Source organism: Agromyces atrinae (genome assembly GCF_013407835.1).
GTDB classification, from domain to species: domain Bacteria; phylum Actinomycetota; class Actinomycetes; order Actinomycetales; family Microbacteriaceae; genus Agromyces; species Agromyces atrinae.
Genome location: NZ_JACCBI010000001.1, coordinates 1316083 through 1431425, shown reverse-complemented (window position 1 = coordinate 1431425; position 115343 = coordinate 1316083). Strand labels below are relative to the sequence as shown.

Here is a 115343-nt window from a genome sequence, read left to right as displayed (position 1 = left end):
CCGAGGTAGGCGTCGATCACGGCCGGGTTCTCCATGACGGTGTACGGGTCTCCCTCGGCGACGACGCGGCCCTCGGCCATGACGATGACCCAGTCGGCGATGTGCCGGACCATGTGCATGTCGTGCTCGACGAAGAGCACCGTCATCCCTTCGGCCTTGAGGTTCAGGATGTGGTCGAGGAGCGACTGCGTGAGTGCGGGGTTCACGCCGGCCATCGGCTCATCGAGCATGACGAGCTGCGGGTCGCTCATGAGCGCCCGCGCCATCTCGAGGAGCTTGCGCTGGCCGCCCGAGAGACCCGCGGCGTAGTCATCCTTCTTCGCATCGAGCTTGAAGCGGGCGAGGAGGTCGAGGGCCTTCGCCTCGATCTCCGCCTCTTGCTTCCGCCAGATCGCCGGGATGAGTCCGCGGAACATGTGCTCGCCGCGCTGATCCTTCGCGCCGAGCTTCATGTTGTCGAGCACCGAGAGGAGCCCGAGCGACTTCGTCAGCTGGAAGGTGCGGATGAGCCCCATGCGCGCCACCCGGTAGGCGGCGACACGGGCGAGCGGCTTGCCGTCGAACTCCCACGTTCCCGTGTCGGGGCGGTCGAAGCCCGTCAACAGGTTGAAGAAGGTCGTCTTGCCGGCGCCGTTCGGGCCGATGAGGGCCGTGATGGCGTTCCTCGGGATCTCGACGTGGGCGACGTCGACGGCGGTGAGGCCGCCGAACGTGCGCTTCACGCTGTCGGCGATGAGGATCGGATCGACCTTCTTGACACCCGGAGCTGCTTCTCCGATGTGCAGTCCGGTCGTCTTGACGGGCTTGATGCTGGGAACGGCGTTACTTGACAAAAGCCAGCTCCTTCTTGTTTCCGAGGAGACCCTGTGGCATGAAGACAACTATCAACATGATCGCCAAGCCGACGAGGATGAAGCGGAGCTGACCGGCCTGGACCTGGGTCATGAAGGGGAGCCATCCCGCCTCGACCGCTCGGGCGATGAAGCCCGAGAAGAAGGAGAGGAGCACCCAGAAGACGATCGAGCCGAGGATCGGGCCGAGGATCGTCGCCGCGCCACCCAGAAGAAGGATCGCGTAGATGAAGAACGTGAGCGAGGGCTGGAAGTACGACGGCACCACGGCTCGCGGTAGGACGAAGAGCATTCCGGCGACGGTTCCGAAGACTCCACCGAGGATGAGGCTCTGCATCTTGTAGGCGTAGACGTTCTTGCCGAGCGAACGCACGGCGTCCTCGTCCTCTCGGATTCCCTTGAGGACACGGCCCCAGGGGCTGCGCATCAGGAGCCACGTGAAGATCGCGAAGATGATCACGAGGACCCAGGCGATCACGAGGAAGAACCAGACGCGATTGTCGAAGACCCACGGCCCGAACCCGTAGCGCCCGGGTGGGAACGGGTTGAAGGCGAGGATGCCCGTCTGGTACTCCGAGAGGCCGTTCGCCGAGCCGGTGACCGGCGCGAAGGTGTTGGTGGTGAAGATGAGCCTCAACACCTCGGCCGCCGCGATCGTGACGATTGCGAGATAGTCGGCTCTCAGTCGGAGTGTGGGTATACCCAGGATGAGCGCGAAGATCACCGACGCCGACAGGGCGACGAGGATGCACGCCCAGACGGGCCAGCCGAGCTTGAGCGCCGGGATGGCGTACCCATATGCACCGAGCAGCATGAACCCGGCCTGGCCGAAGTTCAGGAGGCCCGTGTAGCCGAAGTGGATCGCAAGGCCGAGGGCGGCGAGTGCGTAGGCGGCGGTGGTCGGGCTGATCAGCTCGACGGCCGCGTTTCCGAAGATTGCTCCCCAGTCGATCATGGCGTTCGCCCCCTATCCGATTCTCTCTCGGCGACCCAGGATGCCCTGTGGTCGGAACAGCAGTACGAGGATGAGGATGACGAGCGCACCGACATACTTCATGTCGCTCGGCAGCCAGAGCGTCGACAACTCGACGAAGAGACCCACGATGATCGAACCCACGAGGGCGCCGAACGCCGTCCCGAGTCCGCCGAGGGTCACGGCGGCGAAGATGAGGAGCAGGATCTGGAAGCCCATGTCCCAGCTCACGCCGGGGCGGAAGTAGGCCCAGAGGATGCCGGCGAGGCCCGCGAGGACGGCGCCGAGAACCCAGACGATACGGATGACGCGGTCGACGTCGATACCACTGGCCGCGGCCAGGCTCGGGTTGTCGGACACCGCGCGGGTGGCCTTACCGATCCTCGTCCGCAGCAGGAAGTAGCCGACGGCCATGAGCACGACGACACTGACGCCCATGCTCGCGATGTCGATCCACGACAGCGCCACGGCGCCGAAACGGATGTCGGCCGGGAGCGTCGCTCCGGGGAGCTGGCTCGTCGATCCGCCGTAGAAGAACTGGTACGTGTAGCGCATCGCGAGCGAGAGACCGATGCTCACGATCATCAACTGCACGAGGCCGACGCCGCGTTTCCGCAGCGGCTTCCAGATGACCGCATCGAGGCCCCAACCGAGGGCCGCGCTCAAGAGCAGCGCGATTCCGATCGCCGCCCACAGCGGCCAGGCGAAGTTCACTCCGAACGTCAGCACCATGAGTGCGCCGAACGTCACCATCTCCGCGTGGGCGAAGTTGGAGAGGCCCGTCGTTCCGAAGATGAGCGAGAGCCCGATCGCGGCGAGTGCGAGGAGGAGACCGAAGTTCAATCCGTTGATCGCGCGCTGCACGAACTGGTCGAAGAAGCTGACCGTCGTGCGGACGCCCTCGCCGAGGAAGAAGTTCACCGACGCGTTCTTCGTCAGTCCGAACTCGGCGTCGCGGGTCGCACTGCCTTCCGAGACGACGACGCCATCGGGGAGCGTGTCCTCATCGAGGGTGACCGTGTAGGTCGCCTTCTCCGGCACTCCGATGGACCAACGACCGTCGGCATCCGTCTCGGTCTCGGCTTCGAAGCCGTTTCCTTCGAGCGTGATGGCCACGCCCTCCAGAGGCTCTCCGTCGAATTGGACATTTCCGCGAAGGGTGAACTCGTATTCCTCTGCGGTATCCGATCCCTCCGCCCGCACCGTGTCCGCCATCGCAGGGGACGCTGCGATGCCGGACAGGGTGAGGGCGGCGAGGACGAATCCGAGGAAGACGAGTACCCACCTTCCGGGCGATGGTCTCGCGACCGAGTGAGCGGGTTTCACTGAACCTCCCAAGAGAACCGGCAGCTGGTGGCCGCGAGTCCGGTGTGGACCTGTCGACGGCGGTGTCGACAGTACGTGCTGATTATGTCCCACGTATTTCGTGATCCGTGCAATCAACCCTTGATTGTTATTCGGGGAATGCCACGAAGGCAAACGCGTTTAAGATGATCACAGCGCGAAGTGAGGCGGCCGGCCCGAGAAGCGTGGATGAAAGGGCGACATGGAAACGTCAGATCCGTTCGGTTTCGTGGGGCTGACCTACGACGACGTCTTGCTCCTCCCGGGGCACACCGATGTGATTCCGAGCGAGGCTGACACGACATCGCGTCTCACGCGCCGGATCAACGTCGCTACGCCGCTCCTCTCGAGCGCGATGGACACCGTGACCGAGAAGCGCATGGCGATCGGCATGGCGCGCGAGGGCGGCATCGGCATCCTGCACCGCAACCTCTCGATCGACGACCAGGCGACGATCGCCGACCAGGTCAAGCGCAGCGAGTCGGGCATGGTCACGAACCCCGTCACGACGTCGCCCGACGCGACCGTCGCCGACGTCGACATGCTGTGCGGCCAGTACCGCATCAGCGGTCTGCCCGTCGTCGACGACAACGGGATCCTCGTCGGCATCATCACGAACCGCGACATGCGCTTCGTCTCCGACTTCGAGAAGGCCACGACGCGCGTTCGCGACGTCATGACGAAGATGCCCCTCGTCACCGGCAAGGTCGGAATCGACCCCGACGACGCGATCGCGATCTTCGCGCAGCACAAGATCGAGAAGCTCCCCCTCATCGACGCGAGCGGCCGCCTCACGGGCCTCATCACCGTCAAGGACTTTGACAAGTCCGAGAAGTACCCCCTCGCGACGAAGGACGACGAAGGTCGTCTCCGCGTCGGTGCGGCGATCGGCTTCTTCGGAGACGCGTGGGAGCGCGCCGGTGCCCTCCGTGACGCCGGCGTCGACGTCCTCGTCGTCGACACCGCCAACGGCGAGAGCGCGGGCGTGCTCGACATCATCCGTCGCCTGAAGGCCGACCCGGCCTTCAACGCCATCGACATCATCGGCGGCAACGTCGCGACGCGCGCCGGCGCGCAGGCCATCATCGACGCCGGAGCCGACGCGGTGAAGGTCGGCGTGGGCCCGGGCTCGATCTGCACGACGCGTGTCGTCGCCGGCGTGGGCGTGCCCCAGGTCACCGCGGTCTACGAAGCATCCCTCGCGGCGCGCGAGACCGGCATCCCGATCATCGCCGACGGCGGACTGCAGTACTCGGGCGACATCGCCAAGGCGCTCGTCGCCGGGGCCGACACCGTCATGCTCGGCTCGCTCCTCGCGGGCACGGCCGAGAGCCCGGGCGAACTCGTCTTCGTCAACGGCAAGCAGTACAAGACCTACCGCGGCATGGGCTCGCTCGGCGCGCTCCAGACCCGCGGCAAGAAGACGTCGTACTCGAAGGACCGCTACTTCCAGGCCGACGTGCCGAACGACGACAAGCTGATCCCCGAGGGCATCGAGGGCCAGGTGCCGTTCCGCGGCCCGCTGTCGGCCGTGGCGTACCAGCTCGTCGGCGGCCTCCGTCAGTCGATGTTCTACGTCGGCGCCCGCTCGATCCCCGAGCTCAAGGCGAAGGGCAAGTTCGTCAGGATCACGCCCGCCGGTCTCAAGGAATCGCACCCTCACGACGTGCAGATCGTCGTCGAGGCGCCGAACTACACGCGCTGAGCTCCGCTTCCGCATCGATCGCCGTTCCTCCGCTTCCGCGGACGGGCGGCGATTCGCGTTGGGGCGCCCGGTAGGCTGGAGAGGTGAGTCAGGAAATCGAGATCGGACGCTCCAAGCGGGGCCGTCGCGTATATGCCTTCGACGACATCGCGATCGTTCCGAGTCGTCGCACGAGAGACCCCGAAGACGTGTCGGTCTCGTGGTCGATCGACGCCTACCAGTTCGACATCCCGTTCCTCGCCGCCCCGATGGACTCGGTCGTCTCGCCGCGCACGGCGATCATGATGGGTCAGCTCGGCGGCCTCGGCGTGCTCGACCTCGAGGGCCTCTGGACCCGCTACGACGACCCTGAGCCCCTGCTCGCCGAGATCCGCGGCCTGCACCCCGATGCCGCGACGGCGCGGATGCAGCAGATCTACTCCGAGCCGATCAAGCCCGAGCTCGTCTCCGCGCGTCTCGCCGAGATCCGCGCCGCCGGTGTCACCGTCGCCGGCGCGCTCTCACCGCAGCGCACGCAGGAGCTCTACGAGACCGTCGTCGCCGCCGGAGTCGATCTCTTCGTCATCCGCGGCACCACCGTCTCGGCCGAGCACGTGTCGAAGACGCAGGAACCCCTGAACCTCAAGAAGTTCATCTACGAGCTCGACGTGCCCGTCATCGTCGGCGGCGCCGCGACCTACACGGCCGCCCTCCACCTCATGCGCACGGGTGCGGCCGGCGTCCTCGTCGGCTTCGGCGGGGGAGCAGCGTCGACGACCCGCGCCTCGCTCGGCATCCACGCTCCCATGGCCACGGCCGTGGCGGATGTCGCGGGAGCGCGACGTGACTACATGGACGAGTCGGGCGGTCGCTACGTACACGTCATCGCCGACGGCGGCCTCGGCCACTCGGGCGACATCGTCAAGGCGATCGCGTGCGGCGCCGACGCGGTCATGCTCGGTTCGACACTCGCTCGTGCGACCGATGCACCCGGCGGCGGCTACCACTGGGGCCCCGAGGCGCATCACGCCGAGCTGCCGCGCGGAAACCGCGTGCACGTCGGGCAGATCGCCCCGCTCGAAGGCATTCTCTACGGTCCGGCACCGCTCGCGGAGGGCTCGGCGAACCTCGTCGGCGCGCTCCGTCGCTCGATGGCGACGACCGGTTATTCCGATCTGAAGGAGTTCCAGCGCGTCGAGGTCATCGTCGCGCCGTATCACGGGGGGTAGGCGTTCCATGGCGAAACCGAAGACGGTCACCCGATCGAACAAGCTCGGACCGGAGGAACGTTCCGCCGCGCTCGAACGCCTCCGCACCCGTGAGGTCGACGTGCTCGTCGTCGGCGGCGGGATCGTCGGCGCGGGAGCGGCCCTCGACGCCGTGACCCGCGGCTTGAGCGTCGGGCTCCTCGAGGCCCGCGACTGGGCGTCGGGTACGTCGTCGCGCTCGTCGAAGCTCGTGCACGGCGGCATCCGTTATCTCGAACAGCTCGACTTCCGCCTCGTGCGGGAGGCGCTCATCGAGCGCGGGCTGCTGCTGCAGCGCATCGCGCCGCACCTCGTCAAGCCCGTGAAGTTCCTGTACCCGCTCGAGAAGCGGTTCTTCGAGCGCCTGTACATCGGCGCGGGCATGCTCCTCTACGACCTGTTCAGCTACTCGGGCGGGCGCCCGCCCGGTGTGCCGCACCACCGCCACCTCTCGAAGCGGCAGGTGCAGAAGTCGATCCCGTCGCTCGCCGACGGCGCCCTCATCGGCGGGCTCACCTACTACGACGCGCAGGTCGACGACGCCCGATACGTGTCGTCGCTCGTGCGCACGGCCTCGTTCTACGGCGCGCACGTCGCCTCGCGCGTGCGGGTCGAGGGCTTCGTCAAGGTCGGCCAGCGCGTCGTCGGCGTGAAGGCCCACGACCTGCAGACGGGCGAGCGATTCGAGGTGCGTGCCAAGCAGGTCGTCAACGCGACCGGTGTGTGGACCGACGACACGCAGCGCATGGTCGGCGAACGCGGAACGTTCAAGGTGCGGGCATCGAAGGGCGTGCACCTCGTCGTGCCGCGCGATCGCTTCCAGTCGACGATGGGTCTGCTCCTCCGCACCGAGAAGAGCGTGCTCTTCGTCATCCCGTGGGGCCGACACTGGCTCATCGGCACGACCGACACCGACTGGGACCTCGACAAGGCGCACCCGGCAGCGACCGCCGCCGACATCGACTACCTGCTCGAGCACGTCAACCGCGTGCTGCGGGTTCCGCTCACGCGCGACGACGTCGAGGGTGTGTACGCGGGCCTGCGGCCCCTCCTCGCGGGCGAGAGCGACCAGACCTCGAAGCTCTCGCGCGAGCACATCGTCGCGCACACGGTTCCCGGTCTCGTCGTCATCGCCGGCGGGAAGTGGACGACGTACCGCGTTATGGCGAAGGACGCCATCGATGCGGCGGCCGACGCCCTCGACGGGCGTGTTCCGGCCTCGACGACCCAGGACATCCCGCTGCTCGGAGCCGAGGGGTACCAGGCGGCGTGGAACAAGCGCGGCAAGATCGCGCGCGCGTTCGGCGTGCACAAGGTGCGCATCGAGCACCTGCTGAACCGCTACGGCACGTTGACCGACGAACTACTCGACCTGATCCGCGCGGACGCCTCGCTCGCCGAGCCGCTGCCCGGCGCCGACGACTACATCGGTGCCGAGGTCGTCTACGCGGCGTCGCACGAGGGCGCACTGCACCTCGATGACGTGCTCGCCCGTCGCACGCGCATCTCGATCGAGGCGTGGGACCGCGGTGTGGAGGCTGCTCCCGTCGCCGCGCGCCTCATGGCCGGCGTGCTCGGATGGGATGACGCCCGCACGACACTGGAGGTCGAGCGCTACCTCGAGCGCGTCGCGGCCGAGCGTGCGTCGCAGCTGCAGCCCGACGACGCGTCGGCCGACCGGGCCCGCCTCGAGGCGCCCGACATCTCGCTCTTCGAGTAGGTCGCGCCCGGAGCCTGCGCCACTTGTGCACAGTTCGCGCCACATCACGTGGCGCGAACGCGAGCGAACTGGCGCATTCCTGGCGGAGCCCGGCGATCGAGGGGAAGGCCCGCGCGGACGAGGAGGGTGCGGAACCGCTGCACGTCCCACGCGTCGTCCCATCCCCAGCGGATGCATCGCCATCCGGTGAGGCCTCGGATCTCATCTTCGCGACGCTTCTCGGCGATCACGACCTGCGCCGCCGTCATACCGGTGGCGCCGGCCTGCGAGAGCCCGAGGTACTTTGCGGCTCCATCGGCCTCGCCCCAAATTCCGAGTTCCGGCCAGGCGAAGTCGAGGTGGGCGTCGCGTCCCGATGCGAGTCGAACCGTGTGCTGCAACACCGGAGCGGGGCAGCCCACCTGTTCGAACCTCCATCGACTCAGCGATTCGAGGGGTGACTCGGCGAGCGTCGTCGCACGTCTCAGCACGGCGTCGATCATTCTGGTGCCGGGCTGCCCCCGGAAGTCTGCAGCCTTCGCATCGAGCTCCTCTGCGGTGCAGCGCGCGCTCCGAACGCCGGAGCGATCGACGAGGAGAGCAGCATCGGTCATCACGAGTGCTGTGAGAATCGGCTCGCGCCGGGCGATATCGATGAGGGTGTCTTCGAGTGAAGTGACCCGCAGGCCGTCGATGTCGACGATCGACTCGGTGCCCCGCCGCGCGAACTCGCGTGTGCCGTTCCGGCGTCGACCTGACGAGGTCGGCGAGAGCAGATGGAGGTCAGTGGGCACGGGACCGACGAGGGGCAGGCGGTGGAGGATCGCCGATGTCATCCCCGCGAAGACGGCATCCCTGCGCTGCGTGTCCGCCGCACGCGCGAGCGCCCGATGCTTCGCGAGCGGATCGGCGGCGTCGAACGCAGCGGTATCGACGTATGCGCCGCGACGGAGCGGCGATATCCGCCCTGACCTGGACTCAGCGAGGAGTCGAGAGTGTCGCCCCTGCGCGAGTGCATCGCTCGCGCGTGTGAGCTCGATCTCTGACGAACGTCGATCCGAACGGTCCATGGCTCGATTGTGCGTAAGCACACTCCACCCGCGCGCTCGCGCAGCGCTCGCAGTGGACACCGCGCCCAACCGGTGTGCTGGGGAGGAGTGCGCGGCGCATGCGCCAGTTCACAGCCGGTGCGCCAGCCCGGCTGGCGCAATGCGCACGAGGTGGCGCAGAGGAGCGCGATGGCGGGCCCGCGCGAGGGGATGACGCGGGCGGGGCGGCCATAGAATGAGGTGAAAGCCCACCGACTCGAGGAGTGTCCGCCATGGTCGACGTTCGACGGGTGAAGCTGCCTGGTGTCGGGGTGCTGCACACCTTCGTGACCGACGACGGCGGCAAGGTCGGTGTCATCGCGCACCGGTCGGGTCACAGCGACCTCATCACCTTCGCCGACGACGACGCCGGGCCGGAGGGCGACAAGGTCTCGCTGCGTCTCAACGAAGACGAGGCGCACACGCTCGCCGAACTCCTCGGCGGAACGCAGATCACCGAGTCGCTCACGTCGCTCGACCAGATCCCCGGCCTCAGCATCGACTGGTTCACGGTCGACTACGAAGACCACATCGCGGGTCAGGCGCTCGGCAACCCCGCCGATCGCGGAGTCGTCGGACTCACCGTCGTCGCCGTCGTGCGCGGCGAAGCGGCGAACCCGGCCCCCGCGCCCGACTTCAAGGTCTTCCCGGGCGACACGCTCGTCGTCGCCGGTTCACCCGAGAAGGTCGCCCGAGCCTTCCACTTCTTCCGCACGGGAGAGAAGCGGGCGAACGACGGACCACCCGGGCTCTGATGCATCTCGGCGAAGACCTCATCACACTCGGGCTGCTGTTCGTCGTCGCCTACGGACTCGGCCGTCTCGCCAAGCTCATCGGGCTGCCCTCGATCCCCGTCTACATGATCGTCGGGCTCCTCGCGAGCCCGAACACGACGTGGATCCCGATCAACTTCGAGAGCCACTACCTCGAACTGATCGCCGTCTTCGGCCTCATCCTCCTGCTCTTCAACCTCGGTCTCGAGTTCGATCAGGACGAGTTCTTCGCGAACGCCGGCAAACTCCTCGTCTCGGGCGGCTCCTACGTCGTGATCAACATGGGCGTCGGGCTGATCTTCGGCTTCATGGTCGGTTGGGGTACGCGCGAAGCGCTCATCATCGCGGGCATGACGGCGACGTCGTCGAGTGCGATCGTCACGAAGCTGCTCATCGAACTCGGTCGTCTGCCGAACCGTGAGACGCCGATGATCCTCGGCGTGACGGTCATCGAAGACATGTTCATCGCGATCTACCTCGCGATCGTGTCGGTCGTGCTGAGCGGCGAGACCGAGCTGTGGCCGATGATCGGAAAACTCGCGATCGCCTTCACCTTCCTCGTCGTGATGTTCACGGTGGCGAGGTGGGGCGGCCGGTGGGTGTCGACGCTCTTCAAGACGAAGGACGACGAGCTCTTCACGATCCTCTTCTTCGGCCTCGCGATGATGTTCGGCGGCCTCGGAGAGGTGCTGGGCGTCACCGACGCGATCGGAGCCTTCCTCATCGGACTCGTGCTCGGCGCGACGCGGTACCACGCGAAGATCGAGCAGATCGCGGTTCCCTTGCGTGACGTGTTCGCCGCGTTCTTCTTCGTGAACTTCGGGCTCTCGATGGACATCGGGGCGTTCCCCGACGTCGTCCTCCCGGTCGCGATCGCCGTCGTGATGACCGTCGTGCTCAACATCCTCGCGGGGCAGTTCGTGGCGTGGCTCAACGGCATGGGTCCCCAGCAGGGCATCAACACGACCGTCATCCTGCAGAACCGCGGCGAGTTCGCACTCATCCTCGCGACGCTGTCGTTGTCGGCCGGCCTCGACCCGCGCATCCAGCCATTCGCCGGCCTCTACGTCCTCGTCATGTCGATCATGGGCCCGATCCTCGCGGCGAACTCGGAGAAGATCGGCGCCGTCATCCTGCGCAGTTCTCGCCGCCGCCCGCCGCCGCGGCCCCGGGAACGCTCGAGCGAGGCCATCGCGCTCGTCGAAGCGGCGACGCGAGGCGATGCCGCCCCGCAGGACGGCCCGTCGGTGATGGACAGCGCTCCGGCGAGGGACAATAGAGAGTCGGCCGCGGCGAACGGGGTCGTCGATCCGCGCTCCGAGGAGCCGTCGGTCGAGGTGGTGCGAACCGCCCCCGTCGACGTGATCGATGATTTCGACGCGGGCGACGGCACCGTGGTGGGTGGCCGGGCGAGTGAACTCGAGCGGCTCGCCCGACAGGCCATGGCGCAGTCCGACCATGAACCCACGACAGACCGGGAAACCGACTCCTGATGCTCCACATGATGCTGCGTCCTCGCTGGATCGCCGCTCTCATCCTCGCCCTGGCGATCTCCGCCGCCTTCGCCCTGCTCGGTCAGTGGCAGATCGAGCGGGCGATCGAGTCGAGCACGACGATCGAGTACCCCACCGAGGACGTCGTCGCGCTGACGGACGTCGCGGAGCCGGATGGGCCGACGGCGCAGGCGATCACGGGCCAGCGCGTGAGCGTCGAGGGCAGCTTCGTGCCGACCGACTTCTCGCTCGTCGAGGGCAGACTCAACCTCGGTGAGGCGGGTTGGTGGGTCCTCGGGCACCTCGAGACGGATGCCGGCGGCCTGCCGATCGCGCTCGGCTGGGCGCCGACCGAGGCCGATGCTCAGGCCGCACTGGCCGAGCTCGAGGCGGAGACGCCGGAGCCCGTCGAGTTCCTCGGACGGTTCCTCCCGAGCGAAGCGCCCGTGAAGCCGGAGGAGGGTGCCGACCCGCAGTCGACCTCGACGGTCGCCGTCGCTCAGCTCATCAATCAGTGGGAGGGCTTCGACGATCGACCCGTGTACTTCGGTTACGTGATCTCCGACGACGCTCCCGTGGGTCTCACGGCGATCGATGCGCCGCCGCCCGAGCAAGAGGTCGACGTCAACTGGCTCAACATCTTCTACGCGGTCGAGTGGGTCGTGTTCGCAGGCTTCGCGATCTTCCTCTGGTACCGCCTCGTGCGCGACGCCGTCGAGCGCGAGCAGGAGGAGGCGGAACTCGCCGCGGCCGATGCCGCGACCGCCGCCGAGAAGGCGTCGGTCGACGCGAGCTAGTCGGTCGAACCGAAGGCGGCGAGGAACTCGGCCGACGGTTCGATCTCGGTGATCACGTCGACGAGCACGTCGCCCGGGTCGCGCACGATGACGTGACGCTGGCCGAAGGCCTCGTCGCGCAACTCCTGTACGACGGTGACGCCGGCAGCCTCGAGACGCGCGGCCACGGCGTCGACGTCGTCGACCTCGACGTTGACGAGCACCCCGCGGGCGCGCTCGCGGTACCCCTCGGGGATGGTCGGGTGCGTGCTGTCGAGGATCGCGAGCTCGGCGCCGTCGGGATGCCGGAGGCTCACGTACCAGTCGGAGTCGAACGTCACGTCGAAGTCGAAGAACTCGCGGTAGAACGCTGCGCTCGCGCCGACGTCGGTCGCGCACAGTACGGGGTAGACGGTGGTGGCCATGGCTCCTCCTCGATTGACATACAGACTGTATGTGTCTGTCGAGCATGCGTGACATACAGTGTGTATGTCAAGAGGGGAGTCGCGATGGCCGAAGTCACCGAGCACAGCTCACGCGGCACGAAAGCCGAGCAACGTGATCGATCGCGCGCGCTCCTCATCGACGTCGCGACCGAGCGATTCGCTCGCGACGGCTACCACGCGACCGCGCTCGAGGGTCTCGTCGCCGACGCGGGCCTGACGCGAGGAGCGCTCTACCACCACTTCGCGAGCAAGATCGGACTCTTCGAAGCCGTGCTCCAGAGCGCGCTCGAGCGCGTCGCCGAGGCGGTCGAACGGGCATCCGACGGCGATGCGCCCGCCCGCACGCGGTTCCTGTCGGGGTGCCGGGCCTTTCTCGAGGCGAGCGTCGACCCCGCCGTCCGCCGCATCCTGCTCGTCGACGGCCCCATCGTGCTCGGCTGGGACGCCTGGCGCGACGGTGACAGCGCGACGAGCGCGAGGCTCCTCGACGTCGGCCTGCAGGAGCTCGTCGATGCCGGTGACATCGACGAGCGCGATCTGGCCGCCGTCTCGGCGATGCTCTCGGGGGCTCTCAACGAGGTCGCTCTGTCGCTCGGCGACCGGCGCGAACCCGAGCCCGAGATCGATGCCGCGATGCGTGTGCTCGAGCGCTTCCTCGGCGGACTGGCCGCTCCTGAGCGACCGGTAGAATAGGCCCATGCCCCTCGAGCCCAAACTGGTCGATTTCCCGCGCATCCGCGGGGCACTGAAGTTCTACATGATCTGCTCGGTCATCACCGGCGTCATGCTGCTTCTGTTGACCGCCGAGATGATCCTCAAGTACGCCTTCCATCTCGAACTCTTCGCGTTCGGCGCGGGCGGTTTCCTGTCGTTCGCCGAGATGCGCGAGACGGCCGAGGGCCTCGAGTCGACCGGCGACGGAGTGAACCTCTCGACCGGCATCCTCATCGCCCACGGCTGGTTCTACGTCGTCTACCTCTTCAGCTGCTTCCGCGTGTGGAGCCTCATGCGATGGACCTTCCCCAAGTTCCTGCTCCTCGCATCGGGCGGCATCGTGCCCTTCCTGTCGTTCTTCCTCGAGGCGCGCACCGCGCGCGAGGTCAACACCTACCTGGCCTCGCGTGAGGCGTCCATCGAGCCTGTGGAGGCCACCGCGTGAGCGAGACCGTTCAGAACTCCGAGACCGAGCAGCGCCCGGTACTCGTCGTCGACTTCGGCGCCCAGTACGCCCAGCTCATCGCGCGACGCGTGCGTGAGGCATCCGTGTACTCCGAGATCGTGCCGCACACGATCACGGCCGACGAGGTCCGCGCGAAGAACCCCGTCGGCATCGTCCTCTCCGGCGGACCGTCGTCGGTCTACGAGGCCGGCGCCCCGTCGCTCGACCCGGGCATCCTCGAACTCGGCGTGCCGACCCTCGGCATCTGCTACGGCTTCCAGGTCATGGCTCAGCAGCTCGGCGGAACCGTCGCGCAGACCGGGCACCGCGAGTACGGATCGACCGCGGTCACCGCGCTCACCGACGACGGCAACGTGCTGCTCGGCGGCCAGCCGTCGGCTCAGATCGTATGGATGAGCCACGGCGACTCCGTCTCGATCGCCCCCGAGGGCTTCGACGTGCTCGCCTCGACCGCGACGACGCCCGTCGCGGCGTTCGCGAACGACGAGCAGGGCTTCTACGGCGTGCAGTGGCACCCCGAGGTGAAGCACTCCGAGTACGGCCAGGATGTGCTCTCGAACTTCCTCCACAAGGCGGCGGACATCCCCGCCGACTGGAACCCCGGCAACGTCATCGCCGAGCAGGTCGAGCGCATCCGCGCCCAGGTCGGCTCTGCGCGCGTGATCTCCGCCCTCTCGGGCGGCGTCGATTCCGCCGTCTCGACCGCGCTCGTGCAGGAAGCCGTCGGCGACCAGCTCACCGCCGTGTTCGTCGATCACGGGCTCCTCCGTCAGGGCGAGCGCGAGCAGGTGCAGCAGGACTACGTCGCCGCGACCGGCGTGCGCCTCATCACGGTCGATGCCGCCGACATCTTCCTCGACGCCCTCGCCGGGGTCACCGACCCCGAAGAGAAACGCAAGATCATCGGCCGCGAGTTCATCCGCGCCTTCGAGCAGGCCGAGCGCGACCTCATCGCCGAGGCGGCCGCCGACGGCGAGCCCATCAAGTTCCTCGTGCAGGGCACCCTCTACCCCGACGTCGTCGAGTCGGGTGGCGGAACGGGCACCGCCAACATCAAGAGCCACCACAACGTCGGCGGCCTCCCCGAAGACCTGCAGTTCGAGCTCGTCGAACCGCTGCGCACGCTCTTCAAGGACGAGGTGCGTGCCATCGGCCGCGAACTCGGGCTCCCGGAGCCGATCGTCGCGCGTCAGCCCTTTCCGGGGCCCGGCCTCGGAATTCGCATCGTGGGCGAGGTCACCCGTGATCGTCTCGATCTGCTCCGTGAGGCCGACGCGATCGTCCGCGCCGAGCTGACGGCGGCCGGCCTCGACGCTGCGATCTGGCAGTGCCCCGTCGTGCTCCTCGCCGACGTCCGTTCGGTCGGCGTGCAGGGCGACGGCCGCACCTACGGTCACCCCATCGTCCTCCGTCCCGTCTCGAGCGAAGACGCGATGACCGCCGACTGGACCCGCGTGCCGTACGACGTGCTCGCGAAGATCTCGAACCGCATCACGAACGAGGTGAAGGACGTCAACCGCGTCGTGCTCGACGTCACGTCGAAGCCGCCGGGAACGATCGAGTGGGAGTAGCCGCTACGCGGTGAGAGGGGCGTTCCGGGTGCCGGAGCGCCCCTCTCTACTTTTCTGTGGGAGTTTTCGTGATCGTGTCGATTTCGATCTTTCCCGTTCGACGCGTCAGTGAGAGGGTCGAAACGATCGGCCCACCGACATTCCTCAAGGAGATCACCATGAAGTTCATGCTGCTGATGAAGAGCACCCCTGAAGCCGTCGAGGAGTCGAAGGACCTCGACTTCGAGGAGATCATCGCGGCGATGGGGCGCTACAACGAATCGCTCATCGCTGCCGGCGTCATCCTCTCGGGCGAGGGCCTCGCCGACATCTCGGAGGCCGTCCGCGTCGACTTCGGGAGCGAAGTTCCCGTCGTCACCGACGGACCGTTCACGGAGGTCAAGGAGATCTTCAACGGCTTCTGGATCCTCGAGGTGTCGTCGAAGGACGAGGCCGTCGAATGGGCGAAGCGCTGCCCGCTCGGTCCGGGCTCCTGGCTCGAGGTGCGACGCGTCCCGGGTATCGAGGAGTTCCCGCAGGACAACGAGTTCATCCAGCGCGAGGTCGAATGGCGCGCCGAGCACGGCCAGCTCTGAGACACCCGGCCGCGGGAGCACCCCATGACGGATGACGCGGAGCGAGTGCCGCGCGCGGTCGCGGCGATCTGGCGCATCGAAGCCGCCCGGATCGTCGCGACCCTCACCCGCGTCGTGGGTGACTTCGGTCTCGCCGAAGACCTCGCGCAGGAGGCGGTGATCGACGCGCTCGCGCAGTGGCCGGTCGAGGGCGTTCCCCGGAACCCCGGGGCCTGGCTCACCGCCGTGGCGAAGCGGAAGGCGATCGATCACTGGCGCCGCCGCGAGCGACTCGACGACCGCTACCGCGCGATCGCGCACGACCTCGAGTCGCGGAGCGACACCGACGCACCGTGGGACCCCGACCAGATCGACGACGACGTGCTGCGCCTCGTCTTCATCTCGTGCCACCCCGTGCTCGGTCGCGAGGCGCGGATCGCGCTCACGCTCCGTGTCGTCGGAGGCCTGTCGACCGAGGAGATCGCGCGTGCGTTCCTCGTGCCGACGGCGACCATCCAACAGCGCGTCGTGCGAGCGAAGAAGACGCTCGCCGCCGCGAAGGTGCCGTTCGAGGTGCCGAGTCGCGACGAGCTCGGCGCGCGCCTCGGATCGGTGCTCGGTGTGCTCTACGTGATCTTCACCGAGGGCCACACCGCGAGTTCGGGGGAGACGTGGGTGCGCGTCGACCTCGCGCAGGAGGCGCTGCGGCTCGCGCGCGTCCTCGCCGAGCTCCTCCCCGACGAGAGCGAGGTGCTCTCGCTCGTCGCCCTCTTCGAGTTCCAATCGTCTCGCTTCCCGACGCGCGTCGATGCGCACGGCGAACCGATCCCGCTCGCCGACCAGGACCGCACGCGCTGGGACCGCGCCCAGATCACTCGGGGAGTGAGGGCGCTCGAGCGCGCCGATGCTCGTGGTCGGGGGCGCGGTGCCTACGGCCTGCAGGCCGCGATCGCCGAGTGCCACGCGACCGCGGCGACCTTCGCCGACACCGACTGGGAGCGCATCGTGCTGTTGTACGAGGCGCTCGGACAGTTGGCCCCCTCGCCGGTCGTGGAGCTCAATCGTGCCGTCGCGGTGTCGATGGCCACCGGGCCGGCGTCGGCGCTCCTGATCGTCGATCGGGTCGCGGCACAGCTGCAAGGCCACCACATCGTGCCGAGCGTGCGCGGCGAGCTGCTCGCGCAGCTCGGTCGTCGGGATGAGGCCCGAAGCGAGTTCGAGGAGGCCGCCCGGTTGACCGCGAACGATCGCGAACGCGCGGTGCTCCTCGCCAAAGCGGCGACTCTCGGGTGACGTTCGCGTCGAACGCTGGTAGCCTGAACGAGCTATGAAGTAGATCCCCGACTCCGTCCCGCGCCTGAGGCGCCGTTGACGTCGGGCCGTAGCATCCGCGATCCATCCGATCGCGACGACCCCCTCGTCGACCGGCACAGCCCGGCGGGACTCCACGCATCCGTCGGATGCTCGTCGAACGGGGGTCTCCATGGCCGCATCATCTCCGCAACTGATCATCGACGGCGTGAGCCGCATCTTCGCCGCGCGCCGCGTGCTGTCCGACGTCTCGCTCACCGTGGCACCCGGCGACCGGATCGGGCTCATCGGCGAGAACGGGGCCGGCAAGTCGACCCTGCTCGGACTCGCCGCGGGTCAGAGCGAACCGGATGCCGGCTCGGTGACGCGACCTCCGCGCACCGCGCTGCTCAGGCAGGAGCCGGAGTTCTCGAGCGACGCCACCGTCGGGCGCGTGCTCGATGCGGCGCTCGCCGAGGTACGCGCGATCGAGGAGGAGTTCGACGCCGCGGCGGTTGCTCTCGCGGACGGCTCGCCCGCGTCATCCGCTCGCTTCTCGAGGGCGCTGGATGACGCCGAGCGCGCCGAGGTCTGGACGGCTGAGGCCCGCCGGGCGACGGTCGTCGCCGCGCTCGGGCTCGACGGGCTCGAGCGGTCGCGACTCGTCACCGATGTCTCGGGCGGTCAGCGCAGCCGCCTCGCGCTCGCCGCCGTGCTGATCGGCCGCCCCGATGCGCTCCTCCTCGACGAGCCGAGCAACCACCTGGATGACGCGGCCGTCGCGTTCCTCGAAGAGCACCTGCGTTCGTGGCCCGGCCCCGTGCTGTTCGCGAGCCACGACCGCGCGTTCCTCGACGAGGTGGCGACGGGGCTCGTCGACCTCGATCCGGCCGCAGCCGCCCATACCGACGGCGCGGTCCGGCGGACGCGCGCTCACGCGACGGGCGCCGTGTCGGAGGCCCAGACGACGACCGTCTTCGGCGGGTCGTTCACCGAATACCTCGACTACAAGTCGGCCGAGCGTGATCGGTGGGAGCGGCGCTTCGCCGACGAGCAGAGCGAGCTCGCCCGCCTTCGGCGCACCGCCGACGTCACGGCGCGCACGATCGCGCCGGGGCGCGGACCGCGCGACAACGACAGGTTCATCCATAAGTTCAAGGGAGCCAATCAGGATCGCGCGATCGCTCGTCGCGTGCACAACGCCGAGATGCGCCTCGCGGCCCTCGAGGCCGAGCAGGTGCGGAAGCCGCCGGCATGGCTCGAGTTCGCGGGCATCCCCTCCGGCTCCCACGGGTTGACCGAGGGGCTCCTCGTGCACGCCCGGTCGGTGCGCGTCGGGACGCGCCTCGCCCTCGAGAACTTCTCGATCGCGGCCGATGAGCGACTGCTCGTGACGGGTGCGAACGGCGCGGGCAAGTCGACGCTCCTCGGGCTGCTCGCCGGCGCGATCGCCGCCGACGGAGGGCATGTCGATCGTCGTCGGGGCCTGCGCGTCGGTGTGCTCGAACAGGACGTGCGCTTCGCTCGCGCCGAGCAGTCGGTGCGCGAGCTCTACGAGACGACCCTCGGCGAGGCGCGTGCGGCGGCGGTTCCGCTCGGCGAGCTCGGCCTCGTCGCACCGCGCGACCTCGACCGTCCGGTGGGCGTGCTCTCGATCGGACAGCAGCGTCGTGTGGCGCTCGCGCTCGTCATCGCGCGGCCACCGCACCTCTTCCTGCTCGACGAGCCGACGAACCACCTCTCGCTCGCTCTCGCGACCGACCTCGAGGCCGCGCTCGGCACCTATCCCGGAGCCGTCGTGATCGCGAGCCACGATCGCTGGCTGCGCCGCCGCTGGGAGGGAGCGACGCTCGAACTCCGTGACGGCCGGCCCGTCATCCCCGTCGGATTGTGACGACCTGATGCCGTTCCGACGCGCCCGGAACGACATCGACGAGTCACACACCGAGGGGGAGCGGCAGAATGGGCGGGTGAGCGTTATCGAGAATTCGAAACTGTCCATCATCGGTGCGGGAAGCGTGGGCACGAGCCTCGCCTATGCCGCCCTCATCCGCGAGTCGGCGCGTCACATCGCGCTCTACGACATCAAGAAGTCGAAGGTCGACGCCGAGGTGCTCGATCTCGCGCACGGCACGCAGTTCACGGGCTCGAGTGACATCGTCGGCGGCGATGACATCGACGTCGTGGCCGGGTCGCACGTCGTCGTCATCACGGCCGGCGCGAACCAGGCGCCCGGCCAGACCCGGTTGGAGCTCGCCGGCACGAACGCGCGCATCCTCGAGTCGCTCATGCCCCAGCTCGTCGAGCGCGCACCCGAGGCGGTGTTCATCCTCGTGACGAACCCGTGCGACGTGCTGACCGTCGTCGCCCAGCAGGTGTCGGGGCTGCCCGCCGAACGCGTCTTCGCGTCGGGCACGGTCCTCGACACCTCGCGCCTTCGGTGGAAGCTCGCGCAGCGCGCCGGAGTCTCGACGGCGAGCGTGCACGCGCACATCGTCGGTGAACACGGCGACACGGAGTTCCCGCTGTGGTCGTCGGCGACGATCGGCCCGGTTCCCCTCCTGGAGTGGAACGGCGGGCAGACGTTCGAGGTCGACGAGCTCGAGTCGATCGCCCGCGACACCCGCGATGCCGCCTACGCCGTCATCGAGGGCAAGGGCGTCACGAACTACGCGATCGGCCTGTCAGGTGCCCGCATCGTCGAGGCGGTGCTGAACGACGAGCACGCCGTCATGCCCGTCAGCACGGTGCTGTCGGGATTCCACGGCATCGACGGTGTCGCCCTCTCGGTTCCGAGCATCGTCGACGCGGGCGGCGCGCACCCCCTCGCCGAAACGCGTTTCTCTACCCTCGAGGAGGAGCGCCTGCAGGCATCCGCCGAGGCCCTGCGCACCTCACTCGCGGCGCTCGGCCGATAGACCGAACGGATGCCGGTGCGAACCGGTTCCGGAAACGACGAAGGGCCGCCCGAGGGCGGCCCTTCGTGGTGCACCAGTCACTAGTCGCGAGCGATCGCGAGCATGCGGAGGATCTCGAGGTAGAGCCAGATGACCGTCACCATGATGCCGAAGGCGCCCGACCAGCCGAACTTCTTCGGGGCGCCGGCGTTGACGCCCTTCTGGATGTAGTCGAAGTCGAGTACGAGCGAGTAGGCGGCGAGGATCACGACGAAGATGCCGAGGATGACACCGAGGGGGATGCCCATGATCTCGACGTCACCGCGGAGACCCCACGGGTTTCCGCCGGCGCCGCCGAAGATCATGATGCCGACGTTGACGAGCGAGAAGACGAGGTAACCGACCATCGCGATGAGGAAGATCTTGGTCGCGCGCTTCGAGGCACGCACCTTGCCGCTCGCGAAGAGAGCGAGCGTCACGCCGACGACGACGAGCGTCGCGATGACGGCCTGAACGACGATTCCGGGGCTGATCGCCTCGTACCACGCCGAGATTCCACCGACGAAGACACCCTGTGCGGCCGAGTAGGCGAGGATGAGCGCGGGAGACGGCTCCCTCTTGAAGATGTTGACCATCGCGAGCACGAAGCCGACGATGCCGGCACCGGCCCAGACGATCATCAGATCGGCGGTCATCCAACCGATGGCGGCGCCGACGAGCAGCACCGCGAAGGCGGCGACCGTCTTCTGGACCGTGTTCTCGACGGTCATGACCTCGGACGCCGGCAGACGCGGCGGAGTGGAGGGCTGGTTGTAGAGGTCCTGCAGGTCGCCAGCGCTCATCGTCTTGGCGGCGACGGCACCCTGGCCGTTGAAGGCCGGGTTGCGTGAGAAGGCGGGATTGTCGAGGGCCATGGTTCCTTCGCTTTCATTGCGGGGGAGTCGTCAGACAAATCTATCGGACGAATCCGGGAGACCACCGAGATCGCCTGTATTCCTGCGCGATTACGCTGAAGGCATGAAGCCACTCGTCATCGGTCATCGAGGTGCGAGCGGATATCGGCCCGAGCACACCCGCTCCGCCTACGAACTCGCCGTCGCCCTCGGGGCGGACGCCGTCGAGCCCGACATCGTCGCGACGCGCGACGGCGTGCTCGTGCTACGGCACGAGAACGAGATCTCGGGCACCACGGATGTCGCCGAGCGGGCCGAATTCGCGAGCCGTCGCACGACGCGGGAGGTCGACGGTCAGCGACTCACCGGCTGGTTCACCGAGGACTTCACGTGGGCGGAGCTCGCGACCCTGAGGGCGCGCGAGCGTATCGGCGCGATTCGCGCGTCGAGCGCGACGTTCGACGGACGATTCCCGATCCTGAGGCTCGCCGACCTCTTCGAACTCCTCGACACGGCGTCGGAGGAACGGGGGAGCGGTGTCGGCATGGTCGCCGAGATCAAGCACGCCACGCACTTTGCGGAGGCCGGGCTTCCGCTCGATGAGCTCTTCGCCGCAGAAGCCTCCGCGGCGGGCTGGGCGCTCGACGACGACAGGGTGACGTTCGAAGCGTTCGAACTCGATGTGCTCGACCGCCTCGGCGCTCGCTCGGCGGGCTCTCGTCGCGTGTTCCTCCTCGAGGACGCCGGAGCGCCGTTCGATCAGGTCCGTGCTCGCGGCGCCGATGCCCTTCCGTACGCGCAGTACCTGACGCCCGCCGGGCTCGACGGCCTCGTGGGGCGCGTCGACGGCATCAGCATCCCGAAGAACCTCGTTCTCGCGACGAGCGGACCTGGCCTCATCGGCGAGGCGCACGCGCGCGATCTCGCGGTGTTCACCTGGACGCTCCGACCCGAGAACCGCTTCCTCGCCGCCGAGCACCGATGCGGTCGCGACAAGGCCGCGTTCGGCGACTGGCCGACCGAGTTCGCGGCGATCCTCGGCGCGGGCGTCGACGGCATCTTCGTCGATCACCCCGACCTCGGCGTCGAAGCCCGCGCGAGCTTCATCGGCTAGGACACCGGCTCGAACGGGTGTCGGTGGTCGCGCCTAGACTTGTGCGCGCCATGACCCTGATTCTCGATCCTGATGAGCCTGGCGGCTGGAGCGACGCCCCGCCCGCGGCATCCGCACTCGTCGACGGGCTGAACCCCGAACAACGCGAAGCCGTCGAGTACCGCGGCCCCGCGCTGCTCATTGTCGCCGGTGCCGGCTCGGGCAAGACCCGCGTCCTCACCCATCGCATCGCCGGCCTCCTCGAGAGCCGCGACGCGTGGCCGAGCCAGATCCTCGCGATCACCTTCACGAACAAGGCCGCGGCTGAGATGCGCGAACGCGTGCGCCACCTGCTCGGCGACGGCGCCGACGGCATGTGGATCTCGACGTTCCACTCGGCGTGTGTGCGCATCCTGCGCCGCGAGGCCGACGCGATCGGGCTGTCGAGCACGTTCACGATCTACGACTCGGCCGACACGCGCGTCATCCTCAAGCGCATCATCAAAGACCTCGACGCCGACACGATGGGCTTCACGCCCGCGGGCGTGCAGGGCAAGATCTCGAAGCTCAAGAACGAGCTCGCCGACGCCGACTCGTACGCGCGGAACGCCAACATGAACGACCCGCACGAGGTCATGTTCGTCGAGATCTTCCGGCAGTACGCCCGGCGCCTGCGCGATGCGAGCGCCCTCGACTTCGACGACCTCATCGGCGAGACCGTGTACCTCTTCCGGGCGTTCCCGAAGACGGCGGCGCTCTACCAGCGGCGCTTCCGGCACATCCTCGTCGACGAGTACCAAGACACGAACCACGCGCAGTACTCGCTCATCCATGAGTTGACCCGGCCCGTCGCACCCGAACTCGTCGACGAGATGGAGTCGCAAGGGCTGCACGTGCGCTCCCTCGCCGACTCGTCGGGCTCGATCCCGGGTGCCTCGCTCACCGTCGTCGGCGACTCCGACCAGTCGATCTACGCCTTCCGCGGTGCCGACATCCGCAACATCGTCGAGTTCGAGCGCGACTTCCCGGGTGCTCGGGTCGTGCTCCTCGAGCAGAACTACCGCTCGACCCAGAACATCCTCTCGGCGGCCAACGCCGTCATCGGCAACAACTTCGACCGAAAAGACAAGAAGCTGTGGACGGCCGTCGGCGACGGCGAGAAGATCACGGGCTACACGGGCTACACCGCGCACGACGAGGCGCAGTTCATCGCGGACGAGATCGAGGCCCTGCACCGATCCGGCGTCGACTATCGCGACATCGCCGTGTTCTATCGCACGAACGCCCAGACCCGAGCGCTCGAAGAGATCTTCGTGCGCTCCGCACTGCCCTATCGCGTCGTCGGAGGTACCAAGTTCTACGAGCGCGCCGAGATCAAGGACGCCATGGCGTACCTGATCTCCGTGGCGAACCCGCTCGACGAGCTGGCACTCCGCCGCATCCTCAACACCCCGAAGCGCGGAATCGGGCCGGCGACGGTCACGGCCCTCGCGACGTTCGCCGAGCAGAACGAGATCTCGTTCCGGCAGGCGATGCGTGCCGCCGCCGGCCTCGGTCTCGGTCCGAAGGTCACCGCGGCGATCACGGCTCTCGCGAACCTCCTCGACGAGGCGGCGCTGATGCTCGTTCCGCCGACGCCCCCGGCCGATGCCCCCGCCGATGCGCCGGCCCCGGCGTCGTCGGTCAAGGTCTCCGACGTCCTGTCGCACCTCTTGACGGGCAGCGGCCTGCTCGACGCGCTCCGCAACAGCCGTGACCCGCAAGACGAGGCGCGCGCCGAGAACGTCGACGAGCTCCTCGCCCAGACGAAGGACTTCGACAAGGACAACCCCGACGCGACCCTCGTCGACTTCCTGACGCAGGTCTCGCTCGTCGCCGCGGCCGATGACCTCGACGATGCGTCGGGCACGGTGTCGCTCATGACGCTGCATACAGCGAAGGGCCTCGAGTATCACGCGGTCTTCGTGACCGGTATCGAAGAAGGCCTGCTCCCTCACCAGATCTCCGCCTCTGAACCGGGTGGTCCTGCCGAAGAGCGTCGCCTCTTCTACGTCGGCATCACGCGCGCCCGAGTGCGTCTGTATCTCTCGCTCGCGATGAGCCGTGCGCAGTTCGGCGAGACGAACGTCGCGCTGCCGAGCCGCTACCTGCAGGAGATCCCCGAGGAACTGATCGACTGGAAGCAGTCGCCCGGCATGGCGAACTCGCGAGGCGGAACAGGCCCGCGTGCGCTCAACGCGCGTCGCCAACCGGGCGCAGACCGCTGGGGCTCGTCGTACAACTCCGACCGGTTCTCGGTCGCGGCTTCGACGAAGCCCGCGCGTGCTGCCGGTGCCGAGTGGCCGAACAAGGTCACGGCCGTTCGAGACAACGGCGACCTCACCCTCGACGCGGGTGACCGCATCCGTCACGCCGACTTCGGTGAGGGCCGCGTGACCCAGGTCACGGGCGAGGGCACGAAGAAGGTCGCGCACGTGTCGTTCGATTCTGCCGGGCAGAAGAAGCTCCTGATCAAGATCGCTCCGATCGAGAAGATCTGACGACGAGAGAGACGCCGCCGCCCCGGGATGTACCGGTGCGGCGGCGTTTCTCATTCCCGGCGTGGACGACTGCTCGGCCACCGCTCCCGGCGTCAGCGATCGTCCGGCCGTTGCTCACGGCGTCGCCGTGCTCGTGGTGGGCCGTGAGTCGAGCATGCCTGTCAGTCGAGCGGCGTCTCCCGCTTGCGTGCGGCGCGGATTCCGAGTCCGACGGCGACTCCCGCTGCCCCGAACACGAGCAACGACGCGGCCGCAGCGATGAGGGCGCCGGTCTCGGGGCCCGTCTCGGCGAGAGCGCCGGGTGGGGTCACCGTTGGCGTGGGTTTGGTCGTCGGGCTGGGCTCGGGAGACGGACTGGGCCCGGGGCTAGGGCTGGGTTCGGGACTGGGGCTCGGCTCCGGCGTCGGCTCCGGTGTCGGCCCCGGGGTCGGCGTGGGCTCGGGAGACGGCGTGGGTTCCGGTGTCGGCGTGGGCTCGGGAGTCGGCGTGGGTTCCGGCTCCGGCGTGGGCTCCGGCGTGGGCTCGGGAGTCGGTTCCGGTGCCGGAGGCGCCTCGACGAGCGTGATCTCCTCCGCCACTCCGAACGGGCCCGTCCAGGGAGTGAACGGCGTGCCTCCAGTACCCGGGCTCGAGTCAGACGGCCTGATGGTCTCGACCCACACGTAGTAGCCGGGCCGCTCGACGGTGCAGGTCGGCGTCGCGTAGTCGCCGGGCCCGCGATCGATGACGGTCACGACCGCGCAGACCTCGGGAGCGTTCTTCGGGGTCGTCCGCGAGAGCTTCGGCGATGATGCGAACGGGCCCAGGAGGCGGGAGCGCACCGTGACCTCGACGGGAAGCCAGCTGCTGCCCTTCGGGTACACGCCCCACTCGGAGTCACCCGCCGCGGAGACGGTCAGCCGGTCGTGGATCTCCGCTCCGGGCGCCACACGTGCATCGCTCGTTCTCGTGGTGACGACGGGGCTGAATGGAGCCGGGTTCGCGCCGATGTAGCGCGTCGTCGATTCGGCCCGAGATTTCGTCGGCAGCGCGACGGCGAGGCTCTGCACGCCGCCCGGTGCGCGAGCGATCATGAGGCCGTCGCCGTAGGGCAGATCGTCGAAGACGACGGTCGCGCCCACGCCGACGCGCGCGGGTCCGCTCGCGACGATCACGTCGATCGTCTCGCCGTTCGCGATGCGTGCCGTCTTCGTGCCATCGGCGAACGTCGCTCCCTGAAGCGTGATCGTGCCGCTGTGGGACGACGACGCAAGGGGCCACTCCGTGCCATCGAGGCCCGCGACGAACAGCTCGGCCTTCGCACGGAGCCCGCCGCCCGTCGAGTCGAACGACGCGACGGCTCGCACGGACCGCGTGGATTCCGACTCGGAGCGAGCGAGGAAGTCCGACGAGAGCGCCGCCACACGTGCCGCCGACGCGCCCGCACGAGCGGCGACCTGCTCGACGGTCAGGCCGTGCAGTCCGGTGATGCGCCACGTCGCCAACTGCCCGGCGGCGGCGATGTCACGGTCGGTCGACGAACCCGCGATCCGGGCGATCGTGGCGAGTCGAGCCGCCGTCCGATCGTCGAACCACGCGAGATCGTCGTTCGAGGCGTACTCGACCGGTGCTCCGAGCGGCACGGCGAGCGAGCGATCGAGGCAGAAGCCGAACGCCCCGTCGCCGAGCGCCCACGACCCGAGCCACGTGCCGTCGCTCGCGGAGCGGTGACCATGGCCGGGCGACGTGACCGAGGTCGGCGGTGGAGCGGTCGCGATGCGCGGCGTGAGCGTGTGCGCTGGGAGGGGAGCGGTACCCGGCAGAGCGGTCGCAGCACCGGCCGCGATGAGAGTCGCTGCAGCGCCGAGGAGGACGCCCGAGGCGAGTCGGGAGGCGAGAGAGGTCGCGCCGGAGCGCGCGGTTCTGAATCGGATCATGCGGTCAGCGTCGCGGCTCGGGGAAGCGCCCGCTCGAGTCATCCGTCCGCTCGTGCACTTCGCCCGACGTCACGCGGATGTGCAGGGGAGGAGCGATCCGGCTGATTCGAAGTGTTCCGGGTGGGGGCGTAGAGTTCTCTACGGCCCGACCGTCTCGACATCGAGAGAAAGTGTCTCGACATCGAGAAATGTTCGGGGCCATCGACCCCAGCGCCAGAGCTGAATGCGGATTGGATGACCAGCGTGGATCTGTACGAGTACCAGGCCCGAGACCTCTTCGAAGAGTACGGGGTGCCCGTTCTCCCCGGAATCGTCGCCGACACTCCGGAGGAGGTGCGTGCAGCAGCCGAGAAGCTCGGCGGCGTCGTCGTCGTCAAGGCCCAGGTCAAGGTGGGCGGTCGCGGCAAGGCCGGCGGCGTCAAGGTCGCGAGGACCCCCGATGAGGCTGAGGAAGCGGCGAAGGCCATCCTCGGACTCGACATCAAGGGCCACATCGTCAAGCGCGTCATGGTCGCCGGTGGCGCCCGCATCGCGCAGGAGTTCTACTTCTCCGTGCTGCTCGACCGGGCCAACCGCTCGTACCTCTCGCTCACGAGCGTCGAGGGCGGCATGGAGATCGAGCAGCTCGCCGTCGAGAAGCCCGAGGCGCTCGCGCGCATCGAGATCGACCCGGTCTCCGGTATCGACGCGGCCAAGGCCCGCGAGATCGCCGTCGCCGCGAACTTCCCCGACGAGCTCGTCGACAAGGTCGCCGACGTCTTCGTGAAGCTCTACGCCGTCTACACCGGTGAAGACGCGACCCTCGTCGAGGTCAACCCGCTCATCCTCTCGGAGGAGGGCGACATCATCGCCCTCGACGGCAAGGTCACGCTCGACGAGAACGCCGAGTTCCGTCACCCGAAGCACGCGCAGCTCGAAGACAAGGACGCGGCCGACCCCCTCGAGGCCAAGGCCAAGGCTCAGGACCTCAACTACGTGAAGCTCGACGGCGAAGTCGGCATCATCGGAAACGGCGCGGGCCTCGTCATGTCGACGCTCGACGTCGTCGCCTACGCGGGTGAGAACCACGGCGGCGTGAAGCCCGCCAACTTCCTCGACATCGGTGGTGGAGCATCGGCCGAGGTCATGGCCGCCGGTCTCGACGTCATCCTCGGCGACCCGCAGGTCAAGTCGGTCTTCGTCAACGTCTTCGGCGGCATCACGGCCTGCGACCAGGTCGCGAAGGGCATCGTCGGCGCGCTCGCCGAGCTCGGCTCCGCCGCCAACAAGCCGCTCGTCGTGCGCCTCGACGGCAACAACGTCGAAGAGGGCCGTCGCATCCTCAACGAGGCGAACCACCCCCTCGTCACCCTCGCCGCCACCATGGACGAAGGCGCCGACAAGGCCGCCGAACTCGCCAACGCGTAAGCCACGGACACAGGACAGGAATTCAGCAATGTCGATCTTCCTCAACAAGGACTCGAAGGTCATCGTCCAGGGCATCACGGGCGGCGAAGGCTCCAAGCACACGGCGCGCATGCTCGCCGCGGGCACCCAGGTCGTCGGAGGCGTGAACGCCCGTAAGGCCGGCACGACCGTCCTGCACGGCGACGTCGAACTCCCCGTCTTCGCCACGGTCGCCGAGGCGATCGAGAAGACGGGCGCCGACGTGTCGATCGCGTTCGTGCCCCCCGCCTTCACGAAGGACGCCGTGATCGAGGCCATCGACGCCAAGATCCCGCTCCTCGTGATCATCACCGAGGGCGTGCCGGTGCAGGACTCCGCCGAGTTCTGGGCCTACAACCAGGCCCAGGGCGGCACGACCCGCATCATCGGCCCGAACTGCCCCGGCATCATCACGCCGGGCGAGTCGCTTGTCGGCATCACGCCCGCGACGATCACCGGCAAGGGCCCCATCGGTCTCGTCTCGAAGTCGGGGACGCTGACCTACCAGATGATGTACGAGCTGCGCGATCTCGGCTTCTCGACCGCCATCGGCATCGGCGGCGACCCCGTCATCGGCACGACGCACATCGACGCGCTCGCCGCGTTCGAGGCCGACCCCGAGACGAAGGCGATCGTCATGATCGGTGAGATCGGTGGAGACGCCGAAGAGCGCGCCGCCGAGTTCATCAAGGCCAACGTCACGAAGCCCGTCGTGGGCTACGTCGCCGGCTTCACGGCTCCCGAGGGCAAGACCATGGGCCACGCCGGCGCCATCGTCTCGGGCTCCGCGGGAACCGCTCAGGCGAAGAAGGAGGCCCTCGAGGCCGCCGGCGTCAAGGTCGGCAAGACCCCGACCGAGACCGCCGACCTGCTGCGCGAGGTCTACGCGGCGCTCTGACGCACACAGCGATGAACGGAAGGCCGGGGCGAATGCCCCGGCCTTCCGTCGCTCCTACACTGTGCTCATGACGATTCATCCCGAGCCGACTCGGCGCCCGGTGCCCGTCGCGACGTTCGCGACCGAGGAGTCCGTCTACGGGATCATCCTCGTGGCCGGCATGATCGTCGTCACGGGCCTGCACGAGGCCTCGGCGTGGAGCACCTTCTGGGTCGTCGACCTCACGGTGCTCGTGTTCTGGGCCGCCCACGTGTACGCGGGCACGCTCGCGCGCTACGGCGCGTCGGAGGACGGCGTCGAGGGCTTCCGCGAGGCGTTCCGCGATGCGCTCGGCCACTCGTTCGGTCTCCTCGCCGCGGCACTCATCCCGTCCGTCATCCTCCTGCTCGGTGCGACGCAGGTCTTCTCCGACGAGATCGCGACGTGGCTCGCCCTCTGGTCGGGCGTCGTCGTGCTCGGGGTTCTCGGCTATCTCGCGTTCGCCCGGCGCACGCCGTCGATACCGCGACGCCTCCTCGGCGCCGTCGCCACGGCGATGTTCGGCGTCGCGATGATCGCACTGAAGGCGCTCGTCCACTAGGGCGTGATCGAGAGGATGACGATGCGGAAGTTCATGGACGACCCCGACGACCTCGTCGCCGACGCCCTCCGCGGTCTCGCCGCAGCACACCCGGAGCTGAGGGTCGACCACGCCGCGGGCATCGTCTATCGGGCCGAGCCCGCACGACCGGGCACGGTCGGCGTGATCTCGGGCGGCGGCTCGGGTCACGAGCCGCTGCACGCCGGATTCGTCGGACTCGGGATGCTCGATGCCGCCGTCGTCGGCCCGCTCTTCACGTCGCCGACGCCCGACCGCATCCTCGAGGCGACGACGAACGTCGACTCGGGCGCCGGCGTGCTGCACATCGTCAAGAACTACACGGGCGACGTCATGAACTTCGACATGGCCGCCGAGTTCGCCGCGGCGTCCGGTATAGACGTGCGAGCCGTCGTCGTCGAGGACGATGTCGCCGTCGAGGACTCGCTGCACACGGCGGGACGCCGGGGGACGGGCCTCACCGTCATCCTCGAGAAGATCGTCGGTGCCGCTGCCGGCGAGGGCCGGTCGCTCGACGACCTCGTCGCGCTCGCTCAGCGCATCGTCGCGCACGGCCGGTCGATGGGAGCGGCGCTCTCGAGCTGTTCGGTTCCCGGCCACGGCGAGCCGGCCGTCATCCCCGAGGGCGAGATGGAGTTCGGCGTCGGAATCCACGGTGAGCCGGGTCGATCGCGTCTGCCCTTCCGCGGGGCTCGCGACCTCGCCGCACGCCTCGTCGACTCGGTCGTGCACGAACTCGAGACGAGCGACGACCCCGCCATCGTCATGCTCAGCGGTCTCGGCGGCACACCGCTCATCGAGCTCCACGTGGTCTACGGTCACGTCGCCCGCGAGCTCGAGTCGCGGGGCATCGCGGTGGCCCGCAGCCTCGTCGGCGATTACGTGACGTCTCTCGACATGATCGGTTGCGCGCTCACCGTTCTGCGCGCCGATGATGACATGATCGGACTCTGGGACGCGCCGGTGCGGACGCCGGCGCTCAGGTGGAAGGCATGACGGATGACGACAGCTGACGCACTCTCGATCGAGGTCCTCGTCGACTGGCTGGCGCGCTTCGCCGCGCGGGTCGCTCGAGACCGCGTCGAGCTCACCGAACTCGACACGGCGATCGGTGACGGCGATCATGGCGCCAACCTCGCGCGAGGAACGGCGGCCGTCGCCGACCGGAGCGAGCACGGCGACACCGTCGAAGCCGAGGCCAAGAGCATCGGGATGACGCTCGTCACGACCGTCGGCGGAGCGAGCGGCCCCCTCTTCGGCACGTTCTTCCTCCGTTTCGGCGTCGCGGCGGGCCCCGTCACCTCACTCGACACCCGCGGCGTCGCGCTCGCTCTGCGCGCCGGTCTCGACGGGGTCGTGGAACGCGGTCGCGCGGAGCGCGGCGACAAGACCCTCGTCGACGCACTCGCTCCCGCCGTCGATGCGTTCGAGGAACGTGCGGCCGCCGGAGACGACCTCGATTCGTGCGCGTCGGCAGCGCGAGAGGCCGCTCGCCGCGGCCGCGACGAGACCGCGCCGCTCCTCGCGCGGAAGGGCCGCGCGAGCTACCTCGGCGAACGCAGCATCGGACACGTCGATCCCGGTGCGCAGTCGACCACGTACCTCTTCGATGCCTTGGTCGACGCACTGCGCGACGACGCCTGATCGCGCGCGGACCGCGCTGACCGCTACTCTGAGCGCACATGCGTGAGGGGAGCCTGTCATGGTCCGCGAGACAACAGCCGAGCTGAGGGCGCGTCTCGATGCCCTCGAAGCCGAGAACGACGCCCTCCGCGCCCGAGCCGACGCGGCGGCCGCCGAGGCGGATGACGCTCGCGCCGATGCTCGTGCGGCGCGAGCCGAGATCGACGACGCCCGCGCCACGCTTCCCCTCGACGTCAGGGATTCCGCCCCGAAGCGCCACCGGGGCCGCGCCGTGCTCGCCGGCGCCCTCATCGCACTCGGTGTGCTCCTCGCTCCCGTCGCCGTCGTCGCCGGGTGGGCCCGGGCCGAACTCGTCGACACCGATCGATTCGTGTCGACCTTCGCTCCGATCGCTGAAGACCCCGCCGTGCGGGCCTTCGTCGCGGCCGAGGTGTCGACGGCCATCACCGAGGCCGTCGACATCGACGCTCTCACCGCCGAGGTCTTCGACGGAATCCGCACCCTCGACCTTCCCGCGCCGGCGACGCGCGCGCTCGGGCTGCTCGAGCAACCCGCAGCGACGGGACTCCGCACTCTCGTCGACTCGTCGGTGCGCGCGATCGTCGAGTCCGACGCCTATCGCGTCGCCGTGAACGAAGCGCTCAGGATCAGCCACGCCCAGATCGTGTCGGCTCTGCAGGGGGACCCGCGTTCGACGGTCGCCATCGGAAACGACGGAACGGTGAGCCTCAATCTCGGGCCCGTCATCGCCGAGGTCAAGACACGACTCGTCGACACGGGTGTCGGATTCGCCTCCGTCATCCCCGAGATCGAGCTCGTCGTTCCCGTCCTGCAGTCCGACGGCCTCGGGTCGGCGCGCACGATCTACGCGCTGGCGGTCGCCGTCGGCACGTGGCTGCCGTGGGTCGCGCTCGCCTTCCTCGCCCTCGGGGTCGCCGTGGCGCCGAGGCGCTCGCGCGCCCTTCTCGGCGCGAGTATCGCGCTCGCCGCGATCTCGGCGCTCCTCGCCGTGGTGTTCTCGATCGCCCGCGTGCTATTCCTCGGTTCGGTCTCGCCGTCGATCATCCCGACCGACGCGGCCTCGGTGATCTACGACGGTCTCGTGCAGCGCATGATCGACACGACGGTCGCCGTCGCCGTGCTCGGCGCGTGCGTCGCGATCGTGACGTGGTTCGCCTCGACCGCGGCTCTGCCGACGCGTCTTCGTGCCTTCATCGGTGATGGGCTCGGGAGCGTGCGCGTCGCGGCCGAGCGGCGGGGGATCACGACGGGTCGCTTCGGTGTCCTGCTGCACCAGAACCGTGTGCTCGCACGCACCCTGGTCGGCATCGTCGCCGCCGTCGTGCTCATGTTCGGTCGCCCGCTCACCCCGGCTCTCATCATCTGGACCGTGGTGCTCGCGCTCGTCGTCGTGCTCGTCCTCGAGCTCGTGCAGCGACCCGACGGCGCGCGCGTCGCGCCCGTCGACGACCCCGTGCCGCAGGCCGGCTGAGCCGATCCCGGCTCGCCCCGCACGTCGGCCGTCTCCTGCCCGGCACCGCGGCTAAGCTCCCACAGGAATGAAGCGCTCAACCACCGTCCTGCTCTCCGCCCTCGAGGCGTTCGTCATCGTCGCAGTGGGGTTCGGCGCAGCGCTCGTGCCGCTCACCCTGCTGTGGGCCACGACCTTCGGTCTCGCGGTCGACTTCGGCGCCTTCTGGCGCACGGCCGCCGACGTCTGGCTGCTCGGCAACGGTGTCGACGTCGTCGTGCGCTTCGATGAGGCGACGGCGCTCTCACTCGGAGCCACGACCGAGGCCTTCACGCTCTCCATCGCGGCTCTCGGTTTCGCCGTTCTCACCGTTCTGCTCGCGGCGCGCGTCGGGCGCCGCGCCGCCGAGGCCGGCCACATCCTCGCGGGGCTCGTGTCGGGCGTCGTCGTCGTGGGAGCGTTCGCCGCACTCCTCGGGCTCACCGCCGGGTCGGCGGTCGCGTCTCCCGTCGTCGTGCAGGCGCTCATCTTCCCTCCGCTCGTCTTCGCGGGAGGCTTCCTGCTCGGAGCGATCGCCGAGCAGCGGCGCTCGGCGACGGGACTCGAGGTCCCCGGTCTCCTCGGAGACCGGCTCGCCAACATCCCCTCGGCTGTACGCTCGGCGATCGCCGACGCCGCACGCGGGGGAGGGGTCGCCGTCTCGGGCATCCTCTCGGTCTCCGCGGCCGTCGTGGGCGTGCTCATCCTCGCCGACTACGCGACGCTCGCGAGCCTCTACCAGACGCTGCAGGCGGGGATCGTCGGCGGCCTCGCCCTCACCCTCGCCCAGCTCGCCCTCCTGCCGAACGCCATCGTGTGGACGGCGTCGTGGCTGCTCGGCCCCGGCTTCGCCCTCGGCACCGGCACGACGGTGTCACCCGGCGGAACGGTGATCGGGCCGCTGCCCGGCATCCCCCTGCTCGGCATCGTCCCGAGCGAGACGCCGGCCGTCGGCCTGTTCGGGCTGCTCGTCCCCGTCGTGCTCGGCTTCGCCGTCGGGTACGTGCTCGAGCGTCGAGCCGTCGAGGGCACGTGGCTGACGACCGCCCTCCGCGGTGTCGGGATCGGTCTCGTCGCGGGTGTCCTCCTCGGGCTGCTCGCCTGGTGGTCGTCGGGGGCGGCCGGCCCCGGTCGCCTCGTCGACGTCGGGCCCGACGGACTCCTCGTGGGCGCCGTCGCGGCCGCAGCGGTGGGCGTGCCTGCGCTCCTCGGTTCGGTCTCCGCCCGCGCCACGAATCGCGTCTCCTCGACCCTCTGACGCTCGGTGCGGGCTGGGTGCTAATGTGCGATCACCCTGCTGCACCGAGGAGGAACGATGTCGACGTCACCCGATCTCTCCGAACAGCGTGCCGGCGGTAAAGGCCTCGCGACCGGCACACTCGGCCTGTGGGGCTCGACCGTCATCGGACTCGCCTCGACGGCCCCCGTCTACTCGCTCGCCGCGACCCTCGGTTTCGTCGTGCTCGCCGTGGGGGCGCAAGCGCCGATCGCCTTCATCATCGCGTTCGTGCCGATGCTGCTCATCGCCTTCGCCTACCGCGAGCTGAACCGGGAAGTACCCGATTGCGGCACGACGTTCACGTGGGCGACGAAGGCGTTCGGGCCGTGGGTCGGCTGGATGGGCGGCTGGGGAGTCGCCGTCGCCGGCACCGTCGTGCTCGCGAACCTCGCCCAGATCGGCGGCATCTACTTCTGGCTCCTCGTCGCCCCCGACCTCGCCGAGAACGTCTTCGTCGTGACGCTCACGGGCGTCGTGTTCATCGCGCTCATGAGCTACATCAGCTGGCGCGGCCTCGAGATCGGCGAGCGGCTGCAGAACGTGCTGCTCGCCGTGCAGTACATCGCCCTCGTGCTCTTCGTCGTACTGAGCGTCGGCTCGATCCTCATGGGCAACGCACCCGCGACGGCGACCGCGCCGAGTATCGAGTGGTTCAACCCGTTCGCCTTCGAGTCGTTCGACGGCCTCGTCGAGGCGGTGCTCCTCGCCCTCTTCATCTACTGGGGCTGGGACACGTGCCTCGCTCTCAACGAGGAGACGAAGGACCCGAAGCGCATCCCCGGCCGCGCCGCGGTGCTCACGACCGTCATCCTGCTCGTCACCTACGTCGGCGTCACCGTCGCGGCGATGTCCTTCGCCGGCCTCGGCGACTCGGGCCTCGGCCTCGGCAACGAGGGCAATGCCGACGACGTCTTCTTCGCGCTGAAGGACGCCGTCTTCGGGCCCTGGGCATGGCTGCTCGTGCTCGCCGTCATGATCTCCGCGGTCTCGTCGACGCAGACGACGATCCTGCCGACCGCGCGCGGAACGCTCGCCATGGCGGTGTACAAGGCGCTGCCGAAGAGGTTCGCGACGGTGCACCCGCGCTTCAAGACCCCGTCGTTCTCGACCCTCTTGATGGGATTCGTGGCCATTGTCTTCTACGTCGGGATGACGCTCGTGAGCGACAACATCCTGCAGGACACCATCCTCTCGCTCGGTCTCGCGATCGCCTTCTACTACGCCATCACGGGCTTCGCGTGTGTCTGGTACTTCAAGGACGCGCTCTTCGACACGGTCGGTCACTTCTTCAACCGGTTCCTCTTCCCGCTCATCGGCGCGCTCCTCCTCACCGGCGCGTTCATCTTCTCGGCGATCGACATGTTCGACCCCGACTACGGCTACACGGTGCTCTTCGGCGTCGGCGGCGTGTTCGTCGTCGGAGTCGGTTCCCTCGCCCTCGGCGTCGTGCTCATGATCGTCTGGTCGTTCTTCTCCGACTCGAAGCCGTTCTTCCGAGGCCGCTCGCTCAACCGCGAGACCGAAGTGCTCGTGCCCGACGAGGAGCAGCCGATCATCCGCTCGATCGATGGCGGCATCTGACCCCGAGAGAGCGGGTGGATGACGCGTGTGGGCGCGACCGGCGACGCCGGTAGGCTGTCAGGGTGCTCAAGCTCGTGGTGCTCATCTCCGGGGGCGGGTCTAACCTCCGCGCCCTTCTCGAAGCCTCCGAAGACGCCGAATTCCCGGCTCGCGTCGTCGCCATCGGTGCCGACCGCGACGCCGACGGGCTCGTGCTCGGCGAGGAGTTCGGGATTCCGTCCTTCACGGTGCCGTTCCGCGGCAGCGCCGAGCGTGAGGAATGGGGCGACCATCTCCTCGAGCAGATCCTGCAGTGGGAGCCCGACCTCGTCATCCTCTCGGGATTCATGCGGTTGCTGCCGCCGCGTGTCATTGCGGCGCTCGCGCCCAACCTGATCAACACGCACCCCGCGTACCTGCCCGAGTTCCCCGGCGCGCACGGCGTGCGCGATGCGCTCGCCGCGGGCGCGACGCAGACCGGCGCGAGCCTCATCGTCGTCGACGAGAGCGTCGACGGCGGGCCCGTCATCGCGCAGGAGCGCGTGCCCGTTCTCGCGGGCGACACCGAGACCTCTCTCCACGACCGCATCAAACCCGTCGAGCGTCGCCTGCTCATCCAGGCCGTCCTCGACATCGCCAACGGACACATCGACCTCCAGGAGCTCCACCGATCATGAGCGGCCCCCGCCACGACCCGTCCCTCTACCGCGACCGCGATGTCGTGCCCGTGCGTCGGGCGCTGCTCTCGGTGAGCGACAAGACCGATCTGCTCGACCTCGCCGGCGCGCTCGCCGAGGCCGGTGTCGAGATCGTCTCGACCGGTTCGACCGCGTCGACGATCCGCGATGCGGGCTTCGCCGTGACGGATGTCGCGAGCGTGACGGGCTTCGCCGAGGCGCTCGACGGTCGCGTGAAGACGCTGCACCCCGCCGTGCACGCCGGCCTGCTCGCCGACCTCCGCCTCGAGCACCACGAGGCGCAGCTCACCGAACTCGGCATCTCGCCGTTCGAACTCGTCGTCGTGAACCTCTACCCGTTCGCCGCGACGGTCGCCTCGGGTGCGCCCGCGGCCGACATCGTCGAGCAGATCGACATCGGCGGCCCCGCCATGGTGCGCGCCTCCGCGAAGAACCACGCCAACGTCGCGATCGTCGTCGACCCGAGCGCCTACGGCGAGGTCATCGAGGCCGTGCGTGCGGGCGGCACGAGCCTGCGCCTCCGCCAGAAGCTTGCCACCCTCGCCTTCGAGCACACGGCGTCGTACGACCTCGGCGTCTCGACGTGGTTCACCGAGAACGTCTACGACCAGTGGGACGACACCTTCGCGGCCGACGCCGTCGAGACCGACGACGACGAGTCGGAGGTCGAGTACGCGCCGTCGATCTTCGTCGACGCCGACCTGGCCGCCGTGCTGCGCTACGGCGAGAACTCGCACCAGGCGGCCGGTCTCTACCGCGTCGAGGGAGAGTCGGGCATCGCCCAGGCGACCCAGCTGCACGGCAAGGAGATGTCGTACAACAACTACGTCGACGCGGATGCCGCGGTGCGCGCGGCCTACGACTTCTCCGAGCCGGCCGTCGCCATCATCAAGCACGCGAACCCGTGCGGCATCGCGCTCGCCGCGGTCGACGCCGTCGACGCGATCGCTTCGGCCCACGAGCGTGCCCACGCGTGCGACCCCGTGTCGGCCTACGGCGGAGTCATCGCCGCGAACCGCGTCGTCACGCGCGCGATGGCCGAGACCGTCGCCGGCATCTTCACCGAGGTGCTCGTCGCCCCGGGCTTCGAGCCCGAGGCCCTCGAGATCCTGACGGCGAAGAAGAACATCCGCCTGCTCACCCTTCCCGACGACTTCGAGCGCGAGAGCGACGAGATCCGTCAGATCTCGGGCGGCTTCCTCGTGCAGGAGGCCGACGCGCACTTCGCGCCGTTCGACTCCTGGACCCTCGCCGCGGGCGAGCCCGTCGACGACGCCACGCGCCGCGACCTCGAGTTCGCCTGGACCGCGGTCCGCGCCGTCAAGTCGAACGCGATCCTCCTCGCCTCGGGCGGAGCATCGGTCGGCGTCGGCATGGGTCAGGTCAACCGCGTCGACTCGTGCGAGCTCGCCGTGACGCGCGCCGGTGACCGGGCCGAGGGTTCGGTCGCCGCATCGGACGCGTTCTTCCCGTTCGCCGACGGCGCCGAGATCCTCCTGCGTGCCGGTGTGCGCGCGATCGTGCAGCCGGGCGGTTCCATCCGCGATGACGAGGTCGTCGCCGCGGCCGTCGCCGCCGGCGTCACGATGTACTTCACGGGAGAGCGCCACTTCTTCCACTGAGTCGATCCGCGAACGGGGTCCGAGCGCGCGAGGCGTGCTCGGACCCCGTTCGCGTCTCGACCGCACACGTCGCCGACGAGTACCCTTGCTCCTGATGCCGCGCTCATGAGGCGCGCACGGAATTCTGCCCACAAGGCAGCAGCACAAGGAGAACAACGATGACGTTGGCAGCACCCGCACTCGATCACGTCGACCTGCGCACCCCCGAGATCCTCGCGGCGATCGAACCCGACCACGAGCGCATACTCATCACGACGGGCCCCCGTTCCGGCCTCACGATCATCGTCGCCGTGCATTCCACCCGGCTGGGTCAAGCGCTCGGCGGGGCTCGCATGTGGACGTACGCGCACTGGACCGACGCACTCGCCGATGCGCTCCGCCTCTCGCAGGCCATGACGCTCAAGAACGCGGCGGCCGGTCTTCTGCGCGGCGGCGGCAAGGCCGTCATCCGCGTGCCGGTCGGCACGGCCGTGACCCCCGAGCTGAAGCGCCAGGCGATGCTCGATCTGGGTGACGCGGTCGCGAGCCTCGGCGGCGCGTACATGACGGCCGAGGATGTCGGTACGAGCGCCGACCTCATGGCGATCGTCGCCGAACGTACCGAGCACGTCTGCGGGCTGCCGGCCGAGCAGGGCGGAGTCGGCGAACCCGCCGATGCGACGGCCGCCGGTGTGCACGCGGGAATCGTCGCGACCGTCGCCGAGCTCTTCGGTTCGGAGTCGCTGGGCGGTCGCCACTTCTGCATCGCCGGCCTCGGCCAGGTGGGCGGCAGACTCGCCCGATCGCTCGCGCGAGCCGGCGCGCGGCTCACCCTCTCCGACGTCGTGCCGTCGAAGCGCGAGCTCGCCGACGAGCTCGGTGCTGCGTGGGTCGAGCCGGAGGACGCCCACCGAGTCGTCGCCGACGTCTTCGTGCCGTGCGGTCTCGGCGGCGTGCTCACGCCCGAGACGATCGCGGAACTGCGGGTGCGAGCGGTCGTGGGCGCAGCCAACAACCAGCTCTCGTCACGCGAATCGGCAGCGCTGCTCGCGGAACGCGGCATCCTCTGGGCTCCCGACTTCGTCGTGAACGGCGGGGGAGTGATCTACCTCGATCTCGCCTCGGTGCCCGGCGCCGACGAGGCCCTCGTCGGCGAGCGGGTCGGTGCGATCGGCGAGACGCTCGCCGGCGTCTATCGCGAGTCGGCGGCCCGCGGCATCACGACTCTCGCCGCGGCGGAACGGCTCGCCTTCGCGCGTCTCGACGCGGCGCGCTGACGAGACGCCCGGCCCCGGTCGGACCGGGTCGGCCACGTCGACCCGGTCTCGCACCGCGCCGCGCTGCACCGAGGGATAGGCTCGGGTTCATGACGACGGAACCGCGGCCGCACTCGACCGCACGCATCGCCAACGACACCCCGACGGCGAAGCTCCGAGCGGCATTCCTGTCCGCGTTCGCGGTCGCCCTCGTCGCGTTCGGATCGAGCGTGCTCGCGCTCTTCGTCGCGAACGGTCAGAACCCGTCGATCTTCGGTCAGGCAGTGCTGTACTTCACGGCGCCCGCGCTCGTGCTGCTCGTTCTGCTCACGGCGGTCAATCGCATCGGCGCTCTCCGAAGCGCCTTCACCGCGGTCCTCGCGGGCGTCGGCGCGGCGATCCTCGCCGCCTTCCTCGGGGGAGCCGTGAGCGCGCTCGCCGTCGGCGCGCGCGCCGATCAGGTCTGGGTCTTCGCGCTGTCGTCGATCGTGAACCTCGGCCCGGTCTTCATCGCGGCGTCCGCCGTCGCCGAAGCGCTCCTCGCACCCCGTGTGTACAACCGGTCGCTCCAGCGCGTCTCGCGCGGAGCTCGGCGTCTCGCGCTCGTCCGCATCCCCGCCTCCAACCTCGACGAGGCCGAGCTCACGCACCTCGAACGTTCGCCCATCGACTCGGAGCGCGCCGACCGGCAGTGGGACAACTACTGCGCGGCGCTCGCCGCCGAGGGGTGGGACGTCCTGGAGGTCGACGGCGCGCCCGAGCTCGCCGACTCGGTGTTCGTCGAGGACACCGTCGTGTTCTTCGGGGACGTCGCCGTCATCACACGCCCCGGCGCCGAATCTCGTCGACCGGAGATCGATGGCACCGAGCGACTCGTGCGCTCGCTCCCCGGCATCCGTATCGAGCGCATCGAGGCGCCGGGAACCCTCGAGGGCGGCGACGTGCTCAAGGTGGGCGACACCGTCTACGTCGGAGCCAGTTCGCGAACGAACGCCGAGGGCATCCGGCAGTTGCGGGTGCTCCTCGAGGGCAGCGGCTGCGACGTCGTCGCCGTGCCGGTGTCGCGCGTGCTGCACCTCAAGAGCGCGGTGACCGCGCTGCCGGACGGCACGATCATCGGTCATCCCGACCTCATCGTCGACACGTCGCTCTTCCCTCGCTTCCTCCCCATGCCCGAGCGCGAGGGCGTCGCCGTCGTCGAGCTCGACCGCGATCGACTCCTCATGTCGGCATCCGCGCCGGCAAGCGCCGCCCTGCTCGCCAATCTCGGCTACCGGGTCGTGACCGTCGACATCAGCGAGTTCGAGAAGCTCGAGGGCTGCGTCACGTGCCTCTCGGTGCGTGTGCGCTGAGTGAACGATGCTCGCTCTGCTCGAACGCTTGATTCTTCGTGAGAAGGGCAGATAGTCTGAAAGGCTGTCTGCCCCGACTGTGAAGTCCGAGCGCGCAGCACACCGACCGAAGTTCGAGGCGCAGGAGGAAGCCATGACGAAGACAGCCCACACAACGACCGCCGCCGGTGCGGTCCGCGGCGCTGCCGCTCGCCCGCTCCCGCCTCGCGGGGTCCGCCGCTCCGGCTGACGCCGCCCGGGCGCACCGCCCGACTGCATGCGGCCCGCACGCGGACCGCGGTGGCATCACCGCCACCACATCGATATCCATTTCATCCGGCTTCGCCAGTCTGCGCGCCGGACCGTCCTCTCGAGGATCCTCTGCATGTCTGTCACCGCTCAGTCCGAGCAGCCCGCCCGCCCCGACGCACCCCGTCGCCTCAGCACCGTCACGACGCTCATGCGTCTGATGCCCTTCGCGCGCGAGGCGATGCCTCGCATCTACCTCGGCATGGTCGCGGCGCTCGTCGCGAGCCTCGTCGCACTCGCGATCCCGCAGGTGCTCCAGTGGCTCGTCGACGGCCCCCTGAGCGCGGGAGACCCCGACCAGATCTGGCCCGCGGTCATCATCGTGCTCGCGCTCGGCATCCTCGAGGCGATCATGATCGCCCTGCGGCGCTGGTTCGTGCTGACCCCGGGTACGAAGATCGAGGCCCGCATGCGGAACGCGCTGTATGCGCGCCTCCAGGACCTCCCCGTCGCGTTCCACGACCGGTGGCCGAGCGGACAGCTGCTCTCCCGCGCGGTGAGCGATCTCGGCATGATCCGCCGCTGGCTCTCGTTCGGTCTCGTCCTGCTCGTCGTGAACCTCGTGACGATCATCGTCGGAATCGCGATCCTCATCTCGATGAACTGGTTCCTCGGCCTCATCTTCCTCGTCTGCTCGAGCCCGCTCTGGGTCGTCGGCTTCAAGTTCGAGGGCAAGTACTCCGAGGTCTCGCGGCGCAGCCAGGATCAGGCGGGTGACCTCGCGACGGCCGTCGAGGAGTCGGTGCACGGCATCCGTGTGCTCAAGGCGTTCGGCCGCGGCAAGTATGCGCTCAACCAGTTCGCGGCGCAGGCCGAGAGCCTCCGCGGAACCGAGATCGAGAAGGCGCGTCTCGATGCCGGCATCTGGCGCTGGCTGCTGCTCGTGCCCGACATCGCGCTCGCGCTCTGCCTCGTGCTCGGCGTCTGGCTCGCTTCGCAGGACCTCCTCACCGTCGGTGAACTCGTCGCGTTCTTCGCGACGGCGACCGTGCTGCGCTGGCCCGTCGAGTCGATCGGCTTCCTGCTCGCGTTCACGCTCGACGCACGCACCGCGACAGACCGGTACTTCGACATCATGGACGAGGTCAACGAGATCACCGACCCCGAGAACCCCGTCACGATCGACGAGCCGAAGGGCGAGCTGCACTTCGACGGCGTGCACTTCCGGTACCAGGACTCGCCCGAGCGATTCGGCGACCTGCTCGACGGCATCGACCTGACCCTCGAGCCCGGCGAGACGATGGCCCTCGTGGGCCTCACCGGCTCGGGCAAGTCGACGATGACTGCGCTCACGACGCGCCTGTACGACGTCACGGGCGGAACCGTGCGCCTCGACGGCGTCGACGTGCGCGACCTGACGCGCGAGGAACTCCGCACGCACATCGCGATGGCCTTCGAGGACGCCACGCTGTTCTCGGCGTCGGTTCGCGACAACGTGCTGCTCGGCCGGCCCGAACTCGCGGGCGGCGGTCCCGAGGCGGACGCCGTGCTCGACGAGGCGCTCGCCATCGCGCAGGCCGGGTTCGTCCGTGACCTGCCCGACGGCGTCGACACCAAGGTCGGCGAGGAGGGAATGAGCCTCTCGGGCGGCCAGCGTCAGCGACTCGCGCTCGCCCGGGCCGTGGCGGCGAATCCCGCCGTGCTCGTGCTCGACGACCCGTTGTCGGCGCTCGACGTCGACACCGAGGCCCTCGTCGAGGCGGCGCTGCGGAAGATCCTCGCGTCGACGACGGCACTGATCGTCGCGCACCGTCCCTCGACCGTCATGCTCGCCGACCGCGTCGCGCTCCTCGAGGCCGGCCGCATCACGGCCGTCGGGCGGCACAGCGAGCTGCTCGCGACGAGCGATCACTACCGCTTCGTCATCTCGAGCCTCGAAGAGGACGAGAAGGAGCGCCGCGCCGAGCGACTCGACACGACAGAACTCACGGTCATCACCGCGGAGATGATCGCCGAACACGACTCGGCCTCGAGCCGGAAGGAGGACGACCGATGAGCGTCATCGGCGTTCAAGGAGAAGAACGACACGACTTCACGAAGGACGAGTCGCGTCAGATCAGGAAGCGGTCCCTCCGCCTCCTCGGTTCGCTGCTGCACCCGCTGCGGTGGAAGGTCGTGCTCACGATGGCGGTCATCGTGGTCTCCACGGCCGCCCAGGTCGCGGGGCCCGCCCTCATCGCCTACGGCATCGACACGGGCCTGCCCGCACTCCTGTCGCAGAACTGGTTCCCGATCGCCCTCACGGGTGCGGCGTACGTGCTCACGGGCATCATCGCCGCGGCCCTCGTCGGCTGGTACATCGTCATGAGCGCGCGCATCAGCCAGGCGATCCTCATCGACCTACGGAAGCGCGTCTTCCTGCACACCCAGCGGCTGAGCCTCGAGTTCCACGAGTCGTACACGTCGGGGCGCATCATCTCGCGCCAGACGAGCGACCTCGACTCGATCCGGGAGCTCCTCGACTCGGGTATCAACCAGCTCGTGCAGGGCGTGCTCTACATGAGCTTCACGGCGATCGCGCTCGTCGCGCTCGACTGGAAGTCGGGTGCGGTCCTCGCGATCTCGCTCGTGCCGCTGTTCGTGCTCACGCGCTGGTTCCAGAAGCGGTCGCAGGTGCTCTTCCGCCGCTCGCGCGTCGCGAGCGCGAAGCTCATCGTGCAGTTCGTCGAGTCGATGACGGGAATCCGCGCGGTCAAGGCGTTCCGCAAGGAGAAGCGCAACGAGAAGGAGTTCGGCGACCTCGTCGAGGACTACCGCGACGTCAACGCCCGCGTCATCCAGGTCTTCGGCGTCTACGATCCGGGCCTCGTCTTCATCGGCAACGTGACCGTCGCGGCCGTGCTGCTCGTCGGCGGATTCCGTGTCGCCGACGGCGAGATCGCGATCGGTGTGCTGCTCGCCGCGTTGCTCTACACGCGTCGGTTCTTCGACCCGATGGAAGAGATGGCGATGTTCTACAACGCCTACCAGTCGGCCGCGTCGGCGCTCGAGAAGATCTCGGGCGTGCTCGAGGAGCGCCCCGGCGTTCCCGACCCGGAGCACCCCGTCGACCTGTGGTCGTCGACCGGAGCCGTGCGCTTCGACGGCGTCGAGTTCGGCTACGTGCCGGGTCGCCCTGTGCTGCCCGAGTTCGACCTCGACATCCCCTCGGGGCAGACGATCGCCCTCGTCGGCTCGACGGGCGCCGGCAAGACGACGCTCGCGAAGCTCATCTCGCGCTTCTACGACCCGACCGCGGGCAAGGTCACGCTCGACGACGTCGACCTGCGCGACCTGCACCCGAAGGACCTGCGTCGAGCGATCGTCATGGTCACGCAGGAGGCGTACCTGTTCTCGGGCTCCGTCGCCGACAACATCGCGCTCGGCAAGCCCGACGCGACCCTCGGCGAGATCATGGCCGCGGCGAAGGCCGTCGGCGCGCACGACTTCATCGAGGGACTGCCGAACGGCTACGACACCGACGTGAACAAGCGCGGCGGCCGCGTGAGCGCGGGTCAGCGTCAGCTCATCTCGTTCGCGCGTGCCTTCCTCGCCGACCCCGCGGTGCTCATCCTCGACGAGGCGACGAGCTCTCTCGACATCCCGAGCGAGCGGCTCGTGCAGGAGGGTCTCACGACCCTCCTCGCCGACCGGACGGCCGTCATCATCGCGCACCGTCTCTCGACGGTGTCGATCGCCGACCGCGTGCTCGTCATGGAGCACGGTCGCATCGTCGAGGACGGCACGCCCGCCGACCTCATCTCGGGTACGGGGCGCTTCGCGCAGCTGCACGCAGCGTGGCGCGACTCGCTCGTCTGAGCGGATGTCACGTGAGGGCTAGCCACCGCAGGGTGCGCGGAGTAGACCTGTCGCATGGACATCACGATCATCCCCTCGCTCTGGTTCGACGGTGACGCGGCTACCGCCGCGGAGTTCTACGCGAGCGTGTTCCCCGACAGTCGCGTGATCGACCGTGCGACGTATCCCGAGGGCACGCCGCTCGCAGGACAGGTCGTGAGCGTCACCTTCGAGCTCGCCGGGCAGCGGTTCGTCGGCATCAACGGCGGCCCGCAGTTCCCCTTCACCGAGGCCGTCTCGTTCATGGTGCCCGTCGAGACGCAGGACGAGGTCGACCACTACTGGAACGCGCTCCTCGCCGACGGCGGCGAGGAGTCGCAGTGCGGGTGGCTGAAGGACCGCTTCGGTCTGTCGTGGCAGATCGTGCCGGAAGCGCTCGACCGCTATCTCGCCGACCCCGATCGTGCGGCCGCCGGTCGCGTGATGCAGGCGATGCTCCGTATGCGGAAGATCGTCATCGCCGACCTCGACGCGGCGTACGCGGGGGAGTGAGGGCGAAGCGGATGACGCGTGCTCAGGACGACGCGGAGGGGCTCCACCGGCAGCGGGCGTAGTCGACGCGGTAGCCCTCGTCGGTCGTCGTGACGATGAGGGGCGTGCCCTCGTGCTCGTAGTAGGCGAAGGCGCGCGCGGCGAGTCCGCGCGGAGGGTGTCCGCCGGCGCGCAGCACGCGCCACCACGGAGATGACGAACCGTAGTACGCCATGACCTGGCCGACACCGCGCGCGGCGCGCGAACCGAGTGCCGCGGCCACATCGCCATAGGTCATCACGCGGCCGGGCGGGATGGAGTCGACGACCTCGAGAACGTGCTCGACGAAGCCGCGATCGAACGTCGGAGTGCTCAGAGTTCGAGCGCCCCGATGATGTCGCCGTAGGCCGTCTCGCCGATGTCGCGGAAGCCGATGCGGTGGAAGAACTCGCCGGGGCCGGACTCGTCGGGCTCCCAGAGGACGGTGATGCGGTCGAGGCCACGGCGCTTCGCCTCTTCGGCGAGGGCCTGGGTCGCGAAGCGGCCGACGCCCTGACCCTGCGCGTCGGCGTCGACGTTGATGCGCCAGATGCACGCCCGGAACTCTTCGTGCTCGTTGTCGGGATCGAAGTTGCCGTGGATGAAGCCGACGACCTTGTCGTCCTGCACGACGATGCGCTGCCACGACGTGAGGGGGTTCACGACCGACGCTTCGGCCGAGTAGGTCACCGGCGCGATGAACTGTTCCTGGCCGGGCTTCAGCGACAGGTTGTTCGCGGCCACGATGTTCGTCGCGGACAGTTCCTCAAGTCTCAGCTCACCCATGCCTCCAGGCTAACCCGTTCTGACGAACACTCGGTAGACGGCATTTCCGGGGACAGGCGCGCCCGCGTCATCCGCTCGTCGCGGGGCCTGGAATTGTCTCGATATCGAGATATCTGCCCGACGCGGTAAGCTCGGACTCGGTGCTTTTCGCGCCCTGCACGCGCTGACGCGCGCCGTGCCCACCGACCCCGAGGAGATATCCCCTTGTCGAAGATCAAGGTTGAAGGAACCGTCGTCGAGCTCGACGGCGACGAGATGACGCGCATCATCTGGCAGTCGATCAAGGACTCGCTCATCCACCCCTACCTCGACGTGAACCTCGAGTACTACGACCTCTCGATCCAGAAGCGCGACGAGACGGACGACCAGATCACGATCGACGCCGCGCACGCGATCCAGAAGCACGGCGTCGGCGTCAAGTGCGCGACGATCACGCCCGACGAGGCGCGCGTCGAGGAGTTCGGTCTCAAGAAGATGTGGCGCTCGCCGAACGGCACGATCCGCAACATCCTCGGCGGTGTCATCTTCCGCGAGCCGATCATCATCTCGAACATCCCGCGCCTCGTGCCCGGCTGGAACAAGCCGATCATCGTCGGCCGCCACGCGTTCGGCGACCAGTACCGCGCGACCGACTTCCGTTTCGAGGGCGAAGGCACGCTCACGATGACGTTCACCCCGAAGGACGGCTCCGAGCCGCAGCAGTTCGAGGTCTTCCAGTCGCCGGGCTCCGGCGTCGCGATGGGCATGTACAACCTCGACGAGTCGATCCGCGACTTCGCCCGCGCATCGCTCAACTACGGCCTGAACCGCAACTACCCCGTGTACCTCTCGACGAAGAACACGATCCTCAAGGCCTACGACGGTCGCTTCAAGGACCTCTTCCAGGAGGTCTTCGAGGCCGAGTTCGCCGAGAAGTTCGCCGCTGCCGGCCTCACCTACGAGCACCGCCTCATTGACGACATGGTCGCGGCGTCGCTCAAGTGGGAGGGCGGCTACGTCTGGGCCTGCAAGAACTACGACGGCGACGTGCAGTCCGACACCGTCGCGCAGGGCTTCGGCTCGCTCGGCCTCATGACGAGCGTGCTCGCGACGCCCGACGGCAAGGTCGTCGAGGCGGAGGCCGCCCACGGCACGGTCACGCGTCACTACCGCCAGCACCAGGCAGGCAAGCCGACGTCGACGAACCCGATCGCCTCGATCTACGCCTGGACGCGCGGCCTCGCGCACCGCGGCAAGCTCGACGACAACCAGCAGCTCATCGACTTCGCGAACACCCTCGAAGACGTCGTCATCACGACCGTCGAGTCGGGTGCGATGACGAAGGACCTCGCGCTCCTGGTCGGCCCCGAGCAGGCGTACCAGACGACCGAGGAGTTCCTCGCGACCCTGGCTGAGAACCTCAAGGCGCGCCTCGCGGCCTGATCCTCTCCCTCGATGGGGCGGGTGCTTCGGCACCCGCCCCTTCGTCGTTCCCGAGGGTCCGCGGTGCCGGATCGTTGCGCAGAACGCAGAAATTCTGCGCACTACCCCCTGTTCGAGGGGCGCGTGCTGAGATAGTTTCGATCTCATGCGTGGCCCGCGAACGGGGGTCACATCCGACTCTCACTGGGATTGGGGATATTGTGCGCTCACGTTTCGAGACACGATCTCACGCACCACGCCGCCGGGAACACCCCGGCGGTTTTCGCGCTCTGGCCGTCGCTGCGGGAGGCGCCGTCCTGGCGGCCACCGCACTCGCCGGAGCCGCACTGCCCGCGCAGGCACAACCTGCCGGAGCGGGGCTGATCGGCGCGGGGATCACCCAGCCGTACACCGAGTTCACCGACGGTCGATACATCGTCGTGCTCGCCGACGAGCCCGCCGCGGGCTACCAGGGCGGGGTCGAGGGCTTCTCGGCCACGGCCCCCGAGGGTGACGAGCAGCTCGACGCGCGCCGCGCCCCCGTGCAGGACTACTCCTCGTACCTCGAAGACCGCCAGCACGAGGTCGCCGAGACCGTGGGCGCCGCCGTCGACGAGTCGTACACGCTGACGCTCAACGGATTCGCCGCCGACCTCGACGTCGCGCAGGCCACCGAGCTGTCGCAGCAGCGGGACGTCATCGCCGTCGTCCCCGACGAGATCCTCCAGCCCACCGCCGTACCGTCGACCGAGTTCCTCGGTCTCTCGGGCGAGGGTGGTGTCTGGGACGCCGTCGGCGGTGCGGAATCCGCCGGTGAGGGCGTCGTGGTCGGTGTTCTCGACACGGGCATCGCGCCCGAGAACGCCTCGTTCGCCGGCGACGCGCTCGGCACGGATGCCGGCGTGGGAACGCCGTACCTCGAGGGTGACGAGATCGTCTTCGACAAGGCCGACGGCGGCCAGTTCCGCGGCGTGTGCGTCGAGGGCGAGCAGTTCGCCGCCGACGACTGCTCCACGAAGATCGTCGGAGCGCGCTACTACGTCAGCGGCTTCGGCGCCGACCGACTCGGTTCGGCCGACGTCGGCGAGTACGTGTCGCCGCGCGACGGCGACGGTCACGGCTCGCACACCGCGAGCACGGCCGCCGGCAACCACGAGGTGCCCACTTCGATCGCCGGTGTCGACTACGGGCTCATCTCGGGCGTCGCGCCCGGAGCCAAGATCGCCGCGTACAAGGTCTGCTGGTCGGGTCCCGACCCCGCCGTGCAGACGGATGACGGATGCGCGACGTCCGACCTGCTGGCCGGAATCGACCAGGCCGTCGCCGACGGCGTCGACGTCATCAACTACTCGATCGGCGGAGGTGCGGCGTCGACCACGGTGTCGCTGACCGACCAGTCGTTCCTCTACGCGGCCATCGCCGGTGTGTTCGTCGCGGCCTCTGCCGGAAACGACGGCCCGGGCTCGTCGACGCTCGACAACGCCTCGCCGTGGATCACGACGGTCGCCGCGTCGACCATCCCGAGCTACGAGGCCACGGCCACGTTCGGCGACGGCACGGCCGTCGCCGGCGCCTCGATCACTGTCGACCGCTCAGAAGGGGCCGAGCCCGTCTCGGGCGACCTCGTGCGAGCGGATCTCGTCGCCAACCCCACCTACGACGTGGGCGACTCGCCCCTGCTCTGCGGCCCGGGATCGCTCGACCCCGCGCTCGTCGCCGGGAAGATCGTCATGTGCGAGCGCGGCGGGTACGACCGCGTCGCGAAGTCGCAGACGGTCGCGGATGCCGGCGGCATCGGCATGCTGCTCGTGAACCGCACGCCGGGCTCGATCGACACCGACGAGCACTCGGTGCCGACGGTCCACCTCGAGGACCGCTACTGGGAGACCGCGTACGCGTACGCCGGAACCGAGGGTGCGAAGGTCACGTTCACCCCGGGCAACGACGTCGCGGTGACGGGATACACCCCGCCGGTTCCGCAGGTCGCCGGCTTCTCGTCGCGCGGTCCAGTGCTCGCCGACGGAAGCGACATCCTGAAGCCCGACATCGCGGCGCCCGGCGTCTCGATCCTCGCCGCCGGCGCGAACGCCGAGGGTGCGGAGGGGACGTACAAGTTCCTCTCGGGAACGTCGATGGCTGCGCCTCACATCGCGGGTCTCGCGGCCCTCTATCTCGGGGAGCGTCCGAACGCGACGCCCGCCGAGGTCAAGTCGGCCATGATGACGACGGCGTACGACACGCTCGACGGAGAGGGCGCGACGGTCACCGACCCGTTCGCCCAGGGTGCCGGCCATGTCGACCCGACGAAGTTCTTCGAACCGGGCCTGCTCTACCTGAACGGTGAGTCGGACTGGTGGTCGTACATCCAGGGCGTCGGCTACGACGTCGGTGCCGAGCCGATCGACGCCTCGAACCTCAACCTCGCCTCGATCGCGATCGGAGACCTCACGGCCCCCGAGACGATCACGCGCACGGTCACGGCGACGCAGTCGGGCACGTTCACGGCGCAGCCCGTCGACATCGCGGGTATCGACGTCGCGGTCGAGCCGGCCGAGATCACGCTCGCCGAGGGCGAGAGCGCCTCGTACTCGGTGACGTTCACGCGCACCGACGCCCCGCTCGACGAGTGGGCGACGGGTTCGCTCGACTGGACCTCGGGTGAGACCACGGTGCACAGCCCGATCGCGGTGCGCCCCGTCACGATCGTGGCTCCCGAGTCGGTCGCCGGCACGGGCATCGACGGCGCGGTCGAGGTGACCGTGACGCCGGGTGGCGACGGGGAGATCCCGCTCGCGACCTCGGGCCTCGCTCTCGGAACGCTGCAGGCCGACCCGACCGGCGCAGAGACCGAGCACAGCGGATCGGGCGTGCCGGGCGACTCGTTCGAGTACGTTATCGAGGTGCCCGAGGGCGTCGAGTTCGCTCGATTCGACCTCGACGCGATCGACGACACCGCCGACCTCGATCTGTCGGTCTACCAGTTGAACGCCGACGGCACGGCGGCTGTCGCCCAGTGGCAGTCGGCCACGGGGGCGGCGGACGAGCGAGTCGACATCCCCAACCCGCCGGCGGCGACGTACGTCGCTTACGTCGACGTCTACAGCGGATCGACGGCGTGGGACTTCCGCACCTTCGCGGTCCAGCCGGGTGCGGGTGAGGGCGGCTTCACGGTCGACCCCGCCGTCCTGGCCGGAGCGCAGGGTGAGCCCGTCGCGTACACCGCATCGTGGGCCGGCCTCGCGGCCGACTCGAGCTACCTCGGCCTCGTGCACTACGGCGAGACCGGTCGATCGACGGTCGTCTCCGTCGTGACGGGCGATGCCCCCGCTCCCGATGCGCCCGTCAACACGGCCCCGCCGACGATCAGCGGCACTCCCGCCGCGGGTCAGACGCTCACGGCCGAGCCCGGCACGTGGGACGTGGACGGTCTCGTCTTCACGTACCAGTGGCAGCGGGACGGAGTCGACATCGAGGGTGCGACCGCCCCGACCTATGTCGTGACCGCGGCTGACGAAGGCGCGAGCCTCACCGTCGTCGTAACGGCGACGAAGGAGGGTCTGCCTCCCGGCAGCGCGACATCGGCGGCCGTCGTCGTCGTGTACTCGGCGAAGCTCTCGCTCTCGCTCAGCACGCCGGTGAGCCTGTCGTTCATCCCGGTGAAGGCCACGGTCCACGTGACCACGGCCGGCGACGTCGCGGGCGAGAAGGTCACGATCACGGTCGGCAAGAAGTCGGTCGACGCCGTGCTCGATCAGAACGGTCGGGCCAAGGTCACGCTCCCCAGGGTGGGATCGGGCTTCTACCAGGTGAAGGCGAGCTTCGCCGGCACGGATGACGTGCAGTCGGCGACGAGCCCGAGCAAGCTGCTCGTGATCATCTTCTAGCGGATCGAGCGAAGGGCGGCGGGGGAGACCCCGTCGCCCTTCGTCGTGCCCGGGGCCGTGGATCGGCCCGTGATCGCCCGCCGTGATTCGCGCCGGTTACGAATAGGTAACACTCCGAACAAACTCGGGAGAACTCTTGATCCGATTTAGTTCGTAAGGTTTACTAACAAACATGACGGCCACCGAGACCCCCCGCTCGCCCGGCGCGGCGACCCCGCGTTTCGGCGCGTCGGAGCGTTCGGCCGCCTCGCTCTTCGCCCGAGGTCGCGCCCTCCGTCCGTCGGGCAAGGTGCTCCCCGAACACGCGCGCACGCACAACCGGGCGCTCGTGCTGCAGACCCTCTACGGCGCCGGTCCGCTCAGCCGCGCCGACATCGCCCGCCAGACGGGCCTCACACGCGTCACCGTCTCCGAGCTCGTCGCCGAGCTCATGACCGAGCGCCTCGTCGTCGACCGGGGACAGCGCGAGGGCGTGCGCCCGGGAAAGCCCGCGACGCTCCTCGATGTCGACCGCGGCGCCTTCCACGTCATCTCCGTCGACCTGTCCGACACGGGTATCGTGCGCGGCGCCGTGCACGATCTCGACGACGGCATCCTCGCGCGCGCCGAGCACGCGACGGGATCGACGACGGGCGACGCGCTCGTGGCCGAGGTGGTCGACCTCGTCGCCGAGCTGCTGGGGACCGCGACCGCCCCCGTCCTCGGGATCGGCGTGGGCTCACCCGGTGTCGTCGACCGCGCCGGTGTCGTGCTGTCGGCACCGAACCTCGGGTGGACCGACCTTCCCCTCCAGAGCCTCATCGCCGACCGATTCCACGTGCCCGTGCACGTCGCGAACGACGCCAATGCTGCCGTGCTCGCCGAGCACGCCGCGCAGCACACGTCGAACGACCTGTTGCTCGTCCGCGTCGGGCTCGGTGTCGGTGCCGGCCTCATCATCGCGGGCCACCCGGTCGTCGGCAGCGCATTCGCGGCGGGTGAGATCGGCCACGTCGTCGTGGGCACCGACGAGGGCCCCCTCTGCGCGTGCGGCCGACACGGCTGCCTCGAGGCATGGCTCGCGGCCCCGCGCCTGGCCTCGGAGATCGATCGGCTCGCGTCATCCGTCGGCACCGACCGCGCACGAGACGAGGTGCTCCGCGAAGCGGGGCGCCGCCTCGGCATCGTGCTCGCTCCCGTCGTCGGCACACTCAACCTCTCCGACGTCGTCGTGAGCGGCCCCCCAGAACTTCTCGATGGCGCGTTCCTCGACGCCACCATCGAGACCCTCCGGCAGCGGACGATGGCGGACTTCAACCGCGACCTGTCGCTCCGGATGACCTCGCACGGGCAGGACATCGTCTTGCGCGGCGCGGCCGTCATGGTCCTCTCCGGACAACTCGGGGTCTCCTGACCCCACCACGCACCACGGATGGCAGCACGGAGTTGCCATCTCGCCCTAGGAAAGGAAGCAATCACATGAGGAAACTCGGCATCGTGGCGCTCGGCGCCGCGGCTGTGCTGTCGCTCGCCGGTTGTGCCGCAGGTGGCGACAGCAACGCAGGGTCCGGCGATGGCGCCGAGATCCGCGTCTGGCTCGTCGGTACCGACACCCCCGACGAGGCTCGCAACTACCTGAAGACGACCTTCGAGGAGGAGCACCCCGGTTCGACGCTCGTCATCGAGGAGCAGTCGTGGGACGGCCTCGTCGACCGCCTCACCACGAGCCTCTCCGGCTCGGACAGCCCGGATGTCGTGGAGGTCGGCAACACGCAGGCCGCCGCGTTCACCTCGGCCGGCGCCTTCCTCGACCTGACGGCCGACTACGACGCGCTCGGCGGAGACGACCTGCTGCCGGGCTTCGTCGAAGCGGGCTCGTACGACGGCAAGTTCTACGCGGCGCCGCTCTACTCGGGCGCCCGTCTCGTCTTCTACAAGAAGGACGCCCTCGCGGCGGCGGGCCTCGCTGTGCCGACGACGCTCGACGAGTACGTCTCGAACGGCGAGGCGCTCGCCACCGCGAACCCCGGTAAGTCGGGCATCTGGTGGCCCGGTCAGGACTGGTACAACGCCCTCCCGTTCATCTGGGAGAACGGCGGAGAGATCGCCGTGCCCGACGGCGACGGGTGGAAGGCCGAACTCTCGTCGGCCGAATCGGTCGCCGGTCTCACGCAGGTGCAGGAGGTCATGACGAAGGCCTCGCTCGCGCCGAAGGACGGCAACGAGACGAACCCGCAGGTCGGATACTGCGACGGCACGACGCTGCAGCTCTCGGCGCCGAGCTGGGTCAAGTGGTCGATCCTCGCTCCGGCCGACGCCGAGACACCCGGCTGCCCCGACCAGGAGGCCAACCTCGGCGTCTACGCCCTTCCGGGCATGGACGGCGGCGCGGCTCAGGTCTTCGCGGGCGGCTCGAACATCGGCATCTCGGCGAAGTCGGCGAACCCCGACCTCGCGAAGGACGCTCTCGCGATCATCCTCTCGGACGAGTTCCAGACGATCTACGGCGAGAACGGCCTCGTCCCCGCGAAGAAGTCGCTCGCGTCGACGCTCGGCACCGACGAGGTCGCGGTCGCGATCGGCGAGGCAGCGGGCAACGCCAAGCTCACCCCGGCCTCGCCGAAGTGGGCCGACGTCGAGGCTGCGGGAATCCTGCAGGACCTCTTCGTGAAGATCGCCCAGGGCGGTGACGTCGCCGCTCTCGCCGCCGAGGCCGACGACAAGATCGACGCGATCCTCAACGGTTGATCGTCGCCGGGGAGGCCGCGTGCGGCCTCCCCGGTACCTCCACCACTCTGCCAATCCAGGAGAAGCACGATGACCACGCCCGTCACCGGTCAGGCTCCCGCGCCGAGCGCGGTCGAGGGAGAGCGGTTGCTCGCCCCCGAGCCGGCGCCGAAGAGTCGGCAACGCCGCCGACGCGGCGGCTTCACGCCGTACGCCCTGCTCATCCCCTCGATCGTCACGCTCGCCGCGATCGTCGGATGGCCCCTCGTCCAACTCATCATCACCTCGTTCCAGACCTTCGGCCGAGCCCAGGTCTTCGGAGCCCCGCCCGAGTTCATCGGGTTCGCGAACTACACGAAGGTGCTCTCCGACCCCGCCTTCTGGCAGGTTCTCGGCCGCACGATCCTCTTCGCCGCCGCGTGCGTCATCATCACGATGGTGCTCGGCACGCTCATCGCACTCATGATGACGCGACTCAACAAGTTCTTCCGCGGCCTCCTCGCGGTCGGCCTCCTGCTCGCGTGGGCGATGCCCGCGCTCACCGCCACGATCGTGTGGGGCTGGGTCTTCGACACCGACTACGGCATCGTCAACCACATCCTCGTCAACCTCTTCAGCCTCGACGAGTTCCAGCAGCACTCGTGGCTCATCAACCCGCTGAGCTTCTTCTTCGTCGCGGGCATCATCATCGTGTGGGGCGCCGTGCCGTTCGTCGCCTTCACGCTCTACGCGGGCCTCACGCAGGTGCCCGATGAGGTGCTCGAGGCGGCGCAGCTCGACGGGGCCGGGGGAGTGAAGCGGTTCCGCTTCGTGATCTTCCCCTACCTCAAGCCGATCTTCCTCGTGACGACGATCCTGCAGATCATCTGGGACCTCCGCGTCTTCACACAGATCTTCGCGCTGCAAGACATCGGCGGCATCCGTGAGCAGACGAACACCCTCGGCGTGTACATCTACCAGGTCTCGATCGCCGGCGGCGAGTTCGGTCTCGGCGGCGCGATCGCCGTGATCACCGTCATCATCCTCATGGTCATCTCGCTCTACTACGTGCGCCAGAACATCAAGCAGGAGGACCTGTGAGCGCCCCCGCCTTCGGCCCCGCCCTCGTCGGACCCTCCGGGCCGGCCGCACCCCGCGTCGCGAAGCGCCGCGGCGGTGGCCGCCGCCGACTGACGAGCGTCGTGCTCAGCATCGTCGCCGTCGTGATCTTCGTCGTCGCGGTCTTCCCCGTGTACTGGATGATCAACACCTCGTTCCAGCCGAACAACGAGATCCGCGGCAACGAGATGCACTTCTGGCCCGACAACTTCACGTGGCGGAACTACGAGACGGTGCTCTTCGACCCGGGGCGCACGCCCTTCCTCCCCGCACTCGGTAACTCGCTGCTCGTGACGATCTCGACGGTCGTCATCGCGCTCGTGTTCGCCTTCCTCGCGTCGGTCGCGGTGACGCGGTTCCGATTCAAGACGCGCAAGGCGTTCATCATTACGATCCTCGTCGTGCAGATGATCCCCGGCGAGGCGATGATCGTCTCGATCTTCCGGGTGCTCGACGGCTGGCATCTGCTCAACACGATCATCGGCCTGACCGTCGTCTACGTCGCGACGGTGCTGCCGTTCACGATCTGGACCCTCCGCGGCTTCGTCAACGGCGTGCCCGCCGACCTCGAGGAAGCCGGCATGATCGACGGTCTCTCCCGGGCGGGCGCCTTCTGGCGCATCACCTTCCCGCTCCTCGCACCCGGCCTCGTCGCGACCGGTGTCTTCGGATTCATCCAGGCGTGGAACGAGTTCGTGCTCGCTCTCGTCGTGAATGCGAGACCCGAGATGATGACGCTTCCCGTGTGGCTGCGTACCTACCAGACCCTCACCGGCACGACGAACTGGGCCGCGATCATGGCCGGCTCGACACTCATGGCGATCCCCGTGGTCATCTTCTTCCTCATCGTGCAGGGGCGGATGACGAGCGGGCTCGTCGCGGGCGCGGTGAAGGGATGACGGGCGCGAGGCGTCGCCGGGCGCTGATCGTCGCCGAGGGGGCGACGGCATGAGGCTCGGCATCGACATCGGAGGGACGAAGACCGCGGCGGTCGCCATGACGGGTGCGGGCGGGATCGTCGACCAGGTGCGGCTCCCGACGGGATTCGGCGCGAGCGCCGTCGTCGACACCGCCGTGCAGACCGTGCGGCGCATGAGCGAGATCACGGGCATCGATGCGGGCTCGTTCGAATCGATCGGCATCGGGATCCCCGGTGCGGTCGACACCGCGACGGGCCGCGTCGAGCACGCCGTCAACCTCGGTTTCGGCGGGCTCGACCTCGGACCGCGCCTGGCCGCCGTGTTCGGCGCGCCCGTGCGGGTCGAGAACGACGTCAAGGCCGCAGCCCTCGGCGCTTCCCTCCTGCTCGGCACGTCGCTCCGGTCCGACACCGACACCGGAGCCCCGCCGACGTCGATGGCGTACCTCAACCTCGGCACCGGACTCGCGGCGGGCGTCGTGCTCGGCGGGCAGCTGTGGCGCGGCAGCGGGGGTATCGCCGGCGAGATCGGCCACCTCCCCGTCGATCCGCGCGGCGAACAGTGCGCGTGCGGCCAGCGTGGATGCCTCGAGCTCGTGGCATCCGGTTCGGCGATCGCGCGACTGTGGCCGACGGCCGCCGCGCTGCCGGCGCGCGACCTGTTCGATGCGGCCGATCGGGGCGACGAGCGCGCCGTCACGGTGCGTCAGACGTTCATCGACGGGGTCGCGGCGGCCGTGAGGGTGCTCGTGCTCACGACCGACGTCGAGACCGTCGTCGTCGGCGGTGGGCTCAGCGCCCTCGGCGACCGGCTGCTCATCGGGGTGCGCGCGACGCTCGCGCGCCGAGCTGCCCAGTCGCCGTTCATCGCGTCGCTCGCGCTTCCCGACCGCGTCCGGCTCCTCCCGTCGGGATTCCCGGCGGCGGCGGTCGGTGCGGCCCTCGTGGGGATGAGCTGATGGCGGAGGTCGTCATCGTCGGGGATGCCGCGGAGGCCGGCGCGCTCGTCGCCGAGACGCTCGCCGACCTTATCGCGGAACGCCCGGACGCCGTGCTCGGGCTCGCGACGGGATCGACGCCGCTCACGACCTATCGTGCTCTCGCCGAGACGGTCGCGTCACGCGGGCTCGACGTGTCGCGCGTGCGCGGCTTCGCCCTCGACGAGTACGTCGGCCTGCCGCCCGGGCACTCCGAGAGCTACCGTTCCGTCATCACGCGAGAGGTCGTCGAACCGCTCGGGCTCCGACCCGATCTCGTGCACGTGCCGAACGGCGATCCGGCGACGATCGTCACCGCGGGCGACGACTACGAGGCGGAGATCCGCCGAGCGGGCGGCATCGACGTGCAGATCCTCGGCATCGGTCGCACCGGGCACATCGGGTTCAACGAGCCCGGTTCGTCGTTCGGCTCGCTGACGCGCGTGAAGACGCTCACGGAGGCGACCCGACGCGACAACGCACGCTTCTTCGACTCGATCGACGACGTGCCGACGCATTGCCTCACGCAGGGGCTCGGCACGATCCTGCGGGCCCGCCACCTGGTGCTGCTCGCGTTCAGTGCGGCGAAGGCCGAGGCCGTCACGCGTGCGGTCGAGGGGCCGCTCACGGCGAGCGTGCCCGGGTCTGCCGTGCAACTGCACCCGCGCGTGAGCGTCATCGTCGACGAGGACGCGGCTGCTCGACTCGAGAACGCCGACTACTACCGCTACGTCTGGGCGAACAAGCCGGCGTGGCAGGGGCTCTGAGGCTCAGCCCGCGGCAAGCTCGCGGCGACCGTTGATGACACCGCTCACCGCCGCGACGACCGCGAAGACGATGGCGACGATCGGCTGACCGAGGGTCCACCAGGCGAGGGCCGCAGCTGTGAAGACCGCGATCTCGATGATGGCCTTACCGAACGCATCGATGCGGAAGACCGCCTTCGGCGAGCGGAAGAGCGCCCACACGAGGATCGCGAGGAGCGGAGCGCCGAGGCCGGCGACGAACTTGAGCCACCACTCCTCGAAGGCGAGGAATCCCCAGATGCCGAGGGAGAGGAAGGCGAAGATTTCGAGGAAGAAGCGCAGGATCTCGTTGGGTCCGATGCGGGTCTCGGGTGAGGCGTTCGTCACTCCGCCATCCTACCGGCGCTCAGCGGAAGATGATCGTGCGGGCGCCGTCGAGCAGCACGCGGCTCTCGGCGAACCACTTCACCGCCTGGGTGAGCGTGCGGCTCTCTTCGTCCTGACCGATCGCGACGAGTTCGGACGGCGATCGTGAGTGGTCGACGCGCACGACGTTCTGCTCGATGATCGGGCCCTCGTCGAGGTCGCTCGTCACGAAGTGGGCGGTCGCACCGATGAGCTTCACGCCGCGGGCGTGCGCCTGACGGTAGGGGTTCGCCCCCTTGAAGCCGGGCAGGAACGAGTGGTGGATGTTGATGCAGCGACCCGCGAGCGCCTCGCAGAGCTCGGGCGAGAGAATCTGCATGTATCGCGCGAGCACGACGAGCTCGATGTCGTGCTCGTCGACCGCACGGAGTACGCGCTTCTCGAACTCGGCCTTGCTCGCGGCATCCGTCACGGGGAGCACCTCGAACGGCACGTCGTAGAAGTCGACGAGGTCGCGCAGCGTTCCGTGGTTGGAGAGTACGAGGGGGATCTCGACGGGCAGCTGGCCGCCGCGGTGCCGGAAGAGCAGGTCGTTGACGCAGTGGCCCGCCGTCGAGGCGAGCACGAGAGTGCGCAGCGGGCGACCGACGACGTCGAGCGTCCAGGTCATGTCGAAGCGCTGGATGACGGGAGCGAGGGCGGCCTCGAACTCGGCGCGTTCCGCGGGCGACTCGATCTGCAGGCGCATGAAGAAACGGCCGGTGTCGGTGCTCGCGAACTGCTGGCTCTCGGTGATGTTGCCCCGCGCGGCGACGACGGCGCCGCTCACGTCGTGGACGATTCCGGGGCCGTCGGCGCAGACGAGGGTGAGAACCCAGTGGTTGGTCGTGGTCGCAGCAGTCACTCGCCCAGAGTAGTCGGAGTCGCCTCTCGGCACCCATCCGCCCGCGCCGTCTCGGCGTCACGTTTGTGCTGCTCAGCTCCGCCGAACAGCACAAACGTGACGCCGAGACGAGAGGGCGGGTAGAATCGGTGACGGTCGTGCGTCTCGTGCGGCCCTGGACGCGCACACGAGCGCGTAGTCGACCCGCGATCTGAGGCTCAGCCCGCGCGGGGAACGCCGTCGGGAATCCCTCGATCCATGACTTCTTCTCCTTCTTCGTCGCTCGCGACACCTGCGACTGCAGCCCGCTTCCCGTGGACCGCGCTGCTCGTGCTCTCGGCGGGCGTCTTCCTCTCGATCACCGCCGAGATGCTCCCGACGGGCCTCCTGCCCGAGATGAGCGCCGACCTTGGCGTGAGCGAACCCGCGATCGGCTTGCTCGTCACGTTCTTCGCGCTCACCGTCGTGCTCACGGCCGCACCGCTCACGGCGCTCACGCGACGCTGGCCGCGCCACCGTCTACTCGTCGGAGTGGTCGCCGTGCTCGGTATCGCGACGGCGCTCACGGCGATCGCGCCCACGTACCCGCTCGTCGTCGCCGCTCGTGTCGTCGGCGGGATCGCGCACGGGCTCTTCTGGGCCCTCGTCGCCGCGTACGCCGGTTCGCTCGTTCCGCGAGAGCAGATCGGTCGCGCCGTGGCGATCACCGTCGGCGGCGGCACCCTCGCCCTCGTGCTCGGCGTGCCCCTCTCGACGACGGTCGGCCAGCTCGTCGGATGGCGCACGGTCTTCGGCGCGGTCGCCGTGCTCACGCTCCTCGGGGCCGTGCTGCTCTGGCGCTTCCTCCCGCACGTCGAGCGCCCCTCGGCCGCCGAGCAGGCCGCCCACAAGGCACGAGGGCGCGACCGCACCCTCGGTGCCGTCCTCATCGTGTGCGTCGTCACCGCGATCACGATGATCGGCCACTATGCGCTCTACACCTACGTCGTGCCGCTGCTCACGGTCGTCGTCGGCGTCGAGTCGTCGCTCGTCGGACCGCTCTTGTTCGCGTACGGACTCGCCGGGGCGGTCGGCCTCGTCGCCGCGGGCTCGCTCCTCGGGCGTCGTCCGACGGGCGGCCTCGTGCTCGCCCTCACCGTCGCGGGCGCTGGAGCCCTCGCGACGTCGCTCTTCGCGGGCGCACCCCTCGTCGCCCTCGTCGCGTTCTTCGTCTGGGGCGTCGCCTTCGGCGCCGTGCCGCCGCTCCTGCAGACGCGACTGCTGCACGCCGCGTCGCCCGAGATCCGCGACGTCGCGAGCGCGTACTACACGACCGCGTTCAACATCGGCATCGGCGGAGGCGCCTTCCTCGGAGCCGTGCTCTTCGACACGATCGGCATCGAGTGGATCTCGGTCGTCTACGCGGCCCTCTTCGCCGTCGCCGTCATCCTCGTCGTCTCGCTCCGCCGCACTCGCGCGCGGTCGTAGGCGCGGCGATCGAGAGAACGGATGCCGCGGGCGGCGTCGATCGACGGGCGGAGCCTACGGCGTGATCGACTCGGCGGTCTCGACCGGATCGCCCGCTGCGGGGACCTCGGCGACGGGCGGCTCATCGCCGGTCTCGTCGGTCACGACGGGCGGATCGGTCTCGTTCGTCTCGGCGGGGCGCACGACGGCGTCATCCGTCGGCGCGGGCCCTTCGATCGGCGCGGGCGTCTCGCTCGGCGCGGGCGCAGGATCGGCCGGCTGCTCGGGGGCGGGCGCGGGTTCCGGGGCCGGAGCAGCGGGCTCGCTCTCCGTCACGGCCGGGGCAGGAGCAGCGAGCGCGAAGAGCGGCACAGGGATCGAGCCCGACGTCGCCGGTCCGGCGGAGGTGCCGTCGCTGTAGCGCGCGGTGACCGTGATGTCGAGGTCGCTCAGGCTCACGTACATCTCGGAAGCCGTGCCCGAGCCATCGAGGACGCGCACCCACTCGTCGCCCGTCGCGCTCGCGACGACGACGCGCGCGTTCGGCTGACCCGAGAGGGTTACGAGGGCCACGATGTCGCCGATCCTCGTCACCGAGAGCGATGGCGGTGCGGCGAGCGTAACGGATGACGCGGTCGAGCGTGAGGTGACCTCGCGGCCGTCGAGCTGGACGGCTTCGAGCGACCATGTTCCGGGGGCGAGGTCGGTCACGGTCACCGACCATGTGCCCGCGGAGGAGACGTCGGCCGCCGCGATCGCCGAATCGGAGAGACGCACCTCGATGACGGAGCCGGGCTCTCCCGTGCCGGTCAGCGTCGGGAAGTACAGGCCTCCGCCCGACTCGACGCTTCCGATGGTGACGGGAGCGACCGGTTCGGGCTCCGGCTCGGGGTCGGGAGTCGGGGTCGGCGTGGGCGTGGGCGTGGGCGTCGGGTTCGGCGTCGGAGGAGTGGTGGGCTCGGGCGGAGTCGTCGGCTCGGGAGTCGGCTCCGGCGGAAGCGTGGGTTCGGGGCTCGGCTCGGGAGGAGTGGTCGGCTCGGGCCCGACCTCGGGTTCGTCGGTGGGCACGGGCTCGGGCGTCGCCTCGGGCTCCTGCGCCGGCGCGGGAGCGGCCTCGACGGGGGCCGGCGTCTCTTCCGCCGCGGGCGGCGGCGTGGGCGAGGCCTTCGGTGTGGCCTTCGGGGTCGGCTTCGCGGTGGGCGCGGGCACGATCGCTCCCGGGCCCGGCGTGAGTTCGGCGGGCTCGACCACGGCGGGTGCGCCGGCGCCCGGCGCGAGGGCCGCCAGACCGGCCGAACCGGCGTCGAAGAGTGAGGGACCGAGCACGACGGCCGCCGCGACGCTCGCGGCGATCGCGATTCCACCGGCGGCCATGCCGACGAGGGCGCCGACTCCGAGGCCTCCGCCGACGGCTGCACCGCCGGCGCCCGCGGTCGTGGCGCTCGCGACGGAAGCCGCGCCCGCGGAGGAACCGCCGGCTCCGCCACCCGCCGAGGCGCCGACCGAGCCGCCCGACGACAGCGCGCTCGCCGTCGTCGCCGTGACACTGTCGGAGATGATCGCCGGCATCGCGGCTGCCGCGAGCTGGGCGGCAGGCGCTGCGGTCTGCAGCCACGCGGTGTACGCCGTCGCGCCTCCGATGCCGGCTGCGAGAGGCAGGAGCACGAGGGCGAGACGAGAGCCGGTCTCGCGCGCCTCCGAGGCGACGATCGTGCACTTGGCGCAGTTGTCGAGGTGCTGGTCGACGCGCTTCGTGTCGCGTGGCCCGAGCTTGTCGCGTGTGTAGGCACCGAGCCGCTCGATCGTCCAGCGGCATTCGTCGGAATTGCCGGGGTTGCCGAGGTGGGCTCGAATCCACGCCTGGCGCAGTCCTTCGCGCGCACGGTAGGCGAGAGCGGCCGTGCTGTTCGCCGTCATACCGACGAGAGGTGCGATCTCTTGCGGAGTCATCTGCTCGACTTCGCTGTACCAGAGCACCTCCTGCCACCGCGTGGGGAGCGAGCGGAAGGCCTGAGCCGTGATCGAGCGGTCGAGCGCGTCGAGCGTCGCCTGTTCGTTCGAGTCGGGGTCTTCGAAGGACTCGAGGGTGTCGAGGGCCGTCTCGCGCGATGCCCGGCCCCAGCTCGCGGCCGTGTTCCTCAGCGTCGTGAAGAGATAGGGGCGGAACGCACCGTTCGGACCCTTGCCGGACTGGAGCGCCTGGAGCACGCGCAGGAAGGCTTCGGCGACGAGGTCGTCGGGGTCGAGGCTCGAGAACGAGCGAGCGACGGTTCGTGCTGCGCGGGAGTGACGGCGCCAGAGTTCGGCATACGCGCTGTTGTCGCCCGAGCGCGATGCAGAGATGAGATCCGCGTCGGAGAGACCCTCGACGGGAGGCTGCAGTGGCATGGTCATGCGGTCTCCTTCTGTCGTGGTCTTAACGTGAGAGAGCGGGATCGGCCTGCGCTATGACGCGGCACCCGGAAGATCCTGTCGGAAGAATCCGAAAAAAGTCTGCGAACCCGCGTCATCATTCTCTCACTTCCTGCTCTCTTCAGGTGAAGGGCCGCCGATCGCCCCCGGCCGTCCGATGTGTCGAGAGCCCTATCTGTCGTCGCATCGGGCGGCAGTGGCGGCCCGTGAGTCAGCGACCCGAACGCTGCGCGCCCGCTTGACCTCGGGGGAATTCGAGCGGGCAACGGGACCGGGCGCCGGACGCGAAGGGGAACACGCGTCCGGCCCGGTCTCCCCTGAGGTTTCTCAGACGGCGAACACGGAATCCCCGGCCGACCACACGCGGACCGCCTCGAGATCGTCGTCGAGCAGCACGGCGTCGGCCGCATACCCGACCTCGAGAGCGCCGAGTTCGTCGCCGCGCCCGATCGCGCGCGCCGGCACGATGCTCGCCGCCGCGACCGCCGTCGCAAGGGGGATGCCGTGGGCGATCGCATTCCGCACGGCGACGCCGAGCGTGAGGGTCGAACCGGCGATCGCGCCTCCGTCGACGAGTCGGGCGACACCGTCGGTGACGCTGACGCGGAGCGAACCGAGGTCATAGGGGCCGTCGGCCGCTCCCGCTGCGGCCATCGCATCCGACACGAGGGCGATGCGGCCCGGTGCCGCGGTGAATGCCAGGTTCACGACGTCCGCGTGCACGTGCACACCGTCATCGATGATCTCGAGGGTGATGCCATCGGTCGCGAGGGCGGCCGTCACGGGGCCCGGTGCGCGATGGTGGATTCCGCGCATGCCGTTGAACGCATGGGTGAGGATCGTCGCGCCGACGTCGAACGCGGCGCGTGCCTCGTCGGCACTCGCGCCCGTATGGCCCACGGCGACGCGGGAACCGGCGGCGACGAGGGACCTCGTCGCGTCGAGGGCGCCCGGCAGCTCGGGGGCGAGCGTCACCTGGGTCAGCGTGCCGTCGGCGGCTTCGAGGAGCCGCTCGATCGAGGCCTGGTCGGGGGAGTGGAGGAGCGCCGGATCGTGCGCCCCGCGATGCGAGTCGGCGAGGAACGGGCCTTCGAGGTGCGAACCGAGGACCGCGTCATCCCGACGCGTGAGGGCGGCGATCTCGGCGACGCGGCGCTCGAGCGCCTCGATCGGTGCCGTCACGAGCGAGATCACGGCGCGGGTCGTGCCGTGCCGTCGGTGCATTGCGAGCGCCCGGGCGATCGCGTCCGCGCCGTCGTCGAACGCGGCCCCGCCACCACCGTGCACGTGGATGTCGATGAATCCGGGGGTGAGGTGCCGACCACCGGCATCCACGACCTCGTCGCCCGGTCGCGCCTCCCAGCTGCGCCCGACCCCGCGCGCCGAGAGGCGATCGCCGTCGAACCTGACCCAGCCGTCGTCGGTGACCGATCCGTTCGAGACGATTCGCGCGGAGTGGATGATCGTCGACGGGGGCATACCCGTCACGATACCGATCGGTGCTCCGCGGCGGCGGCATGATGGCGCACTCCGCGTTCGTCGAGCAGGCCGGTGAACGCGGGGAGTCGCCGGGTGAAGTCGTCGATGTCGCGCACCGCTCGCGGCGACCAGGCGATCTCGGCGATCGCCGCAGCGCGCGGGAACGCGAGGAAGGTGACGTCGTCGATGTGTCGTGCCGTCTCCGTCCAGAGCGGCGCCTCGACCCCGAGGATGTCGGCTTCGCCGATGCCGTCGACGATCGACGTCGGTTCCCACCCGTAGGCGTCGACGAGTGACGTCGCGCCCTCGGCCCACTCGAGGCCGAGCACGCGCCCGTCCGGCCCCGTGGCCTCGCCCGGATAGCGCATGTCGAGATAGGCGACGTCGGCGGGGGAGAGGACGACGCGTCCGCCGTTTCGGGCGAAGGTGCGGGTGCGCTCCGCCGAGTCATCCTGCGGTTTCGTGAAGCTCCAGTACTGGCCGACGGTGCCGCGCGGCAGAGCATCGCTCGCGCCCATCTCGTGCCAGCCGATGATCGTCTTGCCCGTCGCCGCGCCGATGCTCGTCGCTCGGGCGATGAGGGTCGCGTACTCGTCGGCGGGCGTCGAGAGCGATTCGTCGCCGCCGAGGTGGAGGTAGGGGCCGGGGGTGAGCGCCGCGACCTCGCCGATGACGTCCTCGAGGAAGGCGTACGTCTCCGGGCGGGCCGCGTCGAGCGAACTGAAGCCGACCTCGATCCCCTCGTACGGCTCGGGGGCGATGCCGTCGGGAGTCAGCTCGGGGTAGGAGTGCAGCGCCGCGTTCGTGTGGCCGGGCACGTCGATCTCGGGCACGACCGTGATGAAGCGGGCGGCGGCGAAGTCGATGATGGCGCGGTAGTCGTCGTGCGTGTAGTGGCCGCCGCCGTGGCCGCCGACGGAGGTCGTACTTCCTCGACGGGTGAGTTCGGGGCGCGAGTCGATCTCGAGGCGCCAGCCCTGGTCGTCGGTGAGGTGGAGATGCAGGTGGTTGAACTTCAGCAGGGCGATCGCCTCGATGTAACGCGTGACGTCGTCGACCGAGAAGAAGTGGCGGGCGACGTCGAGCATGACGCCTCGGTAGGCGAAGCGCGGTTCGTCCTCGATGAGCGTCGCGGCGATCGTGCCGTCGGTGCCGAGCAGCTGCAGGATCGTGCGGGTGCCGCGGTAGAGGCCTTCGGCCGTGGTCGCCGTGAGGCGGGCTCCCGCGGTCGACACCTGGAGGCGGTGGGCCTCGACGCTCGCCGAGGGGAACGGCTCGATGCGGAGCTCGAGATCGGCCGGGCCGGCGTCATCCGTCACGATGTCGAGCCGACGACCGATCCTCAGTTCGACGTCGGCAGCGAGGAGTTCGGCGACGCCGCGCGCGGTCTCGTCGGCGACGATCCGGCCGGTCGCGCCGAACTCGAACGCGGCGGCTTCTCGATCGGTCGCGCGGGCGGGGGCCGGGATGACGGAGGGCATCCGCCGAGTATGTCAGGAATCCTTACAGTGGGCAATCGTCCGCGCGGGCATCGACGATCTTGCTATGCTGTGCGGGTCGCGACTGGCGTTGAGATGGACACCATCGGGGAGCGACTGGCTCGGATCCGACCGCTCGCCTGGGCCGGAACGGATGCCCCCGCGCGAGCGACGGGCAGTACTCATCGTTTCCGCGTCACCCTAGGAGCCAGTCTTGACCGAATCCGTCTTCAACCAATCCCTCGAGCTCGTCGACCCCGAGATCGCCGCCGTCCTCCAGCAGGAGCTCGGCCGCCAGCGCGACTACCTCGAGATGATCGCGAGCGAGAACTTCGTCCCCGTCTCCGTGCTTGAGTCGCAGGGCTCCGTGCTCACCAACAAGTACGCCGAGGGCTACCCGGGTCGCCGTTACTACGGCGGCTGCGAGTACGTCGACGTGGCCGAGTCGCTCGCGATCGAGCGCGCCAAGAGCCTCTTCGGCGCCGAGTACGCGAACGTCCAGCCGCACTCCGGTGCGACCGCAAACGCCGCCGTGCTCTCGGCGATCGCCACGCCGGGCGACACGATCCTCGGCCTCGAGCTCGCCCACGGCGGTCACCTCACCCACGGCATGAAGCTCAACTTCTCGGGCAAGCTCTACAACGCCGTGTCGTACGGCGTCGACCCCGAGACCTTCCTCGTCGACATGAACGTCGTGCGCGACAAGGCCCTCGAGCACCGCCCGCAGGTCATCATCGCCGGTTGGTCGGCGTACCCCCGTCACCTCGACTTCGCCGCGTTCCGCGCGATCGCCGACGAGGTCGGCGCGAAGCTCTGGGTCGACATGGCGCACTTCGCGGGACTCGTCGCCGCAGGCCTGCACCCGTCGCCCGTTCCCCACGCCGACGTCGTCTCGTCGACCGTGCACAAGACCATCGGCGGCCCGCGCTCGGGCTTCATCGTCTCGCGCGACACCGAGCTCGCCAAGAAGCTCAACTCGAATGTCTTCCCGGGCCAGCAGGGCGGGCCGCTCATGCACGTCATCGCCGCCAAGGCGACCGCGTTCAAGATCGCCGCGACCGAGGAGTTCGCCGACCGTCAGGCCCGCACCATCCGCGGTGCGCAGATCCTCGCCGACCGCCTCACCGCCGATGACTCGCGCGCAGCGGGCGTCGACGTTCTGACGGGCGGCACCGACGTGCACCTCGTGCTCGCCGACCTCCGCAACTCGCCGCTCGACGGTCAGCAGGCCGAAGACGTGCTGCACGAGGCGCTCATCACCGTCAACCGCAACGCGGTTCCCTTCGACCCGCGCCCGCCGATGGTGACCTCGGGCCTCCGCATCGGCACGCCCGCCCTCGCGACGCGCGGCTTCGGCGACGCCGAGTTCGTCGAGGTCGCCGACGTCATCGCCGAGGCGCTTAAGCCCGGTGCCGACACCGGCGCTCTCCGCGAGCGCGTGAGCGCCCTCACCGAGCGCTTCCCGCTCTACCCGGGCCTCTCGCAGGTCGGCGCGACGCGCTTCGCGTAAGCCGCCTCGCCGGTGTCGGCCCGTCACGCGCTGACGGGCCGACACCGACACCCCTCCCTGTCGACGGATACGGAGATCTCGCGCGACACGCCGCGTCGCGTCATCCGTCGATCGGCGCGTCGCCGCGAATCTCCGTATCCGCACCCCGCTCGTACCTCGTACCCCCACACCTCAGGAGTCGCCATGACCGCGATCACCCTCGACGGCGTCGCCACCGCGCGCGCCGTGAAGTCCGAACTCGCCGAGCGCATCAGCGCGCTCCGCTCGAAGGGCATCGTGCCGGGACTCGGCACCCTCCTCGTCGGCGACGACCCGGGATCGCGCTCCTACGTCGCCGGTAAGCACCGCGACTGCGCCGAGGTGGGCATCGAGTCCATCCGCGTCGACCTGCCCGCGACCGCGACGAGCGCCGACGTGCGCGCCGCGATCGCCGACCTCAACAGTGCTCCCGAGGTGACCGGCTACATCGTGCAGCTGCCGCTGCCCGCCGGTCACGACGAGAACGCGATGCTCGAACTCATCGACCCCGACAAGGACGCCGACGGCCTGCACCCCACGAACCTCGGGCGTCTCGTGCTCGGTATCGAGGGCGAACTGCACTCGCCGCTGCCGTGCACGCCCGCGGGCATCGTCGAGATGCTGCAGCGCTACGACGTGCCGATCAGCGGCCGCCACGTCACCGTCATCGGCCGAGGCCTCACCGTCGGTCGCCCGCTCGGTCTGCTCTTCACGCGCAAGGGCCTCGACGCGACCGTCACGCTCACCCACTCGCGCACCGTCGATCTCGCCGCCGAGGTGCGTCGCGCCGACATCGTCGTCGCGGCCGTCGGTGTCGCCCACCTCGTGAAGCCCGACTGGGTGAAGCCGGGCGCCGCCGTGCTCGACGTCGGCATCACTCGCGTCGAAGACCCCGAGACGGGCAAGGGCCGCCTCACGGGCGACATCGACCCGCTCGTCGCAGAGGTCGCTGGTCACCTGTCGCCGAACCCCGGCGGAGTCGGACCGATGACGCGTGCCATGCTGCTCTCGAACGTCGTCAAGGCTGCCGAACTGCGCGCCTGAGAGAGGCCGTCGACAACGCCCACCAGTGTGGCCCGCCGCCCCCAATTCGGGAATTGAGGGCCAATCGCCGCGCATTTGAATCTTGCTAGTGGATATCGTCGGTGGCATGTTCGTGTACACGTTGACTACATCACGCGCTAAAACGCGCGTCTCGCACCAGCGGTTTACCCGATTGCTTCTTCAACCTGTCTACCGTTCACTGCGATCTGTATCTGGGCATATGTAATGGCTGTCGGATATCGGTCAGTCCTGAGACTCGATGATCGTGCCGATGCGGTTTCTATTGCTGAAGAGCATCTTCGTGCGTGGCTCAAAGAGAAGTCGCGCGGCCGAAATGGGCTGCCTCGCGTTGATTGGGAGGGGGTTGGCGTCACCGAGTTCGGTCCCGCGGCTCGGCTCTCAGTGACCCATGTGGATCGCGCCGAAGATTCCAGTTTTCGTCGCTTGTATCAGCTAGAAGAGACAAATGCTGCGGGTACATTCGTGGTGTCGATCTATGCGCTCTCGTTGCCGCACGCGCACGATCGAAAGCGTCAGAGTCTCGTCATAGATGTCTCGATCGAGGGGATCGACCCATCAAGCGCCGTCGACCGGGTCGACCCTCCGAGAGTCGTGACAGCGCTTCTCGAGACCGTTGACGCTTGGGACGGATTCACTCGGCTTACTGGAAAGCCGCGGACCATCCATCGTGATGAAGTCGGGGAAGTGCTTTCTGCGATCGCCGATCAAGATCGCTCTTCGGCGGTGATCGTCGCGGGATCTCTCGGTCGAGATACTGACTCTGCGTGGACCCGAACAATCGAGTCGCTCACAAAACAGAGCGTTGGCGTTGCATCGATTTTTGTCGTACTTGCAGATGGAATGTCTCAGCTCGCAGACGAGTTACCGGCCAGTCATGAGGTGCGGCCTGGGACCGTGAGGACATTTGCGCCACGGGTTGAACTGGACGATCCCGACGATGGGGTGCGTCACCGATTCCTCGGACCTGCATCGCTTGCCAGAGCCGTCGAGGGTACTCGGGTTGCTAGAGCACTCACGAAGTACCACGCGGCAGCCGGGCGCAGGAGGCTCGTCGAGCAAGATTTGCCTGCAGATATTCGGCGTGGTGTTGACCTGCTTCGTAAGGCGGCAGTTGCTCAAGAACGCGCATCTAAGGTCGGTCGAATTGTCGCGACATCCATCGGAAGTTCGCGCGACGTTGATGCGGCGTTGGCCGCAGGGCGTCCAAGCGTCTCCTCGCATCAAGCTCCGCGGGATGAAGCGAATGTCTCTTCAGAGCACACTGTTAAACCTCCTCCCGAGACAGCGACTGGCGCTGTTGAGCTTTTGAAGTCCAAACTGCGTTCGATGATCAGAAGGTGGTTTTCGCGCGACTCGTGGTCGCCAGATGATCTCGATGAACTCGATGCGCTTCTCACTGTGAAAAGTAGTGAAGCGGAAGTCGCGGAGCAGCAGCTTGACGAAGCAGCCGATCTTCAGCTTCGACTCGAAGCCGAACTTCGCGCTGCACATGCAAGGTTGGAGGAACTCGATCTTGAACTAGCACTAGTCACCGCGGATCTTCGAGAGTCTGCGCGCGAGACGCAAGTACTTCGTCGCAACCTCGTCTTGGCTGACCGGGCCGAGGAGACGCATGTAGCCCGTGAGGCGGTCGAATGGCAGCCACCGACATCAGTCGAGGAACTAGTCGCACGTATCACCCCAGGAGAACACCAGCACGTTGCGCTCGACAGAGTCATGTTTACGGGGGATATTGGAGCAGCTCTGGACATTGATAAGCGGGACCCGCACGGACGGTATGCGGCAGCACTGTGGGACTACGTTCATGTCCTCTACGACTACGTAGGCGTTAGGGCTGAAGGTGGGGTAGCAGGAGGCGTCCACGTATATCTCTCTGATGATCGAATGGACGGTCACAAGTGTTCACCCGATCGCCATGCCGGCACAGAAAGTGAAAGTGTCCTCACTAATCGAAGCTGGCGCGAGGAAAGGGTCCTACCCGTTCCAACAGACGTTGACGCGTCCGGAAAGGTGCTGATGGGTGCGCATTTCAAGCCGACCCATCGCGATACGTTTGCTCCGCGGATGCACTACTTCGATGATGCTGATCGGAGTCAAATGGTTTACATCGGGTACATCGGCCGACACCTCACCAACAAAAAGACCTGAAGTGTGATCTGGTCGGGGTTCGTTCCTGACCTCAGTCGACGGGAGCGGTGTGCTCGGCGACGTGATCGAGATAGGCGGCGGCATTCCGACGGATGCCGTCCTGCTCGTCATCCGTGAGCTGTCGGCGAATCTTCGCGGGAACGCCCGCGACGAGTGAGCCCGGCGGCACGATCGTGCCCTCGAGCACGACGGCGCCGGCGGCGACGAGCGACCCGCGACCGATCACCGCGCCGTTCAGCACTCGGGCGCCCATGCCGATGAGGCTCTCGTCCTCGACGACGCATCCGTGCAGCACCGCTCCGTGGCCGACCGATACGGCGCGCCCGAGCACGAGGGGGAACCCGGCGTCGACGTGGCAGACGACCGTGTCCTGCAGGTTCGAGTCCTCGCCGATGACGATCGGTTCGGCTTCGGCGCGCAGCACGGCGTTGTACCAGACGCTCGAGCCGCGACCGAGCCGTACGTCGCCGACGATGACGGCACCGGCCGCGACGAACGCGGTCTCGTCGAGGGCGGGCGCCGGGATTCCGGCGAGGGTGATGATGCGGGCTGACGGGTCGGCGCTCATGCAGCCAGCCTAGTGAGCGCGCCTCCGCCGTCCCGAGACCGTGAGGAGTCGGATGACGAGTCCGATCGCGAGCACGGCCGTTCCGGCGAGCACGGACGCGAGGGGAAGGGTCGCGACGAGTACGACGCAGCCCGCGGCGCCGACGAGCGCGAACGCTCGCGGATAGAGTCGCTCGCCCGGCGTCATCCGCAGCGCGGAGAGGTTCGCGACGAGGTAGTAGAGCAGCACGCCGAACGACGAGAACCCGATGACGCCGCGCACGTCGGCGACGAGGACGACGACGATCACGAGGGCGGCGACGAGGGCCTCCGCTCGCGCCGGCGTGCCGAATCGGCCGTCGATGCGCGCGAGCCCGTGGGGGAGGTCGCCCGTGCGCGCCATCGCGAGGCTCGTGCGCCCGATGCCGGGGATGAGCGCGAGCAGGGCACCGAGGGTCGCGATGGCGGCACCAATGGTGACGAGGGGAACGGCCCACGACCAGCCGTTCCGAGAGACGACGTCGGCGAGCGGCGCCGTCGAGTCGGCGAGGCGCGCCGCACCGAGCGTCGAGAGCGCGGCGACGGCGACGAGGGCGTAGACCGTCAGGGCGACCGCGAACGAGATGACGATCGCCGTCGGGATCGTCTGCGCGGGGCGACGCACCTCCTCGCCGAGGGTCGCGATGCGCGCGTAGCCCGCGAAGGCGAAGAAGAGCAGCCCCGCCGACTGGAGGACCCCGTAGAGACCCGCGTCGCCGATGTCGACGGGCGGCAGGAGGGGCGGACCCGCGGCGAACGGCGACAGGATGACGACGAGCAGGATGCCGAGCACGATCGCGACGAGCACGCTCGCCACGGCACGCGTGCGGGTGATGCCCGCGATGCTCACGCAGGCGACGACGGCCGCGGCGAGAGCCGCGATGAGGCGTTCGGTGCCCGCGGGGGCGACGTACGCCGCGAAGACGAGCGCCATCGCCGCGCAGCTCGCCGTCTTGCCGACGAGGAAGCTCCACCCCGCCGCGTAGCCCCACCAGTCGCCCAGACGTTCGCGGCCGAAGACGTACGCCCCGCCGGCGTGCGGCGAACGGGCGGCGAGGGCCGCGGTGGACGTCGCGTTGCAGAACGCGATGAGGGCGGCGAGGCCGAGGCCGAGGAGTAGTCCGTCTCCCGCCGCCGCAGCAGCCGGGGCGAAGACGACGAACACACCCGAGCCGATCATCGCGGCGAGGCCGATCGCGACCGACCCGGCTACGCCGAGGCGACGGCGGAGACCGGGCTCGTCGTTCGTCTGCACGCGCGAACTCTACTCGGCCGGGGAGAACGCTTCGCGACGCGGCATCCCCTCGATCGCTACCCTGGTGGGGAATCCCGCCGATCGCGTCCCCGAGGAGCCCCATGTCGCATCCCGCCGTCGATACCGTCGTCGCATCCCTTCGCGAGGCGGGCCTCGAGCCCGAGGTCGTCTGGCTCGATGGCGCCGCGACGACCGCCGCGCTCGCCGCGGAAGCGATCGGCGTCGACGTCGCCCAGATCGCGAACTCGCTCGTCTTCACCTTCGACGGCGAGCCGATCCTCGTGCTCACCTCGGGCGCCCACCGCGTCGACACGGCCTTCCTCGGCGAGCGGCTCGGCGGCACGTTCGGCCGCGCGACGAAGGAGCTCGTCAAGGAGGCGACGGGCCAGGTCATCGGCGGCGTCGCGCCCGTCGGGCATCCGGCCCCGGTGCGCACGATCATCGACGCGAGCCTCGCCGACCACGACGTCGTCTGGGCAGCCGCCGGGCACGCGAAGACGGTGTTCCCGATCACCTTCGACGACCTCGTGCGCATCACGGGCGGCACCGTGAGCCCCGTCGACGGAGGCTCGGCATGACCGACATCACCCGCCTCGTCGCCGAACTCGACGGCGGGGACTTCTCGGGGGTCGTGCTCGTGCGGAAGGACGGCGAGGAGGTGCTCGCCACCGCTCGCGGACTCGCCTCCGAACGCTGGTCGGTTCCGAACACGCTCGACACCCGGTTCGACACGGCTTCGATCACGAAGCTCTTCACGAGCGTCGCCGTGCTGCAGCAGGTCGACGCCGGCGCGCTCGACCTCGACGCGTCGATCCACGACTACGTCGATCTCGACGGCACGACGATCAGCCGGGACGTGACGCTGCGGCACCTCCTGACCCACACGAGCGGCATCGCCGACGACGCCGACGAAGAGGCCGGCGAGGACTACGCCGAGCTGTTCGTCGACAAGCCCAACTACTCGATCATGGAGACCGCTGACTTCCTGCCGCAGTTCGCGTACAAGGAGCCGAACGCGGCACCGGGTGAGCAGTGCCGCTACTGCAACGTCGGCTACATCCTCGCGGGGCTCGCGCTCGAGCGCGCGACGGGGGAGCGCTACCGCGAGTACGCCGTGCGCGAGGTGTTCGGACGGGCAGGCATGGAACGCTCGGGCTTCTTCGATCGGCGCGACGCCGAACCGGATGTCGCGGAGGGCGGTGATCGCGACGACGACGGGCGGTGGGTGTCGAACATCTACAGCTACCCGCCGATCGGGTCACCCGACGGCGGGGCGCACGTGACCGCGCGCGACCTCCTCCGCTTCCTCGACGCCGTGCGCGCCGGCGAGCTCCTCTCGGCGGCATCGACCGAGCTCTTCCTCACTCCGGCCGTGCAGCACGACGAACGGCTGTGGAACGCGTACGGGCTCGAGTTCCACGGGCGCACCTTCTTCAAGGAGGGCATCAACGCCGGGGCGAGCGGCGCGCTCGTGCACTTCGGTGCGACGGGCGTCGATGTCGTGGTGCTCTCGAACACGGAAGACGGGGCGTGGCAGCCGCTGCGCGTCGCCGGCGAACTCTTCGGCGGACCCGACGGAGACTACGGGCCCGTCGGCGGCTGAGCCGCTCGGTGAGACGACGGCGCCCCGACCCGGAATCCAGATCGGGGCGCTTGTGTCTGTCGCTCACACGTCGCGGCGTGCGCCCTCCGACGGCGAGACGGTGAACGTCGTGGGTGCGCGGTAGCCCGCTGCGGCGAAGGCCTCGTGCACGGCAGCGGCGATCGCGTCGACGCGGTCGACGGCGACGAGTGCGATGGCCGCGCCGCCGAATCCGCCGCCCGTCATGCGGGCGCCGACGGCGCCCTCGGCCTGAGCGGTCTCGACGGCGAGGTCGAGCTGCGGAACGGAGATCTCGAAGTCGTCGCGCATCGAGACGTGCGACGCGTCGAGGAGGGCGCCGATCGCACCCGGGCCCTCGAGACGGAGAGTCCGCACCGTGTCGAGCACGCGCTGGTTCTCGGTGATGATGTGGCGCACCCGGCGGAACGTCTCATCGTCGAGCTCGGCCTCGGCCCGCGGCAGGTCGTCGATGTCGAGGTCGCGGAGCGAGTCGACGCCGAGAGCGCGAGCGCCGGCTTCGCACGAGGCGCGGCGTGCGGCGTAGCCCCCGGTCGCGTGGGCGTGCTCGACGTGCGTGTCGACGATCAGCACGGCGAGGTCGGCCGGCGCGAAACCGAGGGGGATGACCTCGGCATCGAGCGAGCGGCAGTCGAGGAAGACCCCGGCGTCGGCGTGCGCGAGGAGCGACGCCGACTGGTCCATGATGCCCGTGGGGGCGCCGACGGCCCGATTCTCGGCGAGCTGCCCGACGCGGGCGAGCGTCTCGCGAGAGAGACCGAGACCCCAGACCTCGTCGAGCGCGAGGGCGACCGAGCTCTCGATCGCCGCCGACGACGAGAGGCCCGCGCCGACCGGTACCTTCGAGTCGATGTACAGGTCGACCCCGGGAACTCCCGAGAGGTCGGCACCGAACTCGCCGAGCGCCCAGGCCACGCCGAGCGGGTACGCCGACCAACCCTCGACGGCGTCGGGGGAGAGGTCGTCGATCGCGATCTCGACGACCTCGGGCGAGAACGCCGTCGCGACGCGGATGACGCGATCGGAGCGAAGGCCCAGGGCGACCTCGGTGCGACGGTCGATCGCGAAGGGGAAGACGAAGCCTTCGTTGTAGTCGGTGTGCTCGCCGATCAGGTTGACGCGACCGGGCGCCGACCAGACGCCGAGGGGCGGGTGCCCGACGTGCTTCTCGAATTCCTGTGAGACGCTCGATGCGGTCATCCGTCGGCCCTTTCGATTGCTTCCCGCAGCGCGTTCGCCGCGGATTCCGGAGGTACATCGCCGATCCAGGCGCCCATGGCGGCTTCCGAACCGGCGAGGAACTTGAGCCTGTCGGCGGCGCGCCGCGGGCTCGTGAGCTGGAACATCAGGCGCACGTCGTCACGGCGTTCGGTGACGGGGGCCTGGTGCCACGCCGCGATGTAGGGCGTGGGGGTGTCGTACAGTGCGTCGACGCCGCGCAGCAGCTTCAAGTAGAGGTGCGAGAGCTCGTCGCGCTCCTCGAGGGTCGTCGCGGCGAGGTCGGGGATGTGCCGGTGCGGCAGCATGTGGATCTCGATGGGCCAGCGCGCGGCGAAGGGCACGTAGGCGCTCCAGTGCTCGCCCTTGAGGAGGAGGCGGGGCCCGGCCTGCTCGGCGGCGAGGATGTCGGCGAAGAGCGTCGGCCCGTAGGCGTCGATCGAGGCGAGGAGACGCTCGGTGCGCGGCGTGACGTAGGGGTACGAGTAGATCTGGCCGTGCGGGTGGTGGAGCGTCACGCCGATCGCCTCGCCGCGGTTCTCGAAGGGGAACACCTGCTGGATGCCGGGGATCGCCGAGAGGGCGGCGGTGCGCTCGGCCCATGCCTCGATGACCGTGCGCGCGCGAGAGACCGACTGGGTGCCGAACGAGCCCTCGTGCTCGGGGCTGAAGCACACGACCTCGCAGCGGCCGACCGAGGGGGCCGTGCGCTCGAGACCGATGGTGCGCAGCTCGTCGAGCGAGAGCGCGCCCGTCAGGTCGGGGCCGAACGACGGCGAGCGGTTCTCGAAGACCGCGACGTCGTACAGGCTCGGGATCTCGGAGGGGTTGTCGGGCGACTGCGGAGCGAGCGGGTCGAGGTTCGCGGGCGGCAGGAACACACGGTTCTGGCGCGAGGCGGCGATCGAGATCCAGTCGCCCGTGAGCACGTCCTGACGCATGCGCGCCGTCGCGGGGCGCGGGTCGAGATCGCGCGAATCGAGAGCGCGCTCGGCGGCGAGCGTCGTGTCGGCGTCGTCGAAGTAGATGATCTCGCGGCCGTCGGCGAGCAGGTTGCTCTGGCGACGGATGCGGTCGTCGGCGACGAAATCGGCGGGGGCGGGGGATGACGCGGGCGCGGTGTCTTCGGTCATGGCACGCCCACTGTAATCGGCTTTCGTTTTCGAAACAACTCGTTTGCTAATTGCAAAGTGAGCGGTTTCGGGAGAGGATCGCGGAATGGTTGACGACGCCCCGACCGCGCTCCGACGGCGCGAGCTCGCCCTCGCGCTCGTCACCGAACGCGGGTTCGTGCGCGTGCGAGAACTCGCCGAGTCGTTCGGCGTCACCGACGTCACGGCGCGCGCCGACCTCGATGCCCTCGAACGTGCGGGTGAGATCCGCCGCGTGCACGGTGGCGCCGTTCCCATCGGCGCGGGAGAGGGCGGCGGTCGCCCCGAGCGCGAGCCGTCGTTCGAGGAGGCACTCGCCTCGTCGGTGGTGCCGAAAGCCGAGATCGGTCAGCTCGCCGCCTCCCTCGTGCAGAGCGGGCAGAGCGTCATCCTCGACGTCGGAACGACGACGCTGCAGGTCGCGCGCGCACTGCGGGCACGCGCCGATCTCGACGACCTCGTCGTCTTCACCAACGGTCTCAGCATCGCGCTCGAACTCGAGGCCGAGATCCCGCGCTTCACCGTCATCGTGACGGGGGGCGCCCTTCGCCCCCGACAGCACTCGCTCGTGCACCCGCTCGCCGACTCGGTGCTGCGCGACGTGCACGCGGACATCGCCTTCATCGGCTGCAACGGCGTCGATGTCGACGCCGGAGTGACCAACGCGAACCTTCCCGAGGCAGCGGTCAAGGAGCTCATGATGCGCCGCGCCGCGCGATCCGTGATCGTCGCCGACGGGTCGAAGCTCGGCGAGGCGCACCTCGCGCGCATCGCGCCGGTCGAGGAGTTCGACTCGCTCATCACCGACGACCGAGCACCCGCCGTGATCGTCGACGAACTCCGCGCCGTCGGCCTCGAGGTGCTGCAGTCCGCTCCGCGCTAATCTGGCGGGCGACATGACACTCGATGCCCCGCCGAAGCGCTCGCTCGCGCGTCGACTCGTCGGCAACCCGCTCGTCTGGTCCGCTCTCTGCGCGGCCCTCTCCCTGCCCTCGTTCCTCGCGGGATCGGGCAGGACTTCGTGCCGTTCGTGCTCTCCCTCCTCTCGGGATGGCTCTGCGGAGCGGCCGTCGCCGGGCGACTGCTCGCGATCGAACCGCCCGTGCGCGGAACGCTCGTGCACCTCGCCGTCGTGCTCGTGCCCACCGTCGTGCTCGTCGCGCTCACGATGAGCGGTGCCGGTTCGAACCTCGAGGCTCTGCCCGAACCGCTCGCCGGTGCGGCGCTCTTCGCATGGTTCGCCGCGCTCCCCGGCGTCGCGTGGGTGTGGCTCGCGCTCCTCAGCAGGCTGACCGCAGAGAGCCGGCGCGCCCCCGTAACCCGCACACCGCGGCGCTGGGTGCGCGAGAAGGGAGAGTGGCAGCTCGCCATCGCGGTCGTGCCGCTCCGCATGAGCACGCTCGCCGGCATCCTCGTGATTCTCGTCGTGCCGCTCGGCGTCGCCGTCGCGGGCATCCTCATCGCGTTCGACGTCGTCGTCGCCTGGTCGGGACCTCGTTTCGCGATCATCGCGCTGGCCCTCCTGATCGGCGTGCCCGTCGCGATCGGGTTCTACGCCGTCGTGCGCAGGCGCACGCGCGACGTGGTCGTCCGCGTCGCGGACGCGCGCCTCGTCATCGAGGGGATGGATGACGGATTCGACATCCTTCTCGCCGACATCGCCTCGCTCCGTTACCGCCGCGAGAGCGAGTACGCGCGCCTCGTCGTCGAGACGATCGATGGCCGGCGAGTGTCACTCATCAGCGGGCTGGCCCGAGTACCGCGCGAGGTGGCGCCCGAGCTGCCGAGACTGCCCGATGCCGTCATCCATGCCCTGAATCTCGCGGGCCTCCGTGAGGTCGGCTCGAGTCGGGTGCAACGCTTCGAACGGCGCGCACCCTCGGCGGGATGACGCGGACGACGTCAGACGGCGCACTCCTGCGACAGCTCGGTGAGGATCCAGGCTTCGCTTCCACGCGTCATCACGACGGTGCCGCAATCGCCCGACTGCACGTAGGTGACGAACAGGGTCGCGTCGGTCGCCGTCTCCTCCTGCACCGCGATATCGACCTCGGCGCTCTGGTCGAGTGATCGGTAGAGCTCCGCCGTCGCGACGATCATCTCGTCGCAACTGTCGACCGACGACCCCCAGCTCGCGTTGAGCTCGGCGATCATCTTCTCCGCGAGTTCGGGAGTCATCCGAGCGCACGCGTCGTCGGCATCGGGCAGGCGCGAGGCGTCGAGCCAGGCGAGGAAGCCGTCGGTGGCGCTCGAGGCCTCGGGTTCGGCTTCGGGTTCGGGTTCGGGGCTCGGCGTCGCGGACGGCGCCTCCGAGGTCAGCGCGGGCGCCGTCGGGGCCGCCTCGACGTCTGCCGTGGAGCACGCGCCGAGCGTCAGCGCGGCGGCGAGGACTCCGATCGTTCGGACGGTGCGACCATTCCAGAAAGCCATTGCTCGATTCTGGCAGGTCGGCGAGAACGGATCAGCTGTCGTCGCTGACGCGGATGAGCACCTTGCCCGTGACGCCCGACTCGACCGCGTCGTGCGCTGCGGCGGTGTCGGCGAGGGCGAACCAGGTCAGCGGCAGGCCCGCGTCGACACCCACGGGGAGCGCGCCGTCGGCGACTGCCGCGGTGACGTCCTCGGCGGCGGCGTGCAGGGCGTCCTCGCCGACCGTGTAGAGCAGCAGGCCCTGCCAGCGGGCGTTCTTCGCGAAGCTCGCGACGATCGGCGCCGTGAAGTCGTCGCCGCCATTGTTCGCGTAGTACGCGATCGAACCGTGGTTCGCGAGCACCTCGACGTCGAGCGCCGCGTTCGCCGTGGGGGAGACCTCGACGACGTGGTCGACACCGTCGGGGGCGATCTCGCGAATGCGTGCGGCGAGCTCGTCATCGGGGTAGCGCACGACGTGGTGCGCGCCTGCTGCGCGTACGAGCGCCTCCTTCTCGTCGCTGCTCACCGACGCGATGACCGTGGCGCCGGCCCACACCGCGAGCTGCACGGCTGCGTGACCGACGGCGCCGGCGCCACCGGCGACGAGGACGGTGCGCCCGTCGAGCGCACCGGGTGCGAGTCGAGCGGGCCCGCTCTGGTGAACCGTGAGCGCTCGGTGCGCCGTCATGGCGGGCACGCCGAGACTCGCGGCGAGGTCGAACCCGATGCCCTCCGGCAGCGGAACGGTGCGCGACGCCGGGAGCACGGAGAACTCCTGCGCGGTGCCGGTCGGCCGCTCGTGGGCTGCGAGGTACACCCAGACGTGGTCGCCGACGCGCGGCGAGGTGACCCCGTCGCCGACGGCGTCGACGATTCCCGCGCCATCCTGGTTCGGCACGATCTCGGCGAAGGGCAGCCCGCCGCGATCGGAGGCGCGCGCCTTCCAATCGGTGGGGTTCACGCCCGAGACGACGATCTTCACGCGCACCTCACCGGGCCCCGGTTCGGCCACCTCGCGCTCGACGAGGGACAGCACGGACGAATCACCGGTGGTGGAGTACACGATCGCTCTCATACTCAAAGCCAACGTCGTGGCGCGCGCGGCATTCCCCGCGCACCCCCGGCGGGCCCGCCGCGCGTCACTAGGCTTGTCGTCATGAATCATCCGACCGGGGAGCAGTTCGAGCTCCGAACGGCGACCGCGAGCGGCGAGCTCCGCGCCGTGATCACCGCCGTCGCCGCAGGCATCCGTCATCTCAGCATCGACGAGGTCGACCTCGTGCCCGGCTTCGCCGACGACCAGCGCCCGCCGCAGGGCTCCGGCATCGTGCTCGTTCCGTGGCCGAACCGCATCCGCGACGGCCGGTGGCAGCACGACGGAGCGACGCAGCAGCTGGCCCTCACCGAACCGGCTCTCGGCAACGCCATCCACGGGCTCCTCCGCTACACGGCTTACACGGCCATCGCCCGCGAGGCCGACTCGGTGACGCTCGCGGCGACCGTGTACCCGCAGCCCGGCTACCCGTTCCTCCTCGACACCGCCGTGCACTACGAACTCGTGAGCGACGGCCTCGAGGTCAGCCACTACATCGAGAACGTCGGCGACGACACCGCCCCCGTCGCGATCGGCGCTCACCCGTACCTGTCGATCGGCGACGTGCCGACGGCCGATCTGACCCTCCGAGTCGGTGCGGCGAGCCGGTTCGAGCTCGACGAGCGGAAGCTCCCGATCGCGGAGGTGCCCGTCGACGGCACGCCCTACGACCTGCGCGACGGCGCGCGCGTCGGTGATCTGACGCTCGACGACGCCTGGGGCGAGGTGACGATCGAAGACGGAACGTCTCGCCATTCGCTCACCGCGCCCGACGGCCGGAGCGTCGCGATCGAGGCCGACGACCGCTTCGGCTACGTCCAGGTGTTCACGAGTCGCGCCTACCCGGGCCACGAGCTCGCCGTCGCCATCGAACCCATGACCGCTCCCGCCGACGCCTTCAACTCCGAGCGTGGGCTCGTGCGCCTGGCGCCGGGGGAGCGCCTCGAAGTGAAGTGGGCGATCCGTTTCGACGGGTTCGCCCCCGCCTGAGCGGGGAACGACGAAGCGAACGGATGACGCCCGCGCGCGTCATCCGTTCGGGCACGACGACCGGGGACGTCCGGCCGTTCGGGCATGAAGAAGGGCCCCTCCCGAAGGAAGGGCCCTAGCCTCAGTGTGTTACTCAGCTCACATGGTGGGCATGAGGACCGAGTCGATGAGGTACACGGTCGCGTTGGCGGTCTTCACGCCACCGCAGATGACCTTGGCGTCGTTGACCATGATGTCGTCGCCGCTACCGGTGACGGTCACGGTGCCACCCTCGACCGTGGTCTGCTCGCCGTCGATGTCAGCGGGAGCGATCTGGCCGGGGACCACGTGGTACGTGAGGATCTTGGTCAGCGTGGCCGAGTCGGTCTTGAGCGACTCGATGGTCGCAGGGTCGATCTTGGCGAACGCGTCATCGACCGGAGCGAAGACGGTGAACTCCGAGCCGTTCAGCGTGTCGACGAGGTTGACGTCAGGGTTCAGCTGACCGGAGACCGCTGCGACGAGGGTCGTCAGGAGCGGGTTGTTCGACGCGGCGGTCGCGACGGGGTCGAGCGACATGCCCTCGACCGATCCGGCGCCATCCGGCACGGCTTCGGCGTAGGCGGCGCAGCCCGAGCCGACGAGGTCGGCTGCCGGGTCCATCGCCTCGGTGGTCTCCGAGGGGCTGGCCTCCATCGACGGCGACATGGTGTCTTCCGACTCGGTGGAAGCGGTCGAGGAACAGCCGGCGAGGCCGAGGGCCGCGATGGCGGCGATCGAGAGGGCTGCGAACGTGGTGCGGGACTTGATACGCATGGGATTCTCCTTGTGGTGAACGGCCGCTGCGGCCGCGGCCCGTTCGGGGCCTGTGATGGGGTTTCGGAGCGGCTGGGCGAGCGGATGGGAAATCGGCCAAACTTTTTTCGTCACACGGCGTCGCGGGGCGTCACGCACCTCTCTTATGCGGAGGGCGAATTCTCGGTGCCCCGGCTGCCGCCTGTCGCTCGGCTCCCCTCGCCGCGCGCACCATTTGCCCCGTCTGCCCGTTCGCAATTCAGGTCGGTGCGCGGCGTGTCGCCCTCTCGAGTGGGGAATTCGGGGCTCGACACGATGGTGCGCCTGAATTACGAACCGGATGACGCGGAAAATGTTGCGACTCGGCCAATCCGAAACCGTGATCAGCACGAATACCTGACATGCTGGAACTCGTGTCACGAGAGACCGATCACGATGTTCCCGTCCGGGCGCCGATCGAGATCCTCCTACAGCGGGTCGCCGGCGGCGACCAGGCGGCTTTCAGCGAACTGTACGACCAAGTCGCAGCTCGTATCTTCGGCTTGGTACGACGATTGCTTATCGACCAATCGCAAGCGGAGGAGGTGACTCAGGAAGTGTTCCTCGAAATCTGGCAGACGGCCCCGCGGTTCGCCGCCGAGAAGGGCAGCGCGTTGTCGTGGCTCTTCACGCTCGCGCACCGCCGCGCCGTCGACCGCATCCGCTCGGCTCAGGCCTCGCGGGTCCGCGACATGACGATCGGAATCCGCGACCTCGAGGCGCCCATCGACTCGGTGTCCGAGGCCGCAGAGATCAAGGTCGAGCACGAACGCGTTCAGCGAGCGCTCGGCGAGCTGACCGATATGCAGAGGCAGGCGATATCGCTGGCCTACTACGGCGGACTCACGCAGAGTGAGATCGCGACACAACTGAGCGTGCCGCTCGGCACGGTCAAGACGAGAATCCGTGACGGAATGATTCGACTGAGAGACGCGTTGGGGGTGACGGCATGAACGACGTACGCAGGAACGATGGAGACGACGGTCTGAGTGGCGCCTACTCTCTCGACGCGCTGAGCGCCGAGGAGAAGGAGCGCTTCGAGCTCGCTCTCGCCTCGTCGGACGAGCTTCGGGCCGAGGCCGCGGGCTTCGCCGACACGGCCGCCCTCCTCGGAGGACTCGACGCCGTCACGCCTCCGCCCTCGCTCAAGGCCGACATCTTCGCGAAGATCCAGGGCCTTCCGCAGCTCGCGCCGCAGGGGGATGACGCGTCGAACGTCTCCTCCGAGTCAGCGCCCGTCGTCGAGCCGGTGGCCGAGCCCGCACCGCGTGCGCCGGGACGAGCCGAGTCCGAGGCGAAGCGACGCTGGTTCCGTTCCCCGGGAGCCGTTCTCGGCCTCGCTGCAGCCTCGGTCGCAGCGATCGCCGGATCGATCGTCGGAGTCAACTGGCCCGGCCCGACCGGTTGGGGTGCGCAGCACGAGCTGACGAGCATCCAGGCCGCTGCCGACGCGACGACGTTCACGAGCGAGGTCGCCGGCGGCGGAGAGGTCACCGTGCTGTGGTCGGCCGAACTCGGTCGCGCCGCGGTCATGGTCGAGGGCATGCCCCAGCCCGCCGACGGTCAGACGTACGAACTCTGGTTCATCGACGACTCGGGAGCAGTGCCAGCCGGAACGTTCGAGCCCGGCGACGACGGCTCCACCTGGCGCGTGCTCGAGGGTGAGAACTCCGGATCGCCCGCGATCGGCGTCACCGTCGAGCCCGAGGGCGGTTCGCCCGCTCCCACCACCGACCCGATCGTCGTCGTCCAGACGTGACCCTCCGCGGCGCGCTGCTCACGGAGGCAGACGCCGACCGTGCGGCCGCGCTGCGCACGATGAAGCGACTTGCCACGGGATTGTTCTTCGTCGCGACAGCGATCTTCGTGCTGGCCTTCGCTCTCGAGCCGAGCATGCCGGGTTGGGCATATGTCCGCGCGGCAGCCGAGGGCGCGATGGTGGGTGCCCTCGCCGACTGGTTCGCGGTGACCGCTCTCTTCCGTCATCCGCTCGGTCTGAAGATCCCGCATACGGCGATCATCCCGCGCAGGAAGAACGAGATCGGTCGCACGCTCGGAACGTTCGTCGAGACGGAGTTCCTGTCGGACGCCGTCGTGCGGCAGAAGCTCGAATCGATCGGCATCGCTCGCGGACTCGGTGACTGGCTCCGCCGTCCCGAGAACGCCGAGCGAGTCTCGCGCGAAGCCGCGACGGCACTCGGCGGCGTGCTCTCCCTCCTCGACGACTCCGACGTCCAGGCGCTGGTCGAGAAGCTCGCCCGCCGTCACCTCCTCGAACCGGAGTGGGCGCCGACGCTCGGCCGGTTGGGCGAGCGGATGCTCGTGGCCGGGCAGCAGACGCCCCTCATCGACGCCGGCCTCGACACTCTCGAGCGCTGGCTCGAGGCGCACCCCGAGGCCTTCGGTGAATCCGTCTCGAATCGTCTGCCGCGCTGGGTGCCGCGGGTCGTCGACAAGCTCGTCGACGATCGGGCGTATCGCGAGGCGCTGCGGTTCGTGGCAGCGGTTCGCGCCGATCCCGAACATCCCCTCCGGCTCGCGGCCGACCGCTATCTCGACGGACTCTTCACCGACCTGCAGAACGACGACGCCACGATCGAGCGCGTCGAGAAGCTCAAGTCCGACGTCTCGGCGAGCCCGCGCGTTCACGAGTTCGCCGTCGAGGCGTGGGCCGCGGTCTCCGAGACGCTCGACGCTTCGCTCACCGACCCCGACAGCGACCTCCGCCGAGGCATCGTGCGGGCACTCGGCGACATCGGGGAACGGCTCCGCACCGACGCGACGCTCGCCGCGAAGATCGACGCGTGGGCAACGGATGCCGCGTGCTATCTGGTCGCGAATCATCTAAGCGACATCGCGAGCGTCATCACCGACACCATCGAGAAGTGGGACCCGCAAGAGACGTCGGAGAAGCTCGAACTGCAGGTCGGTCGCGACCTGCAGTTCATCCGGATCAACGGCACGGTCGTGGGCGCGTTGGCGGGTCTGGCGATCTTCGCCGTCGCGAGCGGTCTGCGAGCAGTGCTCGGCTGAACTAACGTGGGAGGGTGGTCTCCCGATCTGCGGGAGGATGCCGCGTGATCGAAAGGTGTTGCCGTGGGCGACGAATGCATCCACGGGTTCGATGACGGGCTGTGTGCGATCTGCTTCCCTCCTCCCGAGCCCGTCAAGGCTGAACCGGTCGCCCGTGTTCGCACGACCCGTGCCCCCGGGGCCAGCTCGACTCCGCGTTCCCGTCCCGCGAGCCGCACCCCCGGTGCGCCCGCGCGCCCGCCCGTTCGTGTGAACGACCAGCGGCTCTATCACGTCACGCACATCGACAACCTGGCCGGCATCCTCGAGGCCGGCGGTGTGCTGGCCGACGTCTCGGCCGCGAACGCCGCGACGCCGGCGATCGACGTCTCGTCGAGCCTCCAGCGCGAGGTGCGCCGTCAGACGATCGCCGACGGCCGTGCGATCGCCGAGTTCGTGCCCTTCCACCTGACGCCCGACGGCAGCACGTGGGCGGCCATCCGCACGAACGAGGGCGACTCCCGCCTCACCGACGCCGCCGTCGAACTGTCGGCGACCGACTTCGTCGTGCTCGTCGCCGCGATCGCCGGTATCGGAGACGACTACGTCGTGACCGACCGCGATGCCGCAGACCCCGACGCGCGCGTCTCGACGAGCGAGGACGAGGCCCGCCGCCTGCTCGTACGCCTCATCGGCGACGACGAGTCCGATGCGATCCTCGAGGCCGAGCTCCTGATCCACGAAGCCGTGCCGCTCGACTCGTTCACCGTCATCGGCGTCGCGAACGACAAGGTGCGCGACGTCGTGCGCGACGCACTGCGCGGCAGCGGCCACTCGCTCCGTGTCGTCGTCTACCCGCCCTGGTTCCGCCCGGTCGAGTAGCACGCGGGCGTCACGTCCTGCGACCACTTCTGGCAGGATTGACGTTGTTGGCCCCCCTAGCTCAGTTGGTTAGAGCAACGGACTTTTAATCCGTGGGTCCAGGGTTCGAGCCCCTGGGGGGGCACTGCGCACGGCAGCATCACAGGGTGACGATCCCGTCGGGAACCTCCCATGAACGCTTGTTCGTCCAGCGCGGAGGAATCTCTCCTGTCGTGGTGCGCGTGAGCGTGCCGTCCTCATCGACCGTCACATGCAACGTGCGGAAGACTTCGGGGTACGTTCCGGCTCCGATGATCCACGCGAGCGGATTGATGACGTCGAGCGCGATCCGCCAGGCTGGCGGCGTGACGAGGTGTCCCATCGTCATCGCGAACTCCGTGCGCTCGATGAGACCCCAGCCGTCGCTCATCCGACGCATCATCTCGCTCCGCAGTCGAGCCGTCCGAGTATTGGCGATCACGGATATCATTCAACCGCACGAACCGGCGAGGGGCGCACGGATCGCGGGTAGAGTGCTTCAGTCATGGCTGCAGATTTCCACAAGCCCACGCGCTTCACTCCCTCCCGGTTCGACGGCTACTTCGGAGGGGAAGACCCGGCCATCCTGAGCCGCACGACGCACGACACGGCGAGCGCTCTCCTCTCGCGCGTGCGCGACGATCCCGACCCCGAGGTCATCGAGCGACTCGTCGCCTACACCGACGCGAATGGCATCGACGCGATCGCCGAGCTCTGGTCGCACTCGTCGGCGCGCAGCCTGCCGGGCGCGCTCTGGCGCATCTATCTCCTGCGCGCTCTCATCCGCCAGGATCCCGACGGCACGAGCTACTACTACAGTCGCGGCGCCGAGGTCTCGACGACGATCGACACCGTCGTGGCGGGGGCGGCGACTCCCGTGGGAGCGGCCGAAGTCGTCGACGTCGCCGATCGCATCCTGCGCGGACTCTTCGCGGGTGACTTCGCCGTCGCCCTCGATCGGGCCGCGGCATTCGCTCGCGTCACGGCGATCGGCATGACCGAGGTCGCCGATGCTGCTGACGCCACCGACGACATCCGCGCGGGCGAACTCACCCGCCGTGCCCTCCGACTCTCCGAACTCGCCGCCGAGCTCACCTCGTGTGCGCGGCTGTGGCGAACGGATTCGCTCGACTGAGTCATCCGTCGTCGATTGATTCTCCCGATCGAGTTCGGGGCGCGCGGGGGAGTGCCGATCGAGCGGAACTCCGCGCGACGAGCGGCACTCCGGCGGGGTGCACGACCCGCGCACGGGCGTCGGAATCCGGTGAGGGATGACGCTCGAGATGCCGCGCGGGAATGATCGCGCCCGACATGTGGTTTAGACTGAGTGTGGCCGGATCGCAGTAACCCCGGGCTCCAATACTTGCCGCTTCGAGCGGCCTCGCGCCGAGAGGCGTTCTGCGGTCCGGCCATACTCATGCCCGCGTAGAGTCGAGACATGTCCGCTCTCCTCACGCTGCTGATCCACCCCGTCGCAGCCGATGACACCCGCACCGACTTCGCCGACACCTTCACCGGGGTCGCCGCGACCGAGCCCGCCCTGCGCGTCGGCGAGCTCAGCACGCAGCGCGGCGACGGCATCTTCGAGACCATCGGCGTGGTCGACGGCCACGCGCAGGAGGCCGGGCCTCACCTCGAGAGACTCCGCAACTCCGCGCGCATCTGCGACCTCGCCGCCCCGAACGTCGCCCAGTGGACCGCAGCCATCGAGCGGGCGGTCTCGGCCCTTCCCGCGACGGGGGAGTTCTCGATCAAGCTCGTGCTGAGCCGCGGAGTCGAGCACGGTCCGGCTCCGACGGCATGGCTCGTCGCCCAGTCGGCCCCCGACTTCTCCGCCGTACGCGTCGACGGCATCCGCGTCGTCACGCTCGACCGCGGCTACGACCGTCTCGCGGCCGAACGCGCGCCCTGGCTGCTGCTCGGAGCGAAGACCCTCTCCTACGCGGTCAACATGGCGGCGCTGCGCGAGGCCGCGCGCCGCGGCGCCGACGACACGATCTTCGTCTCGAGCGACGGCTTCGTCATGGAGGGGCCGACGTCGTCCGTCATCCTCCGCCACGGCGAGGTGTACTCGACCCCCGCTCCGAGCGGGGCGATCCTCCACGGCACGACGCAGATGAGTCTCTTCGAGCACATCGAGGCATCCGGCAAGCCGGCCGAGTACCGCGAGATCCCCGTCGCCGACCTCGAATCGGCCGATGCCGCGTGGCTCGTCTCGAGCGTGCGCCTCGCCGCGCCCATCACAGCGATCGACGGTCGCCCCGTGCCGGTCGATGCCGACGAGACGCGCGCCTTCACCGAGTACCTCCTGAGCCCCCGAGACTGACGCCCGCGTCATCCGCCGTCCTCGCCCCGCCTCTCGGCCGGCGCTGAGAGGGCAGTAGATCGCCCCACTCGGCGCTCAGAGTCACAACGACTGACCCCTCACCGATCGTGCCGGTGAGGGGTCAGTGCGTGAAGCGTCAGCGGATCAACCGAAGCGGCCCGAGACGTAGTCCTCCGTCGCCTGAACGCTCGGGTTCGAGAAGATCGTCGTCGTCGCGTCGTACTCGATGAGCTTGCCGGGCTTGCCCGTGCCCGCGATGTTGAAGAAGGCGGTCTTGTCGGAGACACGGCTCGCCTGCTGCATGTTGTGGGTCACGATGACGATCGTGTAGTCCTTCTTGAGGTCCTCGATGAGGTCTTCGATCGCGAGGGTCGAGATCGGGTCGAGGGCCGAGCACGGCTCGTCCATGAGGATGACCTCGGGGGAGACCGCGATCGCGCGCGCGATGCAGAGACGCTGCTGCTGACCGCCCGAGAGACCCGATCCGGGCTTCTCGAGGCGGTCCTTGACCTCGTTCCACAGGTTCGCACCCTGCAGCGACTTCTCGACGAGAGCTTCGGCGTCGGACTTCGACATGCGGCGGTTGTTGAGCTTCACGCCCGCGAGCACGTTGTCGGCGATCGACATCGTCGGGAACGGGTTCGGCCGCTGGAAGACCATTCCGACCTGTCGGCGGACGAGCACGGGGTCGACGCCCGGGCCGTAGAGGTTGTTGCCGTCGATGAGCACCTCGCCCTCGACGCGCGCGCCGGGGATGACCTCGTGCATGCGGTTGAGGGTGCGGAGGAACGTCGACTTGCCGCAGCCGGAGGGGCCGATGAAGGCCGTCACGCTGCGGGGCTCGATCGTGAGGGAGACACCCTCGACGGCCTTGAAGGAGCCGTAGTAGACGTTGAGGTCGTTGACTTCGATGCGCTTGGACATGACTGCTTTCTTTCGGGCGGTCTAGCGGCTGCCGGCCGGGGTGAAGATCTTGGCGATGATGCGTGCCACGACGTTGAGGAGGGCGACGATGAGGATGAGGGTGAGAGCGGCGGCCCACGCGCGGTCGACGTAGGCCTGGGTGTCGGCGCCCTGGTTCATGTACTGCGTGTAGGCGTACACCGGAAGGGTCATCATGCGCTCGGAGAACAGGTTGTAGTTCATGCTCGCGGTGAAGCCCGCGATGATGAGCAGCGGCGCCGTCTCACCGATGACGCGCGCGATCGAGATCATGATGCCCGTGATGATGCCGGCGATCGAGGTCGGCAGGACGACCTTGAGGATCGTCAGATACTTCGGCACTCCGAGCGCGTACGACGCTTCGCGCAGCTCGTTCGGCACGAGCTTCAGCATCTCTTCGCTCGAACGGACGACGACGGGGATCATGAGCACGGAGAGCGCGATCGAGCCGCCGAAACCGAAGCGGATGCCGGGGTCGTTGAAGATCAGCGAGAAGAACGCGAAGGCGAAGAGGCCCGCGACGATCGAGGGGATGCCGGTCATCACGTCGACGAAGAACGTGATGCCGCGCGCGAGACGGCCCCGGCCGTACTCGATGAGGTAGATCGCGGTGAGGAGTCCGACGGGAACCGAGATGAGCGTCGCCATGCCGGTGACGAGCATCGTGCCGATGATCGCGTGCAGGGCGCCGCCGCCGCTGCCGACGACGTTGCGCATCGACTGCGTGAAGAACTCGATGTCGAAGCGCGGGAGACCGTTGATGAGGGTCGTGAAGGTGACCGACACGAGCGGAAGGAGCGCGATCGTGAACGCCATCGAGACGAGCGCCGTGACGAGGCGGTCCTTCGACTTGCGGCTTCCCTCGACGGCGCGCGAGATGACCCAGATGAGGATCGCGTAGAGCACGACGCCGACGAAGACGGTGCCGACGATGTTGAAGTCCGCGTCGGTGTTGCCGAGCCAGACGAGCAGGAACAGGAGCGCCGAGAGCACGAAGCTGCCGAGCAGGATGCCGAGCGGCGCGAAGCGAGGGAGCTTGCCCGCCGTGAGCGAGTTCGCGATCGGCGAGGGCGCCGGTCGGCTCTCAGGAGGAGTGGAGGTGAGTGTCATCAGTTGGCTCCCGAGAATTCCTTGCGGCGATCGACGATGTAGCGGGCGACCATGTTCACGCCCAGGGTGATGACGAACAGGATGAGTCCCGTGCCGATGAGCACGTTGACGCCGAGGCCGTGCGCCTCGGGGAAGTTGAGCGCGATGTTCGCGGCGATCGTGGTCGGGTTCTGCGACTGGAGGAGCGCGAACGAGATGACCGCGGCGGGCGAGAGCACCATGGCGACCGCCATCGTCTCGCCGAGAGCGCGACCGAGGCCGAGCATCGACGCCGAGATGATGCCCGGCTTGCCGAACGGCAGGACGGCCATCGTGATCATCTCCCAGCGCGTGGCGCCGAGGGCGAGGGCCGCCTCCTCGTGGAGGCGAGGGGTCTGCAGGAAGACCTCGCGTGTGAGGGCCGTGATGATCGGCAGGATCATGACCGCGAGCACGATGGCGACGGTGAGGATCGTGCGGCCGGTGCCCGAGACGGGGCCGGCGAAGAGCGGGAACCAGCCGAACCACTCGGTCAGGGTGGCGTAGAAGGGCTGGACCATCGGGGCGAGGACGGTGATGCCCCACAGACCGAAGACGACCGACGGCACGGCGGCCAGGAGGTCGATGACGTATCCGAGCGCCTGCGCGAGGCGACGCGGCGCGAAGTGCGAGATGAAGAGCGCGATGCCGATCGCGACGGGAACGGCCATGAGGAGGGCGAGGATGGCCGACCAGAGCGTTCCGAAGGCGAGGGGGATGACGTACTGCCAGAAGTTGTCCGAGTCGCCCTTGAGGTCGTCGGGGCCGGCCATGAACGCCGGGAGCGACTGCGCGATCAGGAAGATCGCCACCGCCGCGAGGACGGCCAGGATCAGGACGCCGGCGAACAGTGCTGCCGACGAGAAGATACGGTCGCCGGGTCGCTGTTTCGCCGTCGTGGCGAGTTCCGGGGGAGCGGTTTGAGTCACCGGCGGTTCCTGATCGTTCGAAGCGGTCGGGGGATGGGTCGAGACCCGGTGAAGCCGGCCCGGTCACCGCGCGAGGCGATCACCGGGCCGGCGTCAGGATGCTACTTGATCGACTCGATGGCGTCGAGGACCTTGAGCGAGAGCTCCGAGGAGATCGGCGCGGAGCCGGCCTGCTCGGCGGCGAGGGCCTGGCCCTCGTCGCTCGCGATGGAGCTGAGGTACGCCTTGACGAGCTCGGCGTCAGCCGCGTCGGCGTACTCCTGGCACGCGATCGCGTAGCTCACGAGGACGAGCGGGTAGACGCCCGGCTCGGTCGTGGTGCGGTCGATCTTGATCGCGATGTCGTTGGCCTCGCGACCCTCGACGAGCGGCGACGCGTCGACGACCGCAGCAGCGGCCTCTGCGCTGTAGGCGACGAACTCGTCGCCGACCTTGATCTGAGCGACACCGAGGTCACCGGCGCGCGATGCGTCGGCGTATCCGATGGTGTTGACGCCGTTGGTGACGGCCTCGACGACACCCGAGGTGCCCTGGGCGCCCTCACCCGAAGCGAACGGGAACGTGTCGGATGCTTCCTCGGCCCACGCCTCGGGAGCGACCTTGTTCAGGTAGTCGGCGAAGTTCTTCGTCGTACCCGAGTCGTCCGAGCGGTGCACGGCCGTGATGTTCGCGGCCGGGAGCGTGACGCCCTCGTTGAGCGCGGCGATCGCGGGGTCGTTCCAGGTGGTGATCTGGCCCGAGAAGATGTTCGCGAGGGTCGCAGCGTCGAGCTTGAGCTCGTCGACGCCCTCGACGTTGAAGATGACGGCGATCGGCGAGATGTAGACCGGGAGGTCGATCGCCGAGGTGCCGGGAGCGCAGCGGGCGAATTCGCCGGCGAGCTCGTCGTCCGAGAGGAGCGAGTCGGAACCGGCGAAGGCGACGCCGCCACCGATGAAGGCCTCGCGACCCGCACCCGAGCCGGAGGGCTCGTAGTTGACGGTCACGTCGGGGTTGGCGGTCTGGAAGGAAGCGATCCACGCTTCCTGGGCGGAGCCCATCGACGACGCGCCGGCGCCGTTCAGGGTGCCCGTGAGGGTCGAAGCGGACTCCTCGGGTGCGGCGCCGCCGCCTTCGTTCGCGGCGCAAGAGCTGAGGAGGATGGCTGCGGCTGCAGCGACGACCGCAGCGCGGCCGATTCGCGTGACATTCACGAAAGTTCCCTTCCGGGGGTTTGTGTGTGCAGGATTGCTGGTCGGTGCTCGACCGCCTGCGACGCTAAGCGTCCTCGCTTACGAGCGTCCCCCGGGGCGGTGAACGGAAGGTGAACGGGCGTGGGCTGGCGCGTGCTGCGCACGCCTCTCCGCACGCACTCGTGACCCCGTTCCGGCGCGCAGGAGTGCCGGAATCGTGCGGGAGTTCCGGATTTTCGCACTCGGGCACGCGAACGGCACTCGCGTGAGAATCGGGTGGATTCAGACGAGGGGCGGGTAGGTCTCGATCGCGATGATCCCGGACGCCGGGTTCGTCGACGACAGGTGCACGACGCTGAAGGCGCCCGTCTCGAGATTCGCCGCATCCGACATGTAGCTGCCGATCGGCGTCGTCGTCGCGAGGGCGATCTCGCGGAGGATCTCCGGGAGCACCGGGCCGTGGCTGCACAGGACGGCGCTCTTCCGCGAACGCACGCGCTTGCCCACGACCGCGCGGACGTCGTCGTCGCCCGACTCCCACGCGTCCTGGGAGATCGCGTCGGAGCGGCGGATGTCGATTCCGGTGGCGACGGAGAGCGGGGTGACCGTCGTCACGCATCGCACGGCGGGGCTCGAGACGATGCGCTTCGGGTTCCAGGCGCGCACGGTCTCGACGAGCGCCGAGGCCTGCTTCACGCCGCGCTCGGCGAGCGGCCTCGTCGAATCGGGGCCGCTCCACGAGCCGTGCGGCATCGCCTTGCCGTGGCGCATGACGATGAGTGCGAACGTCTCGGTCACGCCCTGTTCGACGAGCCTCTCGAAGTGCTCGAGGATGTCGACGTCGTGGCTGTACGTCAGGTAGCCCCGCGCGCGCTTGGGGGTGACCCACTCGAGAGCGGCGACCTCGCCGTTCGGCACGAAGGTCGAACGCTGCAGTGCGGCATCCGTCACCTGGGCGGCCCAGTAGTGCACGACCTTCTCTCGGCCCGACGCGAGCGGGTAGCTCGAGACGCCGAGCGGCACGCCGAGACGGACTCGGATGCCGGTCTCTTCGGCGATCTCTCGGACGGCGGTCTGCGGCAGCGTCTCGCCGGGGTCGACCTTGCCCTTCGGGATCGTGACGTCGCCGTAGACCGTGCGGTGGATGACGAGCACGTGGAGCTTGCCGTCGATGAAGCGCCAACAGAGCGCTCCGGCGGCGTAGACGGCCCGCGTCACCGGCGCTTCCCGGGGCGTGGCCGTCCAGCGATCTCCTGCATGAGTACATTCTGCAGGTCGCGGAGCGGTAGACCCGCATCGTCGAGGTGGTGACGCGTCCAGACTCCGTCGTCGCCGAGTGCCCACGATGACGTCGAGGGGTCGAGAGCCATCGAGAAGAGGCGGTCGATCTCGGCGAGGTGATCGGGGTCGGTCAGTCGCACGAGTGCCTCGACGCGTCGGTCGAGGTTGCGGTGCATCATGTCGGCCGAGCCGATGAAGACCTGCGGGTCGCCGCCGTTCTCGAACGTGAAGATGCGCGAGTGCTCGAGGTAGCGGCCGAGGATCGAGCGCACCCTGATGTTCTCGCTGAGGCCCGGCACGCCCGGCTTCAGGCTGCAGATGCCGCGCACCCAGATGTCGACGGGCACGCCGGCGGCCGACGCCCGGTAGAGGGCGTCGATGATCGCCTCGTCGACGATCGAGTTGACCTTGAAGCGGATACCGCTCGGCTTACCCGCCTCGGCATTGGCCGTCTCCTCGGCGATGCGCTTGAGGAGGCCCTTGCGGAGGTGCAGCGGTGCCACGAGGAGGCGCTTGAACTTCTTCTCGATGGCGTAGCCCGAGAGCTCGTTGAAGAGTCGCGTCAGGTCCTTGCCGACCTGGTCGTCGGCGGTGAGGAGCCCGAGGTCTTCGTAGATGCGGCTCGTCTTCGGGTTGTAGTTGCCCGTGCCGATGTGGCTGTAGTGGCGGAGCCCGCCCTTCTCCTGCCGGATGACGAGAGCGAGCTTGCAGTGGGTCTTGAGGCCGACGAGGCCGTAGACGACGTGCACGCCGGCCTTCTCGAGCTTCCGAGCCCACGAGATGTTCGCCTGCTCGTCGAAGCGCGCCTTGATCTCGACGAGCGCGAGCACCTGCTTGCCCGATTCGGCCGCGTCGATGAGCGCCTCGACGATGGGGCTGTCGCCCGATGTCCGGTAGAGCGTCTGCTTGATCGCGAGCACGTGCGGGTCGGCCGCGGCCTGTTCGAGGAACGCCTGCACGCTCGTCGCGAACGACTCGTACGGGTGGTGCAGCAGCACGTCCTTGCGGTCGATCGCCTGGAAGAAGTCGGCGCGGAGGTTCGACTCGCTCGGCTGCAGCTGAGCGGCCGTCGTCGGCACGTGCGTCGGGTAGCGGAGCTCGGGGCGATCGATCTTGGCGAGGTCGAAGAGACCGCCGAGGTCGAGCGGTGCGGGGAGTCGGTAGACCTCCTGCTCGGTGACGTCGAGCTCGCGGACGAGCAGACCGAGGGTCACGTCGTCCATGTCGTCGGTGATCTCGAGGCGGATGGGCGGGCCGAACCGGCGTCGCAGCAGCTCCTTCTCGAGGGCCTTGATGAGGTTCTCGGTCTCGTCCTCCTCGACCTCGACGTCTTCGTTGCGGGTCACGCGGAACACGTGGTGCTCGATGACCTCCATGCCGGGGAAGAGGTCGCCGAGGTGCGTCGCGATGAGGTCCTCGAGGGTGATGTAGCGCGTGCCCTCCTTGGGGTCGTCCGACGCGACGGCAACGAAGCGCGGAAGCATCTGCGGCACCTTGACGCGCGCGAATTCCTGCTTCCCGGTGCGCGAGTTGCGCACCCGCACCGACAGGTTGAGCGAGAGCCCGGAGATGTAGGGGAACGGGTGGGCCGGGTCGACGGCGAGGGGCATGAGCACGGGGAAGATCTGCCCCGAGAAGTACTCGCGCAGGTTCGCCTGCTCTTCGTCCGAGAGCTCGCCCCACGTCACGACACGGATGCCGGCCTCGGCGAGCGTCGGGCGGACGAGCTGCTGGTAGGCCGCGGCGTGGCGTTCCTGGAGTTCGTGGGCGATGCGCGAGATGTCGGCGAGCACGTCGAGAGGTGCGCGGCCGATGTTGGTCGGAACCGCGAGGCCTGTGTCGATGCGGCGCTTGAGGCCGGCGACGCGCACCATGAAGAACTCGTCGAGGTTCGAGGCGAAGATCGCGAGGAAGTTCGCACGCTCGAGCACCGGGAGAGTCGGGTCCTCGGCGAGCTCGAGCACACGCTGGTTGAACGCCAGCCAGCTCAGCTCTCGATCGAGGTACCGCTGCGGCGGCAACTCGGGAGCGCCGGCTTCGTCGAGGGGATCGAAATCGTCGTCGAAATCACTCGCGGTGCGGCCGTCGGCCAGGCTCGTCTCGGCGTTCATCCCCTCATCATGCCACTCGGGGTGTACGGAGTGCGGTCGACGGGTTAACGTCCGGTGACGGGGGTGTCCTGCTCGTCTTCCTCGTGCACGTTGAAGCGGTAACCGACGTTGCGGACCGTGCCGATGAGGCTGTCGAGATCGCCGAGCTTGGCGCGCAGACGTCGGACGTGCACGTCGACCGTGCGGGTGCCGCCGAAGTAGTCGTAGCCCCACACCTCGGAGAGCAGCTGTTCACGCGTGAAGACCCGCGACGGGTGGGCCGCGAGGAAGCGCAGGAGTTCGAACTCCTTATAGGTGAGGTCGAGCGGCTTGCCGTGCACCTTCGCCGAATAGCTCGCCTCGTCGATGATGACGCCCGAGGTCTGGATGCGCTCGGAGGTCGGCGCGGCGTTGGCGCGGCCGATCGCGAGGCGGATGCGTGCGTCGACCTCGGCGGGGCCCGCCCCCTCGAGCACGACGTCGTCGACGCCCCACTCGGGGCTGACCGCCGTGAGGCCACCCTCGGTCACGATGAGGACGAGCGGAACCGAGAGTCCCGTCGTGCGGAGAATCTGTGCCAGTGCCTTCGCGCCGGCGAGATTGGCTCGGGCGTCGAGGAAGATGAGGTCTGCTTCCGGCGCGCGGACGAGCTGATCAGGCGAGGCGGGAATGATTCGCACTCGATGCGGGAGCAGGGAAAGGGCGGGGAGTACATCGGTGCCCGCTGCCGCCGACAGGATCAACAACTGCGCCACGCGCATCCTCCATAATTCGGTTCAGCCATCGTAGCGCGCTGTGATCGTGCCGTTCACCAAGGCATGATGGGGGAGTGAGTTCCCTCGACGAGCGACTTCCCCTCCTGTGGCCGAGTATCGCCCTGGTGTGGGTCATCGCCGTGGCCGCGTCCCTCGCCGTCGCTCTCGCGCTCCCTCCGCAGGAGGCGCTCGATTCGCTCGCACTCGTCCTCGGCGGGTCGGTCATCCTCACGTTCATGGCGCAGCTCGCGACTCGGACCCCCGCGGGCTACCTGCGACGCGCCATCCTCAGCATCGTCGGCGCGACCATCGCGGTCGGCGTCACGGCCGTCATCCTCTTACCGTCGGCGCTCGCGGCGAACGGTTAGACTCGGAGCATGTCGGAGCTCCTTGCACTCGAACTCTTCTTCATCGGCCTGCTCGTCTTGGCGAGCGCCGCGATCATGTTCATCGCGGGCGTCGTCGTCTACAAGCTCTTCAAGGGCCAGCGCTAGTCGCCATGATCGAGATCCCGACCGGTCTTCCCGCCGAACTCGTTCCGCTCTCGTGGCTCGTCGGCGTGTGGGAGGGGTCCGGCGTCATCGACTACGCGGTCGGCGACGAATCGATCACCCACGAGTTCGGCCAGCGCGTGAGCTTCAGCCACGACGGCCTGCCTCACCTCAATTACACCTCGTACTCGTGGCTCATCCCGCCGACGGATGACGCGGGCGAGCCGATCGGCCAGCCGACGCCGCTCGTGACCGAGACCGGCTACTGGCAGCTCGCGCGCCCGCTCCTCGACGCCGACCCGGGCCCCGGCATGCTCCCTCGCGTCGGCGGCGTGCCCTTCCACCGCGCCGAAGCGGTCGAGACGCTCCGCAACGTCGACGGCGGCTTCGACATCCAGGTCAACCTCGTCCACCCCGGCGGCATTGCCGAGCTCTACCTCGGACAGGTGAAGGGGCCGCGCATCGATCTCGCGACCGACGCCGTCGTGCGCTCGGCGGGGGCGAAGGAGTACTCGGGTGCGACCCGGCTCTACGGCCTCGTCGACAACCACCTGCTGTGGGCATGGGACATCGCCGCGCTCGGCCAGGAACTGCGCACGCACGCGTCGGCGCGACTCGCGAAGGTGGAATGATGACCGACTCCCCGTTGCTCGCCGTACCCGGGGCGGTGGCCGCCGACGGGATCGACGCCGGAGTCGCCTCCCACTACGGCAATCCTCTCGTCGAGCAGCGTCGGCTCGAGGAGGGTCTCGCCCTCGTCGACCTCTCGAACCGCGGAGTGCTCTCCGTCACCGGACCCGATCGCCTGACGTGGCTCGACTCGATGGCGAGTCAGAGTCTCGCGCGACTGCAGCCCGGCGACTCGGCCGAGGCGCTCTTCCTCGATGCGTCGGGTCGTGTCGAACACGCCGTGCACCTCGTCGACGACGGCGAGACCGCGTGGCTCGTGCTCGAGGCCTCCTCCGCCGAGCCGCTGCGCGCGTGGCTCGACCGCATGCGCTTCATGCTGCGCGTCGCCGTCGCCGACGTCTCGGCCGAGACCGCCGTCATCGGCTCTCTCGGCGCACCGCTGCCCGACGGCGTCGCGGTGACGGCGATCTGGAACGATCCGTGGGCCCACGTCGCTCCCGGCGGATTCCAGTACGCGGCCGAGTCCGGCCACCCGTCGGCCGAGTGGGGCTACTCCGAGACGCTCGTGCCGCGTGCCGACCTGTCCGTGATCGCGCGTGCGGCGCGGGCGGGAGACGTGACCCTCGCGGGCTCGCTCGCGCTCGAGGCGCTCCGCATCGCCGCTTGGCGTCCGCGCTTCGCCACCGAGGTCGACGAACGCACCATCCCGCACGAGCTCGACTGGTTGAGGAGCGCCGTGCACCTCTCGAAGGGGTGCTACCGCGGCCAGGAGACGGTCGCGAAGGTGCACAACCTCGGGCGACCCCCTCGGCGTCTCGTGCTGCTCCACCTCGACGGCTCGGACACCGTCCTGCCCGTGCACGGAGACATCGTCTCGGCCGACAAGGTTCGGCCCGAGAGCGAGGCCGAACGGCGCGCGGTCGGCGTCGTCACGTCGAGCGCCCTGCACCACGAACTCGGGCCGATCGCGCTCGCCGTCGTGAAGCGCGCGGTTCCCTCCGACATCCCCTTCACCATCGACTCCCACGAGACCGAGGTCGCCGCGGCGCAGGTCGAGATCGTCCCCTCCGGCGCGGGCGCGCAGGTCGACGTGCCGCGGCTGCCGCGCCTCGGCATCCGCCGCTAGCGGTGTTCGCGCTCGACGCCCGCGCGGGGTGGGCGCGCGTGCGCGATTCGCTCCCCGCCGTCATCCAGATCACGGTGACCGCCGCGGCCTCGTACGCGTTCGCGTTCTTCGTGCTCGGCCACCAGGCTCCGCTCATCGCCGCGATCATGCCGATCTCGGCTCTCGGTCTCGCCGGCGATGCGCGCCCCTTCCGAGTGCTCGAGGCGGTGCTGGGGATGACGCTCGGCATCGTCCTCGCCGAGCTGCTGCTCATCGGCGTGGGCGGGGGAGTGCTGCCCTACGCCCTCGCTCTCGGGCTGACGCTCGCGATCGCGCGATTCCTGTCGCCGACCGTGCAGTTCACGATCTCGGCGGCCATCCAGTGCACTCTCGTCATGCTCGTCCCGCCGCCCGACGGCGGGTACTTCGTCCGCACGATCGACGCGGTCGTCGGCGGCGTCTTCGCGCTCCTCGCGACGGCGCTCCTCCCGCGGGACCCCTGGCGGACCGCGCTCCGCGCCGGGCGTCGCCTCGTCGACGCGCACATCCTCGTGCTCGACGACCTCGTGCGGGCGTTGCGGACGGGCGACGCCGAGGTCGCGGCGGGCTCCCTGGTTCGCGCTCGAGCCGCCTCGTCGGCTCTCGACGAGTGGACGACCGCGGTCGATTCCGGAGTCGCCATCGCGCGCGTCTCGCCGTTCGTGCGGCGGTCGCGCTTCCTGCTCGGCAGGCAGCAGCAGATGCTCCCGCCGATGGATCTCGCCACCCGCAACCTCCGGATGATCGCGAGGCGCTGCGACTACCTCCTGGGAGATGGCGTTCCGCGGCCGCAGATCGCCGACCTCTACGTGCGCATCGCGCACGCCCTCGGTGTGCTGCGCGACTCGCTCGGCGACGTGACGGCGGCGCCCCTCGCACGACACGCCCTGCTCGAGATCGCGAAGCACGATTCGCCGCGCGTCATGATGCCGGGTGCCGGAGACAGCGAGCACAACGCGCTGCACGCGACCCGGCCCTACCTCGCCGACCTGCTCCAGGCGACGGGGATGTCGCTGACCGAGGCACGGGCCGCACTGCCGCCGCTCTGACGCACGCGACTGCGAGATTGCCGAGACTTCGCGGCGCACCGGTCAGTACAGTAGAACGGTGAACACCACTGCGAACGAATACCTCCTCGAGGGCGGCCGAACGAGCATCACCGAACTGCCGAAGGTGTCGTTGCACGATCACCTCGACGGCGGTCTCCGTCCGCAGACGATCATCGAGCTCGCCGACGAGGCGGGCATCGACGTCCCGGCCGAGGAATCGGCCGAGCTCGCACAGTGGTTCTCCGACCACGCCAACTCCGGAAGCCTCGTCGACTACCTGAAGACGTTCGACGCGACCATCGCGGTCATGCAGACCCGCGAGGGCCTCACGCGGGTAGCCCGCGAGTTCGTCGAGGACCTCGCCGCCGACGGAGTGGTGCACGGCGAAGTGCGCTGGGCGCCCGAGCAGCACCTCACGCGCGGTCTGAGCCTCGACGAGACCGTCGAAGCCGTTCAGCAGGGCATCGACGAGGGCATCGACGCGGCACGGCACAACGGCCACCACCTCTCGATCGGACAGCTCGTGACCGCCATGCGTCACGCCGACCGCGGCCTCGAGATCGCCGAACTCGCCGTTCGGCACCGTGACCGAGGCGTCATCGGCTTCGACATCGCCGGCGCCGAGGCCGGTTTCCCCGCGAGCCGCCACCGCACGGCGTTCGACTACCTCGCGACGCAGCTCTTCCCCGTGACCGTGCACGCCGGCGAGGCCGACGGCATCGAGTCGATCCGCAGCGCCCTGTTCGACGGTCGCGCGCTGCGCCTCGGACACGGTGTGCGCATCGCCGAAGACATCACGATCGAGCGTCAGGACGACGAGAACGTCTACGTCACGCTCGGCCCGACCGCTCAGTGGGTCCGCGACCGCGAGATCCCCCTCGAGCTGTCGCCCTCGTCGAACCTGCAGACCGGCGCGATCGCCGCGTGGGGCGACGAGCTCATCGACCACCCGTTCGACCTGCTCTACCAGCTCGGCTTCCGAGTGACGGTCAACACCGACAACCGCCTCATGAGCGCGACGACGCTCAGTCGTGAGCTCTCGATCCTCGCCGATGCGTTCGGCTACGGGCTCGAGCAGCTCGAAGACTTCCAGCTCAATGCCGCCGCGGCGTCCTTCCTCCCGCTCGAAGAGCGTGAGGAGCTCGTCGAGCGCATCAGCGCCGGATTCGCCGACGCCTGATCGGTCACCTCCGACGGTTATACTCGCCACTCTCCCTCACCGACGAAAGGCCACGGATGCCGTTGCCGCCGCTCGCCACCCCGGCGATCGCCCTCCAGGCCGATGCCGCCGACTGGCGTGAAGCCGTCCGTGCCGCGGGCAACGCGCTCACGGTGTCGGGCGCGACGAAGCCCGAGTACTCCGAGCGCATGATCGGCGTGATCGAAGAGTTCGGCGCCTACGTCGTCATCGCTCCGGGCCTCGCGCTCGCGCACGCCCGGCCCGGCCCCGACGTCCTCGCCGAAGGCCTCAGCGTCGTGACGCTCGCGAACCCGGTTCCCTTCGGCCACCCGCACAACGACCCCGTCTCGGTCGTGCTGGGACTCGCCGTGACGAGCGCCGAGGAGCACGTCGCGTCGGTCGCGGAGCTCGCGAACGTGTTCAACGACGAAGCCATCATCGGCCGCATCGCGGAGGCGCAGACACCGGCAGCGGTTCGCGCCCTTCTCGGCTACGAGGCCGACGCATGAGGATCGTCGCCGTCTGCGGCGCCGGCATCGGAACATCGGCGATCCTGCAGGTGAACGCCCAGCGCGCGCTCGAGCGGCTCGGCCTCGAGGCGGATGTCTCGGCGAGCGATCTCGCGAGCGTGAGCACCGCGGCAGCCGATGCCCAGGTGATCCTCACCTCGACCGAGCTCGCCGATCAGGTGCGCGCGGCGATCGGCCGGAACTTCGCCGAGATCGTCGTCGTGCAGAACTACTTCGACGTCGACGAGATCGCGGGCAAGCTCCAGACCTCGCTCGGCTGAGCGAGCGCGCATCACAAAGAGCTGAGCGCGCGGCGTTCACGAGAGCTGAGCGGGCGCCGGATGTGACCGACGCCCGGCTCGGTCACGCGGTGAGCGCCCGCATCCCCCGATCGAGTTCGGCGACGGTGGCCTCGGCGGCCGCGCGCCGCTCGGAGAGGGTTCCCGTGTCGGCGTGGGCGTCGATGTAGATCTTGAGCTTCGGCTCGGTGCCGCTCGGGCGCACCATGACTCGCGCACCGCCCTCGAGGTGGAGCCGCAGGGTGTCGCTCGGGGGGAGCCCCTCGAAGCCCTCGGAGAGATCGTCGATGCGCTCGACGCGGATCGTGCCCACGACGGCGGGCGGCTCGTCGCGGAGGCGTGTCATGAGGGCGGCCCGCTCCGACGGGTCGCTGAACCGCAGCGAGACCTGGCCCGAGGCGAAGTGCCCGAATCGTTCGCTGAACGCATCGAGGTGGTCGGCGATCGTCCGACCGGACGCCGCGAGCTCGGCGGCGAGCGAGAGGAACGCGAGTGCGGCCGAGATGCCGTCCTTGTCGCGCACCGTGGCGGGGTTCACGAGGTAGCCGAGCGCTTCCTCGAATCCGAAGATGAGGCCGCCCGCGCGCGAGATCCACTTGAATCCCGTGAGGGTCTCCTCGTAGCCGAGCCCGTAGTCGCGCGCGATGGCTCCGAGGGCGGGAGACGACACGATCGAGCACGCGAGGGTGCCCTCGGCCGCTTCGTCGCCGCTCGCGGCCTGTGCGGCAACCTCAGCGGCGCGCCAACCGAGCAGGCCGCCGACCTCGTTGCCCGTGAGCTGGCGGAAGCCGTCCCCGTCGGGGATGGCGATGGCGAGCCGGTCGGCGTCGGGGTCGTTCGCGATGATGAGGTCGGCGCCCACGGCGGCGGCACGCTCGAGGGAGAGGTCCATCGCACCCGGCTCCTCCGGGTTCGGGAACGAGACCGTGGGGAACGCGGCATCCGGTTCGATCTGCTCCGCGACGACGGTCGGGGTGTCGAATCCGGCGGCCTCGAGGACGGCCGCGAAGGTCTGCCAGCCGACTCCGTGCATGGCCGTGTAGACGACGCGGGGCTGCGCGGAGGGCGCGGGAGCGAGGGCCGCGGTCGCGTCGATGTACGCCGAGACGACGCTCTCGTCGGCGGTCTCGAACGCGGCCTTCGGCAGCTCGTCGAAGGCGTGCGCATCGGCGACGGCGAGGATGTGCGCGGCGATCTCCGAGTCGACCGGCGGAACGATCTGCGCCCCGGCGTCGTCGCCGCCGAGGTAAACCTTGTAGCCGTTGTCGTTCGGCGGGTTGTGCGACGCCGTGACCATGACGCCCGCACTCGCATCGAGGTGCCGCACGGCGAAAGCGAGCACCGGCGTCGGCAGGAGCCTCGGCAGGAGGACGGCGCGAACGCCCGCTCCCGCGAGGATGGCGGCCGAGTCCTCGGCGAAGACGCGCGAGTTCTTCCGCCCGTCGTAGCCGATGACGACCGACGGGGAGCTCTCGCGACCGAGCAGGAAGGCGGCGAGACCCGCGGCCGCCTGACCGACGAGCACGCGGTTCATGCGATTGGGGCCGGCGGCGATCTCACCGCGGAGTCCCGCCGTGCCGAAGGCGAGACGCGAATCGAAGCGGGCGTGGAGCTCGTCGACGGCGTTCTGCCCGCCCGCGCGCGCCTCGTCGATGAGGGTGCGGAGCTCGGCCTGCGTCTCGGCGTCGGGGTCCTGCGCGAGCCACGCCTCGGCGCGCTCGAGGAGGTCGCCGCTCACAGCTCGGCCACGATCCGTGCGAGGAGGGCGCTGATGACGGGTTCGGCCTGCTGACCGGCCTCGATGACCTCGGCGTGGCTGAGCGGCGTCTTCTGGATGCCGGCGGCGAGGTTTGTGATGAGCGACATGCCGAGCACCTCCATGCCAGCCTGGCGTGCGGCGATGGCCTCGAGAGCCGTCGACATGCCCACGATGTGGCCGCCGATCGTCTTCGCCATCTGCACCTCGGCGGGGGTCTCGTAGTGCGGGCCGCGGAACTGCACGTAGACGCCCTCGTCGAGCGACGGATCGATCGACGAGGCGAGGGCGCGGAGGCGGGCCGAGTAGAGGTCGGTCAGATCGACGAACGTCGCGCCCTCGAGGGGAGAGTCGGCGGTGAGGTTGATGTGGTCGCTGATGAGCACGGGCGTTCCCGGCGTCCAGTAATCCTTGATACCGCCCGCGCCGTTCGTGAGGATCATGGTCTTTGCGCCCGTCGCCGCCGCCGTGCGCACGGAGTGCACGACCCGGCGCACGCCGTGGTCCTCGTAGTAGTGCGTGCGCGCTCCGATGACGAGGGCGCGCTTGCCGCTCGGCAGGAGGACGCTGCGGAGGGTTCCGACGTGACCGACGACGGCGGGCTTCGAGAAGCCCGTGATGTCGGATGCCGGGATGGTGTGCGTCGTCTCGCCGATGAGGTCCGCGGCCTTGGCCCACCCGCTGCCGAGGGTGAGAGCGATGTCGTGGTGGTCGACGCCGGTCGCCTCCGCGATCTCGGCCGCGGCGATGCGGGCGATCTCGAACGGATCGGTGGAACGGTCGTCGAGCGGGTTCGTGTCAGACATGCGACCACTTTAGCCAGCGTCATCCGAATGCTGGCTTCTCTGCTCATCTGCGCACCCCGAGTGTCGTCGGGCCCGCTCACGCTGCGACAGAATGGACTCATGGCCTATGAGTTCGAGCGCACGCAACGTATCGCTGTCCTCGGAGGCGGGCCCGGTGGATACGAGGCCGCCCTCGCCGCAGCACAGCTCGGAGCCGAGGTCACGCTCGTCGAGCGTGTCGGAGTCGGCGGCGCGGCGGTGCTGACCGACGTCGTGCCGTCGAAGTCGCTCATCGCGACCGCCGAGGCGTCGAACTCGGTGAAGGAGGCGGCCGACCTCGGCGTCATCTTCTACGCCCGCGGCGAAGCCGGCAACGCCGTGCGCCCCGAGGTCGCCATCAACCTCGCCGCCGTCAACAAGCGGCTCCTCGCGCTCGCGCGCCAGCAGTCGGAGGACATGCGCGCGAACCTCATCGACGCGGGCGTGCGTCTCGTGCAGGCCGACGGTCGTCTCGACGGCACCAACGCCATCATCGTCTCGACCGCCTTCGGCGAGGCGGGCACCGACTTCGACCGCATCGAGGCCGACACGATCGTCGTCGCCGTGGGGGCGTCGCCGCGCATCCTCTCGAGCGCCGTTCCGGACGGCGAGCGCATCCTCACCTGGACCCAGCTCTACGACCTGCAGTCGATCCCCGAACACCTCATCGTCGTCGGTTCCGGTGTGACGGGCGCCGAATTCGCCTCGGCCTACCGCGCCCTCGGATCGAAGGTCACGCTCATCTCGAGCCGCGATCAGGTGCTGCCCGGCGAAGACGCCGACGCCGCCGCGGTCATCGAGAAGGTCTTCAAGCGCAACGGCATGAAGGTCATGGCGAAGTCGCGCGCCGAGTCGGTCGTCCGCACCGAGACGGGCGTCATCGCGACGCTCTCCGACGGCCGCACCGTCGAGGGCAGCCACTGCCTCATGGCCGTCGGCTCGGTGCCGAACACCGCCGGCATCGGCCTCGAAGAGGCCGGAGTGCAGCTCTCCGAGAGCGGCCACATCCGCGTCAACCGCGTCGCACGCACCTCGATGCCGAACATCTACGCCGCAGGTGATTGCACGACGTACATCCCTCTCGCGTCGGTCGCGTCGATGCAGGGGCGCACGGCGGTATTCCACGCGATGGGCGACATCGTGAACCCGCCGTCGGAGCGCAACATCACGTCGAACATCTTCACGCAGCCCGAGATCGCGACCGTCGGGTGGACGCAGAAGCAGATCGAGGACGGCATCGCGCAGGGCGAGATCTACAAGCTGCCCCTCGCGTCGAACCCGCGCGCGAAGATGATGGGCCTGCGCGACGGTTTCGTGAAGCTCTTCGCGCGCACGGGATCGGGCACCGTCATCGGCGGCGTCATCGTCGCCCCAAAGGCGAGCGAGCTCGTGCTTCCCCTCGCCCTTGCGGTCGAGCACCGACTCACCGTCGACCAGGTCGCCGAGGCCTTCCCGGTGTACCCGTCGCTCTCGGGTTCGCTCACCGACGCGGCACGTGCGCTGCACATCGTTCGCTAACCGGCCTCACAGTCATCCCTCAGCGCGCTGAGAGGCGCGTGATCGTCGGTTGCTGAACCGCGCACGGCGCGACGCGATTCTCTGTCGTCATGAACGAGAAGACGACACGGAGAAAGCACCCCGTCCGCACCGGCATCATCGCGGGGAGCGCCGCGCTCGCACTGCTCCTCGGCGGGGGAGCGTGGTGGGCCGCTGACCGGTTCCTGATCGAGCACGTCGAGATCGCCGACGTCTCGGCGTACGAGGCGAGTCTCGCCGCGACGGGCGAGGGGGCGGAAGCCGAGCCGGACTCGGCGACGGAGGGCGTCGTCTCGGGCTCGAGCTACACCGACGGCGCGACGAGCGTCGACGTCACGACGGTGACGACGGGAACGGCCGACGACACGCTCACCTACTACGTCGCCGAGGTGACGCTCTCGGATGCCACGCGACTGCGTTCCGCCTTCGCGAAGGACTCGTTCGGGGAGAACATCATCGAGACGCCGTCGGCGATCGCCGAGTCGGTCGGCGCCGTGTTCGCCATCAACGGCGACTACTACGGCTTCCGCGATACCGGCATCGTCATCAGGAACGGAGTGGTCTACCGCGACGAGGGCGCGCGCGAAGGACTCGCCTTCTACACGGATGGCCGCGTCGAGGTGTACGACGAGACGACGACCTCGGCCGACGAGCTCCTCGCGGACGGCGTCTGGAACACGCTGTCGTTCGGGCCGGCGATCGTCGAGGACGGCGCCGTCGTCGACGGGATCGAGGATGTCGAGGTCGACACGAACCCCGGAAACCACTCGATCCAGGGCGAGCAGCCGCGGACGGCGGTGGGTGTCATCGACGAGAACCACCTCGTGTTCGTCGTCGTCGACGGCCGGAGCCCCGGATACTCGCGCGGCGCGACCCTGCCCGAGCTCGGCGAGATCATGGCCGGGCTCGGCGCGACGACCGCCTACAACCTCGACGGCGGCGGTTCGTCGACGATGTACTTCGACGGCGCCCTCGTCAACGATCCGCTCGGCCGAGGAACCGAGCGCGGCACGTCGGACATCCTCTACCTCGCGTGGTGAGCGCGATGTTCATCGTCATCCCGGCACTCGAGCCCGACGACCGTCTCCTCGCGCTCGTCCGAGGGCTGACGGATGCCGCGAGCGAATCATCACCGCTCCGCGTCCTCGTCATCGACGACGGCTCGGGCTCCGCCTACGACGCCGTGTTCACCGAGGTCGGACGACTCGGGGCAACAGTGCTGCGCTCCGCCCAGAATCGCGGGAAGGGGCGTGCGGTCAAGACGGCCCTCGCCCACGCCCGGTCGCTCGATCCGAACGCGCTCGCGGTCACGGCCGACGCCGACGGGCAGCACTCCGTCGCCGACATCCTGCGCATCGCCGATCGTCTCCGGCGCGAGCCCGGCGCGCTCGTGCTCGGCACGCGGAGCTTCGGGCCCGACGTGCCTCGTCGCAGCCGCTGGGGCAATCGGGCCAGCGCCGTCGTGTTCGGCGCGGTCGCCGGAACGCCGCTCTCCGACACGCAGACCGGTCTCCGGGGCTATTCCGTCGAAGCGATCACCGCCGTGCTCGAGGTGCGCGGCGAGCGCTTCGAGTGGGAGTTCCGGGTGCTGCTCGATGCCCGTCGACGGGGCATCCGTCTGGTGGACGTGCCCATCGCGACCATCTATCTCGATCAGAACGCCTCCTCGCACTTCCGGCCCGTCCGCGATTCGCTGCGGGTGGCGGCCCCGCTCGCGCGCTTCGTGGTCTCCGCCGTCGCGGCGTTCGCGATCGATGCCGCGGCGCTCGTCGCGCTCACCGCGCTCGGCTGGCCGCTCCTGTCCGCCGTCGTCGCGGCGCGCCTCGTGAGCGCGAGCGTCAACTTCGCCGTCAACCGCGGCCTCGTGTTCGGCGCGCGCCGGGGCAGTCTGCGCGCGCAGGCCATCCAGTACGTCTGTCTCGCCGTGCTGCTCCTCGCGGCCAACTTCGGATTCCTGACGGCGCTCACCGACGTCGGCGTGCCGCTCGTCATCGCGAAGATCGTGGCCGACGGGTCGTTGTTCTTCGTCAGCTATCGTGCGCAGCGGACCGTCGTGTTCGCGAGCAGCGACCACGGGGCAGGTGGGGGAGAGCGCGCCGAGCGCGTGTCAGCGGTCGACGTCTCGCGTGACGGTCGTGATCCACTCGTGCGCCGCGCGGGCGGCGTGCGCGAACGCGTCGACATCGAGCACGACGGAACGCTCGTCGTCGATGATGAGCTCGACGTACGTCGTGCGCTCGGACTCACGACGCCGAAGGACCGCCTGGGCGCCGGGGGTGGGCGCGCCGGCGACGACCGACGTGCCCGAGACGGGCATCGTGCCACCGCCGGGCCGACCGAGCTCCACTGGAGCTGAGTAGTGGACGATGTCTTCGTCGTGCCAGCGCGGCCCGTGCTCACGGGTGCACCACGGCGGGCACGTCACATCGGCCGACTGCGGGTTCTGCGCGCTCACGATCTGTCCTCCTCGGATCGGTCGGCACGACGAGTCGAGTACATCAGGAGCCACCGACACGCGCACGTGCCGACGGCGTGCGACGCACTCGACAGCTCGACGAGCGCGCCTCCAGTGCAGATGACCATTTATAGATGGTACAAGCGTTTGCACCCCGTCGGTGCGAGTGGCGTGAGCGTGAACTACTCGGTCAGCGCGTCGGGGATGTCGGGGAGGAGGTCGGCGAGCGAGACGTCCAGCACGGCGGCGAGCGACACGAGTGTGCGGAGCGTCGGGTTGGCCGGTGCTCCCGGGCGGGATTCGCCCTTCTCGAGCTTCTGGTAGGTGAATGCCGCGAGACCCGCTTCGTGCGCGATGCGCTCCTGGCTCAGGCCGCGTACGGCCCGTGCTTGACGGAGCCGTGAGCCGAGTTCGGTCGCATACTGCTCCCAGACGCCTTCCTTCATGAGTACAGCATCCACTACGTGATATCTGAAGGTGGCCAGACGGAAATGGTCACTCGGAGTCGGTGATCGTGAGCAGCAGGTGACCGCTCGAGACCGTCGCGCCGACGACGGCGTTCACCGTCGACACGACGCCGTCCTTGTGCGCCGTGAGCGGCTGCTCCATCTTCATCGCCTCGAGCACGAGGATGAGGTCGCCCTTGACGACGGTGTCGCCCTCGGAGACCGCGACCTTCACGATCGTCGCCTGCATGGGCGCCGTGACGGCATCTCCCGTCGCCGTGTCGACGGCGTGCCCGGCCGAACGCCGGCGCGGCGCGGAGCCCGCCGTGCTCTCGGCGGTGACGCCGGGGACGAGCTTCTTCGGGATCGTCACCTCGATGCGTCGCCCGTCGACCTCGACCACGACGCTCTGCCGTGCCGCGGGCCCCTGGACGTCGGACAGCTCGCCCGACCACGGCTCGAGGCGGTTGTCGTACTCCGTCTCGATCCAGCGTGTGTAGATCGAGAACGGGCCGCCGTCGGTCGGGGCGAACGCTTCGTTCCGCACCACATCGCGGTGGAAGGGCAGGACGGTCGGGAGGCCGTTGACCTCGAACTCGTCGAGGGCGCGCCGCGAGCGCTCGATGGCGTCTTCGCGCGTCGCGCCCGTCACGACGAGCTTCGCGAGGAGCGAGTCGAACGCGCCCGAGATCTCGTCGCCGGTCGTCACGCCGGAGTCGATGCGCACGCCGGGGCCGCCCGGGAAACGGATGGCGTGCACGGGACCGGGGGCGGGGAGGAAGCCGCGGCCGGGGTCTTCGCCGTTGATGCGGAACTCGATGGAGTGGCCGGTCGCGATCGGGTCGTCGTAGTCGAGCGTGCCGCCCTCGGCGAGACGGAACTGCTCGCGGACGAGGTCGATGCCCGTGACCTCTTCCGAGACGGGGTGCTCGACCTGGAGACGCGTGTTGACCTCGAGGAACGACACCGTCCCGTCCTGCCCGATGAGGAACTCGCACGTTCCCGCTCCGACGTAGCCGACCTCGCGGAGGATGGCCTTCGAGGCGTCGTACAGGGCGCGGTTCTGGTCGTCCGTGAGGAACGGCGCAGGAGCCTCCTCGACGAGCTTCTGGTGCCGGCGCTGCAACGAGCAGTCGCGCGTCGACACGACGACGACGTTGCCGTGGGCATCGGCGAGGCACTGGGTCTCGACGTGACGCGGGCGGTCGAGGTACTTCTCGACGAAGCACTCGCCGCGGCCGAAGGCCGCGACGGCCTCACGCGTGGCGGACTCGAAGAGCTCGGGGACCTCGTCGCGCGTGCGCGCGACCTTGAGGCCGCGGCCGCCACCGCCGAAGGCCGCCTTGATGGCGACGGGCAGGCCGTGCACGTCGACGAAGTCGAGCACCTCGTCGGCGCCGGACACCGGATTGAGTGTTCCCGGGGCGAGCGGCGCCCCGACCTTCTCGGCGACGTGACGGGCCGAGACCTTGTCTCCGAGTCGCTCGATCGCCTCGGGCGACGGGCCGATCCAGATGAGCCCCGCACCGATCACGGCGCGGGCGAAGTCGGGGTTCTCAGCGAGGAAGCCGTAGCCGGGGTGGATCGCATCGGCGCCCGAGCGGCGTGCGATCGAGAGGATCTTGTCGATGACGAGGTAGGTCTCGGCGCTCGTGGTGCCCTCGAGCGCGTACGCCTCGTCGGCGAGCTTCACGTGACGGGCATCGCGGTCCTGGTCGGCGTAGACGGCGACGGAGCCGATACCGCTGTCGCGGGCGGCGCGGATCACGCGTACGGCGATCTCTCCACGGTTGGCGATGAGGACCTTGCTGATACGCGGCATAGTCACCAAGCTTATGGGTCGCCCCCGGCGCTACTGAGAGCGCCTCGCCTAAAAAACCCGCACATCATTGGCGGACTGACACAACTTTCAGCGGTTCCAGAGGTCGGTCCACGTCACGTCGAACTCGCGCACGAGCTCACGCAGCGTCGAGAGGGACAGCCCGACGACGGTCGACGGGTCGCCGACGACGTTCCTGATGAACGGGCCGCCGAGGCTGTCGACGGTGAAGGCGCCCGCGACGGCGAGCGGTTCGCCCGTCGCCACGTAGGCGTCGATCTCCGCGTCGTCGACGTCGGCGAACTCGACGCGCGCGACCGCCGCGCGTCCGATCGCGCCGCGCGCCCGGCCGCCGCGGTGATCGATGAGCCAGTGCCCCGACCAGAGGTCGCCGCTGCGTCCGCGCTGGGCGAGCCAGCGCTCACGCGCGATGTGGGGCTCGTGCGGCTTGCCGTGGATGACGCCGTCGACGACGAACGCCGAGTCGCCGCCGAGGATGAATCCGTCGATCGGATCGCCGTCGACGGTGGCGCCCACGACGGCATCCGCCTTGGCCTGCGCGAGCAGCTGGACGAGAGCCTCGGGAGCGAGCGGTCCCTCGGTCGCCTCGGTCGCCGCCACGAGCGCACTCTCGTCGACTCCCGGCGCGATCGTGCGGGGTTCGATCCCCGCCGCGCGCAGGAGGGTGAGCCGGGCGGGGGACGTCGAAGCGAGGTAGAGGCGCATACGTCCATCCTGCCGCTGTGCAACGCTAGGAGGATGGCAGAACCCGGGCAGGTCCTCGAACTCGAAGTGGGCTCCGTCGCCCACGGCGGCATCTTCGTCGCGCGCTACGACGGGCGGGTGGTCTTCGTCACCGACACACTCCCGGGTGAACGAGTGCGCGCTCGCCTGACCGAGACGAAGCACGACCGATTCTGGCGCGCGGACACGATCGAGGTGCTCGACGCCGCCCCCGAGCGGCAGGCGCACGTCTGGGATGCCGCGTCGATCGACCGCGACCCGGCCGAACGCGCCGGCGGCGCCGAGTTCGGGCATATCGCACTCGAACGTCAGCGCGCGCTCAAGTCCCAGGTGCTCGGCGAGTCGCTCGCCCGCATGGGAGGCGTCGAACGCGACGTCGCCGTCGAGGCCGTTCCGACGATCGACGCGCCCGACGACCAGACCGGAACGGGTTGGCGCACGCGCGTGCGACTGCAGGTCGACGCCGACGGCCGACCGGGGCCGTACGCGGCGCGTTCGCACCACGTCGTCGACATCGACGACCTCCCGCTCGCCACCGAGCGCGTCCGCGAGGCCGCCCCGCTCCGCTCCCGCTTCGCCGGGGCCGCGCACGTCGACGTCATCGCGCCGAGCGCGGGGGAGGCCATCGTCCTCGTCGCCGAGAGCGATCGACGAGGCCGCCCGCTGCCCTACGAGCGCGGAACCGTCTCCGAGTCGGTCGCCGGTCGCACGTTCTCGCTCGAACGCGGCGGCTTCTGGCAGGTGCACTCCGGTGCGGCCGAGACCCTCTACCGCGCCGTCCAGGACGCGATCGACCCCGCCCTCTTCGATCCGCGTGCCGCGAACCTCGACCTCTACGGCGGGGTGGGACTCCTCGCCGCAGCCGTCGGCGACCGATTCGGCGACACGGTCCGCATCACGACGGTCGAATCCGATCCGCTCGCGACCGATCACGCCGCTCAGAACCTCTCCGAGTGGATCGGCGCACGGGCCGTCACCGCTCGCGTCGACCGTTACGTCCGAGAGCTCCAGGCCGCAGGCAACCACTCCGAGCGGGCCAGGACGCGGTCGGCGACGGTCGTCCTCGACCCGCCGCGGTCGGGAGCGGGTCGGGAGGTCATCGACGCGCTCGCCGCCCTCGCACCGCGCCAACTCGTCTACGTCGCGTGCGACCCCGTCGCCCTCGCCCGCGACGTCGGATTCCTCCGCGCGCACGGCTACGAACTCGCCGACATCCGCGCCTTCGACCTCTTCCCGAACACCCACCACGTCGAGGCCGTCGCCAGACTGGTCGACACGCGATGACCGCGCGAAGCTATGGTGGTCGCAGGAGGCGAACGTGAGCGCTGATTCAGAGCCGACGCAATCGACTGCGCCGGGGTTCGTCGCGCGCGTCGCGATCGTCGATGACCACGAGGCCGTGCGCGTCGGGCTGCGTGCTGCATGCATCGCCGCGGGCTACGAGGTCGTCACCGATACGTCGACGGTCGCCGATTACGTGAGCGAACTCGCCGGTCGCCCGTGCGACGTCGTCGTGCTCGACCTGTCGCTCGGCGACGGGTCGCTCGTCACCGACAACGTCAAGCTCGTGCTCGCCACGGGGGCCGTCGTGCTCGTGCACTCGATCGCCGACCGCGTCGCGAGCGTTCGCGAGGCGCTCGCCGCGGGAGCCGCCGGCGTCATCCCGAAGTCGGCTCCCATGTCGACGGTGCTCCAGGCGATCGGCACGGTCGCGCGCGGCGACGTGCTCAACAACCTCGAGTGGGCGAGCGCGATCGACGCCGACCGCGACTTCGCGAAGGCGCAGCTCGGCCGACGGGAACGCGACGTGCTGCACCTGTATGCCTCCGGCCTCCCGCTCAAGGCCGTCGCCATGCAGCTCGGCATCGCGCACTCGACCGCTCGCGAGTACCTCGACCGCATCCGCACGAAGTACGTCGAGGTCGGACGCCCGGCCCCGACGAAGGTCGATCTCCTCCGTCGTGCGGTCGAAGACGGCATCCTCCCCGGCCTCGATCCCGAATCCGGAGATGACGCGAACTGAGACGCACCTCGGCCACGAGGTGCCCCGGCCGCGAAGCTCCGTGTCGAGCGCGCAGATCGAGACGATCGCCGCTCGCGCACTCGGACTCTTCGGTCTCGTTTTCGGTGCGCAGACGGTCCCGATCTTCCTCGATCAGATCCCCGCGATGGCCCCTGCGGCATCCATCGTCACCGCGGCGGTCGTCATCGGCACGATCCTCGTGCTCGCCGTCACGAGCGTCATCGCCGTCGGCGCACGCATCGTCAGTGCCGTGTTCGCCGGGGTCTACGCCGCCGTCATCGTGACCTGGCCCCTCATCGTCGTCAATCCTGAAGCGCTGGACGGTCAGATCCCTTGGCCCTACTTTCTGTGCACCGTCGCAACGACCGCGGCGTGCGTGGCTTTCTCCCTGCGCTGGGCGGTTACGTACGCGGTCCTCGTTCCTGTCGCCTACAGCATCGTGAGGGTCAGCCCCGAAGGCGGCAACGCCTCGACGATCCTCGCGGTGTTCGACGGTCTCTACGCCTTCATCCTCGGCATCGTCGTCATCATCATCATCACGATGCTCCGACAGGCCTCAGCGGCCGTGGACGCCGCGCAGGAGGCCGCGTTGCGTCGATACGACCTCGCCGTGCGTCAGCACGCGAGCGAGGTCGAGAGGGTGCGTGTCGACGCGCTCGTGCACGACAGCGTGCTGACGACCCTCCTCTCCGCGGCGGCGGCCGAGTCTCCCGAGCAGAAGGCGCTCGCGTCGCGCATGGCGGGCGACGCCATTCTCAGGCTCGACGAAGCGGGCGCGGCGCCGGCCGAGACGGTCGAGACCGCCCCTCTCCCGGTGCTCGTCCGCCGAGTGAGCGCCGCTCTCGCGACGTTCGCCCCCGACTTCGAGGTCGACGTCGAGAGCGTCGACGGGGTCGAGCTGCCGGTCGACGCCGTCGAGGCGATCTACTCGGCGACCGTGCAGGCGATGGTGAACTCCATGCAGCACGCCGGGCCGGGCCGCGTCTCCCGCTCGCTCCTCATCCGCGGCGAACGACGCGGGGGATGCCTCGTGAGCATCGTCGACACTGGAAGGGGCTTCGACCCCGCCGACGTTCCGTCGGCGCGCCTCGGGCTTCGCGTGTCGATCGTCGAACGCGTGCAGAGCGCGGGCGGTTCGACCGTCATCCGCTCGGCCCCGGGTGAAGGCACGAGCGTTACGATCCACTGGCCCGCCGAGGAGGCGATCGCATGATCACCGTTCCCCGATGGCTCATGCTCGCGCTCGCCGCTTTGTTCTCGAGCTACCACGTCGTGCTCGCGCTCTACGCGATCAACCTGCCGGTGTCGATCGTGCCGCCCCTCGTCGCGCTCGGGCTGTACGTCGTCGCCACGGCGCTGAGCCTCTCGCCGTGGAGCGCGACGCGCATGAGCGGATGGCTCGCGGCGTTCAACCTCGCCGTCTCGATCGCTCTGCCGCTGCTCGTCACGAGCCAGCTCGACCCGAGCGTCAACAACGGCTACGCGACGTGGTACGTGGCGGCCGTCGGCACGCTCATGACCATCACGGCTGCTCGGCGTCAGCTGCTCGCCGCATGGCTGGGCGTCGCGGCCCTCGCGGTGCAGACCATCTTCTGGGCCGGCTTCCCCGCCCTCGGAGCGCTCGGCGTCGTCGGCAGCATCGTGTGGGTCGGCATCACGCACATGCTGACGCGGGCGCTCGCGAACGCCGCCCGCGAGGCCCGTCAGTTCGCCCGGGCGGAGCGCGAGACGGCGGCGTGGCAGGCCGCGCAGGACGCGCACGTGTTCGAGGGGCAGTTCCGGCTGGCGCAGACGAACCGCATTGCGGCCCCGATGCTGCATCGCATCAGCGAGAGCGGCGGAAACCTGACCGATGCCCAGCGCGCCGAGTGCCGCATGCTCGAAGCCGCGATCCGCGACGAGATCCGCGGGCGCATGCTGCTCGACGACGGTGTGCGCCGCGAGGTGCAGCGTGCGCGTTCCCGAGGAGCGATCGTCACGCTCCTCGACGAGGGCGGCATCGACGACCTCGACGAGATCACGCGCGATCGCGTGCTCGCGCGACTCGCCGTCGCCATCGCCGGGAGCACGGCCGACCGCATCATCGCCCGGACGACCCCCGAGGGTTCGGACGTCGCCGTGACCGTCGTCGGGCTCACACAGCCCGTCGGAGGCGCCGCGAGCGAGCTCGGCGAGGACGAGTCGGAGGATGAGGTCGAGCTGTGGCTCGAGATCCCGCGGAGCGTCCCCGCCGGTTGGTGACAGCGCGGCCTCGCCGGGCGCAGCGCCTCGGCGCGCCTCGTCGAGCGCGAGTTGCCAGGAATGGCCCGTCCGGCGCGGTCGACACGGGCCGAAAGCGGCAACTCGCCGATAGGGCGAGCCTTAACGAAAAGACCGGGGGCCGACGTAACGTCGACCCCCGGTCAAAGTCCGAGTCAGAGGGACAACCCGAATATCACCCTGACTCGCCCCCAAAACACTCGCCCGCTTACCCTAGTCGGCGAGTGATTGGTGGTGCTTCTCCGAAGAGCAGCACCAAGTAATAGTTATAGTGCATGATCGGCCGTCGCGCTTCCAGTCATCATTTAGGGGGACACCGGGGGACAAGACGTCCCACATACGGGGGGCGTCGTCTCGAAATCGCCGGAATCGCGCGGATGTGCACGTCGAGTTCGGGGGACAAGCGCCCGGTCGCCCCCG

101 protein-coding genes, 1 tRNA gene, 1 pseudogene and 1 riboswitch (1 of these 104 running past the window's edge) are annotated in these 115343 nt (G+C 69.2%); of the genes and pseudogenes, 68 read left to right on the top strand and 35 right to left on the bottom strand.

Going from position 1 to position 115343, the window contains the following annotated elements; all coding sequences use genetic code 11:
- The 3 genes in view from BJ972_RS06830 to BJ972_RS06820 are tightly spaced (at most 15 nt apart) and all read right to left on the bottom strand, a layout consistent with a single transcriptional unit that may run on beyond the window.
- A protein-coding gene (locus BJ972_RS06830) for an ABC transporter ATP-binding protein (protein ID WP_206736487.1) crosses the window boundary here: on the bottom strand, nucleotides 1–833 show its 5' portion. 82 nt of this gene lie to the left of the window's left edge; only the first 833 of its 915 coding nucleotides appear in the window; it begins with the start codon at nucleotides 831–833; its stop codon lies beyond the left edge, outside the window.
- Nucleotides 823–1803, bottom strand: coding sequence for a branched-chain amino acid ABC transporter permease (locus BJ972_RS06825; RefSeq protein ID WP_129173401.1), 981 nt, complete (start codon nucleotides 1801–1803; stop codon nucleotides 823–825). The genes BJ972_RS06830 and BJ972_RS06825 overlap by 11 nt, the downstream gene beginning before the upstream one ends.
- A gap of 15 nt (nucleotides 1804–1818) precedes the next feature.
- Nucleotides 1819–2940 (bottom strand): branched-chain amino acid ABC transporter permease, encoded by a 1122-nt coding sequence (locus BJ972_RS06820; RefSeq protein WP_372487666.1) that lies wholly within the window; start codon nucleotides 2938–2940, stop codon nucleotides 1819–1821.
- 430 nt (nucleotides 2941–3370) lie between these two features.
- Between BJ972_RS06820 and guaB the strand changes: the two genes are divergently transcribed.
- The 3 genes from guaB (at nucleotide 3371) to BJ972_RS06805 (ending at nucleotide 7819) form a co-directional block, all read left to right on the top strand.
- A complete protein-coding gene (gene guaB, locus BJ972_RS06815; protein ID WP_129173130.1) occupies nucleotides 3371–4873 on the top strand; it encodes an IMP dehydrogenase in 1503 nt (500 codons plus the stop codon).
- A gap of 83 nt (nucleotides 4874–4956) precedes the next feature.
- Nucleotides 4957–6081: a GuaB3 family IMP dehydrogenase-related protein gene (locus tag BJ972_RS06810; protein ID WP_129173128.1), complete on the top strand. Its 1125-nt coding sequence runs from the start codon at nucleotides 4957–4959 to the stop codon at nucleotides 6079–6081.
- Between the two features lie 7 nt (nucleotides 6082–6088).
- Nucleotides 6089–7819 (top strand): glycerol-3-phosphate dehydrogenase/oxidase, encoded by a 1731-nt coding sequence (locus BJ972_RS06805; RefSeq protein WP_129173126.1) that lies wholly within the window; start codon nucleotides 6089–6091, stop codon nucleotides 7817–7819.
- 44 nt (nucleotides 7820–7863) lie between these two features.
- Here BJ972_RS06805 and BJ972_RS06800 read toward each other — a convergent pair whose 3' ends face one another.
- On the bottom strand, nucleotides 7864–8634 hold the full coding sequence (locus BJ972_RS06800) for a hypothetical protein (protein WP_179419927.1): 771 nt from the start codon (nucleotides 8632–8634) through the stop codon (nucleotides 7864–7866).
- A gap of 485 nt (nucleotides 8635–9119) precedes the next feature.
- Between BJ972_RS06800 and BJ972_RS06795 the strand changes: the two genes are divergently transcribed.
- Genes BJ972_RS06795 through BJ972_RS06785 form a run of 3 tightly spaced genes read left to right on the top strand, consistent with a single transcriptional unit; the run spans nucleotide 9120 to nucleotide 11949 of the window.
- Nucleotides 9120–9641 (top strand): cation:proton antiporter regulatory subunit, encoded by a 522-nt coding sequence (locus BJ972_RS06795; RefSeq protein ID WP_129173122.1) that lies wholly within the window; start codon nucleotides 9120–9122, stop codon nucleotides 9639–9641.
- Nucleotides 9641–11152, top strand: coding sequence for a cation:proton antiporter (locus tag BJ972_RS06790; protein ID WP_129173120.1), 1512 nt, complete (start codon nucleotides 9641–9643; stop codon nucleotides 11150–11152). The genes BJ972_RS06795 and BJ972_RS06790 overlap by 1 nt, the downstream gene beginning before the upstream one ends.
- An 8-nt stretch (nucleotides 11153–11160) precedes the next feature.
- Entirely contained in the window at nucleotides 11161–11949 is a 789-nt protein-coding gene (locus BJ972_RS06785) for an SURF1 family protein (RefSeq protein ID WP_241830732.1), read from the top strand.
- Here the strand turns inward: BJ972_RS06785 and BJ972_RS06780 are convergent.
- On the bottom strand, nucleotides 11946–12353 hold the full coding sequence (locus tag BJ972_RS06780) for a VOC family protein (RefSeq protein WP_129173116.1): 408 nt from the start codon (nucleotides 12351–12353) through the stop codon (nucleotides 11946–11948). The genes BJ972_RS06785 and BJ972_RS06780 overlap by 4 nt on opposite strands.
- Before the next feature lie 84 nt (nucleotides 12354–12437).
- Here BJ972_RS06780 and BJ972_RS06775 point away from each other — a divergent pair, with 84 nt between their 5' ends.
- From BJ972_RS06775 to BJ972_RS06745, 7 genes are all read left to right on the top strand, one after another.
- A complete protein-coding gene (locus BJ972_RS06775) occupies nucleotides 12438–13067 on the top strand; it encodes a TetR/AcrR family transcriptional regulator (protein WP_129173114.1) in 630 nt (209 codons plus the stop codon).
- A gap of 4 nt (nucleotides 13068–13071) precedes the next feature.
- Nucleotides 13072–13533, top strand: coding sequence for a DUF3817 domain-containing protein (locus BJ972_RS06770; protein WP_129173112.1), 462 nt, complete (start codon nucleotides 13072–13074; stop codon nucleotides 13531–13533).
- A complete protein-coding gene (gene guaA / locus BJ972_RS06765) occupies nucleotides 13530–15125 on the top strand; it encodes a glutamine-hydrolyzing GMP synthase (RefSeq protein ID WP_129173110.1) in 1596 nt (531 codons plus the stop codon). Before BJ972_RS06770 ends, guaA begins: the two co-directional genes overlap by 4 nt.
- 158 nt (nucleotides 15126–15283) lie before the next feature.
- Nucleotides 15284–15700 (top strand): YciI family protein, encoded by a 417-nt coding sequence (locus BJ972_RS06760; protein ID WP_129173108.1) that lies wholly within the window; start codon nucleotides 15284–15286, stop codon nucleotides 15698–15700.
- 24 nt (nucleotides 15701–15724) lie between these two features.
- Complete coding sequence (locus tag BJ972_RS06755; RefSeq protein ID WP_129173106.1) at nucleotides 15725–16972, top strand: RNA polymerase sigma factor; 1248 nt, start codon at nucleotides 15725–15727, stop codon at nucleotides 16970–16972.
- 190 nt (nucleotides 16973–17162) lie between these two features.
- Nucleotides 17163–18863, top strand: a complete 1701-nt coding sequence (locus BJ972_RS06750; protein ID WP_129173104.1) for an ABC-F family ATP-binding cassette domain-containing protein — start codon at nucleotides 17163–17165, stop codon at nucleotides 18861–18863.
- Between the two features lie 76 nt (nucleotides 18864–18939).
- Nucleotides 18940–19887: an L-lactate dehydrogenase gene (locus BJ972_RS06745; protein WP_129173102.1), complete on the top strand. Its 948-nt coding sequence runs from the start codon at nucleotides 18940–18942 to the stop codon at nucleotides 19885–19887.
- Nucleotides 19888–19967: 80 nt separating this feature from the next.
- Here BJ972_RS06745 and BJ972_RS06740 read toward each other — a convergent pair whose 3' ends face one another.
- On the bottom strand, nucleotides 19968–20780 hold the full coding sequence (locus tag BJ972_RS06740) for a Bax inhibitor-1/YccA family protein (protein WP_129173100.1): 813 nt from the start codon (nucleotides 20778–20780) through the stop codon (nucleotides 19968–19970).
- Between the two features lie 103 nt (nucleotides 20781–20883).
- On the opposite strand from BJ972_RS06740, the gene BJ972_RS06735 reads away from it, so the two are divergent.
- Together BJ972_RS06735 and BJ972_RS06730 are read left to right on the top strand one after the other, a co-directional pair.
- On the top strand, nucleotides 20884–21873 hold the full coding sequence (locus tag BJ972_RS06735) for a glycerophosphodiester phosphodiesterase family protein (protein ID WP_129173098.1): 990 nt from the start codon (nucleotides 20884–20886) through the stop codon (nucleotides 21871–21873).
- A gap of 50 nt (nucleotides 21874–21923) precedes the next feature.
- Nucleotides 21924–24392 carry an ATP-dependent helicase gene (locus BJ972_RS06730; RefSeq protein WP_129173096.1) on the top strand — a complete coding sequence of 823 codons (2469 nt, stop codon included), beginning with the start codon at nucleotides 21924–21926 and terminating at the stop codon, nucleotides 24390–24392.
- A gap of 161 nt (nucleotides 24393–24553) precedes the next feature.
- On the opposite strand, the gene BJ972_RS06725 is transcribed toward BJ972_RS06730, so the two are convergent.
- Nucleotides 24554–26308, bottom strand: coding sequence for a hypothetical protein (locus BJ972_RS06725; RefSeq protein WP_129173094.1), 1755 nt, complete (start codon nucleotides 26306–26308; stop codon nucleotides 24554–24556).
- Nucleotides 26309–26551: 243 nt separating this feature from the next.
- Between BJ972_RS06725 and sucC the strand changes: the two genes are divergently transcribed.
- The 15 genes from sucC to BJ972_RS06650 all read left to right on the top strand — a co-directional run bounded on the left by sucC (nucleotide 26552) and on the right by BJ972_RS06650 (nucleotide 44746).
- A complete protein-coding gene (sucC, locus tag BJ972_RS06720; RefSeq protein WP_129173397.1) occupies nucleotides 26552–27715 on the top strand; it encodes an ADP-forming succinate--CoA ligase subunit beta in 1164 nt (387 codons plus the stop codon).
- 28 nt (nucleotides 27716–27743) lie between these two features.
- A complete protein-coding gene (gene sucD, locus BJ972_RS06715) occupies nucleotides 27744–28631 on the top strand; it encodes a succinate--CoA ligase subunit alpha (protein ID WP_129173092.1) in 888 nt (295 codons plus the stop codon).
- A 67-nt stretch (nucleotides 28632–28698) separates the two neighbouring features.
- Nucleotides 28699–29211, top strand: a complete 513-nt coding sequence (locus BJ972_RS06710; protein WP_129173090.1) for a hypothetical protein — start codon at nucleotides 28699–28701, stop codon at nucleotides 29209–29211.
- A 21-nt stretch (nucleotides 29212–29232) separates the two neighbouring features.
- Nucleotides 29233–30225: a dihydroxyacetone kinase subunit DhaK gene (gene dhaK / locus BJ972_RS06705; RefSeq protein WP_129173088.1), complete on the top strand. Its 993-nt coding sequence runs from the start codon at nucleotides 29233–29235 to the stop codon at nucleotides 30223–30225.
- 3 nt (nucleotides 30226–30228) lie between these two features.
- Nucleotides 30229–30873: a dihydroxyacetone kinase subunit DhaL gene (gene dhaL, locus BJ972_RS06700; RefSeq protein ID WP_129173086.1), complete on the top strand. Its 645-nt coding sequence runs from the start codon at nucleotides 30229–30231 to the stop codon at nucleotides 30871–30873.
- A gap of 58 nt (nucleotides 30874–30931) precedes the next feature.
- Nucleotides 30932–32365, top strand: coding sequence for a hypothetical protein (locus BJ972_RS06695; RefSeq protein WP_129173084.1), 1434 nt, complete (start codon nucleotides 30932–30934; stop codon nucleotides 32363–32365).
- Between the two features lie 67 nt (nucleotides 32366–32432).
- Nucleotides 32433–33641: a cell division protein PerM gene (locus tag BJ972_RS06690; protein WP_129173082.1), complete on the top strand. Its 1209-nt coding sequence runs from the start codon at nucleotides 32433–32435 to the stop codon at nucleotides 33639–33641.
- A gap of 57 nt (nucleotides 33642–33698) precedes the next feature.
- Nucleotides 33699–35243, top strand: a complete 1545-nt coding sequence (locus BJ972_RS06685) for an APC family permease (protein ID WP_129173080.1) — start codon at nucleotides 33699–33701, stop codon at nucleotides 35241–35243.
- A gap of 62 nt (nucleotides 35244–35305) precedes the next feature.
- Nucleotides 35306–35899, top strand: coding sequence for a phosphoribosylglycinamide formyltransferase (gene purN / locus BJ972_RS06680; protein WP_129173078.1), 594 nt, complete (start codon nucleotides 35306–35308; stop codon nucleotides 35897–35899).
- Nucleotides 35896–37542 carry a bifunctional phosphoribosylaminoimidazolecarboxamide formyltransferase/IMP cyclohydrolase gene (gene purH, locus BJ972_RS06675; RefSeq protein ID WP_129173077.1) on the top strand — a complete coding sequence of 549 codons (1647 nt, stop codon included), beginning with the start codon at nucleotides 35896–35898 and terminating at the stop codon, nucleotides 37540–37542. Before purN ends, purH begins: the two co-directional genes overlap by 4 nt.
- Nucleotides 37543–37700: 158 nt before the next feature.
- Nucleotides 37701–38798 carry a Glu/Leu/Phe/Val dehydrogenase family protein gene (locus BJ972_RS06670; protein ID WP_129173075.1) on the top strand — a complete coding sequence of 366 codons (1098 nt, stop codon included), beginning with the start codon at nucleotides 37701–37703 and terminating at the stop codon, nucleotides 38796–38798.
- 89 nt (nucleotides 38799–38887) lie between these two features.
- The gene (gene ddaH / locus BJ972_RS17545) at nucleotides 38888–40129 is read left to right on the top strand and encodes a dimethylargininase (RefSeq protein WP_129173073.1); all 1242 of its coding nucleotides are present in this window, start codon (nucleotides 38888–38890) and stop codon (nucleotides 40127–40129) included.
- A gap of 364 nt (nucleotides 40130–40493) precedes the next feature.
- Entirely contained in the window at nucleotides 40494–42413 is a 1920-nt protein-coding gene (locus BJ972_RS06660) for an ABC transporter ATP-binding protein (protein WP_129173071.1), read from the top strand.
- Nucleotides 42410–44215, top strand: coding sequence for an ABC transporter ATP-binding protein (locus BJ972_RS06655; protein ID WP_129173069.1), 1806 nt, complete (start codon nucleotides 42410–42412; stop codon nucleotides 44213–44215). The genes BJ972_RS06660 and BJ972_RS06655 overlap by 4 nt, the downstream gene beginning before the upstream one ends.
- A gap of 54 nt (nucleotides 44216–44269) precedes the next feature.
- A complete protein-coding gene (locus BJ972_RS06650; RefSeq protein ID WP_129173067.1) occupies nucleotides 44270–44746 on the top strand; it encodes a VOC family protein in 477 nt (158 codons plus the stop codon).
- A 22-nt stretch (nucleotides 44747–44768) separates the two neighbouring features.
- Here BJ972_RS06650 and BJ972_RS06645 read toward each other — a convergent pair whose 3' ends face one another.
- Nucleotides 44769–45101 (bottom strand): MGMT family protein, encoded by a 333-nt coding sequence (locus tag BJ972_RS06645; protein WP_129173395.1) that lies wholly within the window; start codon nucleotides 45099–45101, stop codon nucleotides 44769–44771.
- A complete protein-coding gene (locus BJ972_RS06640) occupies nucleotides 45098–45550 on the bottom strand; it encodes a GNAT family N-acetyltransferase (RefSeq protein ID WP_129173065.1) in 453 nt (150 codons plus the stop codon). The genes BJ972_RS06645 and BJ972_RS06640 overlap by 4 nt, the downstream gene beginning before the upstream one ends.
- 204 nt (nucleotides 45551–45754) lie before the next feature.
- On the opposite strand from BJ972_RS06640, the gene BJ972_RS06635 reads away from it, so the two are divergent.
- The 8 genes from BJ972_RS06635 to BJ972_RS06600 all read left to right on the top strand — a co-directional run bounded on the left by BJ972_RS06635 (nucleotide 45755) and on the right by BJ972_RS06600 (nucleotide 57302).
- A complete protein-coding gene (locus BJ972_RS06635) occupies nucleotides 45755–46972 on the top strand; it encodes an NADP-dependent isocitrate dehydrogenase (RefSeq protein ID WP_129173063.1) in 1218 nt (405 codons plus the stop codon).
- Nucleotides 46973–47172: 200 nt separating this feature from the next.
- Nucleotides 47173–50835, top strand: coding sequence for a S8 family serine peptidase (locus BJ972_RS06630; RefSeq protein WP_241830730.1), 3663 nt, complete (start codon nucleotides 47173–47175; stop codon nucleotides 50833–50835).
- Between the two features lie 172 nt (nucleotides 50836–51007).
- Nucleotides 51008–52228 (top strand): ROK family transcriptional regulator, encoded by a 1221-nt coding sequence (locus BJ972_RS06625; protein ID WP_129173061.1) that lies wholly within the window; start codon nucleotides 51008–51010, stop codon nucleotides 52226–52228.
- A gap of 65 nt (nucleotides 52229–52293) precedes the next feature.
- A complete protein-coding gene (locus BJ972_RS06620; protein WP_129173059.1) occupies nucleotides 52294–53562 on the top strand; it encodes an extracellular solute-binding protein in 1269 nt (422 codons plus the stop codon).
- Nucleotides 53563–53631: 69 nt separating this feature from the next.
- Nucleotides 53632–54621: a carbohydrate ABC transporter permease gene (locus BJ972_RS06615; protein ID WP_129173057.1), complete on the top strand. Its 990-nt coding sequence runs from the start codon at nucleotides 53632–53634 to the stop codon at nucleotides 54619–54621.
- Complete coding sequence (locus BJ972_RS06610) at nucleotides 54618–55538, top strand: carbohydrate ABC transporter permease (RefSeq protein WP_373366811.1); 921 nt, start codon at nucleotides 54618–54620, stop codon at nucleotides 55536–55538. Before BJ972_RS06615 ends, BJ972_RS06610 begins: the two co-directional genes overlap by 4 nt.
- Before the next feature lie 49 nt (nucleotides 55539–55587).
- Nucleotides 55588–56517, top strand: a complete 930-nt coding sequence (locus BJ972_RS06605) for an ROK family protein (protein ID WP_129173055.1) — start codon at nucleotides 55588–55590, stop codon at nucleotides 56515–56517.
- Nucleotides 56517–57302, top strand: coding sequence for a glucosamine-6-phosphate deaminase (locus BJ972_RS06600; protein WP_129173053.1), 786 nt, complete (start codon nucleotides 56517–56519; stop codon nucleotides 57300–57302). Before BJ972_RS06605 ends, BJ972_RS06600 begins: the two co-directional genes overlap by 1 nt.
- 3 nt (nucleotides 57303–57305) lie before the next feature.
- On the opposite strand, the gene BJ972_RS06595 is transcribed toward BJ972_RS06600, so the two are convergent.
- The gene (locus BJ972_RS06595; protein ID WP_129173051.1) at nucleotides 57306–57668 is read right to left on the bottom strand and encodes a YrdB family protein; all 363 of its coding nucleotides are present in this window, start codon (nucleotides 57666–57668) and stop codon (nucleotides 57306–57308) included.
- Between the two features lie 19 nt (nucleotides 57669–57687).
- Nucleotides 57688–58551 (bottom strand): formyltetrahydrofolate deformylase, encoded by an 864-nt coding sequence (gene purU, locus BJ972_RS06590; protein WP_129173049.1) that lies wholly within the window; start codon nucleotides 58549–58551, stop codon nucleotides 57688–57690.
- 237 nt (nucleotides 58552–58788) lie between these two features.
- Here purU and BJ972_RS06585 point away from each other — a divergent pair, with 237 nt between their 5' ends.
- The gene (locus tag BJ972_RS06585; protein ID WP_129173047.1) at nucleotides 58789–59997 is read left to right on the top strand and encodes an MFS transporter; all 1209 of its coding nucleotides are present in this window, start codon (nucleotides 58789–58791) and stop codon (nucleotides 59995–59997) included.
- A 54-nt stretch (nucleotides 59998–60051) separates the two neighbouring features.
- Here the strand turns inward: BJ972_RS06585 and BJ972_RS06580 are convergent, their stop codons facing one another.
- From BJ972_RS06580 to BJ972_RS06570, 3 genes are all read right to left on the bottom strand, one after another.
- A complete protein-coding gene (locus tag BJ972_RS06580) occupies nucleotides 60052–62370 on the bottom strand; it encodes a sigma-70 family RNA polymerase sigma factor (protein ID WP_129173044.1) in 2319 nt (772 codons plus the stop codon).
- 345 nt (nucleotides 62371–62715) lie between these two features.
- Entirely contained in the window at nucleotides 62716–63867 is a 1152-nt protein-coding gene (gene nagA / locus BJ972_RS06575) for an N-acetylglucosamine-6-phosphate deacetylase (RefSeq protein ID WP_129173042.1), read from the bottom strand.
- A 5-nt stretch (nucleotides 63868–63872) separates the two neighbouring features.
- Nucleotides 63873–65348, bottom strand: a complete 1476-nt coding sequence (locus tag BJ972_RS06570) for a beta-N-acetylhexosaminidase (protein ID WP_129173040.1) — start codon at nucleotides 65346–65348, stop codon at nucleotides 63873–63875.
- Between the two features lie 68 nt (nucleotides 65349–65416).
- Nucleotides 65417–65498, top strand: a riboswitch (ZMP/ZTP riboswitch).
- Nucleotides 65499–65559: 61 nt separating this feature from the next.
- Between BJ972_RS06570 and glyA the strand changes: the two genes are divergently transcribed.
- The 3 genes from glyA to BJ972_RS06555 all read left to right on the top strand — a co-directional run bounded on the left by glyA (nucleotide 65560) and on the right by BJ972_RS06555 (nucleotide 70086).
- Entirely contained in the window at nucleotides 65560–66855 is a 1296-nt protein-coding gene (glyA, locus tag BJ972_RS06565) for a serine hydroxymethyltransferase (RefSeq protein WP_129173038.1), read from the top strand.
- A gap of 183 nt (nucleotides 66856–67038) precedes the next feature.
- Nucleotides 67039–67917: a bifunctional methylenetetrahydrofolate dehydrogenase/methenyltetrahydrofolate cyclohydrolase gene (locus tag BJ972_RS06560; RefSeq protein ID WP_129173036.1), complete on the top strand. Its 879-nt coding sequence runs from the start codon at nucleotides 67039–67041 to the stop codon at nucleotides 67915–67917.
- A gap of 225 nt (nucleotides 67918–68142) precedes the next feature.
- Complete coding sequence (locus tag BJ972_RS06555) at nucleotides 68143–70086, top strand: hypothetical protein (RefSeq protein WP_129173034.1); 1944 nt, start codon at nucleotides 68143–68145, stop codon at nucleotides 70084–70086.
- A gap of 31 nt (nucleotides 70087–70117) precedes the next feature.
- On the opposite strand, the gene BJ972_RS06550 is transcribed toward BJ972_RS06555, so the two are convergent.
- Complete coding sequence (locus BJ972_RS06550; protein ID WP_129173032.1) at nucleotides 70118–70654, bottom strand: gamma carbonic anhydrase family protein; 537 nt, start codon at nucleotides 70652–70654, stop codon at nucleotides 70118–70120.
- 9 nt (nucleotides 70655–70663) lie between these two features.
- Nucleotides 70664–71926, bottom strand: coding sequence for an APC family permease (locus BJ972_RS06545; protein WP_241830729.1), 1263 nt, complete (start codon nucleotides 71924–71926; stop codon nucleotides 70664–70666).
- A 101-nt stretch (nucleotides 71927–72027) separates the two neighbouring features.
- Here BJ972_RS06545 and BJ972_RS06540 point away from each other — a divergent pair, with 101 nt between their 5' ends.
- Nucleotides 72028–72504: a YbaK/EbsC family protein gene (locus tag BJ972_RS06540; RefSeq protein ID WP_129173030.1), complete on the top strand. Its 477-nt coding sequence runs from the start codon at nucleotides 72028–72030 to the stop codon at nucleotides 72502–72504.
- Nucleotides 72501–73529 (top strand): serine hydrolase domain-containing protein, encoded by a 1029-nt coding sequence (locus BJ972_RS06535; RefSeq protein ID WP_129173028.1) that lies wholly within the window; start codon nucleotides 72501–72503, stop codon nucleotides 73527–73529. Before BJ972_RS06540 ends, BJ972_RS06535 begins: the two co-directional genes overlap by 4 nt.
- Before the next feature lie 63 nt (nucleotides 73530–73592).
- Here BJ972_RS06535 and galK read toward each other — a convergent pair whose 3' ends face one another.
- Both galK and galT read right to left on the bottom strand, forming a co-directional pair.
- Complete coding sequence (gene galK / locus BJ972_RS06530; RefSeq protein ID WP_129173026.1) at nucleotides 73593–74747, bottom strand: galactokinase; 1155 nt, start codon at nucleotides 74745–74747, stop codon at nucleotides 73593–73595.
- Nucleotides 74744–75898, bottom strand: a complete 1155-nt coding sequence (galT, locus tag BJ972_RS06525; protein ID WP_129173024.1) for a galactose-1-phosphate uridylyltransferase — start codon at nucleotides 75896–75898, stop codon at nucleotides 74744–74746. The genes galK and galT overlap by 4 nt, the downstream gene beginning before the upstream one ends.
- 85 nt (nucleotides 75899–75983) lie before the next feature.
- Here galT and BJ972_RS06520 point away from each other — a divergent pair, with 85 nt between their 5' ends.
- Nucleotides 75984–76799: a DeoR/GlpR family DNA-binding transcription regulator gene (locus BJ972_RS06520; protein ID WP_129173021.1), complete on the top strand. Its 816-nt coding sequence runs from the start codon at nucleotides 75984–75986 to the stop codon at nucleotides 76797–76799.
- A 138-nt stretch (nucleotides 76800–76937) separates the two neighbouring features.
- The gene (locus BJ972_RS06515; protein ID WP_129173019.1) at nucleotides 76938–77807 is read left to right on the top strand and encodes a hypothetical protein; all 870 of its coding nucleotides are present in this window, start codon (nucleotides 76938–76940) and stop codon (nucleotides 77805–77807) included.
- An 11-nt stretch (nucleotides 77808–77818) separates the two neighbouring features.
- Here BJ972_RS06515 and BJ972_RS06510 read toward each other — a convergent pair whose 3' ends face one another.
- Both BJ972_RS06510 and BJ972_RS06505 read right to left on the bottom strand, forming a co-directional pair.
- Nucleotides 77819–78346, bottom strand: a complete 528-nt coding sequence (locus BJ972_RS06510) for a hypothetical protein (RefSeq protein ID WP_129173017.1) — start codon at nucleotides 78344–78346, stop codon at nucleotides 77819–77821.
- A 31-nt stretch (nucleotides 78347–78377) separates the two neighbouring features.
- Nucleotides 78378–79403 (bottom strand): NADPH:quinone reductase, encoded by a 1026-nt coding sequence (locus BJ972_RS06505; RefSeq protein ID WP_129173015.1) that lies wholly within the window; start codon nucleotides 79401–79403, stop codon nucleotides 78378–78380.
- Nucleotides 79404–79484: 81 nt separating this feature from the next.
- On the opposite strand from BJ972_RS06505, the gene BJ972_RS06500 reads away from it, so the two are divergent.
- Complete coding sequence (locus BJ972_RS06500; RefSeq protein WP_129173013.1) at nucleotides 79485–80411, top strand: aldose 1-epimerase family protein; 927 nt, start codon at nucleotides 79485–79487, stop codon at nucleotides 80409–80411.
- A gap of 138 nt (nucleotides 80412–80549) precedes the next feature.
- On the opposite strand, the gene BJ972_RS06495 is transcribed toward BJ972_RS06500, so the two are convergent.
- Nucleotides 80550–81206: a fasciclin domain-containing protein gene (locus BJ972_RS06495; RefSeq protein ID WP_129173011.1), complete on the bottom strand. Its 657-nt coding sequence runs from the start codon at nucleotides 81204–81206 to the stop codon at nucleotides 80550–80552.
- A 380-nt stretch (nucleotides 81207–81586) separates the two neighbouring features.
- On the opposite strand from BJ972_RS06495, the gene sigK reads away from it, so the two are divergent.
- The 5 genes from sigK to BJ972_RS06470 all read left to right on the top strand — a co-directional run bounded on the left by sigK (nucleotide 81587) and on the right by BJ972_RS06470 (nucleotide 85242).
- A complete protein-coding gene (sigK, locus tag BJ972_RS06490) occupies nucleotides 81587–82177 on the top strand; it encodes an ECF RNA polymerase sigma factor SigK (protein ID WP_129173009.1) in 591 nt (196 codons plus the stop codon).
- Complete coding sequence (locus BJ972_RS06485; protein ID WP_129173007.1) at nucleotides 82174–82983, top strand: anti-sigma factor; 810 nt, start codon at nucleotides 82174–82176, stop codon at nucleotides 82981–82983. The genes sigK and BJ972_RS06485 overlap by 4 nt, the downstream gene beginning before the upstream one ends.
- Nucleotides 82984–83042: 59 nt before the next feature.
- Entirely contained in the window at nucleotides 83043–84257 is a 1215-nt protein-coding gene (locus BJ972_RS06480) for a DUF445 domain-containing protein (protein WP_129173387.1), read from the top strand.
- 63 nt (nucleotides 84258–84320) lie between these two features.
- Nucleotides 84321–85118 (top strand): DUF4433 domain-containing protein, encoded by a 798-nt coding sequence (locus tag BJ972_RS06475; RefSeq protein ID WP_129173005.1) that lies wholly within the window; start codon nucleotides 84321–84323, stop codon nucleotides 85116–85118.
- A gap of 50 nt (nucleotides 85119–85168) precedes the next feature.
- A tRNA-Lys gene (locus tag BJ972_RS06470) sits at nucleotides 85169–85242 on the top strand.
- Between the two features lie 15 nt (nucleotides 85243–85257).
- Here the strand turns inward: BJ972_RS06470 and BJ972_RS06465 are convergent.
- Complete coding sequence (locus BJ972_RS06465; protein ID WP_129173003.1) at nucleotides 85258–85527, bottom strand: hypothetical protein; 270 nt, start codon at nucleotides 85525–85527, stop codon at nucleotides 85258–85260.
- A 114-nt stretch (nucleotides 85528–85641) separates the two neighbouring features.
- Between BJ972_RS06465 and BJ972_RS06460 the strand changes: the two genes are divergently transcribed.
- Nucleotides 85642–86271, top strand: a complete 630-nt coding sequence (locus tag BJ972_RS06460) for a DNA-directed RNA polymerase subunit beta (protein WP_129173001.1) — start codon at nucleotides 85642–85644, stop codon at nucleotides 86269–86271.
- A gap of 303 nt (nucleotides 86272–86574) precedes the next feature.
- Complete coding sequence (locus BJ972_RS06455) at nucleotides 86575–87462, top strand: aminotransferase class IV (protein ID WP_129172999.1); 888 nt, start codon at nucleotides 86575–86577, stop codon at nucleotides 87460–87462.
- A 144-nt stretch (nucleotides 87463–87606) separates the two neighbouring features.
- Here BJ972_RS06455 and pstB read toward each other — a convergent pair whose 3' ends face one another.
- From pstB to BJ972_RS06420, 7 genes are all read right to left on the bottom strand, one after another.
- Nucleotides 87607–88386 carry a phosphate ABC transporter ATP-binding protein PstB gene (gene pstB, locus BJ972_RS06450; RefSeq protein ID WP_129172998.1) on the bottom strand — a complete coding sequence of 260 codons (780 nt, stop codon included), beginning with the start codon at nucleotides 88384–88386 and terminating at the stop codon, nucleotides 87607–87609.
- A 21-nt stretch (nucleotides 88387–88407) separates the two neighbouring features.
- Nucleotides 88408–89514, bottom strand: a complete 1107-nt coding sequence (gene pstA / locus BJ972_RS06445) for a phosphate ABC transporter permease PstA (RefSeq protein ID WP_129172996.1) — start codon at nucleotides 89512–89514, stop codon at nucleotides 88408–88410.
- Nucleotides 89514–90461, bottom strand: a complete 948-nt coding sequence (gene pstC, locus BJ972_RS06440; RefSeq protein ID WP_129172995.1) for a phosphate ABC transporter permease subunit PstC — start codon at nucleotides 90459–90461, stop codon at nucleotides 89514–89516. The genes pstA and pstC overlap by 1 nt, the downstream gene beginning before the upstream one ends.
- A gap of 101 nt (nucleotides 90462–90562) precedes the next feature.
- Nucleotides 90563–91654 carry a phosphate ABC transporter substrate-binding protein PstS gene (pstS, locus tag BJ972_RS06435; RefSeq protein ID WP_129172993.1) on the bottom strand — a complete coding sequence of 364 codons (1092 nt, stop codon included), beginning with the start codon at nucleotides 91652–91654 and terminating at the stop codon, nucleotides 90563–90565.
- Nucleotides 91655–91915: 261 nt separating this feature from the next.
- Entirely contained in the window at nucleotides 91916–92851 is a 936-nt protein-coding gene (locus tag BJ972_RS06430) for an NUDIX hydrolase (protein ID WP_129172991.1), read from the bottom strand.
- The gene (locus tag BJ972_RS06425) at nucleotides 92848–95025 is read right to left on the bottom strand and encodes an RNA degradosome polyphosphate kinase (RefSeq protein WP_129172989.1); all 2178 of its coding nucleotides are present in this window, start codon (nucleotides 95023–95025) and stop codon (nucleotides 92848–92850) included. The genes BJ972_RS06430 and BJ972_RS06425 overlap by 4 nt, the downstream gene beginning before the upstream one ends.
- A 44-nt stretch (nucleotides 95026–95069) precedes the next feature.
- Complete coding sequence (locus BJ972_RS06420; protein WP_164989882.1) at nucleotides 95070–95759, bottom strand: response regulator transcription factor; 690 nt, start codon at nucleotides 95757–95759, stop codon at nucleotides 95070–95072.
- 74 nt (nucleotides 95760–95833) lie between these two features.
- Here BJ972_RS06420 and BJ972_RS06415 point away from each other — a divergent pair, with 74 nt between their 5' ends.
- The 7 genes from BJ972_RS06415 (at nucleotide 95834) to BJ972_RS06385 (ending at nucleotide 101043) form a co-directional block, all read left to right on the top strand.
- Nucleotides 95834–96127: a hypothetical protein gene (locus BJ972_RS06415; RefSeq protein WP_129172985.1), complete on the top strand. Its 294-nt coding sequence runs from the start codon at nucleotides 95834–95836 to the stop codon at nucleotides 96125–96127.
- A 131-nt stretch (nucleotides 96128–96258) separates the two neighbouring features.
- Nucleotides 96259–96882 carry a heme-binding beta-barrel domain-containing protein gene (locus tag BJ972_RS06410; RefSeq protein ID WP_129172983.1) on the top strand — a complete coding sequence of 208 codons (624 nt, stop codon included), beginning with the start codon at nucleotides 96259–96261 and terminating at the stop codon, nucleotides 96880–96882.
- Complete coding sequence (gene ygfZ / locus BJ972_RS06405; protein ID WP_129172981.1) at nucleotides 96879–98006, top strand: CAF17-like 4Fe-4S cluster assembly/insertion protein YgfZ; 1128 nt, start codon at nucleotides 96879–96881, stop codon at nucleotides 98004–98006. The genes BJ972_RS06410 and ygfZ overlap by 4 nt, the downstream gene beginning before the upstream one ends.
- A 38-nt stretch (nucleotides 98007–98044) precedes the next feature.
- The gene (locus tag BJ972_RS06400; protein WP_129172979.1) at nucleotides 98045–99073 is read left to right on the top strand and encodes an FUSC family protein; all 1029 of its coding nucleotides are present in this window, start codon (nucleotides 98045–98047) and stop codon (nucleotides 99071–99073) included.
- A gap of 58 nt (nucleotides 99074–99131) precedes the next feature.
- Nucleotides 99132–100253, top strand: a complete 1122-nt coding sequence (locus tag BJ972_RS06395; protein ID WP_129172977.1) for an adenosine deaminase — start codon at nucleotides 99132–99134, stop codon at nucleotides 100251–100253.
- Between the two features lie 56 nt (nucleotides 100254–100309).
- Nucleotides 100310–100762 (top strand): PTS sugar transporter subunit IIA, encoded by a 453-nt coding sequence (locus tag BJ972_RS06390; protein WP_129172975.1) that lies wholly within the window; start codon nucleotides 100310–100312, stop codon nucleotides 100760–100762.
- Entirely contained in the window at nucleotides 100759–101043 is a 285-nt protein-coding gene (locus BJ972_RS06385) for a PTS sugar transporter subunit IIB (protein ID WP_129172974.1), read from the top strand. The genes BJ972_RS06390 and BJ972_RS06385 overlap by 4 nt, the downstream gene beginning before the upstream one ends.
- 82 nt (nucleotides 101044–101125) lie before the next feature.
- On the opposite strand, the gene BJ972_RS06380 is transcribed toward BJ972_RS06385, so the two are convergent.
- Nucleotides 101126–102799, bottom strand: coding sequence for a phospho-sugar mutase (locus BJ972_RS06380; RefSeq protein WP_129172973.1), 1674 nt, complete (start codon nucleotides 102797–102799; stop codon nucleotides 101126–101128).
- Entirely contained in the window at nucleotides 102796–103623 is an 828-nt protein-coding gene (locus BJ972_RS06375) for a purine-nucleoside phosphorylase (RefSeq protein WP_129172972.1), read from the bottom strand. Before BJ972_RS06375 ends, BJ972_RS06380 begins: the two co-directional genes overlap by 4 nt.
- 99 nt (nucleotides 103624–103722) lie before the next feature.
- On the opposite strand from BJ972_RS06375, the gene BJ972_RS06370 reads away from it, so the two are divergent.
- The 3 genes and pseudogenes from BJ972_RS06370 to BJ972_RS06360 form a co-directional block, all read left to right on the top strand.
- The gene (locus tag BJ972_RS06370; protein ID WP_129172971.1) at nucleotides 103723–105159 is read left to right on the top strand and encodes an NAD(P)H-quinone dehydrogenase; all 1437 of its coding nucleotides are present in this window, start codon (nucleotides 103723–103725) and stop codon (nucleotides 105157–105159) included.
- An 89-nt stretch (nucleotides 105160–105248) separates the two neighbouring features.
- A complete protein-coding gene (locus BJ972_RS06365; RefSeq protein WP_129172970.1) occupies nucleotides 105249–106217 on the top strand; it encodes a phosphodiester glycosidase family protein in 969 nt (322 codons plus the stop codon).
- 5 nt (nucleotides 106218–106222) lie between these two features.
- Nucleotides 106223–107224, top strand: a pseudogene (locus BJ972_RS06360) (bifunctional glycosyltransferase family 2/GtrA family protein); the annotation flags it as partial.
- Nucleotides 107225–107284: 60 nt separating this feature from the next.
- On the opposite strand, the gene BJ972_RS17785 reads toward BJ972_RS06360, so the two are convergent.
- The 4 genes from BJ972_RS17785 to BJ972_RS06345 all read right to left on the bottom strand — a co-directional run bounded on the left by BJ972_RS17785 (nucleotide 107285) and on the right by BJ972_RS06345 (nucleotide 110623).
- Nucleotides 107285–107602, bottom strand: a complete 318-nt coding sequence (locus BJ972_RS17785; protein ID WP_373366836.1) for a DUF6907 domain-containing protein — start codon at nucleotides 107600–107602, stop codon at nucleotides 107285–107287.
- A gap of 212 nt (nucleotides 107603–107814) precedes the next feature.
- A complete protein-coding gene (locus BJ972_RS06355; RefSeq protein WP_129172968.1) occupies nucleotides 107815–108078 on the bottom strand; it encodes a helix-turn-helix domain-containing protein in 264 nt (87 codons plus the stop codon).
- Nucleotides 108079–108127: 49 nt separating this feature from the next.
- Entirely contained in the window at nucleotides 108128–109900 is a 1773-nt protein-coding gene (locus tag BJ972_RS06350; RefSeq protein ID WP_129172967.1) for an acetyl/propionyl/methylcrotonyl-CoA carboxylase subunit alpha, read from the bottom strand.
- Nucleotides 109901–109987: 87 nt separating this feature from the next.
- Entirely contained in the window at nucleotides 109988–110623 is a 636-nt protein-coding gene (locus tag BJ972_RS06345) for a Maf family protein (RefSeq protein WP_129172966.1), read from the bottom strand.
- A 33-nt stretch (nucleotides 110624–110656) separates the two neighbouring features.
- Between BJ972_RS06345 and BJ972_RS06340 the strand changes: the two genes are divergently transcribed.
- The 4 genes from BJ972_RS06340 to BJ972_RS06325 are packed head-to-tail and all read left to right on the top strand — an operon-like array spanning nucleotide 110657 to nucleotide 114905.
- Complete coding sequence (locus BJ972_RS06340) at nucleotides 110657–111925, top strand: class I SAM-dependent RNA methyltransferase (protein WP_129172965.1); 1269 nt, start codon at nucleotides 110657–110659, stop codon at nucleotides 111923–111925.
- A 34-nt stretch (nucleotides 111926–111959) separates the two neighbouring features.
- Complete coding sequence (locus tag BJ972_RS06335) at nucleotides 111960–112664, top strand: response regulator transcription factor (RefSeq protein WP_129172964.1); 705 nt, start codon at nucleotides 111960–111962, stop codon at nucleotides 112662–112664.
- Nucleotides 112651–113877 (top strand): sensor histidine kinase, encoded by a 1227-nt coding sequence (locus BJ972_RS06330; protein ID WP_129172963.1) that lies wholly within the window; start codon nucleotides 112651–112653, stop codon nucleotides 113875–113877. Before BJ972_RS06335 ends, BJ972_RS06330 begins: the two co-directional genes overlap by 14 nt.
- Nucleotides 113874–114905 (top strand): DUF8320 family protein, encoded by a 1032-nt coding sequence (locus BJ972_RS06325; protein ID WP_129172962.1) that lies wholly within the window; start codon nucleotides 113874–113876, stop codon nucleotides 114903–114905. The genes BJ972_RS06330 and BJ972_RS06325 overlap by 4 nt, the downstream gene beginning before the upstream one ends.
- The last annotated feature ends 438 nt before the right edge of the window (nucleotides 114906–115343 follow it).

Coding starts and splice junctions, on each gene's coding strand:
- BJ972_RS06615 (WP_129173057.1), top strand. CDS start 53,632: ATGACCACGCCCGTCACCGGTCAGGCTCCCGCGCCGAGCGCGGTCGAG.
- BJ972_RS06725 (WP_129173094.1), bottom strand. CDS start 26,308: ATGATCCGATTCAGAACCGCGCGCTCCGGCGCGACCTCTCTCGCCTCC.
- BJ972_RS06330 (WP_129172963.1), top strand. CDS start 112,651: ATGACGCGAACTGAGACGCACCTCGGCCACGAGGTGCCCCGGCCGCGA.
- BJ972_RS06625 (WP_129173061.1), top strand. CDS start 51,008: ATGACGGCCACCGAGACCCCCCGCTCGCCCGGCGCGGCGACCCCGCGT.
- BJ972_RS06480 (WP_129173387.1), top strand. CDS start 83,043: ATGAAGCGACTTGCCACGGGATTGTTCTTCGTCGCGACAGCGATCTTC.
- BJ972_RS06690 (WP_129173082.1), top strand. CDS start 32,433: ATGAAGCGCTCAACCACCGTCCTGCTCTCCGCCCTCGAGGCGTTCGTC.
- BJ972_RS06655 (WP_129173069.1), top strand. CDS start 42,410: ATGAGCGTCATCGGCGTTCAAGGAGAAGAACGACACGACTTCACGAAG.
- BJ972_RS06340 (WP_129172965.1), top strand. CDS start 110,657: ATGGCAGAACCCGGGCAGGTCCTCGAACTCGAAGTGGGCTCCGTCGCC.
- BJ972_RS06345 (WP_129172966.1), bottom strand. CDS start 110,623: ATGCGCCTCTACCTCGCTTCGACGTCCCCCGCCCGGCTCACCCTCCTG.
- BJ972_RS06495 (WP_129173011.1), bottom strand. CDS start 81,206: ATGCGTATCAAGTCCCGCACCACGTTCGCAGCCCTCTCGATCGCCGCC.
- BJ972_RS06390 (WP_129172975.1), top strand. CDS start 100,310: ATGCCGTTGCCGCCGCTCGCCACCCCGGCGATCGCCCTCCAGGCCGAT.
- BJ972_RS06800 (WP_179419927.1), bottom strand. CDS start 8,634: ATGACATCGGCGATCCTCCACCGCCTGCCCCTCGTCGGTCCCGTGCCC.
- BJ972_RS06365 (WP_129172970.1), top strand. CDS start 105,249: ATGAACGAGAAGACGACACGGAGAAAGCACCCCGTCCGCACCGGCATC.
- BJ972_RS06585 (WP_129173047.1), top strand. CDS start 58,789: ATGACTTCTTCTCCTTCTTCGTCGCTCGCGACACCTGCGACTGCAGCC.
- galT (WP_129173024.1), bottom strand. CDS start 75,898: ATGACCGAAGACACCGCGCCCGCGTCATCCCCCGCCCCCGCCGATTTC.
- nagA (WP_129173042.1), bottom strand. CDS start 63,867: ATGCCCCCGTCGACGATCATCCACTCCGCGCGAATCGTCTCGAACGGA.
- BJ972_RS06500 (WP_129173013.1), top strand. CDS start 79,485: ATGAATCATCCGACCGGGGAGCAGTTCGAGCTCCGAACGGCGACCGCG.
- BJ972_RS06485 (WP_129173007.1), top strand. CDS start 82,174: ATGAACGACGTACGCAGGAACGATGGAGACGACGGTCTGAGTGGCGCC.
- BJ972_RS06755 (WP_129173106.1), top strand. CDS start 15,725: ATGACGGATGACGCGGAGCGAGTGCCGCGCGCGGTCGCGGCGATCTGG.
- BJ972_RS06670 (WP_129173075.1), top strand. CDS start 37,701: ATGACGTTGGCAGCACCCGCACTCGATCACGTCGACCTGCGCACCCCC.
- BJ972_RS06410 (WP_129172983.1), top strand. CDS start 96,259: ATGATCGAGATCCCGACCGGTCTTCCCGCCGAACTCGTTCCGCTCTCG.
- BJ972_RS06455 (WP_129172999.1), top strand. CDS start 86,575: ATGTCCGCTCTCCTCACGCTGCTGATCCACCCCGTCGCAGCCGATGAC.
- BJ972_RS06650 (WP_129173067.1), top strand. CDS start 44,270: ATGGACATCACGATCATCCCCTCGCTCTGGTTCGACGGTGACGCGGCT.
- BJ972_RS06580 (WP_129173044.1), bottom strand. CDS start 62,370: ATGACCATGCCACTGCAGCCTCCCGTCGAGGGTCTCTCCGACGCGGAT.
- BJ972_RS06370 (WP_129172971.1), top strand. CDS start 103,723: ATGGCCTATGAGTTCGAGCGCACGCAACGTATCGCTGTCCTCGGAGGC.
- BJ972_RS06535 (WP_129173028.1), top strand. CDS start 72,501: ATGACCGACATCACCCGCCTCGTCGCCGAACTCGACGGCGGGGACTTC.
- BJ972_RS06620 (WP_129173059.1), top strand. CDS start 52,294: ATGAGGAAACTCGGCATCGTGGCGCTCGGCGCCGCGGCTGTGCTGTCG.
- sigK (WP_129173009.1), top strand. CDS start 81,587: ATGCTGGAACTCGTGTCACGAGAGACCGATCACGATGTTCCCGTCCGG.
- BJ972_RS06600 (WP_129173053.1), top strand. CDS start 56,517: ATGGCGGAGGTCGTCATCGTCGGGGATGCCGCGGAGGCCGGCGCGCTC.
- BJ972_RS06505 (WP_129173015.1), bottom strand. CDS start 79,403: ATGAGAGCGATCGTGTACTCCACCACCGGTGATTCGTCCGTGCTGTCC.
- BJ972_RS06795 (WP_129173122.1), top strand. CDS start 9,120: ATGGTCGACGTTCGACGGGTGAAGCTGCCTGGTGTCGGGGTGCTGCAC.
- BJ972_RS06685 (WP_129173080.1), top strand. CDS start 33,699: ATGTCGACGTCACCCGATCTCTCCGAACAGCGTGCCGGCGGTAAAGGC.
- BJ972_RS06555 (WP_129173034.1), top strand. CDS start 68,143: ATGGCTGTCGGATATCGGTCAGTCCTGAGACTCGATGATCGTGCCGAT.
- BJ972_RS06350 (WP_129172967.1), bottom strand. CDS start 109,900: ATGCCGCGTATCAGCAAGGTCCTCATCGCCAACCGTGGAGAGATCGCC.
- purH (WP_129173077.1), top strand. CDS start 35,896: ATGAGCGGCCCCCGCCACGACCCGTCCCTCTACCGCGACCGCGATGTC.
- ddaH (WP_129173073.1), top strand. CDS start 38,888: ATGACGACGGAACCGCGGCCGCACTCGACCGCACGCATCGCCAACGAC.
- BJ972_RS06735 (WP_129173098.1), top strand. CDS start 20,884: ATGAAGCCACTCGTCATCGGTCATCGAGGTGCGAGCGGATATCGGCCC.
- BJ972_RS06640 (WP_129173065.1), bottom strand. CDS start 45,550: ATGGGTGAGCTGAGACTTGAGGAACTGTCCGCGACGAACATCGTGGCC.
- BJ972_RS06740 (WP_129173100.1), bottom strand. CDS start 20,780: ATGGCCCTCGACAATCCCGCCTTCTCACGCAACCCGGCCTTCAACGGC.
- BJ972_RS06760 (WP_129173108.1), top strand. CDS start 15,284: ATGAAGTTCATGCTGCTGATGAAGAGCACCCCTGAAGCCGTCGAGGAG.
- BJ972_RS06790 (WP_129173120.1), top strand. CDS start 9,641: ATGCATCTCGGCGAAGACCTCATCACACTCGGGCTGCTGTTCGTCGTC.
- BJ972_RS06460 (WP_129173001.1), top strand. CDS start 85,642: ATGGCTGCAGATTTCCACAAGCCCACGCGCTTCACTCCCTCCCGGTTC.
- BJ972_RS06540 (WP_129173030.1), top strand. CDS start 72,028: ATGTCGCATCCCGCCGTCGATACCGTCGTCGCATCCCTTCGCGAGGCG.
- BJ972_RS06510 (WP_129173017.1), bottom strand. CDS start 78,346: ATGGCTTTCTGGAATGGTCGCACCGTCCGAACGATCGGAGTCCTCGCC.
- BJ972_RS06465 (WP_129173003.1), bottom strand. CDS start 85,527: ATGAGCGACGGCTGGGGTCTCATCGAGCGCACGGAGTTCGCGATGACG.
- dhaK (WP_129173088.1), top strand. CDS start 29,233: ATGCGGAAGTTCATGGACGACCCCGACGACCTCGTCGCCGACGCCCTC.
- dhaL (WP_129173086.1), top strand. CDS start 30,229: ATGACGACAGCTGACGCACTCTCGATCGAGGTCCTCGTCGACTGGCTG.
- BJ972_RS06605 (WP_129173055.1), top strand. CDS start 55,588: ATGAGGCTCGGCATCGACATCGGAGGGACGAAGACCGCGGCGGTCGCC.
- BJ972_RS06560 (WP_129173036.1), top strand. CDS start 67,039: ATGACCGCGATCACCCTCGACGGCGTCGCCACCGCGCGCGCCGTGAAG.
- pstA (WP_129172996.1), bottom strand. CDS start 89,514: ATGACACTCACCTCCACTCCTCCTGAGAGCCGACCGGCGCCCTCGCCG.
- BJ972_RS06520 (WP_129173021.1), top strand. CDS start 75,984: ATGGTTGACGACGCCCCGACCGCGCTCCGACGGCGCGAGCTCGCCCTC.
- BJ972_RS06730 (WP_129173096.1), top strand. CDS start 21,924: ATGACCCTGATTCTCGATCCTGATGAGCCTGGCGGCTGGAGCGACGCC.
- BJ972_RS06805 (WP_129173126.1), top strand. CDS start 6,089: ATGGCGAAACCGAAGACGGTCACCCGATCGAACAAGCTCGGACCGGAG.
- BJ972_RS06355 (WP_129172968.1), bottom strand. CDS start 108,078: ATGAAGGAAGGCGTCTGGGAGCAGTATGCGACCGAACTCGGCTCACGG.
- sucD (WP_129173092.1), top strand. CDS start 27,744: ATGTCGATCTTCCTCAACAAGGACTCGAAGGTCATCGTCCAGGGCATC.
- BJ972_RS06550 (WP_129173032.1), bottom strand. CDS start 70,654: ATGAGCGCCGACCCGTCAGCCCGCATCATCACCCTCGCCGGAATCCCG.
- BJ972_RS06695 (WP_129173084.1), top strand. CDS start 30,932: ATGGTCCGCGAGACAACAGCCGAGCTGAGGGCGCGTCTCGATGCCCTC.
- BJ972_RS06325 (WP_129172962.1), top strand. CDS start 113,874: ATGATCACCGTTCCCCGATGGCTCATGCTCGCGCTCGCCGCTTTGTTC.
- BJ972_RS06780 (WP_129173116.1), bottom strand. CDS start 12,353: ATGGCCACCACCGTCTACCCCGTACTGTGCGCGACCGACGTCGGCGCG.
- BJ972_RS06785 (WP_241830732.1), top strand. CDS start 11,161: ATGATGCTGCGTCCTCGCTGGATCGCCGCTCTCATCCTCGCCCTGGCG.
- pstB (WP_129172998.1), bottom strand. CDS start 88,386: ATGTCCAAGCGCATCGAAGTCAACGACCTCAACGTCTACTACGGCTCC.
- BJ972_RS06710 (WP_129173090.1), top strand. CDS start 28,699: ATGACGATTCATCCCGAGCCGACTCGGCGCCCGGTGCCCGTCGCGACG.
- BJ972_RS06425 (WP_129172989.1), bottom strand. CDS start 95,025: ATGAACGCCGAGACGAGCCTGGCCGACGGCCGCACCGCGAGTGATTTC.
- BJ972_RS06660 (WP_129173071.1), top strand. CDS start 40,494: ATGTCTGTCACCGCTCAGTCCGAGCAGCCCGCCCGCCCCGACGCACCC.
- BJ972_RS06375 (WP_129172972.1), bottom strand. CDS start 103,623: ATGTCTGACACGAACCCGCTCGACGACCGTTCCACCGATCCGTTCGAG.
- BJ972_RS06770 (WP_129173112.1), top strand. CDS start 13,072: ATGCCCCTCGAGCCCAAACTGGTCGATTTCCCGCGCATCCGCGGGGCA.
- ygfZ (WP_129172981.1), top strand. CDS start 96,879: ATGATGACCGACTCCCCGTTGCTCGCCGTACCCGGGGCGGTGGCCGCC.
- BJ972_RS06385 (WP_129172974.1), top strand. CDS start 100,759: ATGAGGATCGTCGCCGTCTGCGGCGCCGGCATCGGAACATCGGCGATC.
- BJ972_RS06750 (WP_129173104.1), top strand. CDS start 17,163: ATGGCCGCATCATCTCCGCAACTGATCATCGACGGCGTGAGCCGCATC.
- BJ972_RS06570 (WP_129173040.1), bottom strand. CDS start 65,348: ATGCCCTCCGTCATCCCGGCCCCCGCCCGCGCGACCGATCGAGAAGCC.
- guaB (WP_129173130.1), top strand. CDS start 3,371: ATGGAAACGTCAGATCCGTTCGGTTTCGTGGGGCTGACCTACGACGAC.
- galK (WP_129173026.1), bottom strand. CDS start 74,747: ATGACCGCATCGAGCGTCTCACAGGAATTCGAGAAGCACGTCGGGCAC.
- BJ972_RS06775 (WP_129173114.1), top strand. CDS start 12,438: ATGGCCGAAGTCACCGAGCACAGCTCACGCGGCACGAAAGCCGAGCAA.